The 113,802-nt window shown below is 57.3% G+C and carries 107 protein-coding genes and 1 pseudogene (1 of these 108 only partly in view); 61 read left to right on the top strand and 47 right to left on the bottom strand.

The annotated features are described in order from the left end of the window. The 3 genes from BVK86_RS29995 to BVK86_RS19955 all read left to right on the top strand — a co-directional run. The coding region (locus BVK86_RS29995; RefSeq protein WP_208609344.1) for a hypothetical protein at window positions 1–261 on the top strand (261 nt) is incomplete at its 5' end. Between the two features lie 156 nt (window positions 262–417). Next, entirely contained in the window at window positions 418–1,305 is an 888-nt protein-coding gene (gene rhtA / locus BVK86_RS19950; protein ID WP_075948036.1) for a threonine/homoserine exporter RhtA, read from the top strand. A 166-nt stretch (window positions 1,306–1,471) separates the two neighbouring features. After that, window positions 1,472–1,753 carry a hypothetical protein gene (locus tag BVK86_RS19955; protein WP_075948037.1) on the top strand — a complete coding sequence of 94 codons (282 nt, stop codon included), beginning with the start codon at window positions 1,472–1,474 and terminating at the stop codon, window positions 1,751–1,753. Window positions 1,754–1,768: 15 nt separating this feature from the next. Here the strand turns inward: BVK86_RS19955 and BVK86_RS19960 are convergent, their stop codons facing one another. Beyond that, a complete protein-coding gene (locus tag BVK86_RS19960; protein WP_075948038.1) occupies window positions 1,769–2,329 on the bottom strand; it encodes a TetR/AcrR family transcriptional regulator in 561 nt (186 codons plus the stop codon). Between the two features lie 92 nt (window positions 2,330–2,421). Between BVK86_RS19960 and BVK86_RS19965 the strand changes: the two genes are divergently transcribed. Further along, window positions 2,422–3,150: an SDR family oxidoreductase gene (locus BVK86_RS19965; protein WP_075948039.1), complete on the top strand. Its 729-nt coding sequence runs from the start codon at window positions 2,422–2,424 to the stop codon at window positions 3,148–3,150. 32 nt (window positions 3,151–3,182) lie between these two features. Continuing rightward, a complete protein-coding gene (locus BVK86_RS19970) occupies window positions 3,183–3,773 on the top strand; it encodes a 2-hydroxychromene-2-carboxylate isomerase (RefSeq protein WP_075948040.1) in 591 nt (196 codons plus the stop codon). Here BVK86_RS19970 and BVK86_RS19975 read toward each other — a convergent pair. Then, window positions 3,770–4,768, bottom strand: coding sequence for a zinc-dependent alcohol dehydrogenase family protein (locus BVK86_RS19975; protein WP_075948041.1), 999 nt, complete (start codon window positions 4,766–4,768; stop codon window positions 3,770–3,772). The two genes, BVK86_RS19970 and BVK86_RS19975, sit on opposite strands and share 4 nt — an antisense overlap. Before the next feature lie 116 nt (window positions 4,769–4,884). Between BVK86_RS19975 and BVK86_RS19980 the strand changes: the two genes are divergently transcribed. Beyond that, entirely contained in the window at window positions 4,885–5,793 is a 909-nt protein-coding gene (locus BVK86_RS19980) for a LysR family transcriptional regulator (protein WP_075948042.1), read from the top strand. Here the strand turns inward: BVK86_RS19980 and BVK86_RS19985 are convergent. The 5 genes from BVK86_RS19985 to BVK86_RS20005 all read right to left on the bottom strand — a co-directional run bounded on the left by BVK86_RS19985 (window position 5,786) and on the right by BVK86_RS20005 (window position 10,569). Then, window positions 5,786–7,594: an aminopeptidase P family protein gene (locus tag BVK86_RS19985; RefSeq protein WP_075948043.1), complete on the bottom strand. Its 1,809-nt coding sequence runs from the start codon at window positions 7,592–7,594 to the stop codon at window positions 5,786–5,788. The two genes, BVK86_RS19980 and BVK86_RS19985, sit on opposite strands and share 8 nt — an antisense overlap. A gap of 63 nt (window positions 7,595–7,657) precedes the next feature. Continuing rightward, window positions 7,658–8,815, bottom strand: coding sequence for an aminotransferase class V-fold PLP-dependent enzyme (locus BVK86_RS19990; RefSeq protein WP_075948044.1), 1,158 nt, complete (start codon window positions 8,813–8,815; stop codon window positions 7,658–7,660). Window positions 8,816–9,020: 205 nt separating this feature from the next. After that, window positions 9,021–9,635 carry a LysE family translocator gene (locus BVK86_RS19995; protein ID WP_075948045.1) on the bottom strand — a complete coding sequence of 205 codons (615 nt, stop codon included), beginning with the start codon at window positions 9,633–9,635 and terminating at the stop codon, window positions 9,021–9,023. A 101-nt stretch (window positions 9,636–9,736) separates the two neighbouring features. Next, entirely contained in the window at window positions 9,737–10,006 is a 270-nt protein-coding gene (locus tag BVK86_RS20000; protein ID WP_075948046.1) for a hypothetical protein, read from the bottom strand. A 197-nt stretch (window positions 10,007–10,203) separates the two neighbouring features. Beyond that, the gene (locus BVK86_RS20005; RefSeq protein WP_075948047.1) at window positions 10,204–10,569 is read right to left on the bottom strand and encodes an antibiotic biosynthesis monooxygenase; all 366 of its coding nucleotides are present in this window, start codon (window positions 10,567–10,569) and stop codon (window positions 10,204–10,206) included. A 95-nt stretch (window positions 10,570–10,664) separates the two neighbouring features. On the opposite strand from BVK86_RS20005, the gene soxR reads away from it, so the two are divergent. From soxR to BVK86_RS20055, 10 genes are all read left to right on the top strand, one after another. Continuing rightward, window positions 10,665–11,132: a redox-sensitive transcriptional activator SoxR gene (gene soxR, locus BVK86_RS20010; RefSeq protein ID WP_075948048.1), complete on the top strand. Its 468-nt coding sequence runs from the start codon at window positions 10,665–10,667 to the stop codon at window positions 11,130–11,132. 204 nt (window positions 11,133–11,336) lie between these two features. Beyond that, complete coding sequence (locus BVK86_RS20015; RefSeq protein ID WP_075948049.1) at window positions 11,337–11,795, top strand: VOC family protein; 459 nt, start codon at window positions 11,337–11,339, stop codon at window positions 11,793–11,795. A 358-nt stretch (window positions 11,796–12,153) separates the two neighbouring features. Beyond that, entirely contained in the window at window positions 12,154–13,353 is a 1,200-nt protein-coding gene (locus tag BVK86_RS20020) for a PepSY-associated TM helix domain-containing protein (RefSeq protein WP_075948050.1), read from the top strand. After that, the gene (locus BVK86_RS20025) at window positions 13,350–13,892 is read left to right on the top strand and encodes a thiamine pyrophosphate-binding protein (protein ID WP_075948051.1); all 543 of its coding nucleotides are present in this window, start codon (window positions 13,350–13,352) and stop codon (window positions 13,890–13,892) included. The genes BVK86_RS20020 and BVK86_RS20025 overlap by 4 nt, the downstream gene beginning before the upstream one ends. Continuing rightward, window positions 13,889–14,218 carry a hypothetical protein gene (locus BVK86_RS20030; RefSeq protein ID WP_075948052.1) on the top strand — a complete coding sequence of 110 codons (330 nt, stop codon included), beginning with the start codon at window positions 13,889–13,891 and terminating at the stop codon, window positions 14,216–14,218. Before BVK86_RS20025 ends, BVK86_RS20030 begins: the two co-directional genes overlap by 4 nt. Next, window positions 14,215–14,787: a DUF6162 family protein gene (locus tag BVK86_RS20035; RefSeq protein WP_075948053.1), complete on the top strand. Its 573-nt coding sequence runs from the start codon at window positions 14,215–14,217 to the stop codon at window positions 14,785–14,787. The genes BVK86_RS20030 and BVK86_RS20035 overlap by 4 nt, the downstream gene beginning before the upstream one ends. 35 nt (window positions 14,788–14,822) lie before the next feature. After that, window positions 14,823–15,749, top strand: a complete 927-nt coding sequence (locus BVK86_RS20040) for a metal ABC transporter substrate-binding protein (RefSeq protein ID WP_075948054.1) — start codon at window positions 14,823–14,825, stop codon at window positions 15,747–15,749. After that, window positions 15,746–16,594, top strand: a complete 849-nt coding sequence (locus tag BVK86_RS20045) for a metal ABC transporter ATP-binding protein (RefSeq protein ID WP_075948055.1) — start codon at window positions 15,746–15,748, stop codon at window positions 16,592–16,594. The genes BVK86_RS20040 and BVK86_RS20045 overlap by 4 nt, the downstream gene beginning before the upstream one ends. Then, window positions 16,594–17,493, top strand: a complete 900-nt coding sequence (locus tag BVK86_RS20050) for a metal ABC transporter permease (RefSeq protein WP_075948056.1) — start codon at window positions 16,594–16,596, stop codon at window positions 17,491–17,493. Before BVK86_RS20045 ends, BVK86_RS20050 begins: the two co-directional genes overlap by 1 nt. Further along, window positions 17,494–18,393: a metal ABC transporter substrate-binding protein gene (locus BVK86_RS20055; RefSeq protein WP_075948057.1), complete on the top strand. Its 900-nt coding sequence runs from the start codon at window positions 17,494–17,496 to the stop codon at window positions 18,391–18,393. 67 nt (window positions 18,394–18,460) lie between these two features. Here the strand turns inward: BVK86_RS20055 and BVK86_RS20060 are convergent, their stop codons facing one another. The 5 genes from BVK86_RS20060 to BVK86_RS20080 form a co-directional block, all read right to left on the bottom strand. Next, the gene (locus BVK86_RS20060) at window positions 18,461–18,685 is read right to left on the bottom strand and encodes an MbtH family protein (RefSeq protein WP_075948058.1); all 225 of its coding nucleotides are present in this window, start codon (window positions 18,683–18,685) and stop codon (window positions 18,461–18,463) included. An 85-nt stretch (window positions 18,686–18,770) separates the two neighbouring features. Beyond that, window positions 18,771–20,177: an aspartate aminotransferase family protein gene (locus BVK86_RS20065; protein ID WP_075948059.1), complete on the bottom strand. Its 1,407-nt coding sequence runs from the start codon at window positions 20,175–20,177 to the stop codon at window positions 18,771–18,773. Between the two features lie 57 nt (window positions 20,178–20,234). Continuing rightward, window positions 20,235–20,717, bottom strand: a complete 483-nt coding sequence (locus BVK86_RS20070) for a GNAT family N-acetyltransferase (protein WP_075948060.1) — start codon at window positions 20,715–20,717, stop codon at window positions 20,235–20,237. A 117-nt stretch (window positions 20,718–20,834) separates the two neighbouring features. Then, entirely contained in the window at window positions 20,835–22,160 is a 1,326-nt protein-coding gene (locus tag BVK86_RS20075; RefSeq protein ID WP_075948061.1) for an ATP-binding protein, read from the bottom strand. Then, a complete protein-coding gene (locus tag BVK86_RS20080) occupies window positions 22,157–22,837 on the bottom strand; it encodes a response regulator (RefSeq protein WP_075948062.1) in 681 nt (226 codons plus the stop codon). The genes BVK86_RS20075 and BVK86_RS20080 overlap by 4 nt, the downstream gene beginning before the upstream one ends. Window positions 22,838–23,001: 164 nt before the next feature. Here BVK86_RS20080 and dsbD point away from each other — a divergent pair, with 164 nt between their 5' ends. The 3 genes from dsbD to dsbG are packed head-to-tail and all read left to right on the top strand — an operon-like array spanning window position 23,002 to window position 26,332. After that, window positions 23,002–24,735, top strand: a complete 1,734-nt coding sequence (dsbD, locus tag BVK86_RS20085) for a protein-disulfide reductase DsbD (protein ID WP_075948063.1) — start codon at window positions 23,002–23,004, stop codon at window positions 24,733–24,735. After that, window positions 24,735–25,589: a TlpA disulfide reductase family protein gene (locus BVK86_RS20090; RefSeq protein ID WP_075948064.1), complete on the top strand. Its 855-nt coding sequence runs from the start codon at window positions 24,735–24,737 to the stop codon at window positions 25,587–25,589. The genes dsbD and BVK86_RS20090 overlap by 1 nt, the downstream gene beginning before the upstream one ends. Further along, window positions 25,565–26,332, top strand: coding sequence for a thiol:disulfide interchange protein DsbG (gene dsbG, locus BVK86_RS20095; RefSeq protein WP_075948065.1), 768 nt, complete (start codon window positions 25,565–25,567; stop codon window positions 26,330–26,332). Before BVK86_RS20090 ends, dsbG begins: the two co-directional genes overlap by 25 nt. Before the next feature lie 108 nt (window positions 26,333–26,440). Here the strand turns inward: dsbG and BVK86_RS20100 are convergent, their stop codons facing one another. Continuing rightward, window positions 26,441–27,256 (bottom strand): alpha/beta fold hydrolase, encoded by an 816-nt coding sequence (locus BVK86_RS20100; RefSeq protein ID WP_075948066.1) that lies wholly within the window; start codon window positions 27,254–27,256, stop codon window positions 26,441–26,443. Between the two features lie 160 nt (window positions 27,257–27,416). Then, on the bottom strand, window positions 27,417–40,415 hold the full coding sequence (locus BVK86_RS20105) for a non-ribosomal peptide synthetase (RefSeq protein WP_075948067.1): 12,999 nt from the start codon (window positions 40,413–40,415) through the stop codon (window positions 27,417–27,419). Between the two features lie 381 nt (window positions 40,416–40,796). Here BVK86_RS20105 and BVK86_RS20110 point away from each other — a divergent pair, with 381 nt between their 5' ends. Continuing rightward, complete coding sequence (locus BVK86_RS20110) at window positions 40,797–41,345, top strand: RNA polymerase factor sigma-70 (protein WP_075948068.1); 549 nt, start codon at window positions 40,797–40,799, stop codon at window positions 41,343–41,345. Window positions 41,346–41,427: 82 nt separating this feature from the next. On the opposite strand, the gene BVK86_RS20115 is transcribed toward BVK86_RS20110, so the two are convergent. From BVK86_RS20115 to BVK86_RS20125, 3 genes are all read right to left on the bottom strand, one after another. Next, window positions 41,428–42,438 (bottom strand): GNAT family N-acetyltransferase, encoded by a 1,011-nt coding sequence (locus BVK86_RS20115; RefSeq protein ID WP_075948069.1) that lies wholly within the window; start codon window positions 42,436–42,438, stop codon window positions 41,428–41,430. Window positions 42,439–42,536: 98 nt separating this feature from the next. After that, a complete protein-coding gene (locus BVK86_RS20120) occupies window positions 42,537–43,343 on the bottom strand; it encodes a substrate-binding periplasmic protein (RefSeq protein WP_173668847.1) in 807 nt (268 codons plus the stop codon). Between the two features lie 93 nt (window positions 43,344–43,436). Then, window positions 43,437–44,060, bottom strand: a complete 624-nt coding sequence (locus BVK86_RS20125) for a TetR/AcrR family transcriptional regulator (RefSeq protein ID WP_075948070.1) — start codon at window positions 44,058–44,060, stop codon at window positions 43,437–43,439. A 163-nt stretch (window positions 44,061–44,223) separates the two neighbouring features. Between BVK86_RS20125 and BVK86_RS20130 the strand changes: the two genes are divergently transcribed. The 8 genes from BVK86_RS20130 to ppnP all read left to right on the top strand — a co-directional run bounded on the left by BVK86_RS20130 (window position 44,224) and on the right by ppnP (window position 53,531). Continuing rightward, window positions 44,224–46,026, top strand: a complete 1,803-nt coding sequence (locus BVK86_RS20130) for an acyclic terpene utilization AtuA family protein (RefSeq protein ID WP_075948071.1) — start codon at window positions 44,224–44,226, stop codon at window positions 46,024–46,026. Between the two features lie 11 nt (window positions 46,027–46,037). Beyond that, the gene (locus BVK86_RS20135) at window positions 46,038–46,907 is read left to right on the top strand and encodes an SDR family oxidoreductase (RefSeq protein WP_075948072.1); all 870 of its coding nucleotides are present in this window, start codon (window positions 46,038–46,040) and stop codon (window positions 46,905–46,907) included. A gap of 3 nt (window positions 46,908–46,910) precedes the next feature. Beyond that, on the top strand, window positions 46,911–48,527 hold the full coding sequence (gene atuC, locus BVK86_RS20140) for a geranyl-CoA carboxylase subunit beta (protein ID WP_075948073.1): 1,617 nt from the start codon (window positions 46,911–46,913) through the stop codon (window positions 48,525–48,527). A gap of 23 nt (window positions 48,528–48,550) precedes the next feature. Continuing rightward, window positions 48,551–49,708: a citronellyl-CoA dehydrogenase gene (atuD, locus tag BVK86_RS20145; protein WP_075948074.1), complete on the top strand. Its 1,158-nt coding sequence runs from the start codon at window positions 48,551–48,553 to the stop codon at window positions 49,706–49,708. Further along, window positions 49,705–50,502, top strand: a complete 798-nt coding sequence (locus BVK86_RS20150) for an enoyl-CoA hydratase-related protein (protein WP_075948075.1) — start codon at window positions 49,705–49,707, stop codon at window positions 50,500–50,502. Before atuD ends, BVK86_RS20150 begins: the two co-directional genes overlap by 4 nt. A gap of 100 nt (window positions 50,503–50,602) precedes the next feature. Beyond that, window positions 50,603–52,564, top strand: coding sequence for an acetyl/propionyl/methylcrotonyl-CoA carboxylase subunit alpha (locus tag BVK86_RS20155; RefSeq protein WP_075948076.1), 1,962 nt, complete (start codon window positions 50,603–50,605; stop codon window positions 52,562–52,564). Between the two features lie 71 nt (window positions 52,565–52,635). Beyond that, window positions 52,636–53,178, top strand: coding sequence for a 3'-5' exonuclease (locus tag BVK86_RS20160; protein ID WP_075948077.1), 543 nt, complete (start codon window positions 52,636–52,638; stop codon window positions 53,176–53,178). 68 nt (window positions 53,179–53,246) lie between these two features. After that, window positions 53,247–53,531: a pyrimidine/purine nucleoside phosphorylase gene (ppnP, locus tag BVK86_RS20165; RefSeq protein ID WP_075948078.1), complete on the top strand. Its 285-nt coding sequence runs from the start codon at window positions 53,247–53,249 to the stop codon at window positions 53,529–53,531. Between the two features lie 64 nt (window positions 53,532–53,595). Here ppnP and BVK86_RS20170 read toward each other — a convergent pair whose 3' ends face one another. After that, a complete protein-coding gene (locus BVK86_RS20170; protein ID WP_075948079.1) occupies window positions 53,596–54,402 on the bottom strand; it encodes an MOSC domain-containing protein in 807 nt (268 codons plus the stop codon). Between the two features lie 161 nt (window positions 54,403–54,563). Beyond that, window positions 54,564–55,499: a chemotaxis protein CheV gene (locus BVK86_RS20175; protein WP_075948080.1), complete on the bottom strand. Its 936-nt coding sequence runs from the start codon at window positions 55,497–55,499 to the stop codon at window positions 54,564–54,566. A gap of 461 nt (window positions 55,500–55,960) precedes the next feature. Between BVK86_RS20175 and BVK86_RS20180 the strand changes: the two genes are divergently transcribed. The 3 genes from BVK86_RS20180 to BVK86_RS20190 all read left to right on the top strand — a co-directional run bounded on the left by BVK86_RS20180 (window position 55,961) and on the right by BVK86_RS20190 (window position 58,469). Next, the gene (locus BVK86_RS20180; protein ID WP_075948081.1) at window positions 55,961–56,431 is read left to right on the top strand and encodes a hypothetical protein; all 471 of its coding nucleotides are present in this window, start codon (window positions 55,961–55,963) and stop codon (window positions 56,429–56,431) included. 491 nt (window positions 56,432–56,922) lie between these two features. Further along, the gene (locus BVK86_RS20185) at window positions 56,923–57,816 is read left to right on the top strand and encodes a sensor histidine kinase (RefSeq protein WP_075948082.1); all 894 of its coding nucleotides are present in this window, start codon (window positions 56,923–56,925) and stop codon (window positions 57,814–57,816) included. Further along, on the top strand, window positions 57,813–58,469 hold the full coding sequence (locus BVK86_RS20190) for a response regulator transcription factor (protein ID WP_075948083.1): 657 nt from the start codon (window positions 57,813–57,815) through the stop codon (window positions 58,467–58,469). The genes BVK86_RS20185 and BVK86_RS20190 overlap by 4 nt, the downstream gene beginning before the upstream one ends. Here the strand turns inward: BVK86_RS20190 and yegS are convergent. After that, complete coding sequence (gene yegS / locus BVK86_RS20195; protein WP_075948084.1) at window positions 58,453–59,370, bottom strand: lipid kinase YegS; 918 nt, start codon at window positions 59,368–59,370, stop codon at window positions 58,453–58,455. The two genes, BVK86_RS20190 and yegS, sit on opposite strands and share 17 nt — an antisense overlap. A 229-nt stretch (window positions 59,371–59,599) precedes the next feature. Between yegS and BVK86_RS20200 the strand changes: the two genes are divergently transcribed. Next, on the top strand, window positions 59,600–59,911 hold the full coding sequence (locus BVK86_RS20200) for a hypothetical protein (RefSeq protein WP_075948085.1): 312 nt from the start codon (window positions 59,600–59,602) through the stop codon (window positions 59,909–59,911). Between the two features lie 63 nt (window positions 59,912–59,974). Here BVK86_RS20200 and BVK86_RS20205 read toward each other — a convergent pair whose 3' ends face one another. Together BVK86_RS20205 and moaB are read right to left on the bottom strand one after the other, a co-directional pair. After that, window positions 59,975–61,201, bottom strand: coding sequence for a molybdopterin molybdotransferase MoeA (locus BVK86_RS20205; protein ID WP_075948086.1), 1,227 nt, complete (start codon window positions 61,199–61,201; stop codon window positions 59,975–59,977). Next, complete coding sequence (gene moaB / locus BVK86_RS20210) at window positions 61,185–61,724, bottom strand: molybdenum cofactor biosynthesis protein B (RefSeq protein ID WP_075948087.1); 540 nt, start codon at window positions 61,722–61,724, stop codon at window positions 61,185–61,187. The genes BVK86_RS20205 and moaB overlap by 17 nt, the downstream gene beginning before the upstream one ends. A gap of 81 nt (window positions 61,725–61,805) precedes the next feature. Here moaB and mobA point away from each other — a divergent pair, with 81 nt between their 5' ends. Together mobA and BVK86_RS20220 are read left to right on the top strand one after the other, a co-directional pair. After that, a complete protein-coding gene (gene mobA / locus BVK86_RS20215; protein WP_075948088.1) occupies window positions 61,806–62,408 on the top strand; it encodes a molybdenum cofactor guanylyltransferase MobA in 603 nt (200 codons plus the stop codon). 78 nt (window positions 62,409–62,486) lie between these two features. Further along, window positions 62,487–62,708 carry a YgdI/YgdR family lipoprotein gene (locus tag BVK86_RS20220; RefSeq protein ID WP_046816110.1) on the top strand — a complete coding sequence of 74 codons (222 nt, stop codon included), beginning with the start codon at window positions 62,487–62,489 and terminating at the stop codon, window positions 62,706–62,708. Window positions 62,709–62,785: 77 nt separating this feature from the next. Here the strand turns inward: BVK86_RS20220 and BVK86_RS20225 are convergent, their stop codons facing one another. The 5 genes from BVK86_RS20225 to BVK86_RS20245 all read right to left on the bottom strand — a co-directional run bounded on the left by BVK86_RS20225 (window position 62,786) and on the right by BVK86_RS20245 (window position 66,240). Continuing rightward, entirely contained in the window at window positions 62,786–63,064 is a 279-nt protein-coding gene (locus BVK86_RS20225) for a hypothetical protein (protein WP_075948089.1), read from the bottom strand. Between the two features lie 139 nt (window positions 63,065–63,203). Beyond that, complete coding sequence (locus BVK86_RS20230; RefSeq protein ID WP_075948090.1) at window positions 63,204–64,094, bottom strand: pseudouridine synthase; 891 nt, start codon at window positions 64,092–64,094, stop codon at window positions 63,204–63,206. 72 nt (window positions 64,095–64,166) lie between these two features. Further along, window positions 64,167–64,484 carry a transcriptional regulator gene (locus BVK86_RS20235; protein ID WP_075948091.1) on the bottom strand — a complete coding sequence of 106 codons (318 nt, stop codon included), beginning with the start codon at window positions 64,482–64,484 and terminating at the stop codon, window positions 64,167–64,169. Between the two features lie 169 nt (window positions 64,485–64,653). Then, window positions 64,654–64,890 carry a glutaredoxin family protein gene (locus BVK86_RS20240; protein WP_075948092.1) on the bottom strand — a complete coding sequence of 79 codons (237 nt, stop codon included), beginning with the start codon at window positions 64,888–64,890 and terminating at the stop codon, window positions 64,654–64,656. 141 nt (window positions 64,891–65,031) lie between these two features. Continuing rightward, window positions 65,032–66,240, bottom strand: a complete 1,209-nt coding sequence (locus tag BVK86_RS20245) for an ammonium transporter (protein ID WP_075948093.1) — start codon at window positions 66,238–66,240, stop codon at window positions 65,032–65,034. A 325-nt stretch (window positions 66,241–66,565) separates the two neighbouring features. On the opposite strand from BVK86_RS20245, the gene BVK86_RS20250 reads away from it, so the two are divergent. The 11 genes and pseudogenes from BVK86_RS20250 (at window position 66,566) to BVK86_RS29490 (ending at window position 77,720) form a co-directional block, all read left to right on the top strand. After that, window positions 66,566–66,880 carry an ElaB/YgaM/YqjD family protein gene (locus BVK86_RS20250; RefSeq protein WP_008055105.1) on the top strand — a complete coding sequence of 105 codons (315 nt, stop codon included), beginning with the start codon at window positions 66,566–66,568 and terminating at the stop codon, window positions 66,878–66,880. Between the two features lies 1 nt (window position 66,881). Then, complete coding sequence (locus tag BVK86_RS20255; protein ID WP_075948094.1) at window positions 66,882–67,271, top strand: phage holin family protein; 390 nt, start codon at window positions 66,882–66,884, stop codon at window positions 67,269–67,271. Next, entirely contained in the window at window positions 67,268–67,612 is a 345-nt protein-coding gene (locus BVK86_RS20260) for a hypothetical protein (protein ID WP_075948095.1), read from the top strand. The genes BVK86_RS20255 and BVK86_RS20260 overlap by 4 nt, the downstream gene beginning before the upstream one ends. Before the next feature lie 126 nt (window positions 67,613–67,738). Continuing rightward, window positions 67,739–68,902, top strand: a complete 1,164-nt coding sequence (locus tag BVK86_RS20265; RefSeq protein WP_075948096.1) for an EAL domain-containing protein — start codon at window positions 67,739–67,741, stop codon at window positions 68,900–68,902. A 111-nt stretch (window positions 68,903–69,013) separates the two neighbouring features. Then, the gene (locus tag BVK86_RS20270; protein WP_075948097.1) at window positions 69,014–70,342 is read left to right on the top strand and encodes a deoxyguanosinetriphosphate triphosphohydrolase; all 1,329 of its coding nucleotides are present in this window, start codon (window positions 69,014–69,016) and stop codon (window positions 70,340–70,342) included. Between the two features lie 179 nt (window positions 70,343–70,521). Then, complete coding sequence (locus BVK86_RS20275) at window positions 70,522–70,908, top strand: response regulator (protein WP_075948098.1); 387 nt, start codon at window positions 70,522–70,524, stop codon at window positions 70,906–70,908. Window positions 70,909–71,145: 237 nt separating this feature from the next. Beyond that, a pseudogene (locus BVK86_RS20280) lies at window positions 71,146–71,295 on the top strand (response regulator transcription factor); the annotation flags it as partial. 302 nt (window positions 71,296–71,597) lie between these two features. After that, the gene (locus BVK86_RS20285; RefSeq protein ID WP_139315781.1) at window positions 71,598–73,547 is read left to right on the top strand and encodes a hypothetical protein; all 1,950 of its coding nucleotides are present in this window, start codon (window positions 71,598–71,600) and stop codon (window positions 73,545–73,547) included. 18 nt (window positions 73,548–73,565) lie between these two features. Then, window positions 73,566–75,722, top strand: a complete 2,157-nt coding sequence (locus BVK86_RS20290; protein WP_075948100.1) for a hypothetical protein — start codon at window positions 73,566–73,568, stop codon at window positions 75,720–75,722. Next, entirely contained in the window at window positions 75,706–76,245 is a 540-nt protein-coding gene (locus tag BVK86_RS29485; RefSeq protein ID WP_139315782.1) for a hypothetical protein, read from the top strand. The genes BVK86_RS20290 and BVK86_RS29485 overlap by 17 nt, the downstream gene beginning before the upstream one ends. After that, window positions 76,245–77,720 (top strand): site-specific integrase, encoded by a 1,476-nt coding sequence (locus BVK86_RS29490; RefSeq protein WP_139315783.1) that lies wholly within the window; start codon window positions 76,245–76,247, stop codon window positions 77,718–77,720. The genes BVK86_RS29485 and BVK86_RS29490 overlap by 1 nt, the downstream gene beginning before the upstream one ends. A gap of 674 nt (window positions 77,721–78,394) precedes the next feature. Here BVK86_RS29490 and BVK86_RS20300 read toward each other — a convergent pair. Further along, entirely contained in the window at window positions 78,395–79,135 is a 741-nt protein-coding gene (locus BVK86_RS20300) for a hypothetical protein (RefSeq protein WP_139315784.1), read from the bottom strand. Between the two features lie 433 nt (window positions 79,136–79,568). On the opposite strand from BVK86_RS20300, the gene BVK86_RS20305 reads away from it, so the two are divergent. The 9 genes from BVK86_RS20305 to BVK86_RS30585 all read left to right on the top strand — a co-directional run bounded on the left by BVK86_RS20305 (window position 79,569) and on the right by BVK86_RS30585 (window position 88,842). After that, window positions 79,569–80,132: a hypothetical protein gene (locus tag BVK86_RS20305; RefSeq protein ID WP_075948103.1), complete on the top strand. Its 564-nt coding sequence runs from the start codon at window positions 79,569–79,571 to the stop codon at window positions 80,130–80,132. A gap of 1,065 nt (window positions 80,133–81,197) precedes the next feature. Continuing rightward, window positions 81,198–82,817, top strand: a complete 1,620-nt coding sequence (locus BVK86_RS20315) for a HamA C-terminal domain-containing protein (protein ID WP_075948105.1) — start codon at window positions 81,198–81,200, stop codon at window positions 82,815–82,817. 1 nt (window position 82,818) lies between these two features. Continuing rightward, the gene (locus BVK86_RS20320; RefSeq protein WP_231977945.1) at window positions 82,819–84,720 is read left to right on the top strand and encodes a DEAD/DEAH box helicase; all 1,902 of its coding nucleotides are present in this window, start codon (window positions 82,819–82,821) and stop codon (window positions 84,718–84,720) included. Window positions 84,721–85,028: 308 nt separating this feature from the next. Beyond that, window positions 85,029–85,838 (top strand): hypothetical protein, encoded by an 810-nt coding sequence (locus BVK86_RS20325; RefSeq protein ID WP_075948106.1) that lies wholly within the window; start codon window positions 85,029–85,031, stop codon window positions 85,836–85,838. Window positions 85,839–85,914: 76 nt separating this feature from the next. Then, the gene (locus tag BVK86_RS20330) at window positions 85,915–86,106 is read left to right on the top strand and encodes an MbcA/ParS/Xre antitoxin family protein (protein ID WP_075948107.1); all 192 of its coding nucleotides are present in this window, start codon (window positions 85,915–85,917) and stop codon (window positions 86,104–86,106) included. 32 nt (window positions 86,107–86,138) lie between these two features. Further along, window positions 86,139–86,312, top strand: a complete 174-nt coding sequence (locus tag BVK86_RS29845; RefSeq protein WP_167371513.1) for a hypothetical protein — start codon at window positions 86,139–86,141, stop codon at window positions 86,310–86,312. Between the two features lie 253 nt (window positions 86,313–86,565). Continuing rightward, the gene (locus BVK86_RS20340) at window positions 86,566–87,201 is read left to right on the top strand and encodes an HAD family hydrolase (RefSeq protein ID WP_075948109.1); all 636 of its coding nucleotides are present in this window, start codon (window positions 86,566–86,568) and stop codon (window positions 87,199–87,201) included. A 1,084-nt stretch (window positions 87,202–88,285) separates the two neighbouring features. Beyond that, entirely contained in the window at window positions 88,286–88,495 is a 210-nt protein-coding gene (locus tag BVK86_RS20345) for a hypothetical protein (protein ID WP_075948110.1), read from the top strand. Between the two features lie 89 nt (window positions 88,496–88,584). Beyond that, complete coding sequence (locus BVK86_RS30585; protein WP_425272401.1) at window positions 88,585–88,842, top strand: DUF7693 family protein; 258 nt, start codon at window positions 88,585–88,587, stop codon at window positions 88,840–88,842. A gap of 33 nt (window positions 88,843–88,875) precedes the next feature. Here the strand turns inward: BVK86_RS30585 and BVK86_RS20355 are convergent, their stop codons facing one another. From BVK86_RS20355 to BVK86_RS20365, 3 genes are read right to left on the bottom strand one after another with little or no spacing between them, the layout of a single operon-like run. Beyond that, entirely contained in the window at window positions 88,876–89,058 is a 183-nt protein-coding gene (locus tag BVK86_RS20355) for a DUF1289 domain-containing protein (protein WP_075948111.1), read from the bottom strand. A 43-nt stretch (window positions 89,059–89,101) separates the two neighbouring features. Continuing rightward, window positions 89,102–90,067: a CDF family Co(II)/Ni(II) efflux transporter DmeF gene (gene dmeF / locus BVK86_RS20360; protein ID WP_075948112.1), complete on the bottom strand. Its 966-nt coding sequence runs from the start codon at window positions 90,065–90,067 to the stop codon at window positions 89,102–89,104. An 11-nt stretch (window positions 90,068–90,078) separates the two neighbouring features. Continuing rightward, a complete protein-coding gene (locus BVK86_RS20365; RefSeq protein WP_028621219.1) occupies window positions 90,079–90,354 on the bottom strand; it encodes a metal/formaldehyde-sensitive transcriptional repressor in 276 nt (91 codons plus the stop codon). A gap of 359 nt (window positions 90,355–90,713) precedes the next feature. Between BVK86_RS20365 and BVK86_RS20370 the strand changes: the two genes are divergently transcribed. Then, complete coding sequence (locus BVK86_RS20370; RefSeq protein ID WP_075948113.1) at window positions 90,714–92,024, top strand: MFS transporter; 1,311 nt, start codon at window positions 90,714–90,716, stop codon at window positions 92,022–92,024. Here BVK86_RS20370 and BVK86_RS20375 read toward each other — a convergent pair. The 3 genes from BVK86_RS20375 to BVK86_RS20385 form a co-directional block, all read right to left on the bottom strand. Then, window positions 92,021–92,326 carry a metal-sensing transcriptional repressor gene (locus BVK86_RS20375; protein WP_075948114.1) on the bottom strand — a complete coding sequence of 102 codons (306 nt, stop codon included), beginning with the start codon at window positions 92,324–92,326 and terminating at the stop codon, window positions 92,021–92,023. The genes BVK86_RS20370 and BVK86_RS20375 overlap by 4 nt on opposite strands. A gap of 191 nt (window positions 92,327–92,517) precedes the next feature. After that, complete coding sequence (locus BVK86_RS20380) at window positions 92,518–93,906, bottom strand: heavy metal sensor histidine kinase (protein ID WP_075948115.1); 1,389 nt, start codon at window positions 93,904–93,906, stop codon at window positions 92,518–92,520. Then, a complete protein-coding gene (locus BVK86_RS20385; protein ID WP_075948116.1) occupies window positions 93,903–94,586 on the bottom strand; it encodes a heavy metal response regulator transcription factor in 684 nt (227 codons plus the stop codon). The genes BVK86_RS20380 and BVK86_RS20385 overlap by 4 nt, the downstream gene beginning before the upstream one ends. A 284-nt stretch (window positions 94,587–94,870) precedes the next feature. On the opposite strand from BVK86_RS20385, the gene BVK86_RS20390 reads away from it, so the two are divergent. Next, a complete protein-coding gene (locus BVK86_RS20390) occupies window positions 94,871–95,317 on the top strand; it encodes a DUF411 domain-containing protein (RefSeq protein ID WP_075948117.1) in 447 nt (148 codons plus the stop codon). A 51-nt stretch (window positions 95,318–95,368) separates the two neighbouring features. Here BVK86_RS20390 and copD read toward each other — a convergent pair whose 3' ends face one another. From copD to BVK86_RS20415, 5 genes are all read right to left on the bottom strand, one after another. Further along, window positions 95,369–96,304 carry a copper homeostasis membrane protein CopD gene (gene copD / locus BVK86_RS20395; protein ID WP_075948118.1) on the bottom strand — a complete coding sequence of 312 codons (936 nt, stop codon included), beginning with the start codon at window positions 96,302–96,304 and terminating at the stop codon, window positions 95,369–95,371. 2 nt (window positions 96,305–96,306) lie between these two features. Then, the gene (gene copC / locus BVK86_RS20400; RefSeq protein ID WP_075948119.1) at window positions 96,307–96,690 is read right to left on the bottom strand and encodes a copper homeostasis periplasmic binding protein CopC; all 384 of its coding nucleotides are present in this window, start codon (window positions 96,688–96,690) and stop codon (window positions 96,307–96,309) included. Window positions 96,691–96,759: 69 nt separating this feature from the next. Beyond that, window positions 96,760–97,770, bottom strand: a complete 1,011-nt coding sequence (locus BVK86_RS20405) for a copper resistance protein B (protein WP_083659340.1) — start codon at window positions 97,768–97,770, stop codon at window positions 96,760–96,762. Window positions 97,771–97,780: 10 nt separating this feature from the next. Next, window positions 97,781–99,646 (bottom strand): copper resistance system multicopper oxidase, encoded by a 1,866-nt coding sequence (locus tag BVK86_RS20410; RefSeq protein WP_075948120.1) that lies wholly within the window; start codon window positions 99,644–99,646, stop codon window positions 97,781–97,783. A 150-nt stretch (window positions 99,647–99,796) separates the two neighbouring features. Continuing rightward, complete coding sequence (locus BVK86_RS20415; protein WP_075948121.1) at window positions 99,797–100,006, bottom strand: co-regulatory protein PtrA N-terminal domain-containing protein; 210 nt, start codon at window positions 100,004–100,006, stop codon at window positions 99,797–99,799. A 285-nt stretch (window positions 100,007–100,291) separates the two neighbouring features. Here BVK86_RS20415 and BVK86_RS20420 point away from each other — a divergent pair, with 285 nt between their 5' ends. The 5 genes from BVK86_RS20420 (at window position 100,292) to BVK86_RS20440 (ending at window position 104,313) form a co-directional block, all read left to right on the top strand. Further along, the gene (locus tag BVK86_RS20420; protein ID WP_075948122.1) at window positions 100,292–100,687 is read left to right on the top strand and encodes a hypothetical protein; all 396 of its coding nucleotides are present in this window, start codon (window positions 100,292–100,294) and stop codon (window positions 100,685–100,687) included. Between the two features lie 99 nt (window positions 100,688–100,786). After that, window positions 100,787–101,188 carry a hypothetical protein gene (locus BVK86_RS20425; RefSeq protein ID WP_075948123.1) on the top strand — a complete coding sequence of 134 codons (402 nt, stop codon included), beginning with the start codon at window positions 100,787–100,789 and terminating at the stop codon, window positions 101,186–101,188. A 125-nt stretch (window positions 101,189–101,313) separates the two neighbouring features. Further along, window positions 101,314–101,565 carry a DUF2933 domain-containing protein gene (locus BVK86_RS20430; protein WP_075948124.1) on the top strand — a complete coding sequence of 84 codons (252 nt, stop codon included), beginning with the start codon at window positions 101,314–101,316 and terminating at the stop codon, window positions 101,563–101,565. 90 nt (window positions 101,566–101,655) lie between these two features. Next, window positions 101,656–103,926, top strand: coding sequence for a heavy metal translocating P-type ATPase (locus tag BVK86_RS20435; protein ID WP_075948125.1), 2,271 nt, complete (start codon window positions 101,656–101,658; stop codon window positions 103,924–103,926). A gap of 114 nt (window positions 103,927–104,040) precedes the next feature. Further along, window positions 104,041–104,313: a heavy-metal-associated domain-containing protein gene (locus tag BVK86_RS20440; RefSeq protein ID WP_075948126.1), complete on the top strand. Its 273-nt coding sequence runs from the start codon at window positions 104,041–104,043 to the stop codon at window positions 104,311–104,313. An 87-nt stretch (window positions 104,314–104,400) separates the two neighbouring features. On the opposite strand, the gene BVK86_RS20445 is transcribed toward BVK86_RS20440, so the two are convergent. From BVK86_RS20445 to BVK86_RS20480, 8 genes are all read right to left on the bottom strand, one after another. Then, a complete protein-coding gene (locus BVK86_RS20445; protein ID WP_075948127.1) occupies window positions 104,401–104,751 on the bottom strand; it encodes a copper-binding protein in 351 nt (116 codons plus the stop codon). Next, window positions 104,748–107,906, bottom strand: a complete 3,159-nt coding sequence (locus BVK86_RS20450) for an efflux RND transporter permease subunit (RefSeq protein ID WP_075948128.1) — start codon at window positions 107,904–107,906, stop codon at window positions 104,748–104,750. The genes BVK86_RS20445 and BVK86_RS20450 overlap by 4 nt, the downstream gene beginning before the upstream one ends. Next, complete coding sequence (locus tag BVK86_RS20455; protein WP_075948129.1) at window positions 107,903–109,387, bottom strand: efflux RND transporter periplasmic adaptor subunit; 1,485 nt, start codon at window positions 109,385–109,387, stop codon at window positions 107,903–107,905. The genes BVK86_RS20450 and BVK86_RS20455 overlap by 4 nt, the downstream gene beginning before the upstream one ends. After that, window positions 109,384–110,640 (bottom strand): TolC family protein, encoded by a 1,257-nt coding sequence (locus BVK86_RS20460; RefSeq protein WP_075948130.1) that lies wholly within the window; start codon window positions 110,638–110,640, stop codon window positions 109,384–109,386. The genes BVK86_RS20455 and BVK86_RS20460 overlap by 4 nt, the downstream gene beginning before the upstream one ends. 100 nt (window positions 110,641–110,740) lie before the next feature. Then, the gene (locus tag BVK86_RS20465; RefSeq protein ID WP_075948131.1) at window positions 110,741–111,082 is read right to left on the bottom strand and encodes a hypothetical protein; all 342 of its coding nucleotides are present in this window, start codon (window positions 111,080–111,082) and stop codon (window positions 110,741–110,743) included. 322 nt (window positions 111,083–111,404) lie between these two features. Next, window positions 111,405–112,640, bottom strand: coding sequence for an organoarsenical effux MFS transporter ArsJ (gene arsJ / locus BVK86_RS20470; RefSeq protein ID WP_075948132.1), 1,236 nt, complete (start codon window positions 112,638–112,640; stop codon window positions 111,405–111,407). A gap of 12 nt (window positions 112,641–112,652) precedes the next feature. Next, window positions 112,653–113,657, bottom strand: a complete 1,005-nt coding sequence (locus BVK86_RS20475; protein ID WP_075948134.1) for an ArsJ-associated glyceraldehyde-3-phosphate dehydrogenase — start codon at window positions 113,655–113,657, stop codon at window positions 112,653–112,655. 35 nt (window positions 113,658–113,692) lie between these two features. Further along, window positions 113,693–113,802 carry the end of a cyclin-dependent kinase inhibitor 3 family protein gene (locus BVK86_RS20480; protein ID WP_075948135.1) on the bottom strand. 397 nt of this gene lie beyond the right edge of the window, so the window shows 110 of its 507 coding nt (coding positions 398–507); its start codon lies beyond the right edge, outside the window — the gene reads right to left on this strand; it ends in the stop codon at window positions 113,693–113,695.

Here is a 113,802-nt window from a genome sequence, read left to right on the forward strand (position 1 = left end):
TCTACAGCAGCCTCATTTGCTGTCAAGTGGTTATTTTCAGAAGTTTTCAAGGATTTCCTTAACAACTTCAACCACTTGCGCTTTCGATCTCTCGTCAGCGGGAGGCGAATTCTACAGCGTTACACGCTGCTGTCAACACCTCTTTTTCAACTTCCTTCTGGCTTCGATGACCTGAAGCTACTTGCTGCCGAAAACTGCGTAACTCGTTGTTTACCAAGGAGTTTCCCGTTTCGACTGCGTCGGAAGTGGGGCGAATTATAGACATCTGAAATCTGCCGTCAAGCACTGATTTGGGTTATCTATCAGGATGCGCAAAATCGCAGCTTATATATAGACGCGGCACCAAGTAATGCGCAGTATATTGCTCAACACAACAATAGCGCTCCTGTTTCACCCCACTTTGGACGATGCCTCTCAATGAATGACCAACCTCGCAGCCTTGCCTCGACCTTGTTCTCGGTCGGCCTGCTAATAATAGCCATGGCATCTATCCAGTCCGGAGCCTCCCTGGCCAAAAGCATGTTTCCCGTTGTTGGTGCCCAAGGAACCACCACTCTGCGCCTGATTTTTGCCAGCGTCATCATGCTGCTGCTCCTGCGCCCATGGCGTGCGAAGCTCACTGCGAAGTCCCTGCGAACCGTCATCGTCTACGGCATGGCCCTGGGCGGCATGAACTTCCTCTTCTATATGTCCTTGCGCACAGTGCCTCTGGGTATCGCGGTGGCCCTTGAATTCACCGGGCCATTGGCAGTCGCCATTTACGCTTCACGCCGCGCAATCGATTTCCTGTGGATTGCGCTTGCAGCGCTCGGCTTGCTCTTACTGATACCGACGGGTGCAACAACCGCAGGCATCGACCTGGTAGGTGCCGGCTATGCATTGGGCGCTGGGGTATGCTGGGCGCTTTACATTCTGTTTGGGCAAAAGGCCGGTGCCGACAATGGCGTGCAGACCGCCGCATTGGGGGTAATGATTGCCGCCCTGTTCGTAGCACCCATAGGCATTGTTCATGCTGGAGCCGCGCTGTTGACCCCATCACTGATCCCGATCGCCCTCGGTGTTGCCATTCTGTCCACAGCCCTTCCCTATACGCTGGAGATGGTCGCCCTCACCCGTATGCCAGCCAGGACATTCGGAACATTAATGAGCATCGAACCCGCCATTGGTGCGCTATCCGGCTTACTGTTCCTGCAGGAATACCTGTCCCTGTCACAGTGGATGGCTATCTTGTGCATCATCCTGGCTTCGGTCGGCGCCACCATGACCATGGGCAGTTCCGCCAAGCCAGCCATTGCGGCGGATTGATGCAAGATTTGACGAGGCTCTGGTATTTGCCGCTCATTTAGGCCATGTTTAGCCCGCAATCCGATGTCAGACATGGACTTTTCAAGACAGGGAAATCAGCACGCTTCATGCGAAAGCGAATACTGCCAGACCGGGCGTCAGATCCGGGAAAGCAACAAGGACAGCAATGAAACGAATTTTGATTTTGATCGCCGTACTTGCGATTGCGGGCTGCGCGGCGACAACGAAGACCCAGGTCAAGCACGGCAGGAAAGGGCTGCATATCAACTGTTCAGGCCTGTCGTCATCCTGGGATCAGTGCTACGCCAGTGCCGCCAACTCGTGCGCACCTAAGGGATACAAGGTCATTGCCAAGTCAGGGGATGCCGTAGAGGAACCGGGCGACTATCCGTTTGGCCTCAATCCAGCGGGTTACACCAGTCGCAGCATGATTGTCATCTGCAAGTAGATTGCGGCCTCGTCGTCAGGCTCCAGGGCCTGCGATCTGCCGTCCGATCTCATCGTAACTGGACTTCAGCACCTTATGCTGAAGCTCCGTAGTGGCCAGCATCCTCGCCACCACCAACGCCCCGATACATTGCGACAGAATGGCCCAGGCCAAACTGTCGCTCTCCAGCACCTGTGCCCAACTCTCCTGCAACTGACAAATCCAGTGCTCCGCCTGCTGACGAATCGCGATGTCAGAACGCGCGATCTCGGCGCCCAACGCCGGCAGTGCGCAACCCGTTTCCGGATGTTCGACATGGCACATGCTCAGGTACTGTTTCAGGCACCGCTCAAGCTTGTCGCGATCCTGCTCGGCCCCCAATCGCTCCAGACTTTGCCTCAATTCACTTTCAACAACTGAAGCAAACAACTCGTCCTTTGAAGAGAAGTGACTGTAGAAAGCCCCGCCACTCAAACCGATCGCCTTCATCAAGCCGTCCACACCCACCGTCGAAAACCCGGATCGCTTGGCCGATACCGCACTGCTTTGCAGGAGTTTTTCTCTGGTTTCCAACTTGTGACTGGCCGAGTAACGCATTGCCTTTCCCTCAGGTTTGATCGCCTTGACGCTGATCAAATCGTAGCATAACGTTCGTTTAGTTAACGATCGTTTACTAAAGGGATCTACCCATGAATAACAAGAAGGTCGTGCTGGTCGTTGGTGCGGGTGATGCTACCGGTGGCGCCATTGCCAAGCGTTTTGCCCAGGAAGGATTCGTCGCCTGCGTGACCCGCCGCAGCGCGGACAAACTCCAGCCGCTAGTCGATGCAATCCTGGCCTCCGGCGGCGAAGCCCACGGCTTTGCTTGCGATGCGCGCAAAGAGGAGGATGTGGTGGCATTGGTCGAGCAGATTGAAAGCGAGATCGGTCCTATCGAGGCGTTTGTCTTCAACATCGGCGCCAATGTGCCTTGCAGCATTCTGGAAGAAACCGCCCGCAAGTATTTCAAGATCTGGGAAATGGCCTGTTTCTCGGGTTTTCTCAACGCCCGTGAAGTGGCCATTCGCATGGCCAAGCGTCAGCGTGGAACGATACTGTTCACCGGCGCAACCGCCGGCATGCGAGGCGCTGCGGGATTTGCCGCGTTCGCCGGCGCCAAACACGGTATCCGTGCATTGGCGCAAAGCATGGCCCGTGAGCTGGGGCCGATGAATATTCACGTCGCCCATATCATCGTCGACGGTGCCATCGATACCGACTTCATACGCGACAGTTTCCCCGAGAAGTACGCAACCAAAGATCAGGACGGCATTCTCAACCCCGAGCACATCGCCGAGAACTACTGGTACCTGCACAGCCAGCCTCGTGACGCCTGGACCTTCGAGCTGGACCTGCGCCCCTGGAGCGAACGCTGGTAAACCCTCCTCTATAACCACAGAGCGCAACGACCATGAGCAAAACCGTGGAGTTCTACTTCGACCTGGGCAGCCCCGCCACTTACCTGGCATACACACAGTTACCCAAGATCTGCGAGCAAACCGACAGCCAGCTCCTCTACATCCCGATCCTGCTTGGCGGAGTCTTCAAAGCCACCGGCAATGCTTCCCCGGCGACTGTTCCAGCCAAGGGTCATTATATGTTTCAAGACCTCGACCGTTTCGCCAAACGTTATGGCGTGCCGCTGAAGTTCAATCCGCATTTCCCGATCAACACCCTCATGTTGATGCGTGCCGTCACTGCCATGCAGTTGCGCCACCCCGAGCGTTTTTTGGCATTTATCGACTGTCTGTTCAAAGCGTTATGGGTTGACGGCCGCAGCCTCGATGAACCGGCCACCGTCGGAGCCGTATTGACCCAAAACAACTTCGATCCCAATGAAGTGCTGGCCCTGACCGCCGACGAAGAGGTCAAAGCCGCGCTCAAGACCAATACCGAAAAAGCGGTGCAGCGCGGCGTATTTGGTGCCCCCAGCATGTTTGTGAATAATCAGTTGTTCTTCGGCCAGGATCGACTGGACTTCGTCCTTGAAGCCCTGAGTTAAATCTCGACCACCAACCGCCCCTGCGCTGTTCCCGATTGCAGCAGTTCATGGGCGGCGTCGGCGGTTTGCAGGGTGAACCGGCGCGGATCGAGAATGGGTTTAACTTTGCCTGCCTCGATCAAACGCGCCGATTGCCGAAGAATCTCCGCGTGATGTTCAAGCCCCTCGCCCTTCAGCAACGGAAGCAACGTGAATACTCCGGAATAGGTTGCCCCGCGAAATGAAAGCGGCGCGAGACTGTGCTGCCCCCATCCCAGACAACTCACTACATGGCCGTGATAAACCCGCGCGGCCCTGAATGATGCGTCCAGAACCTCACCGCCCACCGTGTCATAAACGATATCGAAGCCCGCCCCATCCGTGTGTTCCGCCACATAAGCCTCGACTGAAGACTGGCGGTAATCGATAAACGTTGCCCCCAAATCCTCTATAACCGCTTGATGGCGCGCAGATCCCGTGGCAAACACCACTGCGCCGAATGCACGGGCGATCTGCACCGCAACATGCCCGACGCCTCCTGCACCACCGTGAATCAAGACTCTTTGCCCCGCCCGCACCCGCGCCCGATCAACCAACCCTTCCCACGCGGTAATCAGCACCAACGGCAAACCGGCCGCTTCGCGCATGTCCAGATTGCGCGGTTTATGCGCCAAGAGCCGCGCATCGACCACCGCGTACTCAGCCAGTGACCCCTGAACTCCGCCAATCCCCGTCGCCATCGCATAAACCTCATCCCCCGGCGTCCAGCCACTTACTCCCTCCCCCAGCGCTTCCACTGCTCCCGCCAGATCCATGCCCAACACTGCCGGCAAAGGTTGCTGCGCGTGAGCGGCCTGGCCCGACCGAATCTTCCGGTCCAATGGATTAACCCCGCTGGCCGCTACCCGCACCAGGACCTGTCCCACGCCTGGAGTCGGCCGGGGAATGGAAGTCAAGCGTAGCGGTGCATCAGCCGAGTCAACAATCAGCGCACGCATGTGCAGTGAGTCAGTCATTTCGCATACTCCCGTCAGAGGTGGTTGTAGGAATGATCTTCGACCAAACCACTCATGCCGATAAGACGCCAGATCGCTATAGTAACTATGCCCTGACAGCATCAATGAGGCACCTCATGGACAAATTAAACGCAATGTCGGTTTTCGTGCGTGTGGTCGAACGCGGCAGTTTTTCCGCCGTTGCCCGGGAGATGCACACCAGTCAGCCGACCATCAGCAAAATGCTGCAGGCACTGGAAAGGGAGCTGGGCGGCAAACTGATTGCCCGCAGCACCCGAAAGTTATCGCTGACCGATGAAGGCCAGCGCTATTACGAGCAATGCCGGCACATCCTCGCTGCCGTGGACGCCGCCGAACACAACTTCCAGTCTGGCCGGGAGACCATCGCCGGCCCTCTGCGAATCGGTTCTTCCGTGAGTTTTGGGCGCCTGCAGATTGCTCCGCGTCTGCCGGCGTTTCTCAGGCGCTATCCCGGGATTCAGGTTGACTTGCAACTCAGTGATCAAAATCAGGATCTGGTCAGTGAAGGTCTGGACGTCACGCTCAGGATTGGCGCGTTGAACGACAGCGGCCTGATAGCTCGCCACATCGGCACCACCCACCGGATGACCGTGGCGGCACCGCATTACCTGGCGCAACACGGCGAGCCACGAACGCCGGAAGACCTGCGCGGGCACAACTGCCTGCAGTTCAATCTGCTGACCAGTCAAAACGTGTGGGTTTACAACCATGGCGCACATCGTCATGAAGTGCGGATCAAGGGCAATGCGCAGAGCAACAACTCCGAAGCGATTCGCGAGTTGGTCCTGGGGGGATTGGGGGTGGCGTTGTCGCCGGTGTGGCTGTTCAGCGAGGATCTGAAAGCCGGGAGAGTGACAGCGTTGCTGCGTGACTACACCGCGCAGCCGCTGCCGATAAATGCCGTGTCCCCGGCGAATCGTCGCCAATCGGCCAGGGTCAAAGCCTTTGTCGATTACATGAGTCAGGCGCTGGAAACAGCGCCTGAGCTGCAAGCCATCAAATAGCCGCGGTACGAGTGTTCAGCCACTCAAGGGCCGCGCCGTCGAGCAACGGGCTCAAGCGCTCACGCACTTCGGCGTGGTAGGCATTGAACCATTGTTTTTCCTCTTCACTGAGCAACGAGGTTTCCAGGCAACGGGTATCGATCGGGCACAGGGTCAGGGTTTCGAACTTCAGGAACTCACCGAACTCGCTGCTGCCTGCTTCGCGGTTCATCGCCAGGTTTTCGATGCGCACGCCCCATCGACCCGGACGGTACGTACCTGGCTCGATGGAGGTGATCATGCCCGGCAGCATCGCGGTCTGAGGTGCCGGAGCGGCCTGGTAGGCAATGACCTGCGGGCCTTCGTGAACATTGAGGAAGTAGCCGACGCCGTGACCGGTGCCGTGCCCGTAATCGACGTTTTCGGCCCAGATCGGCGCACGTGCGATGGCGTCCAGCAGCGGCGACAGGATGCCTTTCGGAAACTGCGCACGGGACAAGGCAATCACGCCTTTGAGCACGCGGGTGCAGTCGCGTTTCTGCTCTGCAGTCGGTGTTCCCACCGCGACCATCCGCGTGATGTCGGTGGTACCGCCGAGGTACTGACCACCGGAGTCGATCAGCAACAGACCGTCGCCTTCGATCACCGCGTGTTCTTCTTCGGTGGCGTGGTAATGCGGCATGGCGCCGTTGGCGTTGAATGCAGCAATGGTATTGAAGCTCAGCGACACGTAATCCGGACGGCGTTCACGGGCAGCGGTGAGTTTTTCGTCGATGGTCAGCTCTGTGATGCGTTCGCGGCCCAGCGCCGAGTCCAGCCAGGTGAAGAATTCGCACAGCGCCGCACCGTCCTGCTCCATGGCCTGACGGATGTGTTCGGCGTCGGCCAGGCTTTTCTGCGACTTGGCCAGCGTCGTCGGGTTCAGACCTTCGACCAGTTTGACGCCATCGTTCAAGTTATCCAGCAAACCGGCCGTGACGCGCGCCGGATCAACCAGCAGACTTGCACCGGTCGGCACTGCGCGCAGGGCATCGGCCACTTCGCTGTAATCACGCAAGATCACGCCATCCTGCTCCAGGACCGCGCGCAACTCGGCGTCAACCTTGCTCAGTGCCACAAACAAGGTGGCCTGTTGTGGGTTGATCAAGGCAAAGGAAACGAATACCGGGTTGAACGAGACATCACCGCCGCGCAAGTTGAACAGCCAGGCGATGTCATCGAGGGTGGCGATGAAATGCCAATCGGCGCCACGCGCCTGCAGGGTTTCACGCAGTTTGGCGAGTTTTTCGCCACGGCTGACGGTCGCCTGTGGAGGCAGGTGTTGGTAGATCGGCGCGTTCGGCAGCGTCGGGCGATCGCTCCAGACTTCGCTGAGCAGGTCGATGTCGGTCCGCAGGCGAGCCCCGCGCTCTTCGAGTTTGCCGCTCAGAGTACGCGCCGAGGCCACGGCCATCACCGCACCATCGACTGCGACCACGCCGCCTTCCGGGGTTTGCTCGGCGAGCCAGTCCAGCGGGCTCGGCTGGCCCGGTTGCAGCTTGACCAGTTCGATGCCACTGCCCTTGAGCTCCTTGGTCGCTTGTTCCCAATAACGGCTGTCAGCCCAGACACCCGCGAAATCCGCAGTGACGATCAGCGTGCCAACCGAACCGTGAAAACCCGACAACCATTGACGCCCTTGCCAGTAACCCGGCAGATATTCGGACAAATGCGGATCTGCCGACGGCACCAGCAAGGCGTGTATGCCCTCCCGACTCATCAGCTCACGGGTATGCGCCAGGCGCTGAGGCACCGATCCTGTAATTGAAACCTGCGTATTCATCATGACTCCTGCTAACCACTCATCATTATTGTTCAGTGCCGATCCACGCCGGCGCTTTGCGCCTTACTGCCAGAATGCCGGGGCACTGGCGCAGGCTGTTTTAATCAGGTGTACGGCTAGATCGATATCCTGCTCGGTGGTGAAACGTCCCAGGCTCAAGCGAATGGTGCGACTTGCCGAGTGGGCGTCATGCCCCAGCGCCAGCAGTACGTGGGACGGCGCATTGCTCGCGGAATTGCACGCCGAGGTCGCGGAAAACGCGATCGACGCGAGCAAGGCCGCTGAATTGAACTCGCCTTCACTGAAAGTCAGGCTCAGGGTGTGCGGTATACGTCGGGTCGGGCTGCCATTGAGGCGCACGCCGGGCATGCCCAGCAATGGATCGAGCAAGCGTTCACGCAGGCGCACGATCAAGGCTTTTTCTTCGTCGAACGCAGCCGCGGCCAAGGCGAAGGCCGCGCCCATGGCGGCAATCTGGTGGGTCGCCAGGGTGCCGGAGCGCAGGCCACCTTCGTGTCCGCCACCGTGGATCTGTGCCAGCAAACGCGGCCGCGCCCGCGGGCCAACGTACAACGCGCCGATGCCTTTGGGGCCGTAGAGCTTGTGCGCCGAGAACGACATTAAATCCACCGGCCACTCGGCCAGGTCGATCTTCACTTTACCCGCGCCCTGGGCCGCGTCGACATGAAACAACGCGCCGCGCTCGCGCACCAGGTGGCCGATGGCCGGAATGTCATTGACGGTGCCCAACTCGTTGTTGACCAACATCAGCGACACCAAAAAGGTGTCATCGCGCATGGCATCGCTGACGGCTTGCGCTGTAATCAGACCGTCGGCGTCCGGCACCAGATAGGTGACCTCGACGCCCGAGTCCTGCAACTGCCGGGCAGTGTCGAGGATCGCCTTGTGCTCGATTTGACTGGTGATGACGTGACCGCCAGCAACGCCGCGCGCCTGGGCGACGCCCTTGAGGGCCAGGTTGTTGGATTCAGTGGCGCCGGAGGTCCAGACCATTTGCTCAGCCTCGGCGCCGACCAGTTCGGCGACCTGGCGGCGCGCCTGCTCGACCGTTTGCCGGGCCTGTTGGCCGAACGCGTGGGAGCTGGAGGCAGGATTGCCGAAGTTGCCGTCAAAGCCCAGACACTCGACCATGACCTGGATGACTCGCTCATCCACCGGGGTGGTGGCGGCGTAGTCGAAATACAGCGGACGTTTATTCATAAAAAACTCGCAGAGCGTGTTCCGGGATCAGGAGGCTCGTGACTGCAACGGCGAAACGCAACCTTATGAGCTGCGTCCGGTTTTCAGAACGTTACCAATACCTGATCGGATGCCGTTAAAGAAGTACAACTTCATTTAAAAGTGCGTAGGAACGCTCCTGAAAAGCGAGCTTAACAGGCATCAGGCAATCGGTTGAAGCAATGCGTCAGTTGAAGCTTTCGAGCAGGATCGGATACAGCGACGCCACCAGCAATGCCGCCATGCTCCAGTTGAACAGGCGCAGCCAGCGGCGATCCTTCAAAACGTTGCGCAACAACGTGCCGCACGCCGCCCAGACACCGACACTGGGCAGGTTGATCAGGGCGAAAACCGCCGCAATCACAATCACGTTGGTGAAGTAGCCTTGCATCGGTGTATAGGTGCTGATTGCGCCGATGGCCATGATCCAGGCCTTGGGATTGACCCATTGGAACGCGGCGGCGCCGAGGTAGCTGATCGGTTTCGCCTCGCCCTTGGCACTGTCCGAGACCGGGCCGGAGTGGGCGATTTTCCACGCCAGGTACAACAAATATGCCGCGCCAACGTAACGCAGCACGGTGTAGAGCAAGGGATAGGTCTGGAACACCGTGCCCAAGCCGAAACCGACCGCCACCACCAGCACGAAAAAACCGCAGGTAATGCCCAGCATATGGGGGATCGTGCGGTGAAAGCCGAAGTTCACGCCGGATGCCAGCAACATGGTGTTGTTCGGGCCGGGCGTGATCGAGGTCACGAGGGCAAACAGGGCGAAGCCCAGCAGCAGATCAAGCGAGAGTGTCATGGGTGGCAATCCGTCAGGGTCGGTCAGGTAATGACCCTATCGCACCCCCCGCAGGAAACCCACGGACAGTTGGGCAAAACTTACAGCAGTACAGTCTTCGCTCAGCTTGGGCGGCCGTGCAGCTGTATAGCTCGCTCGGCGTTCATCTCACCTTGTTTGTCGAAGCTGAAGGTCTTCTGTGGCTGGCCGAGCAATTCGGCTTTTTTCGCGTGGTATTCGTCAAAGGACAAGCCGCGACGGTTCAACGCTTCCAGCGCCAGTTCCCGGGTTTCTTCGGCGGTGTAGGGCCGCAATTCCGGAGAAACATGGCTGGCACATCCAGCGAGAACGGAGACCGCGAGCAGCATCAAAGTGGCGATTAGAGGTTTCATGATCGACGTCCTGGCATCTGGGTTCGGGGCAATGAACACAGGCTACTCGCGCCTTTGGACGGGCAGAAATCATCGCTCTCGATAGTGGGTATCGAGATTTGATCGCTATTACCTGCAGGAGGCGGCTTTCTGACGAAGGCTTTGAATGTGTGCATCGAGCGTCAGGACGACCATCACGTTCAAGCGCAACTGTCGATCTAACCCACCAGGTTGCAGTGCAGTGCCTGGTCGTGACTGAGTTCCAGGCTGTGCAGCACCTGGAACGAACCGAAGGTCACGGTCTTCGCCTGATGGGTGCGGATCAGTTGCCAGAAATCCTGTTCGCCGCTTTCAAAACCCTGAAACGCGGCTTCCCCGGCCTCGCGGGTTTGCCATTGCAGATAATTGAGCACTCGCCGGCCATCGTCGCTGGCCTGGATGCTTGCACTCAGAAACCCACTGTGGTGCTGGGCCAGGCGTTCGGTCTGCCGTGACAGTGCCGCCACCAGTGCCGGTTGCTGGCCAGGCTCGATTTCGAATTCGATCAATTGGGTGAAACTGCGATTTTTCTCAGGCACTGGCATGAATTGTCCCCACTCATTAGTAAAACGAATCTTGCGATCCGAAGGTGTGCAAGATAAAACCTCAAGTTAACTAGAGGTCAAGAGGCTTTTTTCAAATGATCACCCCGGAAAAACTGCACAAGGAACTGACCGTCGGCCAATTGGCTGCACGCAGCGGCGTGGCGGTCACGGCGTTGCACTTTTACGAGTCCAAAGGGCTGATCAAAAGCAATCGCAATCAGGGCAACCAGCGGCGGTATCCACGGGAAGTGTTGCGCCGTGTGGCGCTGATCAAAGTGGCTCAGCGCTTGGGCATTCCCTTGGCGGAAATTGGCGAGGCGCTCAAGGCTTTACCGGATAACCGCGCGCCAACAGCGGCGGACTGGAAAGTACTGTCGGCGCAATGGAGCCGGGATCTGGATGAGCGGATCAATCAATTGACCTTGCTGCGTGACAAGCTCAATGGCTGCATTGGCTGCGGGTGTCTGTCGATGGAGGCTTGCCCGTTGCGCAATTCTGGCGATGTGCTTGGGGATCGAGGGCCGGGGGCGCGGCTACTGGAATCGGGAGTTGATCCGAAATAGGGGGGCGGCCATCGCGACCGGGTTCGGTCCCATAGAGGCTTGCATTCCGCCGGTCGGGGGCCCCCGAGTTGCCGCTGACGGCGATCTTTTTGTGAACTCAAAGACTGTCGACGATCAAACTCAAAAGATCGCAGCCTTCGGCAACGCCGCCACGGGATCGGCTGGAGAGCGATCTTCGTCTCACAATAAAAAAGGAGAACGATCATGAGCGTCAAACCCATTCCAGAGGGTTATCACAGCATCACCCCGTATCTGGGCATCGCAAAAGCTGCTGAAGCCATCGAATTCTACAAAAAAGCTTTCGGCGCCATCGAAGTCATGCGCCTGTCCATGCCCGACGGCGGCATCGGTCACGCCGAGCTGCGTATCGGCGACTGCCCGATCATGCTCGGCACGCCGTGCGATCAGGGGCCGTTGAGCAACCCGGACAGCTCGCCGTCGGTAGGCCTTCATTTGTATGTGACCGATGTGGATAAATCCTACAAACAGGCGATCGACGCCGGTGGCAGCGTGGTCTCGGAGGTCAAGGATCAGTTCTATGGCGACCGCTCCGGGACGTTGAAGGATCCCTATGGGCATCTCTGGTTTCTGGCCACGCGAAAAGAAGATCTGACTCAGGAGCAGATTGAGCAGCGGGCCAGGGAAATGTTTCAGCAGGGTTGAGCCCTGAGGTGTTGGATCTGCCGTCACCGCTGGCAGGCCAGCTCCCACAGGAGTCCGGTCGTTCACAGGTCTTGTGTACAGCCATAATCCCTGCAGGAGCCCGCTTGCTGGCGCTGTTGAACCCGGGGTGCCTATCGCCGGTAACCCGGCTCCTGAGGGGCTTACTACCCAAGCCGGAGAACGAAAAGACAACAAGAAACATTTTCTTTCATATCACCCTTCGGGATTTCGGGTGCTCATCCGTCCTATATAGATGCAGTCCTGTCGCGTAGGCAAAAGCCACGGCCGGGCCTTTCATGGACCTCATCGCTGCGAAGCCCGTAGTAGAGGCCTTTCATCGATATAAGACGCCCTAATCATGTCGAAGAAATCCCGTTCAAAACTCTGGTTCCTGGTCCATAGCTGGCTGGCGCTGCCGATCTGGTTTTTCGTCCTGATCGTCTGCGTGACCGGCACCCTGGCCGTGGTGAGCCAGGAAATCGTCTGGCTGGCCAACCCGCAAATGCGCGCCAGCCAGCCTTCGGACGATGCGCCGCGGCTCAATTACGACCAGGTCGTCAGCGCAATCAAAAAGGCCGAGCCTGACCTCATCATCGACAGCATCAGCCGCCCGGACGAATCGCACTTTGCCCTGGACGTCAGTGTTACCTATCCCGACGGGCGGGCGCTGACGGTCTACGTCAACCCATACACCGGCGCCATCCAGGGACCCGCGCCGCAATTCAACTTCCAGGCGTTCACCCGCGCCCTGCATGGCTGGTGGCTGGTGCCGTTCACCAATGGCTACAGTTGGGGCTGGTACCTGGTGTCGTTCCTCAGCCTGCCGCTGCTGGCCTCTTTGATCACCGGACTGGTGGTGTACAAGCGCTTCTGGAAAGGTTTCTTGCGGCCAACCCTGCGCATTCGCCACGGCGCACGGATTTTCTGGGGTGATTTCCACCGTCTCAGCGGCATCTGGTCGATCTGGTTCATCGCGGTGATTTCCGTCACCAGCACCTGGTTCCTGATCGAAGCGTTCATGTTCGACAACCAGATCTCCATCTCTACCGCGCCGGTGGCGCTTGTGGTGCCCCGTGAAAACGTACCGCTCACCGCCGATGGTTCGGCGGCACCGATGATCAGCCTGGAAGCGGCGATCCGCCAGGCCAAGGAACGCATTCCCGGTCTGGACGAAAGCTTTGTCAGCATGCCGGCCAACGCCTACAGCTACCTGTCGGTGGGGGGGCGCAGCTGGTATCCACTGATGTTCCAGACCGCCGAAATCAACCCGTACACCGGCGATGTTGCCGCCACGCGCCTGCTGTCGGACCGCTCGGGCCTGGAGTTCGTGACCGAGTCCATGCGCCCGCTGCACACCGGTGATTTTGGCGGACTCTGGATCAAGTTGATCTGGTTCTTCTTCGGCCTGCTGCTGAGCATGATGGTGCTCAGCGGGCTGTTGATCTGGACCAAGCGCACCGCCCTGGCCACCGCCAATGCCTTCAAGCGCAGCAACAAACGCCCTCGCAACGACAATGTCCCGGTGACCGGCCGTGAAACCACGGAGGTCAGCCAATGAGCCTGTTCATTGCGCAAAAACCAGCCTCGAAACTGAGCCGCTTCTGGCACAAGTGGCGTTTCCACATCAATGTCCTGCTGTTGCTGGTGCCGTTGGGCTTCATGCCCAAGTACTTCGCCGACGCCGCGCTGTTTCGCGGTGACACCGGGCTCGGCGAACGGGAGATCGGCGAAGTCCAGGTCGGCCCGTGGAGTGTGCGTCTCGCCGAGCTGCGCAATGAAGCACCTCGCCCCGATGGCCCGGCCGGCTATATGAAAAGCTTCAACGCCGCGCTGTGTGACAGCTGCCGCGAGCAGGTCAAGGCCACTTACCTGCGCATCGGCAAACCCCGCAGCCTGCGCGCCGCCGGGGTGATTTTCTTTGGCACGCCGTACCGCATGGGCGCCATGTTGCCGATCCCGGAAAAAACCAAGGCCGACGCCGAACTGTGGATCACCATGGAAGGCTGGGACGGCTCCATGCATCAGGCATCCATTCCTCTAAGCCAGGCCTCCCCCGCCACCCTTGCCTGGCTGAGCACTCAAGGAGGCAAACCATGATCAACCTTATTCGCCCTCTCAGCGCCGCGATGCTACTGCTCTGCGCCGGTTTCAGCACCAGTGCCCTGGCCCACAATCCGATGTGCGAGTGCAAGGCGATCGACGCCGAGCAGATCAAATGCACCGGCGGCTTCTCCGACGGCAGCGGCGCACCGGGCGTGACGCTGGATGTGATCGGCTACGACGAAACCATTCTGGTGCCCGGCAAGCTCGGGGCCGACTCGACCCTGACCTTCAAGAAGCCCGGCGCCGAGTTCTACGTGCTGTTCGACGCAGGCCCCGGCCACGTGGTCGAAATCGACCAAGCGGACATCGAGACCCCATGAGTACGCCCACCACGCAAGTCGTCCGCCCGGCCGGTGCCGGCCATGAAACCCTCTACGTATTGCTGTTGTGCCTGATCATTCTGACGGTGGCCGGTTCGGTGGTTGCCTGGCGCGGCGAGCCTCAGGAAGTGAGCAGCGTCAACAGCCATCAGCTGGATGCCCGCCGCGATCTCAGCGCGTCCGAGCAAGGCATCTACGCCGATCTGCGGGTAACGCTGGACGAAATTCATCTGCTGCGTCAGGAACAACAAACCCTGCCGACACCTGCAACCCTCGCCGATGAAGGCTTCGCACCGTTCGCCCAGGACGCCAGTGCTGTCAGTCGTGGCGGCCATGCCTGGCAGTTGCTAGATGCCAAGGCTTACTTCGGCCAGAGCCAGACCGCCCGCGTGGCCGGCTCGTTTCTGATGCGTTTGACCGCTGAAGACGACGCCCCCGACATCTGGCTCAACCGCGCCACCGACCTCAAGGCCCCTGCCGACCTCAGCAACGCCGCGCTCGAAAGCGCCGGCTGGCAGCAGATCGTCGCGCAATTCGATGCCGGCGTGACCCGCCAGCACCGGCACTGAACCCTCGCCCTCACCCGAGAGAAGACCGCTTTCCCATGCCTATTTCATCTCTACCCTCTGTTCTGCGCCTGACACTGATCGGCCTGCTGGCCTGCCTGCTGACACCCCTGGCCAGTGCCGACGAGGCCAAGCGCCTGCGCATCGGCATCACCCTGCATCCGTATTACAGCTACGTGGCCAACATCGTCGGCGACAAGGCCGAGGTGGTGCCGCTGATTCCGGCCGGTTTCAACCCGCATGCCTACGAACCCCGCGCCGAAGACATCAAACGCATCAGCGGGCTCGACGTGATTGTGCTCAACGGTGTGGGCCATGACGACTTTGCCGACCGCATGATCGCCGCCAGCGAGACGCCGAAGGTGCCGGTGATCGAAGCCAACGAAAATGTGCCTCTACTGGCCGCCACTGGCGTAGCCGCACGCGGTGCCGGCAAGGTGGTGAACCCGCACACCTTCCTGTCGATCAGCGCGTCGATTGCCCAGGTCAACAACATCGCCCGGGAGCTGGGCAAACTGGATCCGGCCAACGCCAGGACCTACACCGAAAATGCCCGCGCCTATGGCAAACGTCTGCGCAAGATGCGCGCCGATGCCCTGGCCAAGCTGACCGAGGCGCCCGACGCCGAATTACGAGTCGCCACGGTGCACGCGGCCTACGACTACCTGCTGCGCGAGTTCGGCCTGGAAGTCACCGCCGTGGTCGAACCGGCCCACGGTATCGAACCGAGCCCGAGCCAGCTGAAGAAAACCATCGACCAACTGCGTGAGCTGGACGTGAAGGTGATTTTCTCGGAGATGGATTTCCCGTCTTCCTACGTCGACACCATCCAGCGTGAATCGGGGGTGAAACTGTATCCGCTTTCGCATATTTCCTACGGCGAATACACCGCCGACAAGTACGAAAAGGAAATGTCCGGCAACCTCAATACGGTGGTGCGGGCGATTCAGGAGTCGGGTAAATGACCTCGAAAGAAACCATCCCGGCCGACACCGAATCCCCTGTGGGAGCGAGCCTGCTCGCGAAGGCATTCAGCCAGCCGCCATCATCATTGAATGACGCACCGCTATCGCCAGCAGGCTCGCGCCCACATTTGTCCCTCGGGCCGACGCTGGATTTTTCGGAGGTCAGCCTGACGTTGGGTCGCACGACAATCCTCGACAAGGTCACCTTTGAGGTCCGTCCCGGCAGCGTGCATGCGCTGGTCGGGCCCAACGGTGGCGGCAAGAGTTCGTTGATCAAGACTTTGCTCGGGCAGATGCCGCATCAGGGTCGCCTGAGCCTGCAATGGCCGGGCGAGCCGGGGATCATCGGCTATGTGCCGCAGGCCCTGGAGTTTGATCGCGGCCTGCCGATGACCGTCGACGATTTCATGGCTGCCATGTGTCAACGGCGCCCGGCATTCCTCGGCCTGAGCAAGCATTACGCCGCGGCGATTGGCGAGGCGCTGGAGCGGGTCGGCATGCAGGACAAGCGCAAACGGCGCATGGGTGCGCTGTCCGGTGGCGAGCGTCAGCGGGTGTTGTTGGCGCAAGGGCTGATTCCGGCGCCGCAATTGCTGGTGTTGGACGAACCGATGTCGGCGCTGGATGAAGCCGGAATACAGGTGTTCGAGCGCTTGCTCGGCGACTGGCGCGCAGCGGGCATCACCGTGTTGTGGATCGAGCACGACCTGGAGGCCGTCGGGCGACTGGCCGATCACGTCACCGGCCTCAATCGCCGGGTACTGTTCGATGCCTCGCCGAAACTGGCATTGACCCCGGATCGACTGCTGACACTGTTTTCGACCCATCCACGGAGCGCTGCCTGATGAGTTACGAAACCTTTCGTTTGTTGGTCCAGGGCTGGGCCTCCTCCGGGTACCTGCCTGAAGCACTGGCCTACGGTTTTGTGGTCAACGCGCTGCTCGCCGGATTGTTGATCGGCCCGGTGCTGGGCGGTCTGGGCACGCTGGTGGTGGTCAAGCGCTTCGCGTTTTTCTCCGAAGCGGTGGGTCACGCGGCATTGACCGGCGTGGCCATCGGCATCCTGCTTGGCGAACCCTACACTGGCCCCTATGGCAGCCTGTTCGGCTACTGCCTGTTGTTCGGCATCCTGCTCAACTACCTGCGCAACCGCACCGGCCTGGCGCCGGATACCTTGATCGGCGTGTTCCTCTCGGTGTCCCTGGCACTGGGCGCGAGTCTGCTGCTGATTCTGGCGGGCAAGATCAACGTGCACATTCTGGAAAACGTGCTGTTCGGTTCAGTGCTGACGGTCAATGGCAATGACCTGCTGGTGCTGGCCATCGTCGGTTCCCTGGTGATGGCCCTGGCCTTGCCACTGTACAACCGCATCATGCTCGCCAGTTTCAACCCGCAACTGGCAGCGGTGCGCGGCGTGGCGGTGAAGTCGCTGGATTATCTGTTCGTGATTCTGGTGACGCTGATCACCGTCGCCGCGGTGAAAGTCATCGGTGCGATTCTGGTCGGTGCACTGCTGGTGATTCCGGCCGCTGCGGCGCGCTTGCTCAGCCAATCGTTGAAGGGCTTTTTCTGGTGTTCGGTGCTGATCGCCACGGTCAGCACACTGTGCGGGATTCTCGCGCCGATCGTCTTCGACCTGCCGATCCCCTCCGGTGCCGCGATCATTCTGGTGGCTGGTATCGCTTTCGCCCTGGCCGCCATCGCGCGCGGCGTCGTCCCCAGCCTGAAAGGGAACCTTGGATAAATGACTTTTTCTCTGCGACAACTGACCCTGGCGGTCGCCCTGTGCGGGCTGGCCACAACGTCCTTCGCCGCTGACGACAGCAAACCGCTGCGCGTACTGGCCTCGTTGCCAATCACCTACGGGCTGGGCGAAGTGCTGCTCAAGGGTACCGACGTCAATCTGCAACGCGCGGCTCCGGACAACCTGCCGGGCAGCCGTCAGACCGCCTACTTCACCGGCCGGGGTGCGCCGGCGCTGGCCAAACTGGCGACCGACGCCGATGCGGTCATCGGCCTGCGTTCCTTGTGGCCGGATGATCCGCTGTATCCCATCTCACGGCGCAGCAATATCCGTATCGTCGAAGTCGACGCCGCCCGCCCGGTGGACGGCGCCCTGCCCGGCATTGCCGTACAACCTGGCAGCAAGGTCGATGGGTTGAACAGCCAGCCGTGGCTGGCCAGCAACAACATGGGGCGCATGGCGGACGTGATGGCGGCAGACCTGGTGCGCCTGGCGCCCAAGGCCAAGCCTGCGATCGAGGCCAATCTGGCGGCACTGAAACAGCGCCTGCTCAAACTCAGCGCAGACAGCGAAGCGCGCCTGGCGGCTGCCGACAATTTGAGTGTCATGAGCCTGAGCGATCATTTCGGCTATCTGATTGGCGGGCTCAATCTTGAGCTGGTTGGCCAGGATGCAAGACCGGATGCCGAGTGGACGCCGCAGGCCTTGAAGGCGCTGGGTACGACGCTCAAGGACAATGACGTCGCGGTGGTGTTGCACCATCGTCAGCCTTCCGATGCGGTAAAAGCGGTGATCGCCGAAGCCGGCAGTCGCTTGGTGGTGTTGAGCATCGACGCGGCTGATCCGGTGGCCGAACTGGAGGGGGATGTGGATTTGGTGATCAAAGGCTTGAGTGGCTGATGACCGCTGGCCACAAAAAAGCCCGCTGACCGTCACCGGTCCAGCGGGCTTGTTTTTGCGTCAATGCTCAGTGAGCGACGGCCTGCTCATCCATCTTTCGGCGCAAGCTCAATGGACGCATATCAGTCCAGGTTTCCTCGATGTAAGCCAGGCATTCCTTTTTCAGTCCGCTCTTGCCCACGGTCCGCCAGCCTTCAGGCACGGCTTTGTAGTCGGGCCAGATCGAGTATTGCTCTTCGTGGTTGACCACGACCTGAAAGAGGATGTCCTCGCGGTCGAATACTGATGTCATGCTGTTTCTCCTTCACGGTAGGGAGGGCTGGCTGCACGCAATGTGCAGCCGCTATGTAAAAGGAACGTTCCGGCGCCCGGAAAATTTAAAGCCCGATGGCGGCGGCGGCCAATGCCCGGCCGAAAATTTCGCCGACGCGGTCGATTTCTGCGGCGGTAATCACCAACGGTGGCAGGAAGCGCACCACCGCGCCGTGCCGGCCACCCAGCTCCAGGATTAGCCCGCGCTTGAGGCACTCGCGCTGCACCAGTGGCGCCAGACGGGCGAAGGCAGGCGGATGACCCAAAGCGTCCAGCGCCCCGGCCGGATCGACCAGTTCGACGCCCAGCATCAAGCCACGGCCGCGAATGTCACCCAGTTGCGGGAAGTCGCGCTGCAGGATGCGCAAGTGTTCGCTCAAACGCTCGCCCATGGCGGCGGCGTGTTCGCAAACCTGATGCTCGACCAGGTACCGCATGACCGCAGAGCCGGCAGCCATGGCCATCTGATTGCCGCGGAACGTCCCGGCATGGGCGCCCGGCAGCCAGGTGTCGAGCCAGTCGCGATACACCACCACCGCCAATGGCAGGCTGCCGCCGATGGCCTTGGACATCACCACCACGTCCGGAATGATCCCGGCATGCTCGAAGGCAAACATTTTGCCAGTGCGGGCGAAACCGCTCTGGATCTCATCGACGATCAGCGCCACACCCGCCTTTTCGGTGATCCGGCGCAAGCCACGCAGCCAGTCCAGATCGGCCGGGATCACCCCACCTTCGCCCTGCACCACTTCCACGATCACCGCTGCCGGCAATTGCACGCCGGCCTCCGGGTCGCTCAACAGATTTTCGAGGTAATGGAGGTTGGCCTTGACCCCTTGCACGCCGCCCAGGCCGAACGGGCAACGGTAATCGTAAGGGTACGGCATGAACTGCACGCCATTGCTGAGCAAGGCACCCAGGGGCTTTTTCGGTCCCAGGCTGCCCATCAGGCTCAACGCGCCCTGGCTCATGCCATGGTAACCGCCCTGAAACGACAACACGGTGCTGCGACCGGTGGCAGTGCGCACCAGTTTCAACGCCGCTTCCACAGCATCGGTACCGGTGGGGCCGCAGAACTGAATCTTCGCCTCAGCCGCCAGTGCCGGCGGCAACAGAGCGAACAGGTCCTGAACGAACTGGTCCTTGACCGGCGTGGTCAGGTCCAGCGTGTGCAATGGTAATTCGTCAGTCAGCACCTGCTGAATGGCCTCGATCACCACCGGATGGTTGTGCCCTAATGCGAGAGTGCCAGCACCGGCCAGGCAGTCGATGAACGTACGTCCTTCGACGTCTTCGACATGGATGCCCCTAGCGCGCTTGAGTGCCAGGGGAATGCGTCGCGGATAGCTGCGCGCGTTGGATTCCTGCTGGTTCTGACGGGCCAGTAACGGCGATTCGGTGAACTGATAAAGCGTCTCGGTCGGGGCGACCCGGGCCGGCTGCTCTTCGATAAGGCTGGTAGCGACTGACATCTCTCGACCCCTCAATAAGGTTTTCCTGTTCTGGAAACGCATCAGGGGCTCAAGGATTTACACCTTCGACAAGGCTTTGTGCATGGGGATGGCAGCAAGCCCCGCCACCGTGAACGTTGTGGCGTCTGGCTGGTAACCCAGGCGCCGATAGAAGGCTTCGCCGGTCCGCGTGCTGTTGAGTCGTGACTGGCGCAGGCCCTGGTCAATCAACCAGTCTTCGAGATCCCCTACCAACGCCTGACCCACCCCGCGCCGAAACCACTCCGGCAGTACGTAGCAAAACGCAACCTGCCCCTCGTTCGACGCCATCGCCACACCGACCGGTTTGTCCTGCAACAGGGCGACGTTGAGGTACAGACGCGGGTCCGTGAGCCACAGGCGGATATGTTCGTGGGTTTGATTCCGGGTCCAGGCCGTGACGGTTTGCGGTTGGTTGCGATGATCGAGCGCACAACCGACGCGGATGGAACGCTCGATGATGCGGCTGATGATCACGGCCTCGGCCGGGGTTGCCTTGCAGGTACGAATGGGGTCGTCCATGGCGCTATTACCTCAATCCATTGAGTTTGAGGAACGATAGTCGTGGGAGGTCCGGGCAGCCAATGCAGAGACGTTACTTTTGATGTACCCCCGCTCTACAGGGTCCTGTTGTATTGATCAGACCGATTGCAACGGCATGGTCAGCTCAACCCGCAACCCGTCCGGACGGCTGTCGAAATGCAACGTGCAGCCGCAGCGCTGGACGATGGCCTGGACAATCGCCAGGCCGAGTCCGCATCCGGTGCTTTGACCGTTGCGCCAGAATCGTTGGGTCAGGTGCTGCAGGTCGTCTTCGGCAATGCCCGGCCCATGATCGCGCACCACAAATTGCACACGGTTGCCGCTGGTTTGCAGACTCAGCTCGACTTCCCCTTCACCGGGCGTATGGCGCAAAGCGTTGTCCAGCAGATTGCGCAGCGCCGCAATCGACAGCACCGCGGGCATTTGCACCGGGGCCTGGGAGGCCTTGGCCGGCCGGTGGAATTTTATGCGCTGACGATCACCGCCCGCTGCGTCCTGAATCGCCAGTTTCGCCACTTGCTCGGCGCTGCATTGCACGCCGTCATCGAACGACAAACTGCCCTCGACCCGGGCCAGCAACAACAATTGTTCAAGCGTGCGGTGCAGGCGGTCTGCACCCTCCTCGGCCCGGGCCAGGGATTGATCCCGAGCCACGCCTTCGGTCATGCGCGCGACCTGCAGGTGGGTCTTGATCGCGGTCAACGGGCTGCGCAACTCATGGGCGGCGTCGCCGGTCAGCCGACGCTCGCGCTCGATGGTCTTGCCGATGCGCTGGAACAACTGGTTCTGCGTGTCGAGCAACGGTTGCAGTTCGCTGGGCAATGGCTGGACCTGCAACGGTTCCAGAGAGTCGGGACTGCGACGCATCAAGGCATCGCGCATACGGTTGAGCGGCGCCAGCCCCTGGCCGATCCCCAGCCACAGCAGGCACAGGCAACCGAGCAACGCCACACCCACCGGCACCGAAGCGGCCAGCAGGATCGACATGTTCAAGGCCTCACGCTCGATTTGCCGGTCCGCCGTGGTGATGCGCAGATCGCCGCGAGCCAGGGTAAAACTGCGCCACGGCGCGCCGTCGATCATCTGGTCATGGAAGCCCATTTTTTCGGCTTCCAGGGTTTGTCCGGGATCGGTGTGACTGCGGGCGAGGATTTCCCCACGCAAGGAGCTGACCTGACACGCCATGCCGCCGGGAATGTTCAGCTGTTCGGCACTGAAATGCGTGCCCTCCCCCTTGCTCGGTACGGGCGGCAGTTGCTCCATCAGCCCGGCGACCATCCGCGCCGAGGCCACCAGACGCTGGTCGAGGGAAAACATCATCTGGTTGCGCAGGTCACTGAGCATCCAGGCCGCAGCCAGCGCCCAGATCAGTGCAAACGCGGCGCCGAGCGTCAGGCTCAGGCGCAAACGCAAGCTCATCACTTCGATTGATCTCCACCGTCAGCCGGCCCCAGGCGATAGCCCAGACCGCGCACGGTTTCAACGATGCCTTTTCCCAGTTTGCTGCGCAGGTGATGGATATGGACGTTGAGGGCGTTGCTTTCCAGTTCGTCGTTGAAGCCGTAGACGCTGTCCTTGAGCTGCTCGGTGGACAGCACCCGACCACGGTTATGCAGCAGGGCCTGCAACAGCGACTGTTCGCGGCGCGACAAATCCACAGGTTGACCGGCGAGCGTGGTTTCCCGGCTGCTCGGGTCGTAAGTCAGCGCGCCGTGTTCAATCAGGTTGACACTACGCCCCGCCACGCGTCGCAACAGCGTGTGCAGGCGCGCGGCCAGCTCGCGCAGGTCGAAAGGCTTGAGCAGGTAGTCGTCGGCGCCCGCCTGCAAACCATCGACGCGGTCGGTGACCGAGTCCCGGGCGGTGAGAATCAGCACCGGCAGTTCCAGACCGTTGTGGCGCAACTGCTGCAACAACTTGAGGCCGTCTTCGTCGGGCAAACCGAGGTCGAGCACCATGACGTCGAACTCCGCCACCTTGAGCATTGCCCGCGCTGCCGACGCCGTGGCCACATGTTCCACGGTCAGGCCTTGGGCGGTCAGGCCGGCGACGATGCCGCTGGCGATCAACTCATCGTCTTCACAAACCAGTACGTGCATGGAGAGCCTCGTGTAAATAATGCCGATTAGGCCGCCGACCGATTAAGCGGACATTATGCCGCAAGTGACGTCACCACGAGCCGTCGACAAGGTTGCCACGGTTAATCATTGGTTAATCGCCGCCGCCCATTGTGCTGCTCACTTGCAAAGGATAAGGCTTTTCCATGCGTCAGCTGTTTCTACTCGTTGCCCTGCTGTTCTCCAGCCTGACCCAGGCTGGCAGCAACCCATTCGAGACCAAACCCGAATTTCTACCCGTCGACAAAGCGTTCGTTTTCAGCTCCGAACGCCTGGAGTCCGGGGAAACCCAGCTCTTTTGGCAGATTGCCGACGGCTATTACCTGTATCAGAAACGGCTGAAGTTCGACGGCCTGCCTGCCGATCAGCACCCGGCGTTGCCGCAGGGCGAAGCGCACAGTGACGAATTTTTCGGTGAGCAGCAGGTGTACCGACAGGGCCTGGAACTGAAGATCCCGGCCGGGGCCAGTGGCCAGATCAAGGTGGGCTTCCAGGGCTGTGCCGATGCGGGTTTGTGTTATCCGCCGCAGACCCAGGTTGTCGATCTGGGCAAGAATGTGGCAACCGTTGTGACAAACGAGGCACCGGATCAAGCGTTGGCCAGCAACCTGCAACAACGGGCGCTGGGCTGGAGCCTGTTGGTGTTCTTCGGTCTGGGCCTGTTGCTGGCCTTCACCCCTTGCTCATTACCGATGCTGCCGATCCTGGCGGGGTTGATCGTCGGCAGCGGCGCCAGCCCCAAACGTGGCGTGGCGCTGGCCGGCAGTTATGTGGTGAGCATGGCGCTGGTCTATGCGGCGATGGGTGTGTTGGCGGCCTCTCTCGGAGCGAACCTGCAAGCCTGGCTGCAGAACCCATGGCTGCTAGGGAGTTTCGCGGCGATTTTCGTATTGTTGGCGCTGCCCATGTTCGGTTTCTTTGAACTGCAACTGCCGGTAGCGGTGCGTGATCGTCTGGAGAATGTCTCGCGCAACCAGCGCGGCGGCAGCCTGATCGGCGCGGGTGTGCTGGGTGCCTTGTCCGGTCTGCTGGTCGGCCCGTGCATGACCGCACCGCTGGCCGGCGCCCTGCTCTACATCGCACAAAGCGGCAACGCCTTGCACGGCGGGCTGATCCTGTTCGCCATGGGTGTCGGCATCGGTGTGCCGCTGCTGTTGCTGGTGACTGTCGGCAACCGCTTCATGCCCAAGCCTGGCGCCTGGATGAACCTGGTCAAAGGCATTTTTGGCTTCCTGTTTCTCGCCACTGCGTTGCTGATGCTGCGCCCGGTGCTGGACGAAAGTCTGTGGGTCGGCTTGTGCGGCGCATTGCTGGTGATCGCAGCCTATAGCGCGTGGAAGCAATCAGAGGGGTTTGGTCGCGTGGCGCATCTGTTCGGGGCCACGTCGTTGCTGCTCGGTTTGTGGGGCAGTCTGTTGCTGATCGGTGCCGCGGCGGGCAGTAATGACGTGTTCAAGCCGTTGCAGGTTTTCCGCGCCTCGAGTTCGGCCGCTGCTGTTCCGGTGGGTCACGACGCGTTCACCACCATCAAGGATCCGCAAGCCCTGCAGCGGGAGCTGGACGCCGCGCAAGCGCAGGGCCAGTGGGTATTGCTCGATTACTACGCCGACTGGTGCGTGTCATGCAAGGTCATGGAAAAACAGGTGTTCGGTCAAGCCAAAGTGCTCGACGCCTTGAACGATGTGCGCTTGTTCCGACTGGACGTCACCGCCGACAATGCCGCCAGTCGCGAATTGCTCGGTCGCTACAAAGTGCCGGGGCCGCCGAGCCTGTTGTGGATCGGTGCCGACGGCGTTGAGCGTCGCAGTCAGCGCATCACTGGCGAAGTCGATGCCGACACGTTCCTGCAACGCTGGATCACCACCCGAGAGGCCCGCTAATGCTGACCTTTACCCTCGGCACCTTTGCCATCGCGCTTAACCACCTGCTGCTGATCAGTGCATTGGCACTGGCGACCTTTGTCGGTTGGCGGGTGGCCAAGCGCGGAGGCGATAACCCCGAGTCGGTGCTGTTCAGCCTGTTCCTGATCGGCATGCTCGCGGCGCGGATCGGTTTCGTTGCCGTTTACTGGAGCCACTATCGCAATGATCCCTGGCAGGTCATTGATCTGCGCGATGGCGGTTTCCTCGCCTGGCCGGGCGTGATCGCGCTGGTGCTCGCCAGCGTATACCGGGGCTGGCGTCGGCCAGGTCTGCGCCGCCCGCTGGGCTTTGGCGTGGCCAGCGGCCTGGCGTTCTGGCTGCTGGCGACGTTTTCCCTGACGATCTACGAGCAAGGCACACGCCTGCCGGAAATCACCCTGCGCAATGCCGCCGGTGAAACCGTGCAATTGGCCGACTACAAGGGCGGCCCGCTGGTGATCAACCTGTGGGCCACCTGGTGTCCGCCCTGCCGCCGGGAAATGCCGGTGCTGGAAAACGCTCAACAACAACGCCCGGACTTGACCTTCCTGTTCGTCAATCAGGCCGAAAGCATGCAAAGCGTTGCGACGTTTCTGGAGACCCAGGGCCTGAGCCTGTCCAACGTGCTGTTCGACGGCAGTGGCCGCCTGGGTCAGGCCGTGGGTTCCATGGCATTACCAACTACGCTGTTCTATAACACCGACGGTCGCTTGCTGGGCAGCCATCTGGGTGAACTGTCACACGCCAGTCTGGCCCGCGCCCTGGAAAATTTCGACTCCGTACCTGCCAACTCTGCAAGGAAACTGCCATGCCCCGCCTCCGCCACCTGCTGACCCTGAGCCTCGGTGCCGCCCTGCTGCACCTGCCATCGGTGCAGGCCGACGAGTTGCCCGAGGCGATCAAGAAGATCGAAGCCAAAGGCGCGAAGATCGTCGGCCAGTTCGATGCCCCTGACGGCTTGCGCGGTTACGCCGCGCAATACCAGAACCGTGGCATGGCGCTGTACCTGACGCCGGACGGCAAGCACGTGCTGCTGGGCAATCTGTACGACGCCGAGGGCAACGACCTGAGCAGCGCGCCATTGCAGAAACTGGTATACGCGCCAATGGCCAAGGAAGTCTGGGGCAAGATGGAAGCGAGCAACTGGATCGCCGATGGCGACAAGGATGCGCCGCGCATCGTCTACATGTTCAGCGATCCGAACTGCCCTTACTGCAACATGTTCTGGGAACAGTCGCGGCCATGGGTCAAGGCCGGCAAAGTACAGTTGCGCCACATCATGGTCGGCATCATCCGCGAAGACAGCCCCGGCAAATCCGCCGCACTGCTCGCCGCCAAAGACCCGCAAAAAGCCCTGCAAGACCACGAATCCGCCGGCAAGGCCAGTACGCTCAAAGCCCTGAAGGAAGTGCCGCCGGCGATCCAGGCGAAACTCGCGGCCAACATGCAACTGATGGAAGACCTGGAGCTGCAAGCCACCCCGGCGATTTTCTACATGGACAGCAAGGGTGAGCTGCAACAGCAACAAGGCGCGCCGTCGCCGGACAAGCTGGCGAAGATTCTCGGGCCGAAATAGGTCTTTTCAAGGTGTGAATTTGACTGACGCCATTGCAAGCAGGCTCGCTCCTACAGGGGAACGCATTCCAATGTGGGAGCGAGCCTGCTCGCGATGGCGTCGTAACGGTTAATGATTACGTGCAGCGATAAACTTCAACAGTTCGCCGGTCACAAAGCCCGGATTCTCCAGATTGGAAATGTGCCCCGCTTCCGGCACCAGCACGCACTCGCAACCAATCAACTCCGCCATCTCACGGGCTTCCGAGGGCGGACGCGGCTTGTCCTGATCGCCACAAATCACCAGCGTGCTGGCGGCATCCAGTTCACCCAGACGCGGCAACAGATCATCGCGCCCAAACGTAATCCGCCCCATCGGCACGATGCTTTCGCGCAGCCGTTGCGGTGGTAGTGCAGCGAGTTTGGCGCGGAAGTCCTGATACAGAGCCGACTGCGGATCAATCCCCGGACGGAAGAAAATCGGCACCACGATGTCGAGCAGTTGCGGTGCGATCACACCGGTTTCTTCGATCATCTTGAACAGCGAGAAGTAATACTGGCGGGTCGGCTCCGGTTCGACACCGACATAAGTGTCCATCAACACCAGCCCGTTGAGCCGCTGCGGTGCAGACAATGCCAGGCGCACACCCCACATGCCGCCGACCGACAGGCCGATCAGCGTGACGCGGGCAATATCCAGATGATCGAGCAGCGCCAAGGCCTGGCGCGCCACATCGTCCAGCGATGCAGTGCCTGCAGGCAGTGGCCCCGATTCACCGTGGCCCCACAGGTCCAGCGCGATCACTCGATACTGTTGTGACAGTGCGGCAATCTGTGGCGCCCACATGGCCTGGTCCCACAGGTAACTGCCGGCCAGCAGAACCGCCGGGCCAGTACCTTGATCGATGTAGTGCAGGGGTTGGCCGTCTATCGTTACGAAAGGCATCGAGTGTCTCCGCCAGTGAAAAATGGAGCAGGAAGACTGAGTGGCTGACGGCGCGTAGTCAACTACTCGATTGCATGGGTTCGCTCCGTGGGCGTCAGGGTGTCTGGACTGACGCCATCGCTGGCAAGCCAGCGATGAGGCCAACCCAGCCGCTAGAGAATCAAAGCCCCTCCAGTTCCGCCATCAGATCATTCAACCGATCCGCCTTGTCCGCGGTGATCTCACTGGCCGCCAAACCGTCGATGTACCCGGCCAGCTCTTCAACCGTGCTGCATTCGAACATCGCCCGCAGCGGCACATCCCGTTGCAGGGTTTTCTGCACCCGTGAAGCGATCTGCGTGGCCAGCAACGAATGCCCGCCCAACTCGAAGAAGTTGTCGCGGACACCGACCTTGTCCACCTTCAGCACCTCGGCCCAGATATGGGCCAGGGTCTGTTCCAGTTCATTGCGCGGCGCTTCATAGTCCTGGCTTTGCAACTGGCCGATGTCCAGCGTCGGCAAGGCTTTGCGGTCCAGTTTGCCGTTGGCGTTGAGCGGCAACCTGTCCAGCCACAACCAGTGCAGCGGTACCATGTATTCCGGCAGTTCGGCACGCAGGCGTTGCTGGATGCGCGCCTGGCGCTCAGCCGTATTCAGCGTGGAATCCGCCGCGACCAGATAACCAACAAGGTGCTTGCCGTTTACGCCCTCCTGCACACCGACTGCCGCCTCGCGGACTTCCGGCTGTTCATGCAGACGCGCTTCGATTTCACCCAGTTCGATGCGGTAACCGCGAATCTTCACCTGATGGTCGATGCGCCCGACGTATTCCAACACCCCATCGCCGCGACGGCGGGCCAGGTCGCCGGTGCGATACAACCGATCACCCGGCGCGCCAAACGGGTTGGGCACGAACACCTCTGCGGTGCGCAGCGGATCGCTGACATAACCGCGCCCGACGCCAGTGCCGGTGACACACAATTCGCCCACCGCACCCAGCGGCACGAGTTCCAAGGCACCGTCGAGCAGGTACAGACGGTTGTTGTCGGTCGGTGTACCAATCGGCAAATAGCTGCCGCGAGTGGAGGCCATGTCGACGCGGAAGAACGCCACGTCGTCCGAGCATTCCGCCGGACCGTAAGCATTCACCAGACCGATGTCCGGGTAACGCTGTAACCACTGATGCGCCAGTTCCGGCGGCATCGCTTCTCCGGTCGGCAGCATCCAGCGCAAATCGTCGAGGCTCATGCGTTCCTGAGCGAGCATGCCCTGGATCAGCGACGGCACGCTTTCCAGCACGGTGATGCGCTGATTCGAAACATGCGCCAGCAGGCCCTGCGGATCGTGGGCGATGGTGTTCGGCACGATGTCCACTCGTGCACCGAACAACGGCGCGGCGAGGAACTGCCAGACCGAAATGTCGAAACTTTGCGAAGCGGTCTGCGCGATCACGTCGGCGTCGCTCAGGTTCAGGTACGGCACTTTGCTCAACTGGTTATTGAGCATGCCGCGCTGTTCGACCATCACGCCTTTGGGCAAACCGGTGGAACCGGAGGTGTAGATCACGTAAGCCAGGTTATCCGGGGCGCTGTGGATCCCCGGGTTATGGCTCGGCACCCCACTCGCCTGCACCTCTTCCCAGACCAGCAATCGAGGCCGATGGGCACAGCCAGACTCGTCCAGCAGCGCAAGTGCCTGCTCGCGACAGGCCTGGGTGCAGACCAGCAACGGCGTTCGGCTCAGGTCGATGATACGACTCAGACGCTGGCTCGGCAGCCCCGGGTCCAGCGGCAGATAACCGGCCCCGGCCTTGAAGCTGCCGATGATCATGCCCAGCAGATCGAGGTTGCGTTCGGCCAACAAGGCCACCGGTTGGTCCAGCCCGACACCGGCAGCCCTCAGCGCATGACCGAGACGGTTACTGCGTTGATTCAATTCGGCGTAGCTGTGCTGCTCCGCGAGGCAACTGGCGGCGATCCGCTGTGGATGCGCGGCAACCTGCGCTTCGAACAATTCAACGTAACTCTGCTCCAGCGCATACGTATGCTCGCTCTGGTTGCAGCCGTGGATCAGGAAGTCTCGCTCCTCGGCCCCCAACAATGGCAAGTCGGCCATGTCGCCGTGGAAACCCTCGACCAACGCCAGCAGCAAGCGCTTGAACTCACCGAGCATGCGCTCGACGGTGTTTTCATCGAAGTAACGCTGGTCGTAGGACAAGTGCAAGCCCAGGTCATCGCCCGGATAGCACACCGCCGTCAGCGGGAAGTTAGTGTGGGTGCGGCCCGAGTCGGAGGTCGCGTTCAGGCTCTGGGCGCGGTCCAGTACCGAGCTTTCCACTGGCGCGTTTTCGAACACGAACAGGCTGTCGAACAGTGGCTGGCCCTTCGGCAGTTCGCTTTGTTCCTGGATGTTCACCAACGGCAGGTATTCGTACTCGCGCAGTTGCATGTTGCTGTCGAGCAAGCCGCTGAGCCACTGGCGCACGCTGCAACGCTGATCGTCCTGCGGCATCTTCACCCGCAGCGCAATGCTGTTGATGAACAGGCCAACGGTGCGTTGCATCTGCGGCATGTCCACCGGTCGCCCCGCCACCGTGACGCCGAACAACACGTCACGATCACCGCTCAATCGACGCAGCACCAGGGCCCACGCTGCCTGGGCGAAGGTGTTGATGGTCAGTTGATGGGCCTGGGCCAGTTCACGCAGGCGTGCACCGTCACGGGCGTCGAGCCTGGTATGGCGGTCGCCGACGGTCATGCCGCCGCTGTCGCCGGCGTGTTCACGCAGGAACGGTCGATCACTGGGGATCGGCGTGGTGCGTTCGAAGCCCTGCAGATTGGTTTTCCACCACTGTCGCGCTTGCGCCAGGCTCTGGCGTTGCAGCCAGCCGATGTAATCGCGGTAACGCGGCGGCACCGCCAGTTGTGCGTCCCGCCCCTCGCCGAGGGCGCTGTAGATTTCGAAGAAATCGTTCATCAACAGCGAACGGCACCAGGCATCGATGAGGATGTGATGGTTGCTCATCAGGAACCAGTAGCGCGCCGCGTCGACCCGGATCAGACGCAGGTGAAACGGTGCCTGGTTGAGCAGATCGAAGCCGGCCTCGCGTTCGCTCTTGAGCAAGGTTTGCAACTTCGGTTCCTGCTCGGCGTCGGCGATATCGCGCCAGTCGAGGTACTCGATCGGCGTGCTGCCCGGCTTGTGGATAACCTGCAGCATGTCTTCGCCAATGTTCCAGCAAAACGATGCGCGCAACGCTTCGTGACGGGCGATGACCGCTTGCCAGGCCTGGGCGAAACGCTGCGGGTCAAGTTCACTGTTGATGCGATAGCGATCCTGCATGTAGTACAGGCCGGTGCCGGGTTCCAGCAAGGTGTGCAGAAGCATGCCTTCCTGCATCGGGGTCAGCGGGTAGACATCCTCGATCACCGCCGCCGGGACCGGTAGCGCATCGAGTTGCGTCTGATTGAGCCGCGCCAGCGGGAAGTCCGACGGCGTCAGGCCGCCGACGTCATCACGCAGGCAATGTTCGATCAGGCTTTGCAGCTCGCCAAGGTAAGCGTCTGCCAGCTCGTTGATGGTCTGCGAATCGTGGCGTTCGGCGCTGAAAGTCCAGCGCAGTACCAGTTCCCCCGCGTAGACCTGACTGTCGACGCTCAACTCGTTGGGCAACGGTGCATGGGCATCGTGGGCCGCGCCGATGGCTTCATCCAGCGGATGGAACAACGCATCGGCACCGAAACTCTGGTCGAACTGCCCCAGGTAGTTGAAGGTGATGGGCGCCACCGGCAACCCGGCCATGCTCTGGCGACACCGGTCATCGGCGAGGTAGCGCAGCACGCCATACCCCAGACCTTTGTGCGGCACGGCGCGCAACTGTTCCTTGATCGCCTTGATCGAAGCGCCCTGCCCGGCGGCCTCTTCAATGTTCGACGGGGTCAGGCGCAACGGGTAAGCGCTGGTGAACCAGCCGACGGTGCGGGTCAGGTCGATCTCGTCGAACAGTGCTTCGCGGCCATGGCCTTCCAGTTGAATCAACGCCGAGGCGTGACCGCTCCAACGGCACAGCACACGGGCCAATGCGGTCAACAGCAGGTCGTTGACCTGGGTGCGATAAGCGCTCGGCGCCTGTTGCAGCAACTGCCGGGTCCGCTCGCGGTCGAGGCGTACGCTGACGGTGTGCGCATGCCGGTTTTGCCGACCACCGTCGGGACGATCACACGGCAATTCGGCGCTCGGCCCGGCCAGTTGCGTCTGCCACCAGCTCAGTTCTTCACGCAGGGATTCGCTGCCGGCATAGGCCTGCAAGCGTGCGGCCCAGTCCTTGAACGCGCTGGTTTTCGCCGGCAGTTTCACCGACTGCCGCGCATCGAGTTGGCGGTACACGGTTTGCAGATCGTCCAGCAGCACACGCCAGGAAACGCCATCGACCACCAAGTGGTGAATCGCAATGAACAAGCGTTGCTGGCCCTCGGGACCATCGACCAGCAGCACGCGCATCAGCGGCCCCTGTTCGAGGTCCAGGCTGCGCTGGGCATCGGCGAACAGCGCGGCGCATTTGTCCATCGACGGAACGCGTACCTGCCACAGCACCGGCGCATCGGAAATCGCCTGATGTTCGGCTTGCCATTGGCCCGCCACGTTGTTGAAACGTAAACGCAAGGCGTCGTGCTGTTCGATCACCGCCAGCAGCGCTTGCTCCAGGCGATGGGGTTCAAGAGGCGAAGCCGGTTGCAGCAACAACGCCTGGTTCCAGTGTTGGCGCTGTGGAATATCGGTGTCGAAGAACCAGTGCTGGATCGGCGTCAGGCGTGACTCGCCGCTGAGCAAACCTTGCTCGGCGCGGACCTGTTCGGTACGGGTCGCCACGGCGGCGAGGGTCTGTACGGTCTGGTGCTGGAACAGGTCACGCGGGCTGAAATGCAGGCCTTGCTGCCGTGCGCGGCTGACCACCTGGATCGACAGGATCGAATCGCCGCCCAGTTCGAAGAAGTTGTCGTTGAGACCGACCTGCACGACGTTCAGCACTTCGCACCAGATCTGCGTCAGCGTGACTTCAAGCTCGCTGATCGGCGCCACGTACTGCTGGCGGTTGAGCTCCGGGTCCGGTGCCGGCAAGGCGCGACGGTCGAGTTTGCCGTTGGCGGTCAGCGGCATGCCGGCCAGCAGGATCAGGTGCGTGGGTACCATGTAATCCGGCAGTTGCGATTTTAGATGCGCCTTGATCGCCTCGCGCAGTTCAGCCTGTTGCGCTTCACCAGTTTCTGCGACGTCGCTCACCAGATAGCCAACCAGCTGCTTGCCGCTCGGTGCATCCAGCGCCAACACCACGGCTTCACGGATCGAATCGTGTTCCAGCAGACGGGTTTCGATTTCCCCCAGCTCGATACGGAAACCACGAATCTTCACTTGATGGTCAATACGTCCGAGGTACTCCACCAGGCCATCGGCCCGCTGACGCACCAGGTCGCCGGTGCGGTAGATACGCCCGCCGTTGTCGGCAAACGGATCCGCCACAAAGCGTTCAGCGGTCATGCCCGCACGCTGGTGATAACCCTGGGCCAGGCCGGCACCGCCGACGTACAACTCGCCGGTCGCGCCTTGCGGCACCAACGCCAGATCGGCATCGAGGATGTACGCCACGCGGTCGCCAATGACGCTGCCGATCGGCACACTGCCCTGGCCTTCCTCCAGGACTGCCGGGGCCAAGCTGGCCAGCGGCATGACCACGGTTTCGGTCGGGCCGTAGGCGTTGAAGAACAGGTTCGGTTTGAACGCCGCGCGAATGCGCGACAGGTGCTCGCCGGTCAGCGCCTCGCCACCGGTGATGATCATGCGCACCGGCAGGATCTCGTTGCGGGACGCCAGCCATTGCGCCAACTGGCTGCCGTAACTCGGGGTGAAACCGAGGACGTTGATGTGATGAGTGCGGATCAGGCCGCAGATTGCTTCGGCGTCCCATTGGCCCTGCGCACGCAGCACCACGTGCGCACCGCTCAACAGCGGCACCAGCAAACGCTCGGTAGCGGCGTCGAAGTTGATCGAATAGAAGTGCAGTTCGCAATCGTCCGGGCGCATACCGAAACGCTCGATCACGGCGCAGCAGTGCATGGCGATTTCGCCGTGGGACACCACCACGCCTTTCGGTTTGCCGGTGGAACCCGAGGTGTAGATCAGGTACGCCTGATGTTGCGGCAGGCTGATAAAGGGCAGCTCGCTGGCCGGGTAATCGGCCAGTTTTGCGGCGTCCTCTTCGACGCACCAACGGCCAACCGTCGACGGCAATTCGCCGAGGGCCTTGAACATCGCCGCATCGCTCAAGAGCAATCCGACGGCGCTGTCTTCGATCATGTCGTGCAAGCGATCGAGTGGGTATTCCGGGTCCAGCGGCACATAGGCGCCGCCGGCCTTGAGGATCGCCAGCAAGCCGACGACCATTTCCAGCGAACGCTGCAATGCCAGACCCACGCGAACCTGCGGCCCGACACCGCGTTCGCGCAGCATCCAGGCGAGGTGATTGGCGCGGATGTCGAGTTCGGCGTAGCTGAGGGTCTGTCCGGCGAAGGTCAGTGCCGGCGCATCGGGACGCGCCAGTGCCTGCTCGCTGAACAGATGATGGATGCATTGATCGAGGCGATGTTCACCCTGCTCGACCCCGAGGCTATCAAGCAGATGGCGTTGTTCGCCGGCTTCGAGCAACGGCAATTCACTGAGACGTTGTTGCGGATCGGCGATCAACGCTTCCAGCAGGTTGCGCCAATGACCGGCCATGCGTGCAATGCGCGGTTCGTCGAACAGATCGGTGCTGTAGGTCAGGCAGCAACCGAGGCGGTGGTCGAGGTCGGTGACTTCCAGGTTAAGGTCGAACTTGGTCGCGCGGGCATCGTTGGCCAGGTACTCGACGGTCATGCCGGCCAAGGTGCGGCTCTGCTGGAATTCCCAGCGCTGCACGTTGCACATCACCTGGAACAGCGGGTTGTACGCAGCGCTACGCGGCGGCTGCAAGGCTTCCACCAGATGATCGAACGGCAGGTCCTGATGTGACTGGCCTTCGATTACCGTGTGGCGAACCTGCTCGAACAACTCGCCCACGGACATCTGCCCGTCGAGCTGGCAACGCAGCACCTGCGTGTTGAGGAACGCGCCGATCAGCCCTTCGCTTTCCGGACGAATCCGGTTGGCCACCGGTGCGCCGATGCGCAAATCGGTCTGGCCGCTGTAGCGGTACAACAGCGTGGCCAGGGCGGCGGTCATGGTCATGAACAGGGTCAAACCGTTTTGCGCGTTGAAGGCGCGGACCCGTGCGGCGAGGTCATCGCTCAGGTCGAAACGGTACAACTCACCTTGATGGCTTTGCACCGGCGGACGCGGACGGTCGGCGGGCAACTCCAGCAGCGGATGTTCAAGGCCCAGTTGCCCGGTCCAGTAGTCGAGCTGACGCTGGCGCTCACCGGACTCCAGCCACTGACGCTGCCACACGCTGTAGTCGAGGTACTGCACCGGCAGCGGCGTCAGCGGCGACTCGCGGTCATCGATGAACGCTTCGTACAGCGCGCTCAACTCGCGGGCAAAAATATCCATCGCCCAGCCTTCGGTGACGATGTGGTGCAGGGTCAGCACGAAGTAATGTTCCTGCTCGGCTGTCTTGACCAGGCAGGCGCGCAGCAGCGGTCCGCTCTCCAGATCGAACGGCTGGTGCGCTTCAGCGTCGGCCAGTTGCTGGACTTGCCACTCGCGAACATCGGCTGCCAGCGCAGTGAAGTCCTTCCAGTCCATGCGCACACCCGTCTCGGCATGCACCTGCTGACGCGCCACGCCATCGACGCTCGGGAACGTGGTGCGCAGGGTTTCGTGGCGCAGGATCAGCGCTTGCAACGCGGCTTCGAAACGCCCGACATCCAGCACCCCGCGCAGCCGCGCCATGCCGCCGACGTTGTAGGCCGGGCTGTGCGGCTGCATTTGCCAGAGGAACCACATGCGCTGCTGGGAATAGGACAGCGGTACCGGCTGGCTGCGGTCGACCTTCTCGATCGGCGGTTGTTTGTTGGTACTGCCGCTGGCCTGGATCAGGCGCACCTGTTCGGTGAACGCGCCCAGCTCACTGTTATCGAACAGCGCACGCAACGGTAACTCGACGTCACAGGCCTGACGGGTGCGGGAAATGATTTGCGTGGCCAGCAGCGAGTGGCCGCCGAGGGCAAAGAAATCGTCGCGCAGACCGACTTGCGCCAGGCCCAGCACTTCGCGCCAGATGCCGGCGAGCTGTTGCTGCAGTTCGGTCACCGGTTCGACGTGTTCGCGCACCTGCCACTGTGGTTCCGGAAAGGCACGACGGTCGAGTTTGCCGCTCGGGCTGAGGGGCATTTCGTCCAGGCGCATCAGCTGTGCCGGGACCATGTATTCAGGCAATTGCGACGCCAGGGCGTCTTTCAGCCGTGCGGTTTGCGCGTCGATGGGTTCACAGGAATCGGTCGTGGTGTAGTAACCGATCAGTTGCCCGCCGGCTGAAGTTTCGCGCACCAATACCACGGCTTGAGCGACGCCATGCTGGGCCAGCAGTTGCGCTTCGATTTCTTGCGGCTCGACGCGGAATCCGCGCAGCTTGACCTGCTGATCGAGGCGGCCGAGGTATTCAATCACGCCATCGGCGGTCCAGCGCGCACGGTCACCGGTGCGGTACAGACGCGCGCCCTGCTCGCCCGACGGATCGACCACAAAGCGTTCGGCGGTCAGGCCCGGACGGCCCAGATAACCGCGCGCCAAACCGATGCCGCCGATGCACAACTCACCCGGCACGCCGGCCGGAACCGGGTTGAGCTCGCTGTCGAGCACCCGGCAAATCACGTTGGTCAATGGCCGGCCAATCGGCGAGCGCGCGCCATCGGCGCGAGTGCTGTGCCAGTGAGTGACATTGATCGCGGTTTCGGTCGGGCCGTAGCGGTTGTGCAGTTGCACCGCTGGCAGTTGCTCCAGCACGCGGTTGCGCAGTTCGGCGGGCAAGGCTTCGCCACCGCAGAACACCCGGCGCAGGCTGGTGCATTCAGTCGTCAGCGGTTCGTCGATGAACAGCGAAAGCAGCGGCGGCACGAAGTGCAGCGTGGTCACGCCGTACTGCTGGACCCGTTGCGCGATGCGATGCGGGTCGCGGTGCTCACCGGGGGCGGCGATCAGCAAGCGGGCACCGGTGATCAGTGGCCAGAAGCATTCCCACACCGACACGTCGAAACTGATCGGCGCTTTTTGCATCAGCACGTCGGTGTCGTTCAGGCGATAGGTGTCTTGCATCCATTGCAGGCGTTCGGCAAGGGCCGCGTGGGTGTTGCCGACCCCCTTTGGTTGGCCGGTTGAGCCGGAGGTGTAAATCACATAGGCGAGATTGTCGCCGTGCAGGTTCAGGCCCGGCGTGTGGCTCGGCCAGCGCTCCAGATGCAGGGCATCCATGGCGATCACGCTGACGCCGTCAGTTGCCGGCAGGCGCTCCAGCAATGGGCTTTGCGTCAGCAGCAATTCCACGCCACTGTCGCTGAGCATGTAGGCCAGGCGTTCGGCCGGGTAATCCGGATCGAGCGGCACATAAGCGCCACCGGCCTTGATGATTGCCAAAAGGCCGATCAGCAGTTGCGGCGAACGCTCGCACGCGATCGCTACGCAGACGTCCGGCCCCACACCCTTGTCGCGCAGGTAATGGGCCAGGCGATTGGCCTGGGTGTGCAATTCGGCGAAGTCCATCTGGCCGCCCTCCCACAGCAGCGCAGTGCGCTGCGGGGTCTGGCGGGCCTGTTCGTTGAGCCGTTCAGGCAGCCACTGCTGGGCCGGCGCGCCGGGCGCGACGGACCAGTCGGCTTGCTGATCGAGTTCGGCACCGGTCAGCAATTGCAGGTCGCCGACGGCGGTTTGCGGTTGCGCGCAAATGGCCTGCAACAGGTTGCTGAAGTGCTCGGAGAGACGCGCGATGGTCGCCGCCTCGAACAGCTCGCTGGCGTAATCGAAAGACAGGCTGAGGCGACCGTTGCGATCCTCTTCACTGTGCAACTGCAGATCGAACTTGGCTTCGCGGCTGTGCCACGGCAATTCTTCGGCGAGCAATCCCGGCAGGCGTTTCAAGGCGCTGAGGTCGCGCTGCTGGTGGTTGAACATGACCTGGAACAGGCCTTGTTCCCGGGCCTGCGCAAAGGCTTCGAGCAGTTGTTCGAACGGCAAATCCTGATGCGCCTGCGCGCCCAATGCCGCCTGCCGGGTTTGCGCCAGCAGTTCAGTGAACGGAAGCCGTGCATCCACTTGCGCGCGCAACACCTGAGTGTTGATAAAGAAGCCGATCAGGCCTTGGGTTTCCAGGCGCGGACGGTTGGCATTCGGCACGCCGATGCGGATGTCACGCTGGCCGCTGTAGCGATGCAACAACGTCTGGAACGCCGCAAGCAGCAGCATGAAGGAGGTCGCTTGATGGGCCTGCGCGGTCTGGCGAATGGCATCGCTGAGGGCGGCGCCCAGGCGCACGGTGTGGCGCTCGGCACGGCGCAGGTGTTGCGCCGAACGCGGATGGTCGGTGGCCAGGCTCAGGGTCGGATGCTCATCGCCCAACCGGTCTTTCCAGTAAGCCAGTTGCCGCTCGCCCTCGCCTTGCGCCAGCCATTGGCGCTGCCAACTGCCGTAGTCGGCGTACTGAATGGGCAATGGCGCAAGCGTTGCCTGCTGCCCTTGGCAAGCCGCCGCGTACAACCGTGCAAATTCGTCGATCAACACGTTCAGCGACCATCCGTCGGCGATGATGTGGTGCATCGTCAGCAACAGTTGATGGTCTTCGTCGTCAAGGCGCACCAGCGTCACCCAGAACAGCGGGCCTTTCTCCAGATCGAACTGGGTCCGCGCTTCGTCTTCGCGGATTTGCTGCGCGCGCGCCTCACGCTCGGCGGGCGCAAGGTCGCTGATATCGATCACTTGCAGGCTGAATTCGTCAGCCGCCACCACCTGCTGCAGGGCCACGCCGTCACGTTCGAAGAACCGCGTGCGAAGGGATTCGTGACGCTCGATCAACTGCTGAAAACTGACGCGCACCGCGTCTTCATTGAGCTCACCGCGCAAACGCAAAGCACCGGGAATGTTGTAGGCGCTGCTCAGCGGGTCGAGTTGCCAGGTGATCCACAAACGGTTTTGTGCCAGGGATTGCGGCATCGGTTGATGGCGCGACAGCACAGTGATCGCCCCTTGGGCCAGCCCACCCTCCTGTTGCTCACGGGCCACCACCTCGGCGAATGCGCCGAGGGTCGGCGCTTCGAACAGCAGGCGCACGTTCAACTCCAGGCCCAACTCTTCGCGCAAACGCGCCACCACCTGTGTCGCCGCAATGGAGTTGCCACCAAGCAGGAAGAAGTGATCGTCGGCGCCCACCTCGTTGAGCTGCAACTGCTCGCACCAGATTTGCCCGATCAGGCTTTGCAGCTCGGAGCCGGTTTCGGTAGCGCCTGCGCTTTCGCAGGTTGCCGACGGGAACACGGCGTAACTGTCGAGGCTGCCATCCGCCAGGCGATTGCGGCACGCCGAGCGCTGCAGTTTGCCGCTGGAGGTCTTGGGCAGTGCGCCCGGATTGAGCAGCACCACCACGCTTGGCGCTTCCTGACAGGCTTCGGCAACGGCCTGGCGAATCGCTTTGATCAGCGCTTCGGGCGGCAGGATTTTCTGCACGCTGCGACTGATTTCCGCGGCGATGCCGATGCCTTCCTGGCCGTCCACGCTGACCGCGAACGCCGCGACGCGACCTTTGCGCACGACCTCGACTTCTCGCTCGACGGTCTGCTCGATGTCCTGTGGATAAAGGTTGTGGCCGCGCACGATCAACATGTCTTTCAGGCGGCCGGTGATGAACAGCTCACCGTCGCGCATGAAACCCAGGTCCCCGGTGCGCAGCCAGGTGCGGCCGGTGTGCTGGACGAACGTCTTGGCCGAAGCTTCGGGATTGCGCCAGTAACCGTGGGCGATGCTCGGGCCGGTCGCCCAGACCTCGCCGACGGCGTTGTCGACCCGTTCAGCGAACGACGCCGGGTCGACAATCAGCACCGCGTGATCCGGCTGACTGATGCCGCAGCTCATGATCGCGCTGCCCTCACCCGGCTCGGCGCGGTTCTGCGTCAGCGCTTGATCGTCCACCCGCAGGTTGCCGATGCCTTGGCCGCGCGGTGTGCCAGCGACGAACAGCGTGGCTTCAGCCAGACCATAAGAGGCCATGAAACTGTCGTCCGTGAAACCGCAACCGGCGAACTTCTCGGCGAAGCGCTCCAGGGTGTCGAGACGGATCGGCTCGGATCCGGAATACGCCACGCGCCAGCGGCTCAGGTCGAGACGCTCCAACGCCGAATCGCTGACCCGCTCGCTGCACAGCCGATAGGCAAAGTCCGGCCCGCCGCTGATGGTGCCGCCATACTCACTGATCGCTTCGAGCCAGCGCAGCGGCCGGACGAGGAAGTACGCCGGCGACATCAATACGCACGGTACACCGCTGAAAATCGGTTGCAGCAGGCCGCCGATCAGGCCCATGTCGTGGTACAGCGGCAGCCAGCTGACGATCACGTCGTCGGGGTTGAGGTCGATGCCGAAACCGTGGCGAATCAGCCGTTCATTGGCCACCAGGTTGCCGTGGCTGACTTGCACGCCTTTGGGCAACGCAGTTGAGCCGGAGGTGTATTGCAGGAAGGCGATGTGATCGCCTTGCAAATCCGGCGCGACCCACCGTTCTGCCAATGCGCTGTCGAGGGTATCGACACACAGCAACGGTGGCGCACCTTCAATGTGTAGCAACGCATCATGCACACCGGCGCTGGTCAGCAACAGGCGCGGCTCTGCATCGCTGATGATCGACAGCAGGCGCTCCTGATGATGACGGCGCGTCGACTCCGGCGGATAAGCCGGCACGGCGATCACGCCGGCGTACAGGCAACCGAAAAACGCCGCGACGTAATCCGGGCCGCTGGGAAACAGCAGCACCGCGCGATCCCCCAAATCAGCCTCGGCCTGCAACGCGCCGGCAATGGTTCGCGCCCGCTGGTCAAGCTCGCGATAGCTGAGCACCACAGCCTGATCCCGGGTTTCGGCGAGAAAACGCAAGGCCACACGATCCGGCGTCAGGGCCGCGCGGCGCTGGAGGGCTTGGACCAGTGTGCTGGGGAGTTCGAACGCGTCGGTCATGAGGTTTCCTGCCTGAATTCGGCTTGCAAATGGAATCGGTTTTCTGACGTCCCCCCTGTTCGAGGGCGCGCAGGGCGCAGTCTCTGCCGACCGCGCAAGGCATTGGGCATACGGTTTTGCCGGGGCTCTGCCCGGAGCCATTCACCAATGAGAACGGATGACATCTCGAAATAATTAGTCGCCAGGCTTGCGCGCTAACCTGGCCAGGGGGCTAAGCACGTGCGTCAGCGTGTCGCAGTTCGCACTCTGAACCTTCAAGGCGCATTACTTCTCTTTCTCAATTGACAATCATTATCATTCAACATAATTTGTCGCTCGATGTGTAGGGCGGCCCAGGACTTCTCGTCGTCCCACTAACCTTTTGGCAGCAGGGTGATTTCCATGACGGAACAAGTCTCCACAAGCAGGTGCGATTCGCCGCTACTTCAGGCATTCGTCGACAATCGACTGATTCTGGTCAAGATTGCGGCCCGCATCACCGGCTGCCGATCTCGCGCTGAAGACGTGGTGCAGGATGCGTTCTTCCGGCTGCAATCCGCGCCGCAAATCACGTCCTCGTTCAAGGCTCAGCTCAGCTATCTGTTCCAGATCGTGCGCAACCTGGCGATTGATCACTACCGCAAGCAGGCACTGGAGCAGAAGTATTCCGGACCTGAAGAGGAAGGCCTGAACGTAGTGATCCAGGGGGCTTCACCGGAAACATCGCACATCAATTTCTCGACCCTGGAAAACATCGCCGACGCGCTGACAGAGCTGCCAAGCCGCACCCGTTACGCCTTCGAGATGTACCGTTTGCACGGTGTGCCGCAGAAGGACATCGCCAAGGAACTCGGCGTCTCGCCAACCTTGGTGAACTTCATGATTCGCGATGCGCTGGTGCACTGCCGCAAGGTGTCGGGCACCCGGGCGGACAGTATTGTTCGTCGTTAACATCTGGAATTTGTGTCGCTCCAATTGCTAGCAGGCTAGCGATGGCAGACTCAAGATCAATACAGATCTTGAGTCGTGCCTATCACACCAACTCGCACCGATCAAAAAACCGCTCACGCCCCAACGCCATCAAAGCGGCACGCTTGTGTGGGAAGTCGAACTCTTTCTCGCGGAAAAACCGCTGATCCTGCATGTACCCGATCATCTTGGCGTTGTCGGCGCGCGGCTCGGCAACCACCCGCTGAGTGCGCGGCTCATCAATAAACAGGTAATGCACCAACGCCGATAACCAACTCGCGACCTTGTGCGGGCCACGGTGGTTTTCTTCGCCGACCAGCATGTGAATGCCACGGTCATAATCGCCGGCATCATAGAACGGTGCGATGCGATCTTCCTTGGCCCAGTAGGCTTCGAAATAGGCAAACGGTTGATCGTCGAAACTACCGATCAGCATCAGGGTGTGGGGGTCGGCTTCGAGTTTGCTCAGGTACTCGCGATGCTGTTCGAGGCTGCCCTCCTCCTGCCAGAAACTCGCGACGCGCGCACTGTTCTGCCACCGGTTGAAACGCGCCAGATCGGCATCGATATCCACCGTGCGCAGGGAAATCCACATCCCCAGCCGCGCATCGAAACGCCGATAAACCTCGCCGCGTGGCTTGATCGGTCGCAAGGGATGGCGCTTGCCATCACTGATGACCATTTGCTGGGGATAGCTGCAGGTCATCGACTGCACTCGCCACGGCTGCGGCAGCTGCCAGAAGAGTGTGCGCTCGCAACGAAAGTGACCGGCCGTTTGCGTGGGGATCAGCAAACCGCTGAGCAAAGCCTCGGTCGGGGCTTCATCGAGTTGCCAGACCAGACGCTGGCAGGCCGGATCACGGGCGAACAGCCAGTAACAGGCAGCCCACACAGCCGAGGTGTCGAGGTGACCGCCTTCCTCTCGTTGCACCTTCAACTCGGGGTCGCGACTGAGCCGCAGCTGGACCAGCGATTGGCCGTCAAGGCTGAGGCTCAGGCGGTTTTCGGTTTCATCGGCTTCAAGACGACTGCCTGAGGGTAACGCCAGGGCAGTCAGGTCATTCAGATTGGACATGGGTGGGGCTCACGATCGTCGACAGTTCAACCCTGTGACGTCAGCCGCAGCGGGAAATTTAAGAAAATCCGGTCATTAGCTGATCTGAAGAGACGATCTCAGCTGCCCGGGACAGGCACCACCGCAATCTTATAAGGCTCGAAAATCTTCAGCATCTGGCCATTGTCCCGCAAGCCCTGCAGCAGCTTGCCGAACGCTTCGCCACTGATGGGCGCCGCCGGGCGAAGGATGGCGTAATGGTGATAGATCTGATCGATGCGCTCGGACACCAGCAACTCATTGGCCACATTCAGATTGCGTAAAAAATAGTCGTTGAGGTAGGAGCGCGTGACCAACGCGATGTCGGCGCGGCCGCGCAACACCATCAACAGGTTGCTGTCGTGGGAATAGGTCAGCGTGGCGTTGTAGTTTTTGGCGAGGTACTGGGCCTCGGCATTGAAGTTGGCGAACTCGTAGTGGTAGCCGCTGAACAGCGCCAGACGCTTGCCGGTCAGGTCTGCAAAATAATCTTGCTGGCGAACCGCATGGCCCTCGCGTTGACGTTGTGCAACAAAAATCTCGGCGTCTTCCAGGCCCATGTCGACATCAATGTGTGGAATGTCTTTCCAGCCCCAGGCGGGGTTTTCGAAGATCGCCATGTCGATACGCCCCTGCTTGAAGTCACCGAAGCGTCGAGGAATGGACGTCGGCACCAGCACGAACTGATAGTCGTTTTGCAGGGCGTTCAGCGCCTCGACCAGTTGCGGCAGCAAGCCGGTGTCGGCACCGGATTCCGGGCGCACGGTGTACGGCGGAAAATGCGCGGCACCGATGCGCACCAGCTGCGCAGCCTGGGACGGCAGCACCCATAACGCCACGAGCGCCGCCAGCAAAAGCCGCGAAGCCGTCCGAATTGGCGAAGACATCAAGACAAGCCACTCCCCAAAGTACTGCATCAATGCATTCAAGCTAGGCGGTTTCGCCCAGTTAGCCAGTTTCCTGCCAACCCATCCACCCGATCACTTCTCCTCCAATACCAGAATCAGTGCCTCGTCGGCCAGTTGATCCAGGCTCATGCTGCCACCGGCGCGAAACCAGGTGGTGGTCCAGGACAGCGCCCCGGTCAAAAAACGTCGCGTGATGAACACATCACCGCGGATGAAACCGGCGCTTTTGGCTTCACCCAACACCTGCAGCCAAATGTCTTCATAAATGTCCCGCAGCGCCAGCACCTGAGCCTGGCCGTCCTCGGACAACGACCGCCATTCGTAGACCAGCACCGCCATGGCTTCGCCGCTGCCACCCATGATCGACTGCAATTCGCAACGGATCAGCGCCAGTACGCGCTCGCGCACACTGCCGGCCTCGGCAATGGCCGCACGCATCAACGCGGTGTTATAGCGAATGGTCTCCTCCATCACCGCCCGCAGGATTTCATCCTTGCTTTTGAAGTGATGAAAAATGCTGCCCGACTGAATGCCCACTGCACCGGCCAGGTCGCGTACGGTGGTGCGTTCGTAGCCTTTATTGCGAAACAGGTGAGCTGCCACTTGCAGCAACTTGCCACGGGCACTGTCCGGATCGGTCAACTGGCCGCTGTCGACCAATTCGCGCATGACCCTCAGGGCTTTTTGCTCATCCACCCGATCTCTCCTACAGTCGTGATCACCGCTAAAACAGCGGGGTTGCGCGGGCAATTTAAGCTGACGGCCCGAACCAAGCAAGCGCTCGGGAAGAAGATATTTTCCGCCATTTACAAACCAAGCGCTTGCTTGGTAGTCTCGATGCACTCTGTTGGAGGTGGTTATGGATTCGACTGCGCCAAGAACAATTCGCATTGGGTGCGCCAGCGCATTCTGGGGCGATACCTCGACTGCCGCCGCGCAACTGGTGGAAGGCGGTTGTCTGGACTATCTGGTTTTCGATTATCTGGCCGAAATCACCCTGTCGATCATGGCTGGCGCACGCATGAAAGACCCCGCGAGCGGTTATGCCAGTGACTTCGTCGAAGTGCTCGGCCCCCTGCTCCCGCAACTCGCCGATCACAATATCCGGGTGATCAGCAATGCCGGCGGGGTCAATCCGCAAGCCTGTGCCGCCGCCCTGCAAGCAGCCTGCGACAAGGCCGGTGTTTCCTTGAAGATCGCCGTGCTGCTGGGCGATGACCTGCAACCGCAATTCAAATCATTGAGCACCTGGGGCATCCATGAAATGTTCAGCGGCGCCCCGCTGCCACCGATGTGCGTCTCGACCAACGCCTATCTCGGCGCACCGGGCATCGTCGAGGCTTTGCGGCTGGGCGCGGACATCGTAATCACCGGGCGCGTGGTTGACAGCGCGGTGGTCAGCGCCGCGCTGGTCCATGAATTCGGCTGGTCGTGGCACGACTACGACAAACTGGCTCAGGCGGCACTGGCCGGGCACATCATCGAATGCGGCGCCCAGTGCACTGGCGGCAATTTCACCGATTGGCGCGAGGTGCCCGACTATGAGCACATCGGTTTCCCCATCGTCGAAGTCAGCGCCGACGGCCAGTTCGTCGTCAGCAAACCCGAAGGCTCCGGTGGCCTGGTCACACCGCTGACGGTGGGTGAGCAGATGCTCTATGAAATCGGCGATCCGCGGGCCTATCTGCTGCCCGATGTGGTCTGCGACTTCACTCAGGTCAAACTGCATCAGCAAGGCAAGAATGCCGTACAGGTGCACGGCGCGAAAGGCCTGCCGCCAACGGATCAATATAAGGTCAGTGCCACCTACCCGGATGGTTTCCGATGCACCGCCAGTTGCCTGATCGCCGGCATCGATGCGGTGGACAAGGCCCGGCGCGTCAGTGAAGCAATCATCAACAAGACCTCGGAAATATTCACCCGGCGCGGCTGGCCACCCTACAGCGACGTGAACATCGAACTGCTCGGCAGCGAGGCCACCTACGGTCCCCATGGGCAACGGCACGACAGCCGCGAAGTGGTGATCAAGCTCGCGGTGCGTCACCCGAACAAACAGGCGTTGATCGTGTTCTCCCGGGAAATCGCTCAGGCTGCCACGGGCATGGCGCCGGGGCTGACCGGGATTGTCGGCGGACGGCCGACGGTCTATCCGTTGATCCGGCTGTTCTCGTTCCTGATCGACAAAAGCGTCTGCTCGCTGGAGATTGATTTCATGGGCCAGCGCCACCCGTGCGCCCTGCCCGCCCTCGATGTGCTCGACAGTGCGGACTTGCCGGCACCGCTGGAACCACCCAAGCCCACGGGGCTGGCCGACGCCAGCGTGGCGCTGGTCAAACTCGCGGTGGCGCGTTCGGGCGACAAGGGCAATCACAGCAACATCGGCGTGATGGCCCGCGATCCAGAGTACCTGCCGTGGATCGCCGAGGCATTGACGCCCGAGGTCATCGTCGACTGGATGAGCCATGTCCTCGATCCGGTGCACGGTCGTGTGGAGCGTTGGTATTTGCCCGCCAGCCACAGCCTGAATTTTTTGCTGGAAAACGCCCTCGGCGGCGGCGGTGTCGCCAGCCTGCGAATCGATCCGCAAGGCAAGGCTTTCGCCCAGCAGCTGCTGGACATCCAGATTCCGGTGCCGCAGCGCATCGCCGACCAGGTCAAATAGAGGACTGCGCCATGGCCTACGATTCGATTTTCAGAACTGATCTGTTTGCCGGCCAGAACATCATCGTCACCGGCGGCGGCAGTGGCATCGGCCGCTGCACTGCGCACGAACTGGCGGCCCTCGGCGCCCATGTGATTCTGGTCGGGCGCAAGGCCGACAAATTGAAAGCCGTCGCCGGCGAAATTGTGGAAGATGGCGGCAAGGCTGACTGGAGCACCTGCGACATTCGCGAGGAAGAAGCGGTGATGCATCTGGTCAGCGAACTGATCCGTAAACACGGCCCGATTCACGGTCTGGTCAACAATGCCGGGGGGCAATACCCGTCGCCCTTGGCCTCGATCAACCAGAAAGGTTTCGAAACCGTGATGCGCACCAACCTGGTGGGCGGTTTCCTGATGGCCCGGGAAGTGTTCAACCAGTCCATGAGCAAACACGGCGGCGCCATCGTCAACATGCTCGCCGACATGTGGGGCGGCATGCCGGGCATGGGGCATTCGGGAGCGGCGCGCTCGGGCATGGACAACCTGACCAAGACCTCAGCGTTCGAGTGGGGTTATGCCGGGGTACGGGTCAACGCCGTGGCGCCGGGCTGGATTGCCTCCAGCGGCATGGACACCTACGAAGGTGCGTTCAAGGCGGTGATTCCAACCTTGCGCGAACACGTGCCGCTCAAGCGCATCGGTACTGAATCGGAAGTCAGCGCCGCCATCGTATTCCTGCTGAGCCCGGCCGCTGCGTTCATCAGCGGCAGCACCTTGCGCATCGACGGTGCCGCCAGCCTTGGCGGACGGGCATGGCCGATTCACAAGGCGACCAACAGCGAATCGTATAACGGCTTCCATCGCGCCTACCTTCCTGATGTCCTCAAGGACAAGGAATAACCCATGCCGGTGATCCAGTCGCAACTCGATGCCAACAGCGAACAGTTCGCACACAACCGTGCGGCGATGCTCAGCGCTGTCGAACAGGTTCGCGCCCTCGAACAGAACCTGCTGGACAAGGCTGCCCAAGCCAAACCCAAATTCGATAAACGCGGCCAACTGTTGCCCCGCGAACGCCTCAATCTGCTGCTCGACCCCGGAGCGCCGTTCCTCGAACTGGCGAGCCTGGCCGGCTATAAACTGCACGATGACAAGGACGGCAGTTCGGCCGGCGGCGGCTTGATCGCCGGCATCGGTTATGTGTCCGGGGTAAGGGTGTTGGTGGTGGCGAACAACAGCGCAATCAAGGGCGGGACCATTTCCCCCAGCGGCTTGAAAAAATCCCTGCGTCTGCAACAGATCGCCATGGAAAACAAATTGCCGGTGATCACCCTCGCCGAAAGCGGCGGCGCCAATCTCAACTACGCGGCGGAGATTTTCGTCGAGGGCGCGCGCAGCTTCGCCAACCAGGCGCGGATGTCAGCCATGGGCCTGCCGCAAATCACCGTGGTGCACGGTTCAGCCACGGCGGGTGGCGCTTATCAACCCGGGCTATCGGACTACGTGGTGGTGGTACGCGGCAAGGCCAAGTTGTTTCTCGCCGGGCCACCGCTGTTGAAAGCGGCGACCGGAGAAATCGCCACGGACGAAGAACTGGGTGGCGCCGAAATGCACGCACAAACAGCCGGCACCGCGGAATACCTGGCGGAAAACGATGCCGATGGCGTGCGTCAGGTGCGCGAGATTGTCGGCATGCTGCCCTGGAACGAACAACTGCAATGGTTACCCGAACTGCGCTGGGAAGAACCGCTCTACCCCGTCGACGAACTGCTGGGGCTCATTCCGGATGATCCGAAAAAACCTTACGACGTGCGCGAAATCATCGCCCGCATCGCCGACGCTTCGAACTTCCTCGAATTCAAGGCCGAGTTCGATCAGCAAACCGTCTGCGGGCAACTGAAAATCCAGGGCCGCGCCTGCGGCTTCATTGGTAACAACGGCCCGATCACGCCCAAGGGTGCAAGCAAGGCAGCGCAGTTCATTCAGCTGTGCGACCAGAGCCAGACGCCGTTGCTGTTTTTCCATAACACCACCGGGTTCATGGTCGGCACCGAATCGGAGCAGCAAGGTGTGATCAAGCACGGCGCCAAGATGATTCAGGCCGTGGCCAATGCCCGCGTGCCGAAACTGACTATCGTTGTCGGCGGGTCCTACGGCGCTGGCAACTATGCGATGTGCGGTCGCGGCCTGGACCCGCGTTTCATCTTTGCCTGGCCCAACAGCCGCACCGCGGTGATGGGCGGCGCGCAGGCGGGCAAAGTGTTGCGCATCGTCACCGAAGCCAAACAGGCCAAGGACGGGCTGGTGCCTGATCCGAAAATGCTCGACATGCTTGAACAGGTCACAGCGCAGAAGCTCGACAGCCAGTCCACGGCGCTCTACGGCAGCGCCAACCTGTGGGACGACGGTTTGATCGACCCGCGCGATACCCGGACCTTGCTCGGTTACTTGCTGGATATCTGTCAGGAGGCCGAAGTGCGGCCGCTGCAAGCCAACAGTTTTGGTGTAGCCCGCTTCTAAGGGCGATCAGGAGAACAATAAAAATGATCTTCACCCAGGAACACGAAGCACTGCGCCGCACCGTCCGCCAATTCGTCGAGCACGAGATCAACCCCCACGTCGAAGAATGGGAAAAGGCCGGGCGTTTTCCGATCCACGATATCTTCCGCAAGGCCGGCGACCTTGGCCTGCTGGGCATATCCAAACCGGAAAAATTCGGCGGCATGGGCCTCGACTACAGCTATTCGATTGTCGCCGCCGAAGAGTTCGGGACCATTCATTGCGGCGGCATTCCGATGTCCATCGGCGTGCAGACCGACATGTGCACCCCGGCCCTCGCGCGTTTCGGCTCCGATGCACTGCGTGACGAGTTCCTGCGCCCGGCCATCAGCGGCGAGCAGGTCGGCTGCATTGGCGTCTCCGAAGTGGGTGCCGGTTCCGATGTGGCCGGATTGAAAACCACCGCGCGCAAGGATGGCGACGACTACGTGATCAACGGCAGCAAGATGTGGATCACCAACTCGCCGAGCGCCGATTTCATCTGCCTGCTGGCCAACACGTCGGACGACAAACCGCACATCAACAAATCATTGATCATGGTGCCGATGAACACGCCGGGCATCAGCCTCAGTTCGCACCTGGACAAACTCGGCATGCGCAGTTCGGAAACCGCTCAGGTGTTTTTCGACAACGTGCGCGTGCCGCAGCGCAATCGCATCGGCCATGAAGGCGCGGGGTTCATGATGCAGATGCTGCAGTTCCAGGAGGAACGCCTGTTCGGCGCGGCCAATATGATCAAGGGCCTGGAATACTGCGTCGACAGCACCATCGAGTATTGCAAGGAGCGTAAGACCTTCGGTAACGCGCTGATCGACAATCAGGTGATTCACTTCCGCCTGGCCGAACTGCAAACCGAAATCGAATGCCTGCGGGCGTTGGTCTATCAGGCCACCGAGCAGTACATCAAAGGCCAGGACGTCACCCGCCTGGCGTCCATGGCCAAACTCAAGGCCGGTCGATTGGGCCGCGAAGTCAGCGACAGTTGCCTGCAATATTGGGGTGGCATGGGTTTCATGTGGGACAACCCGGTGGCCCGCGCCTACCGCGATGTGCGGCTGGTGTCGATTGGCGGCGGTGCCGACGAAATCATGCTGGGGATCATCTGCAAACTGATGGGCATCCTGCCGGGGAAAAAGAAATGAGCACGCTACCCGATTGCCAGACGCTGCTGCTGGAACTGCACAACGGCGTGCTGCACATCACCCTCAATCGTCCGGACAGCCGCAATGCCATGAGCTTGCAGATGGTGAGCGAACTGCGCGCAGTGCTGGCGGCGATTCACGATGACCGCGCTATTCGGGCGTTGGTCATCGGCGGTGCCGGTGGGCATTTTTGCGCGGGTGGCGACATCAAGGACATGGCCAACGCCCGCGCCCAAGGCTCCAGCGCGCACCGCGATTTGAACCGGGTGTTCGGTGCGCTGCTGCAAGAGGTGCAACACGCGCCGCAAGTGGTCATCACCGTGCTGCAAGGTGCCGTGCTCGGTGGAGGCCTGGGCCTGGCCTGTGTCAGCGATATCGCCATGGCCGATCATTCGGCGCAATTCGGCCTGCCGGAAACCAGCCTCGGCCTGCTGCCGGCGCAAATCGCGCCGTTTGTGGTCCAGCGCATCGGCCTGACCCAGGCCCGGCGACTGGCGCTGACGGCGGCGCGCTTCGATGGCAACCAGGCGCGGCGAATGGGCCTGGTGCACTTTGTCGAACATGACCCGCAAGCCTTGGCCGAGCGTCTCGATGAGGTGTTGGCCCATGTACTTTGCTGCGCCCCCGGGGCAAATGCGGCGACCAAAAAATTGTTGCTGGCCAGTGCCGGGCAACCTTCGGATGCGCTGCTCGACCAGGCAGCCGAGTGGTTCAGCGACGCGGTAACCGGGACTGAAGGCGTCGAGGGGACGATGGCCTTTGTGCAGAAGCGTAAACCGGGGTGGGCCTCTTAAAAGCAACGCTGGCGAGCCAGCCCCCACAAGGTTTTGTGTGGGGGCTCGCTTGACAGCGATGGGGCCATCACATTCACCGCAAAAACCCAGGGAACAGAACATGCCCGGATTCAGCAAAATCCTCATTGCCAACCGCGGTGAAATCGCCTGCCGCATCCAGCGCACCGCCCAGGCGCTGGGTTATCGCACTGTCGCCGTGTTCAGCGATGCCGATGCCGAAGCACTGCACGTACAAATGGCCGACGAAGCCGTCAACATCGGCCCGGCCCCGGTACAACAGTCCTACCTGAACATCCCGGCGATCATTGACGCCGCCCGGCGCACCGGCGCCGATGCGATCCATCCCGGTTACGGTTTCCTCTCGGAAAACGCCAGCTTCGCCCGCGCCTGCCATCAGGCCGGCCTCACTTTCATCGGTCCCAGTCCTGAAGCCATCGAACTGATGGGCAGCAAACGCCTGTCGAAAATCGCCATGATCGAAGCGGGTGTGCCCTGCATTCAGGGTTATCAAGGCGCCGAACAGGATGACGCGACCCTGAAGCGCGAAGCCGAACGCATCGGCTATCCGCTGATGATCAAGGCCAGCGCCGGCGGCGGCGGGCGCGGCATGCGTCTGGTGCACGACGCCGGGGCTTTGCTCGAGCAGATTCGCACGGCGCGCTCTGAAGCGTTGAACGGGTTTGGCAGCGGCGAACTGATTCTTGAACAGGCGTTGATCGAGCCACGGCATGTTGAGGTTCAGTTGTTCGGCGATCAACATGGCAACCTGATCTACCTCGGTGAACGCGATTGCTCGATCCAGCGCCGGCACCAGAAAGTCATCGAAGAAGCCCCCTGCCCGGTAATGACCGGCGAATTGCGCCAGGCCATGGGCGAAGCGGCGCTCAAGGCCGGGCGTGCAGTGAACTACGTCGGTGCCGGCACGGTGGAATTCCTGCTCGATGCACGCGGGCAGTTTTACTTTCTGGAAATGAACACGCGCCTGCAGGTGGAGCATCCGGTGACGGAGCTGATCACCGGGCTCGATCTGGTGGCCTGGCAGTTGAACATTGCCGATGGACAACCGCTGCCATTGCGTCAGGAGCAAGTGCAGCTCACCGGTCACGCCATGGAGGTGCGCTTATATGCTGAAGACCCGGCCCAAGGTTTCCTTCCGCAAACCGGACGCATTGCCGGCTGGGAACCCGCTTTGCAGGACAGCGTGCGATTCGACCACGGTCTGATCGAAGGTCAGCGCATCAGCCCCTTCTATGACCCGATGCTGGGCAAGATCATCGCCCATGGTGCTACCCGCGAAGAAGCCCGGCGCAAGCTGCTGCGTGCGGTGCAGGACAGCGTATTGCTGGGCGTACAAAGCAATCAGCGCCTGCTCGCCAGCCTGCTGCAACACCCGGCATTCATTCGTGGAGAGTTCAGCACCGGCTTGATCGCCCAGGATTTTGCCGACCATCAATGTTTGCAACCTTATGCGCCCACTCCTGAGCAACTGGCGATTGCCGCTACCCTGCTCTATCAGGCCTCGTCCCAGACGCATCGCGCTCCAACGGCCGGATGGCGCAATAACGCGAGTGTGCCGCTGCACTATCGCCTCGGCCTGGAAGATCAGGAGTGGTCGGTGGTCGTGAACGCGGTACCGGGCGCGGCGTACCGGATTGAAGTCAGCACCCGCACGCTTGAAGTGAACGTTATCCACAACGACGGACACTGGGCCGTCCTGGAAATCGACGGAATCCGCCAACGCCATGCCTATCGATTCGAAGGTAGACATCTGTGCCTGTTTACCCGACCGGGCAGCCTGACACTGGAGGACCGAACCCAGGCCTTGGTCAGCAGCCAGGCCAACGTCAGCTCCGGCACGCTCAAGGCGCCGATGGACGGCGCGATTGTCGACGTGCTGGTCAGCGAGGGCAGCACAGTCAGCAAAGGCCAACTGCTGGTGGTGCTGGAGGCCATGAAGATGGAGCATCCGCTTAAATCCGGTATCGACGGCGTACTCAAGCGCTTGCAGGTGCGGGTCGGTGATCAGGTGAAAAATCGCCAGATTCTGCTGGAGGTCGAATAAGCCGCTAGGCGGATCCGTCGGGTTTGGCTACGCTCAAAACCTATCAGGACGCGGATACCAGGAACCCTGCGATGCCTCATTGGCTGGTCATTGATCTGGAAGCCACCACCGACGAGGGTGGTTGGCCAGTAACAGAGATGGAAATCATCGAAATCGGTGCCACCCTGGTCGATCGCAAGGGACGGGAACTGGATCACTTCCAGCGGTTCGTCCGACCGTTACGGCGACCGTTGCTGACCCCGTTTTGCCGAGACCTGACGCATATTACCCAGGCCAACATCGATAGCGCGCAACCTTTGGGCGAGGTCTGGCCCTTGTTCGAGCGCTGGCTCGGCCAGCATCACAGCCGCCTTGAAGGCTGGGCCAGTTGGGGCGATTACGACCGCAAGCAACTGCTGCAGGAATGGCAACGACTGCAACTCGACAGTGTTTTGAGTCGTGTACAGCACATGAACCTCAAGCAACGCTTTGCCAAGGCCCGACGGCTGGAACGTCCGCTGGGGCTCAATGGCGCCCTGCAACTGGCCGGTCTGCAGTTTACCGGCCAGCAGCACCGGGCGCTGGAAGACGCCCGCAATACCGCACGACTGTTACCCCTGGTTCTGCCGCTTTAGACAGGTGACGCCAACAATGGCCTTGGGCATACTGGCCGGCCCTTTTTAGTCCTTTTCGAGGAATCGCCATGTTTAAAGTCAACGAGTACTTCGACGGTACCGTCAAGTCGATCGCCTTTGGCACCGCAGAAGGTCCGGCGACCATCGGCGTCATGGCTCCGGGTGAATACGAATTCGGCACTGCCCAGCGTGAAATCATGCACGTGGTATCCGGCGCCCTGACCGTCATGCTACCTGGCAGCGACGCATGGGAAACCTTCGCCGCCGGCAGCCAGTTCAACGTACCTGCAAACAGCAAATTCCAGCTGAAAGTGTCCGTCGAGACCGCTTATCTGTGCGAATACCGCGGCTAAAATCCCGGGCTCCACAAAAAAATGCCCGTATCCAAGGATACGGGCATTTTTTATTCAGCGGATTTCATTCAAGGATGGTCACCGGCATGCCGATTTCCAGCCGGCCGTTACTGTCATTGACCAGGTTCTGCCCGAACATTGCGCCATCCGCTTCGGACCGATATTGCTGCAAGGTGGCGAAGGGTTCACGGTCCGCGCTGCGTTCGCCGGTCTGTGGGTCGATGGTGGTCAGAATGCACCGTGAGCACGGCTTGACTACACGGAACTCGACATCACCAATGCGAATGCGCTTCCAGCCATCCTCGGCAAACGCATCACTGCCTTCGATCACCAGGTTCGGCCGAAATCTCAACATTTCCATGGGCCGACCGACTTTTTCCGACAGATCTTCCAGGGACGCCTGCCCGATCAACAACAACGGAAAACCGTCCGCGAACGCCACCTGATCATCGTCCTTGCCATAGCCGGCCTGGGTGATACGCGCGCGATCGAGCGGCACTTGCACCAGGCGCGTCGGTTTGCCGATGAACTCACTGACCCAGGCGCTCGCCGCATCACCAGCATCGGGTACGCGCAAAGTATCGCGCCAGATGGTCACACCGCGCAGTTCGGCGTCGCTGCCAGGTAAGGCGATATCGATAGCAGAGAGGCCGGGAGCCTGAAGGGTCAGGCCGCCCTCGGCATTCCACAGTGCCGACAGCTGACTCATTTTCGCCACCGCGCGCTGGGTCAGGAAACGCCCGCTATCCTCGTCCACCAGCATCCAGCGTCGATCCCCGTCCAGTCCGAGTTTGTCGAGGCTGACCTGTTGCAATATCTCGCCCTTGCCGGATTTCAACGGATAACGATAAAGCGCGCTCAGACGCAGCATAGCCAGCTCCCTGGTGGGCCAAAAACGCCACCCTATACGAGCTTGACCGCTGAATCAAAGGCTGAAGATTGAAGCACGCGCAGTTCTTGCAGGAGCCGGGTTGCTGGTGATGCGGTCGGTAAGGCCGCGCCGGCAAACCGGCCCCTACGGGTTGGTCATGATCACGCCGGCACGGCGTCGAGCATCAGGCGCTGGCGCACCACATCGACGAGTTTGTCCGGCTGGAATTTGGAGAGGAAATTGTCGCAACCGACCTTCTTGACCATCGAGTCGTTGAAGCTGCCGGACAGCGACGTGTGCAGCACCACATACAGGCCGCGCAAACGCGGATCGTTGCGGATTTCGGTGGTCAGCCGATAGCCGTCCATTTCCGGCATTTCCGCATCGGTGAAGACCATCAGCAGCTTGTCGGTCATGTTCACACCCGTATCGGCCCAGGCCTTGAGCATGTTCAGCGCCTTCAAACCGTCACTGGCGATATGCATTTTCACGCCCAACTGGCCCAACGTATCGCGCAGTTGTGCCAGCGCCACATTGGAGTCATCGACCAACAGCACTTCACGACCACGGGCGCGTTCCAGCACCGGATCTTCGAGTTTGTCGCGGGACACCTTGGCGTTGTACGGGACGATTTCGGCCAGGACTTTTTCGACGTCGATGATTTCCACCAATTGATCGTCGACCTTGCTGATGGCCGTCAGGTAGTGCTGGCGACCGGCGCTGCCCGGAGGCGGCAGAATCGCCTCCCAGTTCATGTTGACAATGCGATCCACGCCACCGACCAGGAATGCCTGAACCGAGCGGTTGTACTCAGTGACGATGATCGTGCTGCCCGGGCCCGGCACCAGCGGACGCATGCCGATCGCCTGGGACAGGTCGATCACCGGCAGAGTCTGACCACGCAGATTGACCACACCGCACACAAACGGATGACGCTGGGGCATCAAGGTCAGCTTTGGCAGTTGCAGGACTTCCTGTACTTTGAACACGTTGATGGCGAACAACTGTCGCCCGGCAAGCCGGAACATCAAAATTTCCAGGCGATTCTCACCCACCAATTGTGTACGTTGGTCTACCGTATCGAGAATGCCGGCCATCAATCACTCCTGGGCTTGTACTGATGAATTCACTAATAGAAGGTTATCGGCTGTTCTTACCGGACCTTGACCCCCTGTAAAATGCCGCGCTCAAACATTGATGTCACATTAACATCATGCTTTACTGGCGCTGTGATTTCATCTGCTATCTTCCTGCGCCGCGACAATAGTTTGCGCGTCAGGTTCCATTGCGTAAGGGATTCCCCTAGCAACAATCAGGTGCAACCTGATATTCGCGATATCCAATAGCCATTAATGTGACGCCATTCTCATTGCATGAATGGAGTCAGGCTTTTGTGTGCGATCGCAAGTACGTGGCCAGTCAGCCTTTTGACTTACCCAGCCTGCACTCCAGCCGGCCAGAGCGCGATCTCACGACGAACCGGATACGTCGGGACGACTGTCGTCCTCGTCGACACACACGACATCCCCTCATTTAACATGACGTTGTGGAGATAAGCATGCCGAACAATCGCACAGAGTGGGCGAAGCGGGTCCCTGAGTTTCTCGTCGAAGCCGAAACACTGTTGGCCAAAACCGAGGAGTGCCTCAGTCACTTGCAACTGATCAGCAATGACAAGGACGCCATCGACTGCATGCTCAGCACCCTTCTCAAGCTCGCCAGCAAGGCGGATGCCCTCGCGCTGGCAGCCGTTTCGGAGTTTTCGTTGCACATCCATGGTTTGCTCAACCATGCACAGCATCATATGGACCTGCACGACGAAGCCTTGCGCGCGCTCAAGGACTGCCTGACGTTGATCGCCTGGCAACTGGAGTTGATCGATCAGAAGACCGGCCAGCTCAGTCTCGATGAAAGTGAACAGACAACGCTGATCGAAGCCTTCGCCTTCCAGGTCGGTCAACAGCATTTCCAGCCTCCGGTTAATTCCCGGCCGTTCACGCTCGTCACCTATATGGAGCGCCAGGCTTGATTTCGATCAAATCAGCCGCGTTCCATCATGTAGGTCATGACTGCTAATTACTTGGGCATGTTCAGGTCGCCATTGAACATTACTTATCCATTAACGACACCTTCAAACTTCTTGTCTCAATTTAGCCTCCGCTCCTGACCAGGGTTTACCTGGCATCAACCGGGCCAAGCCCCTGTGACCCAGGGTATCTTGCCGACGATAGCACCCACACTTTTCCATTGTGGAAATACAGTCCAAAACGCCTTGTTTCCTGACTCCATGGACATATATCACGACGCGACCAACGGTATGTTCAGTGCTATTATGCCGCCCATTAGTTGACGTCAATTAATAGCAATGTGATTGTGGGTGACTGCAACGTTCAAGTTTCAGGCCGGATTTCTCATCGGAAGTACGTACCGTTGAAGTCGATGCAAAACACTACAAAACAGAGATCCGTCAACCAGCATGACCGGTCTGCCCGCAGCGAACCTCCATTGGCTCCATCCGCTATGTACGCCAGCCTCAAGTCGATCACCATGTGGCCCCCCTCACGAGAAAATGCTCGCCGGTTCACCCTTTTGCTGTGTGCCTGCTCGACGCTCGGCAGCCTGCTTATCTATGGCCTGTCAACTCACCTGCCTTTGGGCTTGCTGATCCTCAATATCGCGTCACTTGCTTGCGTGTGGGTGCAATATCGCCTGTCCCGCAAGTCGATCAAGTTTCAGCCGCAAGAGCTGGCCGATCGCTTGCTGCAGGTCCAGGAGAACGAGCGTCACCGACTCAGTCGCGAGCTGCACGACGACATCGGCCAGTTACTCACCGCAGCAAAACTGCAAAGTGACTGGCTCAAACGCCGAATGCCGGAAGAGCTTCAGGGACAATGCGCGGTACTGTGCGACACGCTGGAAGAAACTCTCGCCAAAGTCCGCGATGTATCGGCCATCCTCAATCCCCGGCAATTGACCAGCCTGGGACTGGAAGCCAGTCTGCGCGCTCATTTGCTTAAAACGCTGGCCAACGTTCCAGTGAACTGGAGCCTGGAATGCCATCAACGCCTGACCGGAATACCGGAAGAAATGGCCGTCGCGGCGTTTCGCATCACCCAGGAAGCGGTTACCAACATTCTGCGGCATGCCGAGGCAAAGAACCTGCTGGTCTGCCTGACGCGATTGCCCAAGGGTCTGCGCCTGCAAATCAGTGACGACGGTCAGGGGTTTGCGCCGGCCATTGATCCGGGCCGCGAGGGGCAGCGCGGGATGGCCGGCATGTCGGAACGGATCAACCAACTCGGCGGAACGTTGACGGTGACCAGCGAGCCGGGCAAAGGCACCCAAATCGAAGCACTCTTCCCCTGGGCGCCTCGCGCGCTTGAGCGGGCCAGTACGAATAAGGTTATGCATTGACTTGTAACTTACTTCTGGTGGATGACCACTCGCTGATCAGGGCTGGCGTGCGCGCCCTGGTGATGGACCTTCCTGGCTATGCCGTCATTGGCGAAGCCAATGACGGCTCGCAATTGCTCGCGATGGTCGAGCATCTTTCTCCGGATATCGTGCTGCTGGATCTCTCCATGAAGCAGACCGGCGGCCTCGAAGCCTTGCAGCAACTGAAAAAGATCCGCCCGCAGAGCAAGGTGCTGATCCTGTCGATGCACACCGACCCGGCGCTGATCATGCAGGCGCTGGAATCCGGCGCCCACGGCTATCTGCTCAAGGACACCACCGCTACCGAACTGGAACATGCGCTGGAAGCCTTGCGCAACAATGAACGTTATCTCAGCCCGGCCATCGCCCATACGGTGATCAACCAGGCGCTGACCCGAAACCAGAAACACCCGGAACCCGCGGACTCGCACAACCTGACCGCCCGCCAGCTGGAAATCCTGCGTTTGATCGTGCGCGGAAAATCCACCCGGGAAATTGCCAACGGCCTGGGCTTGAGCGTCAAGACTGTGGAAACCCATCGCTCGCAAATCATGAAACGTTTGCAGATCTACGATGTGGCGGGCTTAGTGCTGTTCGCCGTACGCGAGCAGATCATCAGTCTGGACGATTGACCAACTCATTTGCGCTCAACAGCGGAGAATCTCCGGGCAGATGCACCCGCAGCGCTCCGGGTCGCGCCGAAAACCGCAGGCTGTCGCCTTCCAGCGGTTCGCCGTCGAGGTTGATGTACAAGCCTTCAGCCACCTTGATCTCGACCCATGGAAGCCTGGCGCGGACAAACATGCTATCGATGCCGAATCCGTCCGCCAGCAGGTTTTTCAACGTCCCTACCACTTCCTGCGGCGCCGGCAAGATGCTGATATCGAGCAATCCATCGTCCGCCAGCGCCTGCGGACATAACTCATGCCCACCCCCCGCCTGCCGGCCATTGCCGATACCCAAAGCCAGCAGCTCGCCGCTCCAGTGAAAGTCCGGCCCCTGTAATTCACCGTAAGCCGCGTGCAGCTCACTGAACCGTGACAGGCCGGTGAATAGATATGCCGCGCCACCGAGCACCTTTTTCAAGTCCTCGGAGGTATTGGCGGTGACCTGACTGCCAAATCCCCCCGTGGCCATGTTCAGAAACACCTGCCCGCCGACCTCTCCCAGATCGATGGCGCTCGGTGCAACGTCCAGCAGGTTCAGCGCCTCTGCGGGCTCCAGTGGGACGCCGGCAGCGCGTGCAAAATCATTGGCGGTTCCCAAGGGCATCAGCACCAGGCTCGCCTGCGACGATTGCGCTGCCATGGCCTCGGCAATATCGCGCAACGTACCATCCCCCCCGCCGGCAATTATGTGCAGATAGCCCGCAGCCAATGCCTCTTGCACCAGGCGCTGCGCGTCGCCAGCCTCCCAGGTCAGCCGAACGGCGAGCTCCCAGCCTTGTTCGCGCTTGCCTTGAACGGCGGTGCGCACTTCCTCGTTGAGCGCTTGCTTGCCATGCAGAATCAACAGCGCCTTGCGTTCGCTCATGGTGTTCACTCCCGGATTTGAAATGGCGTACAGGAGATGTTGACCTCGCCACCTCTCTTAAAAGTCGCACGAATATGATTTTTTTCCAGGGGGCGGCCTGCACGTCCTACAAGGACGGGATTTTTCTTACAAAACCTGAGGAATCGGCTCAATTGACCAATATCCATGATTGGTACACCTTGGGGTCCACGGATTTCAGTCATCAGCAGGACAAACACAAGGACGTGCCATGCCAAACCATGACAACAGGATGCCAGTGACGCCAGTCATACCCATCGCTGAAAAATGGGCCAATCATCAGGCAGATTTCGCAAGCAGCAAAGAAACCAAGGGAGAATTCGATATGGAACCGCGTGTCATTGAGCTGGAGACACACCTCAAATACATTCGCAAGGACATGGAAGAAGTGCGCAGTGACGTCAAGTCCATCAAACACAGGCTAGCCTATTCCGCGGGCGGAACGGCCGTGGTGTTGGGGCTGCTGGGCTGGATCGCCAATAGCCGTTTCGACCAGCTGGTCACTTTGTTGCTGGCACATTAAGCAGCCGAAAACGCAAAACCCGGCTTCAACAACCGGGTTTGCGAGACTTCACCGCTGTAGGAATCAGACCAGGACTTCACTCAAAGGGATGAAGCTGACGCTGTCACCTGCAACCAGCGTTCGCCCCTCCAATACTTCAACCAGTCCGTCAGCCCAGGCGGCACTACGCAGTACGCCAGAACTCTGATTTTTGTAGATGATCGCCCGGCCGTTCTCAAGGCGACCACGCAAGTATTCGCGCCGGTTGCCAGCAACGGGCCAGTCAAACCCGCACGGCACTTGCACCTTCAATGGCTCGATGTCTGTGACGCCCATGCGGCGCAAAAGATAGGGCCGGGTCAACAAGGCAAAGGTCACCAGTGTCGATGCCGGATTACCGGGCAGGCCGATGACCGGAACGCCACGGAAATGTCCGAATGTCAGCGGTTTGCCTGGCTTGATGGCGAGCTTCCACAAACTCAACTCACCTTCTTCACGCAAGGCAATGCCCAGAAAGTCAGCCTCACCCACCGATACTCCACCGGTCGAGAGAATCAGATCGACATTTTTGAGTTCGCCGAGTCGCGTACGCGTGGTGTCCAGATTGTCAGGAAGAATCCCGGCATCGACCACGTCACAACCCAAACGCTGCAACCAACTGCAGAGCAGCACACGGTTGCTGTTATAGATTTGCCCCGGGCCCAGCGCCTGACCCGGCTCAATCAATTCATCGCCGGTGGACAGAACCGCAACACGGACCTTGCGGACCACATCCAGCTCGGCGCAACCCAACGACGCAGCCAAACCTTGCTCGATCGGCCCCAAGCGCGTACCCGCCGGCAAAACCAGTTCACCGACAGTCGTTTCCTGGCCCTGTGGACGAATGTTTTGCCCAGGTTTAATGGCTTCGATAAATGCGACTCGCTCGTCCGCCAGGACTTCAGCGTTTTCCTGCATCTCGACACAATCGGCTCCGGCTGGAACAGGTGCCCCCGTGAAAATACGCGCGCAGGTGCCTGGTTTCAAAGGCTCGGGAGCCTGGCCGGCATAAATCTTCTGGCTGACAACCAGCGGCTCGCCGGTCCAGTCAGCCGTACGCAGCGCATAGCCGTCCATGGCGCTGTTTGGCCATGGCGGGAGATCCAGCGTCGACAGCAGATCATCGGCCAACACACGGCCCTGAACCTGGGCCAACGGCAAGCGCTCACGCTCAAGCACTCGTGTGGCGTCCGCCATTTCCAGCAACCGCGCCAGTGCTGTCTCGACCGGCATCAGGCTGCCGGTCTTGCCAGGCTTACCCACGGGATTCACAAGGAGCTGCCTGTTTCAAATGAGGGACGAAGTTGCAGGGGCGATGGCGAGAGTCCAACTGCTCGGCAAGAATGCCGTCCCAGCCGGTGCGTACTGCATTGGTCGAACCCGGCAAGCAGCAGACCAGCGTGCCATTTGCCAGGCCAGCCAGGGCGCGGGACTGGACAGTCGACGTGCCGATGTCCGCCACGGAAATCTGCCGGAACAGTTCGCCAAAACCATCGACTTGTTTGTCGAGCAGGCAGCTCACCGCCTCTGGCGTACTGTCGCGACCGGTAAAACCGGTGCCACCCGTGATCAGCACGACCTGCACGACATCGTCGGCAATCCAGTTGGCAACTTGCGCACGAATTTTGTAAAGATCATCTTTAAGCAGTACACGGGAAGCCAGGTTATGGCCGGCTGCCGTCAATCGGTCAACGAAGACCTGGCCTGAGGTATCGGTTTCCAGGGTACGGGTATCGCTGACCGTCAAAACTGCAATGTTCAGCGGCGCGAAAGGTGTATCAGCCTTGGCTTTCATAGGCTCGTCCAGTTGTAGGAGAAACAGCCCGGTGTTATATCACAGCGCTCCCTTTTTCCGCCGCCCCCATGGAGAACTGCCATGACTTTGAATGCACAATTGCCACCCTGCTCGATTCTGCTCCTGGCAGGCGGGCGCGGCCAGCGCATGGGCGGGCAGGATAAAGGGTTGCTGGAATGGCACGGTGAGCCGCTGATAGCGCATTTGCATCGCAAGACCCGCCTCCTGAGCGACGACCTGATCATTTCCTGTAACCGCAATCAGGAAAAGTACGCCGCCTACGCCGACCAGTTGGTGCATGACGATGAAGGTGACTTTCCAGGGCCTCTGGCCGGGATTCGAGCGGGCCTGAAAGCAGCGCGGCATCCGCAACTGGTGGTATTGCCTTGTGACGTGCCGCGCATCGATGCAGCCCTGCTTGCCAACATGCGCGAAACCGCCAGCCAGCATCCAGACAAACCCTTGATGTTGTGGCATGACGAGCACTGGGAACCGTTGCTGTGCGTTATCCCTGTGGCACTGCGCACGCACTTCGAGAGTGCCTGGCACGAGGGTGAGCGCAGCCCGGGACGAGTGATGCGCAAACTGGGCGCGATTGCCTTGCAGTGCCCCGACAATGACCCGCGCCTGGCCAATCTGAATACGCCGGAACTGTTAAGCACGCACAACACTGTGTCAGACTGACACTACGCAAGGAACTTGCGGGCGCTGTTTACGTCTCAAGCTCAGTAACCAAAAGAATTCATTTTCGGAGACACACCCATGACTCAACGGACCCTCGCCACTTTCATGCTCGCACTGGGCCTCGCTACCCTCGCCGGCTGCGCATCGCCTACAGTGATCACCTTGAATGACGGTCGCGAAATCCAGGCTGTCGACACGCCAAACTACGATGACGAATCGGGCTTCTACGAATTCGAACAACTGGATGGCAAGCAGACGCGCATCAACAAGGATCAGGTTCGTACCGTCAAGGAGCTGTAATCCTGGCGGCATCACCGGATACAAAAAAGCCCCGATCAGTCGGGGCATTTTTTTGTTTGCTGTTTAAGTTCGAGAGGCTACGGATTCGGCTCGCTGTTCAGTTTATCCGCACGAGTCAGTGCCTGCGTGGCCTCGGTGATGCACTTCTTGTCATCATTGGCGGCACGGGCCGCTTCAGCGCTTGCCTGCATCCGCTTGATTTCCATCGTGGTGTTTTCGGACGTCGCTGGCAGGCTGGTGACTTTGTCCTTGAGTTCCTGAAGCTTGATGGTGCAAAGATCGCTGTCCGCAGCGAATGCGGGAGAGGCCAACATTGCAGCGCAAATGAACATTCCAGCAAAAACGGTACGTTTCATGAGTATCTCCTGGCTTGGAAAGTCTCTGCACTGCCCGGGAAACTCACTGGCGGTACCGAGATCATTGAACGCCACATTCGTGGTGCCTGTTCAAATGACTGTAAACCAGCGTGGAAATTCGATTTTTTCCGTATCACTATCACCATTGCAGGGTGATTGCGCTCTCGAACTCTCGCTCCTCCCCGGTCACCGGATCGACAAACTTCAACCCTTGCGCCAGCAGTTTCAAAGGATTGGCGTAGTCGTCTGTCGCGTCCCTGAGTACCTGTGGATAAAACGGATCGTTGCAGATACTCGCGCCCAAGGCCGTCATGTGCACACGTAACTGATGCTTCTTGCCCGTCACCGGATAGAGGCCGTAACGCCACAGATCGCCATTTTTCTCCCTGACCTCAACCGCCGTCTCGGTATTGCTGACGCCCGGACCTTCCTGCATGCGGAAGAATGGCTCGCCATCAATGAGCCGGCTTTTATGGACCAACGGAAAAGACAGATCAGGTAATGCCCGGGCAATGGCTTCGTAGCGCTTTTCAATCTGCCGGGTTGGAAACAGGGATTGATACGCCGAGCGACTTTGCGGGTTGGCGGAAAACAGCACCAGGCCAGCGGTATGGCGATCGATGCGATGCAGCGGCACCAGATGCGGATTATCCAGACGGCGGATCAGCCGCCTGAGCAAAGTCTGCTCCACATACTCACCGGCCGGCGTCACCGGGAGAAAATGTGGTTTATCTGCCACCACCAGATGTTCATCTGCATACAGAATCGACTCAGTCACCGGGATGGGTTTTTCGTCCGGCACTTCGCGAAAATAGTGAATCCGCAAACCTTCCTTGTACGGCAGATCAAGGGCGATTGGCATGCCGTGTCCATCGAGAACGCGGCCACGGGCGACCCTGTCCAGCCATTGCTCACGGCTGATGGCGCTGAAGTGCTCGCACAGACAGTCGATTACGGTCCGCCACGGGCCAGCCGGTAAATAGAGTGTGCTGGCCTGGCTGTGTGCGGCAGAAAAAGATGAAGTGGACATACGAACGTTCTAACCCTCGATGCAGAGCGGCATTATCCAACAGCAACGGGGGTCGAACCTAGCGCAGATTCTTCAGGCCGGAATCTGCGTGCGCGCCGCCGCTTCGGTGTACTCCTTCAGCCAGCGCAGCACATCGACCGCTTCCCACCGTCCCGGATCATAAATCGCATACAACAAGCCCTGATAACCCACGACGTCCAGTTGCCGGTGATAGCCAGCACGCTGGAACAAGGCTTCGATTTCAGCAAAACAGGTGTTGAAGTGGACTTTGTTGAAAGGGGTTTTTCCCTCCGTCACCAGCCCGTCCAGGCGCAACTCGAGGACTGCCTCGCGCACCACGTCCACCGGCATCAGGTTTACGCTGCTTTTCAATTGCTCGACATTGACCACGATTCTTCCCTCTCACGCCTGAACCTGCGCACTTTCGCCGGGTTACCGGGAGCGGCAAGGCTGCATTGCGAATAACTGTATGCGCATACAGTATCCGAATACCAACCTGTAAGCCAAGAGGATCAATCGTAAAGTTCGACAGGCGGGAACATCGTTGCCGTGAAACTAGTTACCGCAGGAACGCCACCACCTCATCGGCACTGAAGGGCCAGCCCAGCTCAGCCCCTGTGTCGACCCGTCGCAATACCGGAATGCGCAGACTGTAAGCCGCGAACCAGGTTTCGTCTTCAGCGATATCCACCAGTTCCACCAACAGGCCACGCTCGACGAATTCCATCAGCATGGCTTCGGCTACTTCGCAGAGATGGCACCCCAAGGTGCCGAACAACTGACATTCAGGAAGCATGAGGGCTCAACCGAAAAAATTAAGTGATCATTCTAGGCCTGGCCTGGAAAACCGTCGAGCCATTGCATTTTCTGCTCTGTAGCCCGGACTGCTATCGCCTCCTGCAAGGTTTTTATTCCTGGGCCGAAGGCGAAGAAAGCATCAATCCTGACTGACCGCGCCGATCTTGTGCACCGACAGGTCCGCGCCGTAGTACTCCTCTTCCTGACTCAAACGCAAACCGTGGAACGCCTTGATCGTGCCATACACCGCAAAGCCGCCGGCCAATGCCACCACCACCCCCAACGCGGTGCCAATCAACTGACTGATCAGACTCACACCGCCCAAACCGCCCAGCGCGCTCTGGCCGAAGATGCCGCAGGCAATGCCACCCCACACCCCGCACAAGCCATGCAAGGGCCAGACACCCAGCACATCGTCGATTTGCCATTTGACCTGCGCGGCCGTAAAGCACCAGACGAACAATGCCCCGGCAATGGCACCGGTCACCAGCGCCCCGACCGGATGCATCAGGTCGGAACCGGCGCAGATCGCCACCAGTCCGGCCAATGGGCCGTTGTGCAGGAAGCCGGGGTCGTTGCGGCCGACAACCAAGGCCGCCACAGTGCCGCCGACCATGGCCATCAGCGAATTGACGGCCACCAGCCCGCTCACCCCTTGCAGCGTTTGCGCACTCATCACGTTGAACCCGAACCAGCCGACGATGAGAATCCACGAGCCCAATGCCAGGAACGGAATACTCGACGGCGCGAACGCAACCAAGCGCCCTTCGCGATAGCGCCCATTGCGTGGCCCCAACAACAACACCGCCGCCAGCGCCAGCCAGCCGCCCATGGCATGGACCACTACCGAGCCGGCAAAGTCATGGAAACCGGCACCGAACTGCGCCAGCAACCAGGCCTGCAAACCAAAGTTGCCATTCCAGATCATGCCTTCGAAGAACGGGTAGATGAACGCCACGATCAGTGCTGTCGCGCACAGTTGCGGAACGAACCGCGCACGCTCGGCGATACCACCGGAGATGATCGCCGGGATCGCCGCGGCGAAGGTCAGCAAAAAGAAAAACTTCACCAGACCGTAACCGTGATCGGCATTGATCACCGCCGCCGGTTGCATAAAGGTGACGCCGTAGGAAATCCAATAGCCTATAAAGAAGTAAGCCAACGTCGAAATCGCAAAGTCACTGAGAATTTTCGACAATGCGTTGACCTGGTTTTTTTGCCGGACCGTTCCGACTTCGAGGAAGGCGAAACCGGCGTGCATCGCCAGCACCATGACTGCGCCGATGAGGATGAACAACGTGTTGGAACTATGGACCAGGCTGTCCACAGCGCTTTGTATATTTTCCATGGATTTGGCAGACCTAAAGGCTGAAAAAAGCACCAAAGCAGTTCACGCGGGCAATCCATGCACCAAGTAGTGACGTCTCGAATCGAGTCAATCACTCCCGATGAACCGCTTTGGCGCACAGGGTTCGTAAAATCGATCGATCCCGGACAATTGCCCGGGCTTCGATCGTTTGAGTTAAGGTTTTACGAAAATCATGCCCGGCAACAGCGCATTCGCGCAGGCTGGCGCACCACGACACAGCAAAAGTTGTACCAGTCATTTGTACTGAACCTTCGCGCAAGGCTCATACTCGAACGATTCAGAAAGCCACCTATGGAGATCACCAATGGCCAGCATCAAGGCAAAGACTGCTCAAGAAATCCTGATGAGCGATTTTCAGACACTGGTCAGCGACACCGAGCGGTTGCTGGAGCACACCGCGTCCCTGGCTGGTGACCAGGCTGATGAGCTGCGAGACCAGATCCACGACAGTCTGCTGCGCGCACGCGAAACCTTGAAATTGACCGAGGACTCCCTGCGTGAACGCGGCAAGGCTGCCGTCACCGCCACCGAGGATTATGTCCAGGCCAACCCTTGGCAATCGGTCGGGATTGCGGCGGGCGTGGGCTTCCTGATTGGTCTGCTGGCGACACGGCGCTGATATGGCAATCGGTGAATCCGGCTCGTCCGAGACAGGCACAGGCTCCTCATCGCGGCGCCTGGGCGCCGCGTTCCTTGGTTTGCTGCACAGTCATGTCGAACTCTTTGGCATCGAATTGCAGGAGCAAAAGGCCCGCACCGTAAGCCTGCTGTTATTTGCAGGCCTGGCGTTGGTATTTGCCCTGCTGTTGCTGGTGGGGCTTTCGACGCTGGTGCTGATCCTGTTTTGGGACACCTATAGACTGGCGGCCATCATCGGGCTTTGCGTGTTCTATACCCTGGCGGCGATCTTCTGCGGCATGCGCCTCAGAGCAGCCATTTTCGACGAATCCTCGCCCTTCCATGGCACCCTGGAAGAACTGGCCAATGATCGGGAGCGCCTGCTGCCATGAACCTGCCTGAACTCCCGAGCAACAGTTCGCGCACGGAAATGCGCAAGGCGTTGATCCGCCTGCGCATGGAAATGCATCGCCAGGAAATCCGTCACGAGTCCGCGCAACTGCTGCAACCCCTGCAGCGTGTTCGCGGGATGACGCAGAACCTGCAAGACGGCTTCGGCATCAAGCACGCCCCGCTGTGGGGCGTGGCCGCCGTGACCTTGCTCGGTTTTTTGACCGGCAAGGGTGCAAAACATGGCGGCGGGGTCACCAGCCTGACGCGTCTGGTTCGTCTGGGCACCACATTGGGGCCGCTGATCAAATTGATCATACAGGGCTCCTCGCGTAAAAACTAAGCGACCACTATCTGGCTGCATTCTTGCAACACCCGCGGGATGAACCTCTTTATCAAGGGGGTCAATCCTGCGTGCCTACCCGGTGCCCAGCCCAACCCCAAAAACAAGATCTACTAAGGAGGCCTTGTGATCGACGGGCAACCGCTTGCCTGCTTTCAGCCGTTCATCGATACCGCGACCGGCCGTATCGCCGGCGTCGAAGCACTGGGACGCCTGCGTCACGGCGATGGGCAATTGGCGTCCGTGGGCCCCCTGTTCGCCGACCCAAGAACCAACGCCATTTCGCTTCGTCGTCTCGATCGCCAGCTGCGCGATAACGCCTTGAGCCGGTTACATGAGGCCCCGCCGGACTGGTTTCTAAGCCTGAACATTTCCCCGCGCTGGATCAGCCGCCTGCGCCCCGATCAACCACTTCCAAGCCTCAAGCAACTGGCAAGACATGACGTCGACCCACGGCGAATCGTTTTCGAGATCACCGAACTGGGTGGCGACATCCAGCGCCTGGCGCACGTGGTCGCGCGCTACCGACTGGCTGGGGCGCGGATTGCCATCGATGATTTCGGCGCCGGCTACTCGCAACTCGATCGCGTCCTGGCGCTGCAACCGGACATCCTCAAACTCGACATGCGCCTGTTCCAGGCCGCCGCGCTGGGCGGGCCGAGCAGTGATGTGGTCAAGGCCCTGGCGCAGATGGCCGAGAAAACCGGTTGCTGGATTATCGCCGAAGGCGTGGAAACCGAAGCTCAGCTCCACTTTGCTCTGGAATGCGGATCGCGCTATGTGCAGGGTTTTCTGTTCGCCGGGGCACAAGAACAATTCTTTGCCACCGGGGCCTTCGTCGAAAAATTTGCTCAACTGCGACAGCGCTACGTTCAGCAAAAACTCACAGAACGCGGACGCCTGAAAATCATGCGCCAACAACTGAGTGAACTGATGGCGATCCTGCAAGCCTGGGCCCAGACCCGCGCGCCCCTGAGCGCGCTGCCGCAACTGGACGCCTTTCCCTGGTTATTGCGCTTCTACCAGTGTGACCGTCACGGCACTCAACTGACGCCGAACCTGGAATGGCGCAACAATGGTTGGGTCGCCGACAGCCGTTATCTGGGTCATAACTGGTCCTGGCGCCCCTACTTCTATCACTTGCTCGCAGAAGGCTGGGATGAGCGCCGGCTGACGCTGTCCAACACCTATCGCGATGCCACCAGCAACCAGTACTGCCTGACCGCGGGGCAGTTTTTCGACAATGGCGAACGCTTGCTGCTTATCGATATCGACGCCGTCGGACTGTAGGAATGCTCTCAACGCATTCCCCGGCGTATTAAGAACAGCCTCTTGCCCCTTGCAGGTCGGGGTGCGAACCGGGAAGCTAGGCCCTCAGTCACCTGACGGAGAGAAACAGCCTTGGATTGGCATACCCTGCTTACCCGCGAACGCCTCGGAAAGCCGCTGCACAGCCCGCAAGAACTCGGCCGCAGCCCTTTTCACAAAGACCATGACCGGATCATCTTCTCAGGTGCGTTCCGTCGCCTCGGACGCAAAACCCAGGTTCATCCGGTGTCGAGCAACGACCACATTCATACGCGCCTGACGCATTCACTGGAAGTCAGTTGTGTCGGCCGGTCGCTGGGTATGCGTGTCGGCGAAACCATTCGCAGCGCCTTGCCCGACTGGTGCGAACCCAGTGATCTGGGAATGGTCGTGCAATCGGCCTGCCTGGCCCATGACATCGGCAACCCGCCGTTCGGACACTCTGGCGAAGATGCGATTCGTCACTGGTTCCAGCAGGCTGCGGGGCGTGGCTGGCTGGACGCGATGAGTGAAGCCGAGCGCAATGACTTCCTTAATTTCGAGGGCAACGCCCAAGGCTTTCGAGTTCTGACTCAGCTGGAGTATCACCAGTTCGATGGTGGCACGCGACTGACCTACGCCACGCTCGGCACGTACCTGAAATACCCGTGGACGGCCAAGCATGCCGATTCGCTGGGATACAAAAAGCACAAATTCGGCTGCTACCAGAGTGAGCTGCCGCTGCTCGAGCAGATCGCCCAGAAACTGGGCTTGCCACAACTTGAGGAGCAACGCTGGGCGCGCCATCCGCTGGTGTACCTGATGGAGGCCGCCGATGACATCTGCTACGCGTTGATCGATCTTGAAGACGGCCTGGAAATGGAGTTGCTGGAATACGCCGAAGTCGAGTCGCTGTTGCTGGACCTGGTGGGTGACGATCTGCCGGAAACCTATCGTCAGCTCGGCCCCAGGGATTCACGTCGACGCAAACTGGCGATCCTGCGCGGCAAGGCCATCGAGCACTTGACCAATGCCGCTGCCCGCGCCTTTGTCGAACAGCAGGACACATTGCTGGCCGGTACGCTGCCTGGGGATCTGGTTGAGCACATGCACGGCCCGGCCAAACGGTGTGTCCTGAACGCAAAAGACATGGCGCGTAAAAAAATCTTCCAGGACAAACGCAAGACCTTGCACGAAATCGGCGCCTACACCACGTTGGAAATCTTGCTTAACGCCTTCTGCGGTGCGGCACTCGAGCAACATGGCGGTCGAACGCCATCGTTCAAGAGTCGGCGGATTCTCGATCTGCTGGGCAACAATGCGCCCGACCCGAACGGCCCTTTACACACCTCGTTTCTACGGATGATCGACTTCATCGCCGGCATGACCGACAGCTACGCCAGCGATATGGCGCTGGAAATGACCGGACGTTCCAGTCACTGAACTGAATCTGCTGATCGGCCATTACGTCGTCGGTAATGGCCGATCAACCGCAAAAAATTCAAGTGCATTCAACGTTCGCGGAATATCCCTACAGTTGAAGTCGAGTGAACTGATCGATTGCTCTATGTTGTCGCGAAACAATCACGACTATTTTCGTACAACAAATAAGCGTGAATAACATGACCAAGGACAATCTGCGCATCTTGCTGGTGGAAGACCATCCATTTCAGCTTAAGGCAACACAATATTTACTCGAGAGTTTCGGTTTTTACCGATTGATTACAACCGACAGTGCTCATGGTGCTTTGCAGGAAATGCTTAGCGCTGAACAACCGTTCGATATTCTTTTGTGTGACCAATGTCTGCCCGACATGCTCGGTATTGACCTGGTCAAACTTGCCAGTCAACTTGGAATGATCAGGAAAGCCATTTTACTGAGCAGCCTGACTTCCGCAGAGCTGGACGGTATAGAAAGCACGGCAAACATTCATGACCTGCCGTTACTGGGATATTTGATAAAACCATTGAAACAATCTGAATTCACACACCTATTGACCTTACCTTAAACATAGGACCGTCATAAAAACTCAAGTGAAGGCAAAACCAAACAATCACTCCGCAACAATTGCAAGCAAACACGACTTTTATTCATCCCCATTAAAAACCTAGTTGATACGTAAGCCTATTCCCTATCATTTGTAGGACGATTCCTATATTACGACTACAGGCACACCCATTCGTACGTCCCCTCAACTATCTGAGCTAAGGTGCGCGCTTTATTTGAGCTCGCATGGGATTTGATTATGAACTCCGTTTTTATCGTCGACGATCACCCTGTCATCCGACTTGCCGTTCGCATGTTGCTGGAACACGAAGGTTTTAAAGTCGTTGGTGAAACCGATAACGGGGTGGACGCCATGCAGATGGTTCGCGAGTGCATGCCTGACCTGGTCACCGACGTTTTCTAGACAAGAAAAACACTCTACACTTAATAGCTATATTATTCAGATACTTAAACCTCTGATTGACATTTGAGTTTGACACCAGCCGAGGGCGATCTAGCCTAAATGCACATACGCCTTGATGGGCTACGATGATGCTGACCTGCCAAATCACAGCAACGAAGATGGTTTTCGAATGGCCATGCGCGAGTGCTCTTAAGGGAACGCGGACGCAAACCATCACTCGTCCAAAGTTTCTAACTCTACGACATGTTGAGATTTTAGTGGATTGTGCGAGAAGCTTATGTGAGAGATTGAGCGAGTCGTCTTATGGCAATATTTTAGAAGCATTACGTGTAATGCTACATAACAAAAAATTAAAGGTATGGCCGAAACACGACGAAGCCTCAGCGTGGCAAAACTTAATTATCACTCATTTTGAAACCGTGCTTCATATGACCGATGTTACATACGAAACACGCATAACATACTGGGAATGCATCTCTAGGTTCTACAAAGAACTTAAACAAATAGGCGTAATACCGACCCGGGTAACACTTCCTTCCACACGTCTTTCGAATACCACTTTGAAAAATGAGTCAAAAATTCCACCGTTTAAATTTCAAAGTAAAGCAATAGCTTCCGCAACAACAATTGGCGAAATTCTTCCGAAGAAATTTTTGATCGAAAGAGATTTAAGTCAAGCAGATGATGTTTACCTCTCCAACTTCAAAAGCGGCCTAGAAAAGACTTGCAACGAAATATCAACTGCCTTGACTAACTATTGGGATGAAATGCTAGAAGCGCACACGATAGGCAGAGACATCATCGCGAAGATCCCAGTGGTCGAGTTAGAAGACTCAATCGCTTCCAGAAATTATTGTAATGCTGGCAAGCATGTTTGCGACATACACAATCCACTTGCTTTCAATTGGTTCTTAGCTGTATGCAAACACCATATAGACACTGGACTTATTAAGGAAATTAACGGAAATCAAATAAGAAAAACCGACTTTGGAAGATCCCTCAAATCGAAAAGAATTCGAGCGCTTTACAAACAAGCAAAAGAAATCTGCCCTCAAAATTATATAAAGGCCAGCAGTGCAAATGAGTACCTGAATCGGCTAATGGGTTATTTAAGTATCGTTGATTGCCACGCAGCCTCTGCAATACTAGTAATGAATAATCCAGTTTTCACTCCCGAAGGGATTTCGCTTGCTGATTTATACATGAAAAACAATGATTCATACTTGTTGGTTGACACGGAACTGGACAGGGTTCGGTTCTCTATATCAAAACCGAGAGCACAAAGCAGGAAACATTCATATCTAAACCAGACAAGCCGCCGTATTATTGCAACTGTCATTGAGGCCACTGGCAAGCTTCGGGAACAGCTGAAACTTAGCGGCCGCCCTGACTGGAGACGTCTATTCATTTATATCAGCGCAAAAAGTATAAATACGTCCCCCAACAACAAAAGCCTGTCCAACCCGAAAAACTCACTGTTAGAACGCATTTCAAGAGACATTGACGTTCAAAGTGGAAAACTCAAATTCTCCCTTGGTACCATTCGTGCCTCCCAAGGGATACTAGCATTCCTGCGCTCTGGAAGTTTAGCACTTACCTCGATGATTCTAGGAAACACTCCCGCTGTCGTTGAAACAAATTATATACCTGCATGGCTGGTAAAGAGGTTTGCGAATCGAACGCTCAGAATTCTGCAGCAAAAAATTCTTGTCGTAGCAAATGAGGGAACTCCCTGGATGCTGGATGCCAGTGACTTTGAGTCGGAGAGCGACCTTCACGAGTTCATATATAAAATATTGAACGAAGCCGCAGGAATTGATCCATTTAGTAGGATCGCGAAAAAGAGGTTATCAAAATACCAAAAAGACGCGACTCAAGGAGAAACCTACCAACGACCTACACAGCCGGGCGATCTCAACCTTGGAGTCTCTTCTCATACGTTAGCGGCTTTATATGCCTATGAGCAGAAAGCCCTCACCTTATCACCGAATAAGCAATATATTATCAATCCGGTTACGGGACTCAGCCCAAGGTCTTTAGCAAGTGTAGCAGAGTTATTCAGACGTGCCGCAGAGATTGATATTGACAGCGCTACAGAAGTCGACTTTCGGATTGCCAGTCGCTTCGTTGGAGACTCATTCTATGAGCTAAAAGAAGCGCATAAGGAAGCGATCTCTTTAATGCCGAAATATCTTAGCTGTTTTGTCGAGATTGGAACTAAATCTGGAAAGCTCTAGAAATATCGGAGGTTTCAATTGCCGCGCAGAAAAGCTACTGGCATCAACGAGGCCGACAGCATCAATTACCTTATTACCCAAGCGAGAAAACTTGGGACAGCTGCCCATACAGACTATAAAGCTGACTGGCTCGTTTCGGGAAGTATTGGAAGCAAGCTCTGGGAAATTATCGACGAACAACGAAACAATGAAATCATTAAATTAAAGTTTGATGCACCGATGCCAGATGGATCATTGCTGACCGATCCTCAAAACCAAAAACTATTATTCCCACTACAGAAAATTGCCTTTCATTTGAGGATGGGGAGTTTGACCGGCGATCTTAAAACTGCCAGACAGTGGATTATAGCAGTCGAAGCCATAATTAATTTTTCACGCTGGCTTGTACTTCATGGCTCTGTCTTTGCACCTCAAAAACATGGCTTCAGATTGATCACTGAGGATCATTTAGTTGGGTATTTTGAAGAGTTTGCTTCAGGAGGCATTATAAATACTCTAAAACTGAAGGAAAGATTCATCGCCACAGCGCACGAAAACATTGAAAGCGACATCCCCCTTAAAGAATTGCTTAGAGACCCGTATCATTTAGATAAAAAATTTATATCCGACACCTTCTTATGGTTGTCCAGAAAAAATGGGATTGTGCACAGTAAAAGGAGGAAGCTCCTGATTATTTCAAGACGCCATTTACATCAAATTTTAGGCTGTTCTTACCCCGTTCTGGATAGGTATTCCAGTATGGGCGTATTCTTGGATCAATTCGATAGGCCGGCCAATCGCGCGAATACGGGTTACACCACAGCGCCGCCACCGGTGCCTCGCAGGAGTCCTAAATCCAAGGACGAGACAATTACAAGGCAGACCATGCGAATGCATAAGCGCCAGTTGAAAATACTCTTTTCAGCCCACTCGTTAATTCCAGATGAAATTCCTCACATTGCCAATAGTGCATTCGAGAAAACTAGCACTTCAAAATTGCGACTGGATGGCCACACCCGCCTTATACCGATTGAGGTTGGTTTAAATGCAATTCAAAAGGCGTCTGAAATGGTTGTTGTATATGGGCCCACCATTGTGCAAGCAGTCCTGCATTATGCTAGGAACTACACTGCAATAAGAGAAATTAGAAGCCTTACCTTTTTAACTAAAAGAATGAATGAGCTTTTCGAAAACACCCGACAAAAATGGTTGACCCCAGATACACCAAACATCCCCTCACAGTCTCTATGTGAAAGATTCAATGTCGTATCTCTCACATCAAATGTGCGCAATCATAACATCGATAAGGGGATTAGCTTCAAAATACTCCATGAAGCATTCTACGGGGCTTGTGCATTACTAATTGGGATGTGCAAACCAATTAGGGATGGGGAGATTCATAAACTGAAAAGAAACTGCTTGATCAGTGAGTTCGAGGGTGGGGGAGCCCTCCTGATACAAGAGCTAGAAAAGAGCGGAATGATGGGTGCAAGGCAAACGATAACTCGCCCTATTCCATCTGTGGCCGCGCGCGCGATACAACTTCTTCAAGTAATGGGATCTGAACTATCTAAAATCTACGCTGACAAAAGCGGCCCGATCAGGGATTACCTCTTCTATATTCCAGACCATTATTTAAAGGCGCCCACTGGGAAAGCACTAAGCTATACGCTAAACAAATCCATTGATACCTTTTGTGCACTGCACAACCTTCCAAACGATGAGAACGGAACCCCGTGGGTTATTCGCATACATGAGATGCGAAAATTCTTTCTTTTGATTATGTATAAACACCACGACAATAAACTTAGAAGCATTTTGAGCTATGCAGCCGGACACACAAACCTCGAAGACCTAGATGCTTATATTTCTTTTTCTCACGACGATCCGGAAAGTGTCAGGTATGAAAGTGAGTGTATTGCTGACAAACTGCTCTCCTTGGAGAACGGGGTGCTGTTGAAATCAGGAAACAATGGGCTTTGCGCGCTATACTCATATATCTGTGAACACTTTGATGTTTCGGAAATCTCTGCTCTGTCAAAGGATAAATTTTACCATTTTCTGGGTGCAATGCAACGCTCTGATATTTATAAAAGTACAGTGTACACATTAGAAATCAAAGATAGTGACGGCTCGCTTACCACTCTTGATTTTGCCGTACGATTCAATGGAGAGATTGATGAGAGATACAACTGAGCAAAACCTAGAAGCAAGAATCAGATGGTTAATAAACATAATTAGCCACCAAACCAAACCCACAAATAATCAGACAAGTTTTCTATCTGATTTCAGAAGCTTTATGAACCTTGAAGTTCCTGGCTGTTTTGTCAAAAAATCCTATAACACTATTAAGCAACAGGCACTAAACAATAGAAGTTTAACCACCCCCAATCATTATTTAACAACCTGGGAATATCTAAAGGATTTAAGACTCCAAGCCTTCGCTGAAATCACCGCCAAGACACGTTTGCAAGACACGTCAGTAAGTGTAAAAGAACTGGAGAAAAGAGCGCTACTGGAAGCTCATCTATGTGCTATGGCTTACCTGGAATCCTATGATTTTTTACGTTCATTGCTATCTGACCCTTCATTATCAGACTTTCTGCGCTTAAAAATAAGTAACTTCTTAAATGTTTCAGTGGGAAAATACTCACAAATCACATCACACGCCCCCCGAGAAAGTGCCTCACTTCATCTAGTCAAGGGAGGAAAGACATAATGACTCAACTCTATAGAATTTTATCAAATGTTCGACTACCTTCAGGAGCTACGCCTGCTATGAAGGGTAGTCGACATCTCGTTACTTACCTTGAAATACCCGAACTCCCCTTGATGTTTTGGCCTAACGGCTATCCATGTCACCTCGTCAATATTTGGCTTGCTGAAACTGCAAACCGTAGTACCGGACACGAATCTGCCAAAACGAATGCAACTTTAATCACCCACTTAATCAGATTTTGTTATTCCCGAGACATCAGTTTTTACGACTTCAGTGATACCTATTTTAAAAGCCTCACCACAGAACTCAGTGAAGAAACAAAAACACCCCAAGGAGGCATTGAGGAGAAATCAAGATCTAAAGCCCACGTTCGTAGTATTCAGCTAACGAGCTTATACTTTCTGATGTGGGTACAGGAAAAGCACCCGCTGCAAACCGAGACACCTTTGATTGGTGTTTCATCTGAGCATCCACGTATCACTGTAGAGTGGCGTCTTTCACCTAGAAGTACCAAGCCCTATATTTGGCACCCACTTTTAGTGGCGAAGTCATCACCTATCAATGACAAATTTGCAATACCAGACACATTTATCGCAAAGATCCGCGATGAAATATTTAGACGTCATATCACATCTAAATTGCCCGCTCGCTCAAAACTCAAAGAAATAAATAACGTTGAACTATTTGAAGCGAACTTAAAATATTTGTTCAGCAGACGCATGTTTGTTGTCAATATGATGACCAGTTTCGGACTGCGGCCTGAAGAGCTTTATGACATGCCTCTTGAAGAGAACGCAAACATCATGGAGAGCCTAATAATCCTCCTTCCGACCAAAAAAACGAGAAACTATAAACTTACACGACGCCTTAAAATAAACTTGAATCTCGCCGTAACACTTCAAACGTATTTTGATGATAGATCTTCATTCATAAATTTTCTGAACGAAACACATATTACCATTAGAGAGCCCAATCGTGTTTTGCTAGGAGAAAATGGCGGGACACTTAACAAAAGCTCTATCACCAAAGAATTTGATCGGCTATGTGAAAGTGCTGGATTCAGAAATATAAAAATGTGCCTTTCTATGTTTCGCCATCGTTTTATAACGCGCGAAGTCAAGGCAGAACTGCTTCTTAGGTTTAACACCAACCCTGAATTCGCTCGGGAGCTTACGCCTGCATTGCGCGATGATGTTTCAAGAGTAGTCATAAGAAAGACCGGGCATCGCGATCCAAGATCTGTCTGGACATATGTTGATGAGGAGTACAAATTGTTAACCTCGGATGATAACCTTCAAAAATTAAACTCAACTAAAGATGATATCGAGCAAACCAAGAACTCACTATTAGATTTTTGCTATCGCAATCAGATCCAAACGAAAGGTCGCAACAGTGATCAGATTGACGAAATCAGGAAGGCACTAAAAGTACTGGAACACCAACTCTTTGCTCTACAAACTAAAAAAGACATGTAGGGATATTTTTAGCTCAAACCAACGGAGTTAGTCACAGCTAAAAATCATCCAGACACAGGTGTGTTTCGGAGGGAGCCTCAGCTATACTGCTTTAGCCAAATACGCAGAACAAACTCCAACACTTAGACGAGACCTATTTATAACTTTATCATCACATAAGTATATAAAATCTACTGATATTCGTGTGCTTATCTCTCTTGCGCCCCGCAACAGATCAAAAGGTTCGTCTGAGGCATGTTGAATGTAGAGCACGCCGAGGAACTTCGATTAGCGACAACAGTTAGCGGCCATCCTACGCTTGATTTGGTAGATTTTATAAGTCGTACAGATCGCTTCCCATAGACCATGTAAAGCACGCATATGATCCTGGTCAGAGTTGATGATAAACACGTAGTTGAGCCTGCTTCCGCTAAGGTTTTTGTGATAACGGTGCTGGGCCGCCAGTCGTCTGTAATCCGGAACCAAGCAACGCATAGCGCAAGCTCCGTGTTGCATACCCCAGACTGCAAGCCACACTTCCCCTGTAATCTCATGCCACTACCCAACTCCATAGCAGCCATCCAAACACGATAACCCCGACGGACAAATCATTCCATCAGTATCAACTCAAGCACGGCAGTTCAGTGGAGGGAGTGCTCTACTTGACATCCAAGTCCTCCCTAGAACCCGCCGAATTAATGGGGCTTGGCAGAAAGAGAGATATTATATCTTACCGCTAATGCCTCTACCTCGTTAAAGGTAAGTACTCCAGTAGTGCCCGACCTAGATACGATATCGAAGATTGCGTGAATGACCTCTTCCTCATCTGGAATATAAGCTTTTGTATTTCTGCAAAAAACCGTACGAATCCTTTTACCAACCTCAACTTGTCGTACAAGAATCTCATAACGATGATTTTCAAGGGGTGGAGGTATTATTAGTTCCTTTGATAGAGTAACCGCCTCCCCGCTATAGATAGGTCGCATTCGATGTGAACGGTTGGGGTGGGCCTTAAACCAATCTGAGTCATCAGCTTTCCAAGGGATTTCCCCAAGATATACATTGTTAGGCTGACCTTTGATTCCGGCCTGCCTCATCACGCGGTCGGACATTTTATCCAAAGTAGTGAAATGCGACTGGATCGATGCGATGGCAGTCGCTACGCCCTCCTGTGTAACATGACTACTTTTAATGTTTGGTTTTATACGCGGTATGCTATCGATATTTTCCGTCACGTACACGCCAGAGGCCATAACAGACACCATTTTGTTAACGCAGCATTCTCCTGCGAGAGTTATTTGCGAACCGGTGACAAAACCACCGAAAGTCTTGCTGTTGTGCTCAAGAGCTTTACCACAAAGTCCACAGCAATCTCCAGCGGTGCTAAGCACCTTCTTGAACTCCTTTTCTAAACGGCGTCTATCACTTCTATTCATTTTTCACTACCTCTCAATTTTATTGATCAAAGAACTGAGAAAAATGAACCTCTTATTACTGCTTACTCAACCCCTATAGTATGGAACGAGTTTCAAAAGCCTAGCACCTTGGCAGAAGATCTGCCCTACAAAGTCCCTAGCCGTTAGTCGGCTCGATAATATTCATCATAATCGAACAACTTCAATTCAACACAATTTCACACACATACAACACCAATACATGCATAAATCATCAACCCCTAAGCTCATGATTTAAATCCGTTTTTTTAAGAGAGTGCAAAAAAACTCAGCTACAGCAAAAATTAATACGCGCATCAACATAAAATTGATTCCGCCTCAAACAAATCAGTACTGAACCACAACCAACTCAGAATTTGACAAACTCTAGACTCCCTACTTAGCTTCTAAAACCTCCCAATAGGAGTTCTATAAAATGCAATACTCTAGATTTTTCTACACAGAATATCAGTCATCTTTGGATGCCAAAGAAGAAGGCGCCTTTACGATACTTTCAATGCCCCAAAGTCGAGAAGTGAACTTTCATCTACGCCCTACAGTTGGGTTACAACGTATCGCTATCTTATGGGATGACGGCATTGACACGAGAGTATTTGAGCTGATGGAGCGCGCATTTGTCATTAATGCTTTGTCACCTGTAAAATTGCTTCATGCGTCAGAGGGGCTTTTGCAGGTTTTGACAGACCAACGGTTAAGCGTAAAGAACCGGGACGTATTTGAGGCTTTATGGGCGGACTTGGCGGCTGGCGTCATTTTTGATGCATGGGCACTTTCCGTTTTCCCGGAAGATAAAATATTCAATCCGTCAGACGGTGGCAGGATTTTTAGAAATCATTCGAAAGACATTGTTTCCACCCAAGAACTGGGAATTATTGATTACTCCTACAACTTATTCCTTTTCGCTGATGAGTGGGACATCGAAAATATACTTTACAATCAAATGGACTTTAAAGCGGACGATGACCTTTTCAAAGATTAAATTTGTAGGTGGGCTCTTGGACGCCCTTAAACAGTTCTAGTTGCCATGAGCGACCTTTAAAAAAGGCAAGAGGCGTCAATGCAAAAGCAATTACATTTGCTGCTTTATCAGGTGTTGGCTCTAGTGGAGGCTGACTCCGCCCTCATCCATCATCAAGGGCGTCAAAAACCACCGAGGTATGCAGACGCAAATTTTTTCGAAGACTGCCGCCTATCACTCACAACAACGACCCACCCGTTTCAGCGTTAGGCTGACTGATAGCCTTGCCTGCAGCGTTGCAGGACGCTTCTCAACTGAGGCTATCATCATGATCAAAGATGGCGTTGGTAACATTGCGGCTGCGTCAGTTAACACCGCTTTAGACACGGTTTTAGTGTTGACAGCGGCTGGCCAATCTACCGCCTCCGCAGTCGAGTCGTCGCGAATACTGACAATCGAGTCGGTGCGAAAACTTTTGGAGGAGCAGCTTGGAAACAAGAGTGCCTCCGTGAACACACACAAACTAGCTACCTCAACTGTTGTAACCGTTGCCACACCTGCCTGTAGCGCTGCGAAAAGTCGCAAGCCCGCTCGGACGCTTTGAGCCCGCAGGGCGAGCATTGGAGGCCCTCGACAATAAGATGCTGTCCAGGGCCTGTTTCAGGGCGGTCAAAATCTTCACTCGCATCATTCGATATTTGAATACCGGAAGCCATTGCTCGAAGCGGGCTGTGCTTTGGGCAGCGAACAACACATCCAGGATTTTTTAAACGCCCTGAAATCCATCGCCTCAAGGTAAATGGAAACTGCCAACGGAGTCAGGATCAATGCCGGTTGTACAACCTTGTCACTGTGTTGGTGGCCCCCAAGAAATACCCGTTCATGTTCGACGGCCAAGTGGAACTGAGGCTTAAGATCGTGATCCCGAACGCAGAGGAATGCTCCGTGCCTTCGTCGTAGAACTAGGGATAGTCGGACAATTGTCGATAGTGGTAGCTTGACGCTATCAGTCGGCGTGCCGGTGAGCTTCTGCGACTTCTGAGCAAAGCCGGGCCGTTAACCTTCTTCCGTCGATACAAGGATGTCATGGTGAGTATTCCCAGCCCGTCAAACAAAGGTGGGCCTGCGGCTCGGCAGGGTTTCAAATACCAGGATCACGTTGCCGTAACGTTTATATTGAAGATGCTTCGCGACAGCACTTACCTGCAGGTAGAGTGTGAAACTGCCGATGACATCGTCGCAATCTCGCAACAGGCGGGAGAGACCGTCAACGAGTACATCCAGGTCAAGACCACGGAAAACGACAAAAAGTGGAACCTGACGGAAAGCATTGCCTTGGAAAAGCAAAAGGCTGACTCCTCACTTTTCCAGAAGTCGTTGAAATGCGACGTCCGACCTGGTTTGGCCTGCTTCAGGATTGTATCGAAGCGAGACATCGCTAAAGCACTGGAGTATTTCACCAAGGCGTTGGACAAACGGGTTAAACCTGACGCCGCCACCGATCGGGGCCAGAAACTGGCCAAAAAATTCCCCAAGTCAGTATCCGCCAGAGGTCGAGACTTCACCTATTGGGCAGACCATTTCGTTTGGCAGGTTTGCGGTGATGTGGCGTCGTTGGAAGCAACAAATCTGCGCATGCTTGCGGAGGTAATTGATCTGTACGGTGAGAGCCCTTCTCACCGCCAGCAGAAGGACATTTACGAGGCATTCTTGAGCTGGGCAGATGACGCAGCGACTGCCGATGTCAAAACTGCACCAGAGCAAAAAATCATCACCCGTATTGCGGCCTTCGCAAGACTAAAAGCGCTGCTCGATGTGGCAGCGAAGCACTCCGCCTCTTTCGCCAAACCTTACAAGTCCAAACCCGACCCGTTCCTGGTAGAGTTTCACACGACCACGGAAGACGGCTTACTGCGGTCACTTTCTGGCTTTGACGTCGAGTACGATTTTGAAGAATGGCGAGGCCATCAACTGGCCGAACATCTGATGCAATGGTTACCTGAATTCTGTCTGCGGGCGAGTGAAATCGCCAACTTTCAGGTACACCACACTCCCATGGTACTGGCGAAATCTATCAATACGTTGAACAACGCAGCCATCCCTCGTGATCGCTTGATTGCAGAACTGATCCTCCACACCATTCTGCGAAGTCGGGAAAATAGCGAGCCGATTGCGTGCAAAGTTTTCTATGCGGTCAATGGCAAACTTTCCGAGTTCGGCAACGCTCACATCGTCCAACAGACGGGACAGGCAGACCAGCTATGGCTTGGCTTGTCGCGGATGATTTCCACCGGAACGATGGATCAGACGCTCAAAGAGATCTGCGATGTGCTGGATGCCACGATCTCCAGGGCGGCGCTAACTGAGGAGCGCGAGGTCATCATCGCACTGCGTGAGCCTCATCATCACCTCCCTACCGCCGAGGCATTCAATAAGGCTCTGCATCGCAACGCTCCCGCACAGGACATGCTAAACGTAATGTGCTTCCCGATCTTGTTGGCCTACGACAGCGAAGCGTTGTCTGGAGGCTACCTCTCGGATTACCTAACCAACCTCAAAGCAGAGGTCACCCTGCACTACAACGCGCTGGCCAGTACATTACCGCCGAAGATCAAACAGGTCAGGGTGGTCGTTTTCCTAGTACCGATTGAGAGCATCCATCAGCTCGTCCAGAAATTCAACACGCTCTGCAAGGCTGCCAGTTGATATGAAATACGACTTCATCAAAAAACAGCTGGAACTGCTTTGCCATCAAAACAGTGACAAAGCTGGTTTACTTATGGGGCTGAGCCACATTGTGAACAGGGGCCATCCCGAATGGGAAGGTCGCGATCTTGTCATCCGATCTCTCGATAAATTCGAGCTGTTCGACGACGTGGAGCAGTCGCTTTTGCTCAGCTTGGTTCGTACCGTTGGCCTCTTCCCCTATATCACCCCGCACTTGGAGAACGTTTCATTTTCCGATCGCCTAGCCTATGAGGTTCATCGGGTGGAAGGAGTAGAAAAAGGCATGGTTTTCCACCGACTGCAGGCACACGTTTTCCATTTATTGATGCAGGGTAGAAACGTCGTACTCAGCGCCTCGACCAGCGTTGGCAAAAGCTTAGTGATCGATGCGGTACTGGCTCAGGGCAAATTTCGAAAGGCTGTGGTGATCGTGCCGACGATCGCACTCATCGACGAGACACGACGCCGACTGGTCAGGCGCTTCAGGCAGTCATGCAACGTCATCACGCACCCCAGCCAAGAGGCGAACGAGTCGCTCATCAATGTGTATTTGCTGACCCAAGAACGGGTGCTGCAGCGTGACGACTTGGGAGATGTAGACTTCGTCGTTATCGATGAATTCTACAAGCTTGACCTCGCCAGCGACTCTGACGAAAAAAACAGATCGATCGACCTAAGCCTTGCCTTCCACAAGCTCGCGAAGCAGGGTGCCCAGTTCTATTTGCTTGGCCCCAACATTCAAAACATCCAGGGCCTTGATGGGTATGAGTACAACTTCATCCCCTCAAATTTCTCGACAGTGGCCGTTGATGTGACCCACTACAACCTGCGCACGCGGGGCGACGAACGCAAAGAGAAACTCCTTGAGCTTTGCGCGCAGATCTCCTCTCCTACCTTGATCTACTGCCAGTCGCCAGCAAGCGCCAATCGAGTCGCACAATTTCTGATCGATGAGGGAGAGTTTCCTCCGCTCGAAGACACCCGAGAAATCTCGGAGTGGATCGCGGAAAATTATCACCCGGACTGGAATGTGGCGAAGGCGATTGCTTTGGGGATAGGCATCCACCACGGCGGTGTCCCCAGAGCAATCCAGCAATACTTCGTAAAGCTGTTCAACGAGCGAACCATCCGCTACATCATCTGCACGTCCACCATGATCGAGGGCGTTAACACCTCGGCGGAAAATGTCATCATCTATGACCGCAGAATCAACAAAAACACCTTTGATTTCTTCACCTTCAAAAATATTTCTGGCCGCGCCGGACGCATGAATCAATATTTCATCGGCAAGGTGTTCATGCTGGAAGAGCCCCCTGAGGAGAAAAGCCTGACGGTCGATTATCCAATTGGCCTGCAGAACGAAGTCTCCCCAATGGGACTGCTGATGAAGCTTGAACCTGAATATCTCACCGACCAGTCGCGGCAGCGACTGGACGCCGCGTACGCTACCCCTCAACTGTCCGTATCGACGCTGATCGAAAACAGGCACTTACCGGTTGATCGACAGGTGGAGGTCGCGGATAGGATCCTGCGGGAACTGGCTTTGAGTCGTGTATGGCTCACTTGGAAAGGTAACCCCGAACAAAAGCAGCTCGAATACCTCTGTACGCTGATTTATGAGCACCTTCCCCACAAGCTTCCTGAGTTTGGTATCCATTCAGGCCTACAGCTCGCGTGGCATATCAATGCGCTCAGGGCCCAGAAGGACTTTCAGGTCTATCTTCAGCAAGCTATTGACGAAGATAATTCCGACCGAACACCGAGCGAGTCTATCGGACAGAGGCTCAAGCTCATCCGCAATGTCATCTCCTACCGCCTTCCCCGAGACATCATGGCGCTGAGCAAGATCCAAGCGGACGTCTTCACTAAAAAAGGTATTTAGCCTGGAAATTTCGGGTTCTTCGCCGAGCAACTGGAAAACCTGTTCCATGATCCTTTGCTTACTGCGCTGGATGAGTATGGAGTACCGACTCAAATTTCGATCAAGTTCAAAGGAGCCATTCTGCCGTCAGAAAACCTGACTCAGTTGCTCGACAAACTGCGTGTCTGGGCGTTGAGGATAGAGTCAGCACCACTTAGCCATTTCGAAAAAAGCATCGTTCAGTGGGCAGTCGACGAGATCTGACCGAGGTAGTCGGGTGAGGCGAATGGCGCCTGTTGTCGCTTGAATTCACTGCAAAAGGATACTCAATGGCAATCATCAATAATCCGAAGTCGCAGCCGGTGATCGAAATGACCGCTTGTATCCGAGACGCGTGCGACGATTACAAGCACTACATTGAATTTATCCTTGAGCCTGCCAAGGAGGAGCTGGAAGCGAAAGTTAGGAACAATGAGGTTTTGCTCCACCAAGCCTTTGGAGTTAATTTGATTGTGGCTCACAGTGTTGACTATTTGCAGGCCATCCGATCAGCAGCTGCGGTAAAAGAAAATCGAAAAGACCTAGTGAAGTCCTTTGACGAAAAATTCGCGGTCTCTGGTGCGTATCTTAGTAACCGCAAAATGGAGTTGATCGACGCGATCAACAATGCCATCAAGCATATTCGGGTTGACCCACTGCGATACAAGAGCCTAGGTGAGCGCTATGGACAGATTTCCTTCCAGAGCTTAGTAGAGGATGAGGGGCGCGTGCTGTGCCATCTAGAAAACTACCGATTCGACTATTGCCGGGTTGTGCTTCTACCAGCTTTAAGGGCATTGGCTAACTGGGAGTTCAGCAGCGCAGAAAGCGTGCTGAGATTTGCCCAGGGTGAGGTGACCATTGAGCACTGGAGCTACTCCGACACCTATGATCCTTTAGATCCCTCCACAGCGATTGATCGGATGATTGAAATCTGCTCCTCCCCCTGCAAGAACTGTGAGGAAGAAGCTGACGCGTGTCGCTGCTCCCAATATGTCTTTGCGGGAGATGAGGGTCGATTCGAGCCGCTATATTCACCTTCTGAGGGAGAGTTTGAAGAGCTGATGGATCACATATCCCCATCGTACAATCGAGCATGAAAAAACGATTACGCTTTTCCACCACGACCGCCGGTTAAAACCGAACGCACACTGGTCAACCTCACGAGAGCGAGCCATGAATTACGTTGAGTTGATCCAACGCCAAGCGGAGCAGATGTTTGGCAACAAAACCAAGGCCGACTGCTGGCTGAATCAACCAAAAACCAGCCTCGGGGGCAGCACGCCACTAGAGCTAGCTCGCACTGAAGCGGGATACGAACTGATAAAGGCTGAGCTTGAAAAACTCAATCACGGATTCGCCTGCTAATGCGAGCCCTCCTCCACCCCCCCGGACTCAGCATGATTATTTTTGATCTCAACACAAACGACACCGAAGCTTTACTCAGGCACGTTGAAGCGTTCAAGCCGAACTCAGGCGATGCTCGTGAGGATTCACGACTGCGAGAGGCGCTGTTTGAATTGAAGGAGGCTTTGGCTCAGCATCTTAAAAATTCGGGGGATAAGGCCATATAGCGCACAGACGATAATGCTCCCAGCGTCCGAATCAGCAACCACCCGAAGCTCTCAATGACTATTCAGGGCCATACCAATTGGAGCTCCCATCTCGATGACGATTCCGAGAGAGGGTGAGATCTGGAAGCTCGCGGTTGAAACGTTGGGTGCACAACGCTTGAGGAGCAGCCACCCCACCACTCAGTGTTGATCCAAGGTATTCTGCCCAATATTGCGGGGTGGCTTCGACCCTGCCATCCATTCAAGCGCCCAGATGCCTATCAAATTCGTTCTATTCGACGCCTTTGGCACCCTCCTTCAGATTCCTCAGGGCCGACACCCCTATCGTCAAATTTTGAGAGAAGGCATTCGACAAGGGCGCCGGCCCCACCCAGACGACCTTCGTCAAATCCTGACTCGTAACCTGAATTTGGCCGAGGCAGCAGAGCTGTTTGGAATCAAAATCCAGTCAGCCCACATGGCCGATATTGAAGGAGATCTTGAGGCCGATCTTCAGAGCATTGAAGCATTCGAAGATGGTCTTCGTGCGGTCGAAATGCTTCAGGCTTCGGGCATCAAAATAGCTGTCGCGTCAAATTTGGCTGCACCTTACGCGTGGTCTATTCGGCGTCTGTACCCGACTGTGGATGCCTACGGCTTCAGCTTCGCGCTCGGGGCCATGAAGCCCGAGCCTTTCTTTTACAGGGGCACATGCGAGCTCTTGGGAGCAGACACCAGCTACTACTCTGGAGGCGACAATGTGGTCATGATCGGTGATTCTGAAAAATGTGACCGTGATGGCCCCAACGCCGTTGGCATACCGGGGTTTCTTCTGAACCGACAGGGCGGTAAAGACTTCAGCAGCCTCAATGAATTCAGCGATATGGTTCTGAGCTGCAAACGTCAGTGAGCACCTACCGTCTGCGACTGATCAACCGTTGCAGCCTGTCGCCCCAGTGGCGTTAGGCGAATATCGCTCCAACCGCAAAAAACTTTCAAACTTGTCGCGCGGCGCATCGGCGCTCGCCCGACAGCATTGGAGACTTATACAAATCAAGCCCCCGTCATGAGGCTTTAAAGCGGAGCCCCCGATTCAGGATCAAGCAGGTACGCGATTTCAGGAATTTTATCCTCAAGAGTCTCATTCAGCCTACGCCGCAGGCGGGTATAGCATCGTAGCGGAAAGGCCCTGACCAACTGGTTGAATTCATCTTCTCTAGAAGACCCTAGCCGCTACCCGCCCGAAGCACTATCAGCACAAGCTGAGAGAACTGCATGGAAAGAAAAAGGATCAGCCCGCTATCATAGTTGCTTGCAAGCACCGAACAACCGGTTTAGCCGAACGCGCGCCAGGGCCAAAATGAATTACGTTGAGTTGATCCAACGCCAAGCCGAGCATGTCTTTGGCAACGAAGCCAAAGCCAAAGTAACTAGTGATACAGGTTCTCTCACGGATTCAAGGGATTCTCAATTTTCAGGCTGTGGGCGTCTTGCCAGGCGCCATCAGCGAACAATAGGGGGGAGTTCTTTGGCCATAATCAAACCGGTCATCAGCGCATTATAATGCGCTAATTCATGATGAATGATGGGTGACAGCGCATTAAAATGCGCTGAACGAATGCACATCATCTTCTCAGTGCGTTTCAAAAATACAACGAAAAATCCTGGCACTGATGGTTGAGATTCTTCAAAAAATTAAGCGAACGGCTTGCTCAAGGGGCCCTTTCTTGTACTCAAAACAAAATCACGGCCAAGACTCAACGACGGCAGAACTGTTCCGTCGCCTAGCTGAGCATTTGTACATGCCAAGCGATTGGCAATCACTCGTTTCTGAAGTTGAGCGTGCATTAGTCGCAACGCCATTTTTCGAGGTGCTTCTGATCGATAGTCTTACGCAGCGCGCGACTCCATTGGCATTGCAGGCACTTTGATTCAAGTCTTCCTATCTTCAGTTTTTCCCCTGCTACGCTGACCTCTTCCACGGAGGAATCACAATGTCGAACGCAGACCTGCTCCCTTCCCTACTCTTTAAGATCAATCAGAACCAGCTAGCCCTTGAAGCCGCGATCATGGAGCTGACACTCTGGGTCGAGCAGCGCGGATCAGCGGAGGTCGCCGGCAATGTTCGAGGTGCTTTGGACACAATCAGCAAGAATGAAGAGTTCATCAACATGACGTTAGCTGTGCTCATGACGCCTGAGTGAGTAGTCTCTTGGTAGGCTAGCCGGGCCTCGTTGGCCCGAAGATCGACTTTCTCATTGATGTTACATCACACCACCAATTAGCTAGGGGCATGCGGTGGCGGACGCAGAACAACTTGAATACAACCTCCCCTCTCACCGCCCGCGAGGTCTGCCAGGTACCGACGGACGTCGCGCTCGGCACACGCGTCATCGAGAAAGCCTGCAGTCAGTCATGGAATGAGGTATATCACGGTCTCATGGCGTTCAGCGTGGTCGTGTCGGGTCTCTTGAAACCTAGCAGGGTTACGGCACAGATCCTGTCGAACTTTTGTGTGGTTGGGAACATGAACAGGTTGAGCGCCTGCTGAATGCGCTCTGCACCATCACCTAAACGACCGTGTTTAAGAGTTCTTTTTTTGCAAGCTTTTCAGACGTAGAGTCGCGCGCTGTACGGCGGCCATCTTTTCCGGACGCTTCATGCGCTTCCATTTTTTGATGTCTTCCTTGGTGCGACCGCAGCTGACGCACAGTTCACTGTTCAGCTGGCAAACAGAAATGCAGGGATTTTCGATGTCCTTGGCCATTGTTCAATTCCTCGTCGAACTTATGCGTGCTGCGGGATCACTGCTAAGCCAGAACGGCGACCTGATCCGGTGAATCAGCGCCCGACTTTGTGCGGTATTCAACGGTCAGATGCGTGACTTCATGAACCGTAGCAAGCCGTTCTCGTATGTCTTCGGCATTCACTGCTGGGCTGCCAAGGACGCTCACAATCGCGGCTCGGGCCTGCGGCCCTACCTGCCAGACATGAAGATCAATGATCGAAGCATCTCCCGGCGTTTCAACCAGTTCACGAATCTCTTCAGCGACATGATCATCTGTCTGGTCGAGCAATACACCCGCAGTCACCCGCATCAACGACCAAGCCCAGCGAGCAATGACAACTGCACCCACAATCCCCATTGCAGGGTCGAGCCATACCCAACCAAGGTATCGACCAGCAAGCAGTGCAGCGATGGCCAGAACCGAGGTCAGTGCATCTGCAATGACGTGGACGTAAGCAGATCGCAAATTATTGTCGTGACCATGCGCATGGTGAGATTCATCTTGGCCGTGGTCATGCCCATGGTGATGATCATGACCGCCAGACAGCAAAAGCGCGCTCACCACATTCACTGCTAATCCGACAATTGCGATAAGAGTCGCTGTCCCGAATTGCACTTGAGTCGGTTGAAAGAGGCGAAATAACGACTCTCCGGCAATCCCCAAGGAGACCAGTCCCAAAATCAGAGCAGAGGCGAAGCCACCCAAGTCTCCCACCTTGCCAGTTCCAAAACTGTAGCGAGCACTTGAGGCATGTCTTTTTGCGTAACCGTAAGCAGCTGCGGCTATGCCAAGTGCTCCAGCGTGCGTTGCCATGTGAAAACCATCGGCAAGCAACGCCATTGAGCCAGTGAGATAACCTGCGGTGATTTCAGCAACCATCATTACGACGGTCAGAGCCACCACCCACAAGGTTCGCTTGGCGTTTTCTTCATGTGATTTCCCAAGGAACATATGGTCGTGGGAATAGTCGGTGTAAGAATTAGTCATCTGGGTAAATCCTATTTGGAATAGCGGCGAATGGCTTCGAGAAGCTCATCGACGCCTTTCGCTCTTTCTTCGTTGCTGAGTGTCGGATTCGCGACGTGCTCACGAGCGTGGTCTTCGATGATTTCATCCATCAGCCCATTGATAGCGCCACGGGTAGAAGCAACCAAAAGCAACGTTTTCGAGCAGTCATCATCAGAGTCGAGTGCTCGCTCAATCGCCTGGATTTGCCCAGCTATTCGCTTTACGCGTTTAAGAAGATTGTCTTTGCTCGATCTTACATGACCCATACCATACCCCCCCTACCTATAATGAAAGTATGATCACACGTTCCAACTAGCCATACAAGCCAGGGAAGGAAGACATCCGACCGGCAGCGTTGCAGCATTCAAATGCTGCAATCGAAACTTTGAGCACGTCGCCTTGCCGTGCAGAACCAATACAAGCCGATAGGCGAGCCGGCACTTCAATCATTCGATAGATGGCCTAGCGCCTATTTCTTGAGCTGCCATGGTCTATGGTTTAGGATCGAACCATATCCCCCTAGGGGGGATATCAGCGCTCAACAGAGACAAAACCAGCAGATTGCGTCTCTTCGTAAACAGTTCAGTAACTGCCAGATCACGCACTTCGCCACATGAGATCTTCCATGCTGAAAATCCTAGCCAACCGAACCTACCGTCATCTCTTTCTCGCGCAAGTGATCGCGCTCGTAGGGACTGGGCTCGCCACTGTCGCTCTGGGCCTGCTGGCGTTCGACCTTGCGGGCGCCCAAGCAGGTGCTGTCCTAGGTACAGCACTGGCGATCAAAATGACGGCCTACATTGGCTTTGCCCCCATTGCAGCGGCTTTTGCAGAGCGCCTGCCTCGCCGAGCCATGTTGGTCTCTTTGGATTTGGTGCGGGCACTGGTCGCGCTGGCTCTGCCGTTCGTGACGGAGGTCTGGCAAATCTACGTGCTGATTTTTGTCCTTCAGTCGGCCTCGGCAGCGTTCACCCCGACATTCCAGGCAACCATTCCAGACATTCTGCCGGATGAAGATGACTACACCCGTGCCTTGTCGCTATCACGCCTGGCCTACGATCTTGAAAGTGTCGCGAGCCCGATGCTCGCCGCCGCGTTGCTGACGGTGATCAGCTTCCATAACCTGTTCGCCGGCACCGTCATCGGTTTTCTCGCCTCGGCGGCCATGGTCTCCACGGTGCTTCTGCCGAAGGCGAAGCAGACGCCGCGACGGAGCGTCTACGAACGAACCACCCGAGGCATGCGTATATTCCTTGCCACACCCCGCCTACGAGGGCTGCTGGCTCTTAATCTGACGGTAGCTGCCGCTAGTGCCATGGTCATCGTCAATACGGTGGTGCTGGTGCAGTCGCGCTTCGCTCTTCCTCAGAGTTCTACAGCATTGGCGTTGGCCGCATTTGGTGGCGGCTCCATGGTCGCGGCCCTGGTCTTGCCTCGCCTGTTGAAAAACATCAAAGACCGAACGGCCATGCTGTTTGGTGGAGGAATACTGGTTGCAGGCTTGGCCGTTGGCATCAACCTGACCACCTACAACTTCTTGCTGCCGCTGTGGATGGTGCTCGGGGTGGGTTACTCCTTGGCCCAGACTCCGAGCGGTCGATTGTTGCGTCGCTCGGCACATGCCGAAGATCGCCCAGCGTTGTTTGCCGCCCAATTTGCGCTATCCCATGCCTGCTGGTTGATTACCTACCCATTGGCGGGATGGCTGGGTGCCAACATAAGCCTCACGGCCTCGTTTGTTGGGCTCGCTGTCGTGGCAGGTAGTGCACTGGTGGTCAGCATTGTGATCTGGCGTCCTGCTCATGACCAAGAGTCGATCAAACACACCCATGAGAACCTGCCGGACGATCACACTCACCTCGACGGCAAGGATGGCGTCGATCATGAACACCCATATGTGATCGATGATCAGCATCGCCGATGGCCAAACAGTTAGAGGTACTTGGTGATTTGCTTGAAGGCTTCCAGTGGTGCGCGCTCGCCATTGTTCAACGCCGAGACGGTGTCCTCCAAGCAGTGATCAATGTGATCCTGAATGAGCGTGCGCTTGGCTTGGCACACCGCTTTTTCAACCGCATGCAGCTGCTGGGCGATGTCCACGCACTGACGACCCTCTTCGATCATGGTGATGATGCCGCGTAAATGACCATCCGCTCGCTTGAGGCGCTTGATGATCGCCTCATGACTTTGGTGGGTATGGGGATGGCCGTGTACGTATTCGTGTTCGTGCTCACTCATGACTTGAGCCTCAGGCCTCAATGAATTACGCCGGCATCCTATCCCCCATAGGGGGATGGGTCAAACGTATCAAAACCCTATAAGACGAGTTGAAACCCGAACGCCATGTTCAGCAGAACACTCACAATGACGGTGGTACTCGCGCTTGTTCTCGCCATGTTTGTGGACTGGGCCGGGCGATCTCTTTGCTTTCACTCGTGGTCAGCAGGCCACGCGGGTAGGCTGATCATAAAGGTCGTATGGCCATCTCTGGAGACACATCCAACGGTGCCGTCATGGGCGTCGACCAGTGATTTTACGATTGCCAGCCCTAACCCCGCATGGTTCGTAGCGCTCTCTCTCCGTGCGGGATCGACTCGGTAAAAACGGTCAAACAGCCGGGCCAGATGCTCTACCGCTATCTCCTCGCCGGGGTTTTCCACTGACAAGCTGATCATGTCGCCAAGGGGCTCGATTCTCACGGAAATCGTACAGTCAGGTGGGGTATACCTGAGCGCATTGGACAGCAAATTTGAGATCGTCCGATCCAGCATCGTCCTGTCACCATTCACCGCGCCGTGCCCGACTACCTGTAGCTTTACCCCTGTGTCGTCTGCCAGAAGCTGGTAATACTCGAATAGTTTCTCGACGACCGAACGCAACTCAATTTTCTCTTTGGCAGGTAGAACTAGACCATTGTCCGACTTTGCCAAGAAAAGCATGCCATCAATAATGCTGGAAAGTCGGTTCAAATCCTCCAGGTTGGAATAGAGATTCTCTTCATAATCCTCTGGCGCGCGTTTCTTTGTAAGGATGACCTCGGTATGCGTGCGCAGATTGCTGATAGGAGTACGTAGCTCGTGCGCGATATCTGCTGAAAAGTTAGACAACCGAGCAAATGACTCTTCAAGGCGAGCCAGCATAGCGTTGAACGAAGTGACGAGGAGCTCTAGCTCGCGAGGCACAGAATCCATCGGAATACGCTCCTTCAGCGATCCGGCTGACATCGAGGCCGCGACTTTCGTTACTTGTGCGACCGGCTTCAGCCCGCTGAGCGCGACCAACCACCCTAAACCTGCGCTGACCAAGGCGCTAATCGCCAGCCCGATCACTAACCACCAGCGCAGAGTCTCAACGAAATGCATATGACTTGTGATGTCTAGACTCAGCCACGCGGTCATTGGCTCAGCTTCATTCGCCAAATGAACTTGAGCTTTCATGCCTCGGTACATATGGCTTCCAGCTGTCCACTCCCACATATCTTCCCTCGGGTCACCAGAGGAGTAAGAGGGATGTCCAACTGCATTTGAAGTCGCGAAAAACGTCTTCCCGCCCATCGCGATAATTGAGGCTGAGAGTTCCTGGTGAGCACCAAGGAGTGCCTGTAGTTGCAACACAACTTCTGAAGGGTCTGCGGAGCCAGCTTCGCCATCCATTATTTGCCGAATGGATTCGAGCTTTTCCGTCATCGCTTGACGGTCGATGGCCTTAAAGTGATGCTGACTGAACCCATCAAAGGTAAAGCCTGCTACTACCAACACGGCCACCACGGCACAGACAAACATCATGCTTAAACGGAGGGTAAGAGATGCGCGCTTCATTCTGTATCCGTAGCATCTAGCATGTAGCCCATTCCCCTCGCGGTTTGAATCATCTTGGTGTCGAAATCGTCATCGATTTTGGCCCGGAGCCGACGAATCGCGACTTCGATCACGTTGGTATCACTGTCGAAGTTCATGTCCCAAACCTGCGATGCGATCAGTGATTTCGGCAAGACTTCTCCCCGACGGCGCATCAGCAGCTCTAGCAGCGAAAATTCCTTGGCGGTAAGGTCAATGCGTCGACCTGAGCGCGAGGCCCGTCGCTTTAGAAGATCGACCTCCAGATCCCCGATCTTAATAGATGTCTGGTTTGGTACGGCGGCGCCACGGCGAAGCAAGCTTCTGACGCGGGCAAGCAATTCAGAAAATGCGAAGGGTTTGACTAGATAATCGTCCGCACCTAACTCCAAGCCTTTGACCCGGTCATCAACTCCGTCCCTGGCAGTCAGAAACAGCACAGGAACCGAGCTTCCGGCTGTGCGGACAGATCGAATGACCTCCCAGCCATCCAGGCCCGGCATCATTACGTCCAGGATTAGAAGATCGTAGGCCTCATTTAACGCCTGGTGTAACGCCTCTGTTCCCGTCACAACCCGGTCGACACTGAAGCCAGCTTCCAAGAGGCCTTGCTGTAGGTACATTCCGATTTTTGGTTCGTCTTCTGCAACCAAGAGTTTCATGCTTGGGCTCCGGTTTTGCGGTGTCCTAGTGTGCTACCAATCTGACGACTGTGCGGAAGCTTACGCAAATGTAATTGCCCCAACAGCAGCCAGAAAGCACGCAGTCACGACAGGCTCGGGGGCAATTCAGCGGGGGCAGCGAAGACGCGGCTTACAAGAATGTAATCGGGAATCTGAGCTTTTTGCGCTTAACCTACCTTCCATCCAGTGCGGAAGTACGACTCCTGGCCTACGGCCAGTGCATACAGCGCAACCGCACACTAAAACGTGACGAGGTGCATCGAATGTTCAAACGAAAGCTATCGCTTGCTGTGGGATTGATGATTTTTGGGGTTGTGCAGGCAGCTGAGCCACTCAAAATCGATGTACATCGGGACGCGAACTGCGGGTGCTGCAAGGAATGGGTCAAGCACCTCGAATCGAATGGATTCAAGGTGGTCGACCACGTGGAAACCAACATGAGCGCTATCAAGCAGAACCTGGGCGTGCCACAGGGACTCGCTTCATGCCATACGGCTGTGATTGACGGCAAATTCGTAGAGGGTCATGTCCCAGCCGATGAAATCAAGAAGCTGAATGGTCGCTCAGACCTCGCAGGAATTGCAGTGCCAGGCATGCCCGCAGGTTCTCCTGGTATGGACTACGGCCAGAATCATCAACCTTACCAAGTCCTGGGGCTCACCAAGGCAGGTGCGCAAGAAGTGGTCGCTGACTACCCCATCAGCCGATAGTCGTTGCTCAGATCTGAGCGCCCTTGGGGCCGCTCGGATCTAGCTTCTGGATCACCCTTGAGCCATCTCGATTGAGGGGCTCAATGTTCCTAGCCAAGCCACCAAGCAAACGATGACAACAGCACAGGTCGATTCGATCACCACACTTTTTCTCAAAGCAGTTGCCGCTAGAGAAAAATCACCGGCCACCACAGATCGCTCTAGTGAAGGGCTCAGGTAGAAACGATTGAGGGTAGCTAGCCCGATCATGCCCACGAAAAGTAGGATCTTCACGAGTAGGAGAATGCCATAGGTACTGGTTACGACTTCGATTACTGTCGGCCCGACAATGAAGAGATAATTAGCGACGCCAGTAACTATGATCGTACCAACAATGAATGCGCCCGCTGTTTCGAATCCCTTGAGCGCTCGCGATAGCACTAGTACCAGTTGCTCCGAATTAGCCCCCCTAATACTCAACATCAGACCAAACGCCGCGAGAGCTCCGATCCATCCGCCAGCGGCAAGTAGGTGCAGAATATCAGCGGCAAAGTGCCAGAATCGCAGGGCGCCTTCATCCATCGCCCCGTGACCTGTCCATGGGATTGTCGCTAAGGCAATGCTGCCCGCAATGGTAGCGACCCAGAGACTGCCCGTCGGCCATCGCCTGTTCTGGCTTCCAGCAAAAATCACCACTGCTAGCGAGATCATGCGTGTCACCCAGCTGTAGCCGACCTCAGTCTCGTACAGCATCATTTCCATGTGAGGTCGCAGCTCCGCCCAGTCGGATGCGCCACTCATATTTTTTGTCATAACTACAAAAGCTGCTATGGACAAAAGCATACCTATAACAGCGGTGCCAGGTAGTAGCGACCCAAAATGCAACAGCGTTCCCGATACACGCTCTTTTCCCCGAAAGCTGTATAGCCCAAAGACGGCAAGACCGAAGAGGAGCATCAGATCCAAATACAGCGCGAGGCGCAGCGCCACGTTAATTGGGTCGCTCATACTTATTTCACTTTGAAGATGACGCTGCCAGTAATCGGATGGGTATCGGACGAGACCGCTCGCCATTCCACTTTGTAGGTGCCAGTTGTGAGAGGAGAGGCCGGGGTCAAGACCATGGTTTTAGGGTCGTTACTGCCGGCCACGCTAGCTTTCACACCCATAGGAGAGTTTGGCATGCCGGGCATGTCGGTCATGATCAACTTGGCTCCGGAAAACTGGGTAACCAGGTTTTCAGAAAAGTGCAGCTCAATCTTCGCAGGGGCTGGGCCGTTCGCGCCCTCAGCCGGAGTTGAAGACACCAGCTTCGGGTGAGCCTGGGCCACTGCACTGAGCAGAAGACTGGACGAAAGAGCGACGGCCACAACACAGGATTTAAATACAGACATGCAAGGCTCCTCACAGCGCGTAGCTGTGGTGATGAGGTTAAATAATTATTTGGTGCCGCTAACTGTGATTTAGAACCACACCCGGACGCCGAGCACCAGACGTGCTTCGTTATTGTCTTCGCCTTCCTCGCTGGCATAGTCAGCGGTATTTCCATAAGAGCGATTCCAAGTCACACCTACGTAAGGTGCGAACTCTGGACGGATTTCGTATCGGAGCCGCAAACCAACTTCACTCTCAGACAACCCTGAACCGACTCCACGTTTGGGATCGTTTTTGCCATAGAAATTGAATTCTGCTGTTGGTTGCAAAATCAGCTTATTGGTTAGAAGAATGTCGTAGTTCCCTTCTAAACGCGCTGCGGTCTGGCCACCTTCACCTAGATAAGCTGTGGCCTGGGCCTCGAAATTGTAGAGCGCCAAACCCTGGACACCCAAAGCCGCCCACGTTTGAGGATCTTCTGGTTTGAAGTCTTGACGAACACCGCCGACTAGATCCCACCAGGGGCTGATTGAGTGCCCCCACAATGCTTGCACTTCAGCTTTTTCAGTCTTCCCATTGGAGCGCTCGCCTTCGGAACGCAACCATAGACGATCAACATCTCCCCCTATCCAACCTTGGGCTTCCCAGTTCAGTGCGCTTCCATCGTCAGCATCCTGCCATTCCAATTTCTCAAATATAAAAAATGAGTTGAGGGCTGTGTCATGAACCGCGTGACCACCTGGGGATTTATAGACTGCGGCTCTGTCGGCATCGGTTAGCGGCGGTATCGGATTCCGGCTTTGGGCTTGTGGTTGCTTTGCGGGCTGCATACCCTCCATTTTGCTGTGATCCATGCCCTGCATCTGGCTATGATCCATGCCTTCCATCTTGCCGTGATCCATGCCCTGCATCTGGCTATGATCCATTCCTTCCATCTTGCCGTGATCCATGGTCTGCATCTGGCTGTGATCCATGGTCTGCATCTGCCCGTCTTCGGTACCCTGGCTTGTTTCAGCGGCTGCGGGGAAGACAAAACCAGCGGTCAGAGCGACCGTAAACACAGCTGAGTGCATGCGAGTCCCGCAAAGAAAATTGCTCATAGTCGACTCCTTATTCCTCTACACGCACTTCGCGGAACATCCCCATTTCCATGTGGTACAGGAGATGGCAGTGATAGGCCCAGCGTCCCAGTGCATCGGCTGTCACTCGGTAGCTGCGCTTCGAGCCTGGCGGCATATCAATAGTGTGTTTGCGAACAAGGAATTGGCCATTCTCGTCTTCTAGGTCGCTCCACATGCCATGCAAATGGATGGGGTGAGTCATCATGGTGTCGTTGACAAGAACGATCCGGACTCGCTCGCCGTACTTCAGTTTTAACGGCTCGGCGTCCGAAAACTTCACGCCGTTGAAAGACCAGGAAAACTTCTCCATATGGCCAGTCAAGTGCAGTTCGATAGTCCGACTTGGCTCACGGCCATCTGGATCCTCAAACGTGCTCTTTAGATCAGAATACGTCAGCACTTTTCGACCATTCTCGCGAAGGCCCATGCCAGGATCATCAAGCTTTGGCGACGTTGTCATTGCCTGCATGTCGACGAGAGGGTTGTTGGATTCTGTGGCTGGGTGCGACTGCATTTCTCCCATACCACTCATGCCGCCCATAGACATTTTGCTGTGATCCATCCCAGCCATGCTGTCCATGCCGGACGTATCTTGCGTAGCGCCATGGTTCATACCGTTCAGGGCTCCGCCGTCCATGCCTGTCATGCCCTCCATTGGGCCGTCACCCATACCGGCCATCTTGCTGTGATCCATTCCAGCCATATCGCCCATACCAGCCATCGAGCCATGATCCATACCGGCCATACCCATGTCAGCCATGGTGACGAGAGGACGTGGGTCTAGCTCAGGTACCGGAGCGGCCAGGCCAGACCGGACGGCCAAGGTGCCTCTTGCGTACCCCGACCGATCCATCGCCTGCGCAAACAGTGTGTAGGCGTCCTGAGTTGGTTCGACGATCACATCGAAAGTCTCGGCAGTGGCGATCCTGAACTCATCCACGCTCACAGGTTTGACATACTGGCCATCGGCAGCCACGACAGTCATCTTCAAACCCGGAATACGGACATCAAAGTAGCTCATGGCTGAACCATTGATGAACCTCAACCTAAGCTTTTCGCCAGGTTTGAAGGTGCCCGTCCAGTTGGAGTTCGGCGCGTGGCCGTTCATCAAGTAGGTGTATGTCGCGCCACTGACGTCTGCAATGTCAGTGGGATTCATCTTCATTTCGGCCCACATCTTGCGGTCAGCTACGGTGGCTGACCAACCTTTGTCAGCTACGTCATGGATGAAATCACTGACTGTGCGTTTGTGGGTGTTGTAGTAGTCAGACTGCTTCTTCAATGTTTTCATCAGCGAAGCCGGATCTTCATCCGTCCAGTCAGTAAGCATCACCACGTAGTCACGGTCATACTCAAATGGCTCGGGCTCTTTCGCGTCGATTACCAATGGGCCGTATACACCTACCTGTTCTTGGAAGCCGGAGTGACTGTGATACCAGTACGTTCCGTTCTGCTTGACCTTGAATTGATAGACATACGTGCCGTTAGGCTCGATCCCATGGAAGCTAAGGCCCGGCACACCGTCCATATTCGCGGGGAGGATAATCCCGTGCCAGTGGATTGATGTCATATCCTTGAGGCGGTTCTTGACCCGCAAGGTCACGGTATCGCCCTCACGCCAGCGCAGCTGAGGCCCCGGTATCCCACCATTGATTGTCATGGCAGTCCGGGTATTCCCAGTGATATTTACCGGTGTCTCTCCAATAAAGAGGTCGAACTCTGTACCTGACAGGACATTAGTCTCGCCCAAGCTACGGGCCGCCCAAATAGGGGTATGCCAGAGGCCTAAGCCACCGAGAATCCCGCCTGCGGTCAGACCTTTCACAAAGGTGCGCCGAGAAGTTTTGGAATGCATACCGATTCATGTCCCATCAGTCGGATGTCAGGTGCACGCACGTTGGCGTGTTCCCGAGGGTTCACGCTTTGGATAGCCAGTGCGCTTGATACATCGGAAGATGCCATAAGCCAGCAAACGGGGTGATTACATTTCCGTAAGCTGGGCGGCTCAGCATTGATGCTTCTGCTCTTCAGCCGTGGGCTTTTCCTGTGCAATATCCTCTTGCACTTGCGCTTGTGAGACGGGTTTGGTGGTGGCCATTGCCGTCTCGCGAGCTCGTTCCATGCGCTCAACCGCACGGTCGCCGCCACCTTCGGCAAAGGCCAGGGACGATATAGCCAAACTGAGTGTAAGAATCACAACGTTGGTTGCTTTCATAGTGCATCTCCTTCAAGGAATTGACTCTCGATGAAACCAGAGAGTTTGAGCGTCAGCTCGATGAGGATGATGAGGGGACGTACCTGTCAGCACGCTTAGCCGGTGATTACACTTTTGACAGCACACGGAGAAACTCAACATCTGAAAGATCGACGGGCGTCATAAAATTTGACCGCACCACAGAACCGACAGCCGGCTGCATAAATTGATGTAGATCAACCGTGGCACTTCAATGTGGCGTATGTTGAAAAATCAAAATCCGCTAATCAGTACCGGAGATTCTCCATGTTCTGGTTTCGCCATCGTCAACCAATGTTCATACGCCTCGCCATCGTGCTGTGGGTGTTAGCGTTTGGTCTGGCAGCGACCCAGGGATGTCTGGCACAGCCCAGCCACAATCCGGCTACAACTCATGTCTCGCTGATCACCACGCAAGATCACGATAGCCACGACGCCCATGCCCTCGGTTGCCTTCAGCACTGCGCCGATGCGGCAATAGCTGTAAGTCCTTCGCTCCATCTTCAAATATTTGACCTGTTCAGTTGGACGTTTCTGCTCCTTATCCCAGCGTTGCTGATTTTGTATCCCGCCAATCCCTCCGCTTTTGCCTTTCTTGCATTACGGCGCCCTGTACCGGCCAGACCTCCTGCCCGCCTGATTTTCGTCCGTTTCAACGATTAATCCGACCTTCTGCGCGCCGATCTTCGGCGCACTGTCTGACTGCGCCAACCTGGCGCGGCTTGGTATTACCTGAGTTGTCCTGACCCTTTGGAGATTGCCATGCATGCCACATTGAAATTTATCCTCGCCACCCTGCTCGTGAGCAGCCCACTTATCGCCTCGGCAGTCGATGAGCATCACCCGGAGGGGCAGACCGCGCCCGCCAAGACAAGCGAAGCAGCTACGCCGATGCAAAACACTGTCATGACCGAGCAAATGCAAAAAATGCAGGCTGCACACGACAAGGCAGCCGCCGCCAAGACCCCTGCCGAGCGACACGCCGCCATGCAGGAGAGCATGAAGACGATGAAGGACAGCATGGCCATGATGCATAAGAACTGTCATGGCAAGGGCATGGGCATGGACGGCAACAAAGACGGCATGGAGATGGGAATGATGAACATGATGATGAAAATGATGGATCAGCAAACGAGCATGATGAACATGCAGACGAGCAAGTGACGGGCACAAGCCTGTAGGCAATGCAGCGACGGTTTTGCCTTAACCAATATGCCAAGGGTAAAACTGCCGCCCGTTGCACCTTTACGACGTATCACTAAACCGCACTCCCTCAGGAGTACAGAACCATGATGAATTCGCCACATTCCGCTAACACCTCTCCAACATTTTGGAGGAGCAAACCCGGCATAGCGCTGGGTATGCTGCTGGTGATCGTGCTGTTCTATCTGGCAAGAGAACACTACGGCCATATGCTGGGTTTACTGCCTTATATGATTTTGCTGTTGTGCCCGCTGATGCATTTTTTCGGGCACCACCACGGTGGTCACAATCATCACGGCGAAACCTCAGTCTCAACCAAGGATGCGAACAGGAGTTAGCTCATGCACACCCCTGAGGTTCGTCAAGAGCACGGCCCAATACAGAACTCTGAACCCCAAGCCACTGGCTCCCATGACCCTGTATGTGGCATGACCGTGAGTAACGACAGCCAGTTCAGCACGGAATATGAGGGGCAAAACTACCGGTTCTGCAGCCAGAAATGCCAAACGACCTTCAGGGCAGCGCCCGAGCGTTATCGAATATCTCAACTGAAAATCGAACAAGTCCCTCAGACAACAACAGAACCGTTAACGGGTGCCGCTGAATACACATGTCCCATGCATCCGGAAATTCGCCAGATCGGCCCCGGCGTCTGCCCTAAGTGCGGCATGACCTTAGAGCCGGTGATTCCCGAATTGGAGGAAGAAGAGAACTTAGAACTCAAGGACTTCACCCGGCGCTTCTGGTGGACATTGCCACTGACAGTGATCGTCACCGTGCTGGCTATGGGTGGCCATGCCTTGGAGCTGTTCCATGGCACCACGCAAAATTGGGTCGAGCTGGGATTGGCTACACCCGTCGTGCTGTGGGCTGGCTGGCCGTTTTATGTGCGTGGTGTGCGTTCGGTGATTCAGCGAAGTCCGAACATGTGGACGCTAATCGGCCTCGGCACGGCGGCGGCCTTCCTTTACAGCGTTGTGGCCACCCTGACCCCCGATGTATTTCCCAGCAACTTCATGATGGAGGGCCGCATCGGTGTGTACTTCGAAGCGGCGGCTGTGATCATCTCACTGACCCTTCTCGGCCAGATGCTTGAACTCAAGGCTCGCTCGCAAACCTCGGCTGCCATCAAGTCGCTGCTTGGACTGGCACCCAAAACTGCCCGACGGATCAATGCCGATGGCACGGAAGAAGACATCCCTCTGACACACGTACACAGCGGCGACACGTTACGTGTGCGACCGGGCGAAAAAGTGCCTGTCGACGGCCAGGTGTTGCAAGGCGAAAGCGCCGTAGATGAGTCGATGCTCACCGGCGAACCGATACCGATTATGAAGAGGGCCGGCGACGCGCTGATCGGAGCCACCCTAAACATCCACGGCAGTCTGGTGATGCAGGCGCAGAAGATAGGGTCGGCGACCCTGCTCGCACAGATTGTGCAGATGGTTGTGCAGGCACAACGCTCAAAAGCGCCGATGCAACGGCTGGCAGACGTGATTGCCAGTTACTTCGTGATTGTGGTGATTACTATCGCCGCGCTGACACTACTCGGTTGGGGGCTGTGGGGGCCCGAGCCAAGTTGGGTGTTCGGACTGATCAACGCTGTCGCGGTCATGATCATCGCCTGTCCCTGTGCCCTTGGCCTAGCGACACCGATGTCAGTCATGGTTGCCACCGGCAAGGCTGCTGGCAGCGGCGTATTGTTTCGCGATGCCGCCGCCATCGAAAACCTGCGCAAGATAGACATCTTGATAGTCGACAAAACTGGCACCCTCACTGAAGGTCGACCAGCGTTCCATAGCGTCGAGGCCGTACCCGGATTTACTCAGGATGAAGTGTTGCGCCTGGCCGCAAGTCTCGATCAGGGCAGTGAGCATCCATTGGCCCACGCCATCGTCGAGCAGGCTCGTGCCGCAGGGCTAACACTGGCGACACCTGAAACCTTCGAGTCAGCCTCAGGTATTGGTGTAAGCGGTAAGGTCGAGGGTCGCCGCCTGATCCTAGGCAATACCGCGTTGATGCAGGAGGCGGACGTTTCCACCGAGAGCTTGCAAGCACATGCCGAGAAGCTACGCGGCGACGGTACGAGCATCATGTACCTGGCAGTCAATGGCGCCCTGGCGGGTTTGCTGGCTGTTGCCGACCCCATCAAACCCACCACGAAGCTGGCCGTCGAGCGTCTGCAGGCGGATGGCGTCAAGGTCATCATGGCCACTGGCGACGGCCTTACGACTGCTCGCTCAGTAGCTCGCCAGTTGGGCATCGAGGAGGTTCACGGCGAGGTCAAACCGCAAGATAAAGAACGTCTGGTGGCATCTCTGCAACAAGCCGGACACCGGGTGGCGATGGCCGGCGACGGCATTAATGATGCCCCCGCACTGGCTCGCGCTGATGTAGGTATCGCCATGGGCACTGGCACTGACGTGGCTATGAACAGCGCTCAGGTCACTCTGGTCAAGGGCGATCTGCTCGGTATCCTGCGTGCTCGCAGCCTGTCAGTAGCAACGGTGAGAAATATGCACCAGAACCTGACCTTCGCCTTCCTTTACAACGCCATGGGCATCCCACTGGCTGCCGGCTTGTTCTATCCACTTACCGGTCACCTTCTGTCACCGCTCATTGCCGCACTGGCCATGAGCGTGAGCTCGGCGTCGGTGGTATTCAACGCCTTGCGTCTGCGCCAGGCTTCCATTGATTGAGTGAAAACGACCGCTTGACCTTGCCATGACAGCAAGGTTGAGGATAAGCCAACGCCGCAGAAAAGCCTCATGCGTCAGTCTTTCCATGATCAACTTTGTTGTGAGGAGTCACCAATGAAAGCTGTTGAACTGCAAGTCCAGGGCATGAGCTGTGGCTCATGTGTCAAACATGTCACTGAAGCGCTGCGCCCACTTGAAGGAGTCAGTGACGTAACAGTGGATCTACAAGCCGGACGGGTGAAGGTCAGCGGCGATTCGGACAGCCATGCGCTGCTTGCAGCCTTGGAGAACGCGGGCTATCCAGCACAGCTGGCGACAGTGGAAAGCGTAGCGAGTAAGAAAACCTCGGGCTGTGGCGGGAACGGCGGCAGTTGCTGCTGCCGGTAAGGATTATTTTCAAACTGGAGAACTCCCATGAATAGACAGTAAAAACCGGCGCGACAGAGCGTGCCGGTAATTTTCATTACTACAGTCTTATTTTTTAATGGAAACAATTGTGGCTTTGCCACCCTCTAGCCGAAAGGAAAACGAGACACGGTCTCCGACCGCCAGCCCTGTCAGCTGATCTTCCGTTACCGAAAAAGCCATGGTCATCGGCGGCCATTGCACAGCTGGAACAGCTCCGTGGGAAATGGTCACCGTATGCTTCGTAGTATCGATAGCCTTGATCGTTCCCTCGGTGTTTGCGACTGAAGCCTGTTGTGTTTTCTGCTCCATCTGCATGCCCTCCATACCGTCCATTTTCATGCCCGGCATGTCCTCCGCATGGGCAGAAAGTGATAGCGCGAATACGGTGCTTGCAACTGCAATCAGGGTCAGTTTCATACGACACTTCCTTCAGGTTTGACGGTTTCAACGGAGAGGTGCCGGCGACGCATCAGGCGATAGGCTGCCGGAATGACAAACAGGGAAAGCAAGGGTGCCGTGACCATGCCGCCTACCATGGGCGCGGCAATGCGGCTCATCACTTCGCTACCAGTACCGCTGCCCAACAAGATGGGTAGCAGGCCAGCAATAATGACCGCCACGGTCATGGCCTTGGGCCGAACTCGCTGCACAGCGCCTTCACGAATCGCGGAAACCAGACCGGATTCAGTGCTGTCGCCGAGATCTTCACGCTCGGCCCAGGCGGTCTTCAAGTAGAGCAGCATGATCACGCCGAACTCGGCAGATACACCGGCCAATGCGATGAAGCCAACTCCGGTGGCGACCGACAGGTTGAATCCCAACAGATAGAGAAACCATGCCCCCCCAGTCAGTGCGAATGGCAATGTGGCCATGATCAGCAAGGCCTCATCGAATCGGGCAAACGTCAGGTAGAGCAACACGAAGATGATCAGCAGCGTGGCAGGCACCACCAGTTTGAGGCGTGCGTTGGCCCTTTCGAGAAACTCGAACTGTCCTGAATAACTGAGGCTCATACCGGGCTGCAACTTGACCTGCTCATTGACGACCCGGCGTAGATCGGCGACCACCGAGGCAATGTCTCGCCCGCGCACATCGATATACACCCAGCCTGAAGGCCGTGCGTTCTCGCTCTTGAGCATCGGTGGGCCGTCGCTGACCTTGACCTTCGCCACAGTGCCAAGGGTGATCTGGCTTCCCAGAGGGGTGTAGATCGGCAATTGCTCCAGGGCACCGAGCGAGTCGCGCCACTCCCGTGGGTAACGTACGTTGATCGGGAAACGTGCGAGACCTTCAATGGTCTCGCCGACGTTTTCACCACCGATGGCACCTGCCACGATGGACTGCACATCGGCGATGTTCAGCCCGTAACGAGCAGCGGCCTTGCGGTCGATATCGACGTCAATGTAGCGGCCACCGGTCAGCCGCTCGGCCAGGGCCGAACTGACACCGGGCACGCCCTTGGCCACTCGCTCGACTGCCTGAGTCGCGGCATCGATCTCCGTCAGGTTGGTGCCGGCAACTTTCACTCCGATTGGGCTCTTTATACCTGTTGCCAGCATATCGATACGGTTTCGAATCGGTGGTATCCAGATATTGGTTAGCCCAGGAACTCGTACCACTCGATCCAGTTCCTCCACCAATTTTTCCTGTGTCATGCCTGGGCGCCATTGCTCCTGCGGCTTGAATTGAATGGTGGTTTCGAACATCTCCAGCGGTGCCGGATCGGTAGCGGTTTCGGCACGACCTGCTTTACCGAAAACGTGTTCGACCTCTGGAACAGTCTTGATCAGGCGGTCGGTCTGTTGCAGCAATTGCGCCGCTTTCTGCGCCGACAATCCCGGCAGGGCTGAAGGCATATAGAGCAGATCGCCCTCGTCCAACGGGGGGAGAAACTCGCCGCCCAAGCGCGACATTGGCCATAGCGCACTGGCAAACACCAACAGTGCCACCAGCATTGTGATCTTTGGTCGACGCAAGACTGCATCCAAGGCTGGCTGATAGATCCGAATCAACCACCGGTTCAACGGGTTCTGTTGCTCACTGGGGATTCGTCCTCGAATCCAGTAGCCCATCAGCACGGGCACCAAGGTCACTGACAATCCCGCCGCTGCGGCCATGGCGTAGGTCTTGGTGAAAGCCAATGGGCCGAACAGCCGTCCTTCCTGAGCTTCTAGGGTGAACACTGGAATGAACGACAGGGTGATGATCAACAAACAGAAGAACAGCGCCGGGCCTACCTCTGCCGCCGCTTCGGTCATCACATGCCAATGACGCACCCCCTTCAGTTCTTCCCCTGGATTAGCCACATGCCACGCCTCAACCTTCTTGTGGGCGTTCTCGATCATTACCACGGCAGCATCCACCATGGCGCCGATGGCGATGGCAATCCCGCCCAAGGACATGATGTTGGCGTTGATGCCTTGGTAGCGCATGACGATGAAGGCAATCAACACCCCCACCGGCAGGGAGATGATCGCCACCAGCGACGAGCGTAAGTGCCAGAGGAAGATCCCACAAACCAACGCGACAACGATGAACTCTTCGATGAGCTTGTGGCTGAGATTTTCCACAGCGCGGTCGATCAGCTTGCTGCGGTCGTAGGTGGTGACGATTTCCACCCCAGACGGCAAACTTTTTTTCAGCTCGTCGAGTTTGGTCTTGACCGCAGCAATGGTCTCGCGAGCATTCTTGCCGCTGCGCAAAATCACCACGCCGCCGACGGTCTCGCCCTCACCGTCGAGTTCGGTGATGCCACGCCGCATTTCCGGCCCCAGCTGGATCGTGGCGACATCGCCAAGGGTCACCGGCACACCGCCCGAGCCCAGCTTCAGTGGGATCGCCCGAAAGTCATTGAGTGTCTTCAAGTAGCCGGAAGCACGCACGATGAACTCGGTCTCTGCCATCTCCAGCACCGCCCCACCGGTTTCCTGATTGGCCTTGCCGATAGCGTCGGTCACCTCAGCCTGAGTGATGCCGAGGCTGGCCAGTTTGAGCGGATCAAGCTGCACCTGGTATTGCTTGACCATGCCTCCCACGGTGGCCACTTCCGCAACGTTCGGCAAGGTCTTGAGTTCGAACTTGAGGAACCAGTCCTGAAGTGCTCGGAGCTGGGCTAAATCGTGACCGCCACTGCGATCCACCAGTGCGTACTGGTAGATCCAACCCACCCCTGTCGCATCCGGCCCCAACGCCGGTTTGGCGCTGGCCGGCAACCGACTTTGTATTTGGCTCAGATACTCCAACACCCGCGAGCGAGCCCAGTACAAGTCCGTGCCGTCTTCGAACAGCACATAAACGAAGCTGTCACCGAAGAAGGAATAGCCACGCACAGTCTTGGCTCCCGGCACCGAGAGCATGGTGGTGGCCAACGGATAAGTCACCTGGTTCTCGACAATCTGCGGCGCTTGTCCCGGATAAGGCGTACGGATGATCACCTGAACATCGGAGAGATCCGGCAGCGCATCGATGGGCGTGTTCTGCACCGACCAAATGCCCCAAGCTGTGACAAACAGCGTCGCCAGTAGCACCAGGAATCGGTTGGCCACTGACCAACGAATCAGGGCAGCGATCATGGTTGGCTCCCCGATTTGTCCAGACGCTCAACACGCAAACCATCATCGGTCTGGCTCACCGCGATCCGAACCTTGTCGCCCGTTTTAAGGCCCTGCATCAGAGCCGGACTGGCGAGAGGGAACGTCATCGTCATGCCAGGCATGCCCAGCGTCTTGAAGGGGCCATGGGCGAGCGTGACTTCTTTGTCGTTGATCTCAACGATCTGCCCATCCGCCTCATGTAAACCGGAGGCTGCTTCACTGGGCGGCGACTCTTTCTCCGAGCTTGCAACGATGCCCTTGAGACTGGCCTCCGAGTCGAGCAGGAACTGGCCAGAGGTCACCACCTTCTGGCCTTCTTCCAGACCTTTCACTATCGCCGTCTTGCCATCGCTTTCCTGGCCGAGTTGCACTTCAACCGGACGGTAGCGGCCAGCGTCTTCGGCGAGCATCACCAGAGCACGTCGGCCAGTGCGAATAACCGCCTCGCTCGGCACCCACAAGACACTTTGCCCGGTTGAGCTGTTCAGGCGTACGTGCGCCGTCAAACCCGGTCTGAGGCGCCCGTCCGAATTGGGTAGTTCCACCCGCACGCGAAGCGTGCGACTGTCCGGATTGGTCTCGGGCAAAATCGCGCTGACCTTGCCATTGAGCGTTGTCCCAGGGAAAGCTGGCAGACGCGCTTCGACTGGCTGCCCCACTGTGATAGCTGCGGAGTCCGATTCTGGAACAGCCACGGCTAGCCAGACACTGCTCAAGCCATTGACGCGGGCCAGAGTATCGCCAGCCGACACGGTCATACCCGCACGTACATTCAGTTCTTGCAGCACGCCGCTGATGGGACTGGTGAGGGTCAGGTTCGGCTGGACTTTGCCACTGCGCTCTACCTGGGTGATCAGCGTAGCCGGCATCCCTGTGAGCCGCAGTCGCTGGCGGGCCGCAGCCAACAGGTCGGCTTCACCGTTGCGCTTGAGTGCAAGGAACTCTGTCTGGGCGGCGGCCCACTCTGGCACCAGAATATCCGCCAACGGCGCATTGGCTTTGAGCAGATCGCCCGGTGCATGGGCATAGACCCGTTCCACGAAGCCAGATGTGCGTGCCTGGATCACCGCGACATCACGCTCGTTGAATCCCAAGACTCCTGTGACGTCGAGACTGGAATCAAAGATCCCACGGGTGACAGTTGAAAAACGCAGGCCGAGATTCTGGGTCAAACTCGGATCGATATTGACGGTCGCACGATCCCCTACGCCACCGGCGTACTGAGGAACCAATTGCATGTCCATGAAGGGGGATTTTCCCGGCTTGTCGAACTTTTGCTGCGGGTACATAGGGTCGTACCAATACAGGGCTTCGCGTTCGTCCGGGGAATTTAGGCTCTGTTCAGCAGCAGTACTTGGTACTCCGCTCATGCGCTGGTGAGCGAACCAGTAACCACCGGCAACACCCAATGCCAGCGAGATGCCTGCCAACCATGCCCCGTTCCATGTTTTAAGGTTCATTGGCTGGAGTCCCCATAAGCAAAAAACAAACGCGCACTGGTCAGTGCTCGCTGTTCTTCCACGTCGATCTGTTTGAGTCGGGCCTCGATGAGTTCACGTCGGGCGGTAACAACGGCGTTTAAATCGCCTTTGCCGGCACGGTAGCTGGCCATGCTGAGTTCGACCTTTTCCCTGGCCAGCGGCAACAGGCTTTCCTGATTGCGGCTTACCGCACGATTCAGGCGCTCATAGTCAGCCAGTTCGTTTTCCAGTTGCTGAGTGTGCTCGCGTGACAGGGCATCGCGCTCAGCCTCTAGCTGACTGAGTTCAGCCTGTTTGGCTGCGATTTTGGGATTTTGCCGAGAGTCAGGAAACAGCGGTAAATCCCAGGAAAATTGCACACTGACCATGTCGCCAAACTCACGGCCACGGCGCTGGTAATCCAGTTCCCAGCTCCAGTCCGACTGCTTCTCCGACACTGCTTCACGAATCTTGGCTTGCGCTTCACGGGTCATCGGCGCAAACGCTGCCAACTCGGGATGGTGTTGCAGTTTATGGGCGTAGCTTGAGGGATCGACAGGCCATTGAGGCAAGCTACCCACAGGCTTGTCGTTGGCGGCGGAGCCTATCCAGCGTTTGAGGGCCGCTCGGGCCTGCACGCGCTGGCGAACCAGATCGTCCTGTTGCTCCTCCAGTTGAGCCGCTTCTTGCTTGGGCGTCACCGCATCGGCGGGTTGAGCGCGGCCACCGGCAATCTGGGCTCGGACGGTATCGGTCAGCAGGCGGTTCTCTTTGTAGAAGTCCTGAAACAGCGCATCTTTGCGCTCAACTGAGTAGCTGCTGATCCAGGCCAACGCCGTGGACTGGCGTACCTTTAGGCGCTCGACTCCACGCTCTGCCGCAGCTCGATCAATGGCCGCATCGGCGACCTCAATGCGTGCTTTGCGCTTGTCGCTGTTGGGCATCTCTTGTCTGACCCCGACCATTTGCATGGTCATGAAGTCCTGGTTGATGCTCCAGCGATCTGGGCCGCCGATGGGGTAGTTCTGCACACCTGCCAGCAACTTGGGATCGGGTAATTCACCCGCTGGAATAGCCGCACTGCTGGCAGCCTGAATTTTGGCGTCTTGTGCGATCAGCGACGGTGCATTGTTTTCAGCCAGCCGCAACGCTTCATCGAGTGTCAATGCGGCAGCGAAGCTCGGCAATGCCAGTACGCTTGCCGCCAGACCGGCCACGAGGGGCCAACCTGTGCAATAGCACTTGGAGTTCATGTTTACGATTCCTGTGATCATCCACTGCACGCGTCAAAAAGACATGCGCGCAGCCAGTCCATCCCGCTAATGCGGAATGAGGCTCAATGTTGGACAGGAATCAAACGCGAGGCGGTCGCCATACCCCGGACGGAGTTTGTACGGGCAGGGAATCGCGGAAGAAGGAAATCACTACGGGGCTGAATACGGTTACAGGAGGCTTGAGGATCGAGACTTGCAGCATGCCGCCAGTCTTGCATTCCTGGCCCGGCTTGCAGGGTTTTCCATGCTCTGTCGGGCTTTTCATGTCATTGCAGCAGTCCATTCCCATGTCATCCATCATCGCCATGCCCATCGTCTTCATTGGGCAAGGTTCTGTCGGCGCCTGAACACCCGCCATCCCGCTAAGGGGAAGCGCCAGGCTAATCACGAAAATGAGGCAAAACCGCAGGTAGCGTTTCATAGGCTGGAGTGTAGTGGCTGAAATGGGGTCTTACAATTGGATGAAGTTCTCACAGCCTGCCGAAGGCCCTGATTCAGGCGATATCACCGCATCAGAATTAAATCAGGATTATCGTTAACACATGACTTACGCAGCATTGAGCTGGAAAGCTTCTGGCCGGTATTGCTCGCTTCTGTCTGTCGCTATCGCCATATTGGGTCATTCTCTGCCGGTTAAGCACCGCAGATATGCCGATAAACTTGTTCATGACGTGCCTCCGACATGTGCCAGTTCAGGCTCTACCAACTACCCCACGGCGCGCAGCGCGCAGAGGTTCACTCCGTCATGTCTGACGGTTCAAAATCGCCTCGGCATGCCTAGGCAAGGCGATAGAAATTAGGGCGGCCAACAACACGAAGACCGAGGAAACCCATAAGCAAGTCTCCAATCCGTAACTCTGATAAATCCAGCCGGACAGCACGGTGCCGAGCAGTCGGCCCAGGGCGTTGGACATGTAGTAGAAACCGACGTCTAGCGATACCCCGTCTTCTTTCGCATACGAGACGATGAGATAGCTGTGCAAAGAAGAGTTCACCGCAAACAGAGCGCCGAACAACATCAACCCACCCAGCAGCACAAAGTGAGGCGACCAACCAGCCGAGAGACCGAGGGCGATTGCCGCAGGCAGTCCTGCCAGCGCAAGTGCCCACAGAAATGCCGCACGACCATCCGGTACGTGGCCACGCTTCTTACCAGTTATGTTTGGGGCCAACGATTGAATGATGCCGTAGCCGATAACCCAGGCCGCAAGAAAGCCACCTACCTTCCAGAAATCCCAGCCGAATATGCTACTCAGGTAGACCGGCAAAGCCACCACAAACCAGACATCGCGGGCACCAAAGAGGAACATTCGCGCCGCCGAAAGGATATTGATTGCCCTGCTCTTGGAGAGAATGTCGCGAAACTTCGGTTTGGCTTTGGCCTTGCCCAGATCCTTCTTCAACAGGAACAGACTGGCTATCCAGATCAACGCCAGAGTCGCGGCCATCGCTAGCACGGCAACCGTAAAGCCCAGCAATGCCAGAAGCGCACCGCCCAGGAAGAAACCCACGCCTTTGAGCGCGTTCTTCGAGCCAGTGAGAATTGCCACCCATTGATAAAGGGTGCCTTGTTGGTTGTCGGGCACCAAGAGTTTGATGGAACTCTTGGCGCTCATCTTGTTGAGGTCTTTGGCAATGCCCGACAACGCCTGAGCCCCCATTACCCAAGGGATGGTCAGCCAGGCGGCGGGCACAGTCAGCATCAACAAGGCTGCCACCTGAAGTCCCAAACCAATGTTCATGGTGCGATTCAGACCTAGGCGGGCACCCAGATAACCGCCGACCAGATTGGTAATGACACCGAATATTTCATAGAACAGAAACAGGAACGCAATCTGTAACGGGCTGTAGCCCAACGCATGGAAGTGCAACACCACCAACATGCGCAAGGCGCCGTCGGTGAGAGTAAAAGCCCAGTAATTGCCGGTCACTAACAGGTACTGGCGCACTTGCGGGGAAAGGGCTGACAACGCGTTCATGATCTCTCCCTGTTAATCGGCCATGCCGACCAGTTTGGCCAGCTCAACAGCACGGTTGGCATAACCCCATTCATTGTCGTACCAGGCATAAATCTTCACTTGAGTGCCATTGATCACCATCGTCGACAGCGCATCGATGATCGATGAGCGTGGGTCGGTGCGGTAGTCGATGGACACGAGTGGGCGTACTTCATAGCCGAGGATATCTTTCAGCGGGCCTTCTGCCGCCGCCTTGAGCAACGCATTGACCTCATCCACCGAGGTAGCGCGCTCCACTTCGAACACACAATCGGTAAGCGAGGCGTTGGCCAACGGTACGCGCACCGCGTGACCATTTAGGCGGCCACGCAGTTCGGGGAATATTTCTGCAATGGCGGTGGCCGAGCCGGTGCTGGTTGGGATGAGGCTCATGCCTGAAGCGCGGGCGCGGCGCAGATCCTTGTGCGGCTGATCGAGGATGCTCTGGGTGTTTGTCAGGTCGTGAATGGTGGTGATCGAGCCGTGGCGAATGCCCAGGTTCTCGTGGATCACTTTGACGACCGGGGCCAGGCAATTGGTGGTGCAGGAAGCAGCGGTCACAATGCGGTGCTGCGCAGGGTCGAACAGGTGCTGGTTAACGCCCATCACTACGTTCAAGGCGCCTTGCTCCTTGACCGGCGCACAGACCACCACACGCTTAACACCCTGATCCAGGTAGGCCTGCAACACCGCTACGGTTTTCATCTTGCCGCTGGCCTCAATCACCAGATCGCAACCCGACCAATCGGTGTCAGCAATCGCTTTGTTCGCGGTGACCTTGATGCGCTTGCCGCCAATCACTACATGATCGCCTTCGGCGCTGGCTTCGCTGTGCCAACGACCATGCACAGAGTCGAAGTTGATCAGGTGCGCATGAGTTGCTGCATCGCCTGCCGGGTCGTTGATGTGCACAAACTCGAACTTTGGCCATCCCCAGGCTGCACGCAGGGCGAGACGACCAATACGACCGAAACCGTTGATACCTACTTTGATGCTCATGTTGTTGTTCTCTTGAGGCTGCAGTCTGCGGGCAATTACGACTTGGCGGTGTCGAATTGGCGGAGGTAGTTGATATGCGCAGGGTGCTGAATCGCACGCGGACGCAGCGCCTGTACTTCGCTTACCGCCTCGCGGAACGGCACTC

The organism is Pseudomonas reinekei (assembly GCF_001945365.1).
In the GTDB taxonomy this organism is placed as follows: Bacteria; Pseudomonadota; Gammaproteobacteria; order Pseudomonadales; family Pseudomonadaceae; genus Aquipseudomonas; species Aquipseudomonas reinekei.

What these genes read in the sequence shown, in the direction of transcription:
- rhtA (WP_075948036.1), top strand. Translation starts at nt 418, where the DNA reads ATGAATGACCAACCTCGCAGCCTTGCCTCGACCTTGTTCTCGGTCGGC.
- BVK86_RS19955 (WP_075948037.1), top strand. Translation starts at nt 1,472, where the DNA reads ATGAAACGAATTTTGATTTTGATCGCCGTACTTGCGATTGCGGGCTGC.
- BVK86_RS19960 (WP_075948038.1), bottom strand. Translation starts at nt 2,329, where the DNA reads ATGCGTTACTCGGCCAGTCACAAGTTGGAAACCAGAGAAAAACTCCTG.
- BVK86_RS19965 (WP_075948039.1), top strand. Translation starts at nt 2,422, where the DNA reads ATGAATAACAAGAAGGTCGTGCTGGTCGTTGGTGCGGGTGATGCTACC.
- BVK86_RS19970 (WP_075948040.1), top strand. Translation starts at nt 3,183, where the DNA reads ATGAGCAAAACCGTGGAGTTCTACTTCGACCTGGGCAGCCCCGCCACT.
- BVK86_RS19975 (WP_075948041.1), bottom strand. Translation starts at nt 4,768, where the DNA reads ATGACTGACTCACTGCACATGCGTGCGCTGATTGTTGACTCGGCTGAT.
- BVK86_RS19980 (WP_075948042.1), top strand. Translation starts at nt 4,885, where the DNA reads ATGGACAAATTAAACGCAATGTCGGTTTTCGTGCGTGTGGTCGAACGC.
- BVK86_RS19985 (WP_075948043.1), bottom strand. Translation starts at nt 7,594, where the DNA reads ATGAATACGCAGGTTTCAATTACAGGATCGGTGCCTCAGCGCCTGGCG.
- BVK86_RS19990 (WP_075948044.1), bottom strand. Translation starts at nt 8,815, where the DNA reads ATGAATAAACGTCCGCTGTATTTCGACTACGCCGCCACCACCCCGGTG.
- BVK86_RS19995 (WP_075948045.1), bottom strand. Translation starts at nt 9,635, where the DNA reads ATGACACTCTCGCTTGATCTGCTGCTGGGCTTCGCCCTGTTTGCCCTC.
- BVK86_RS20000 (WP_075948046.1), bottom strand. Translation starts at nt 10,006, where the DNA reads ATGAAACCTCTAATCGCCACTTTGATGCTGCTCGCGGTCTCCGTTCTC.
- BVK86_RS20005 (WP_075948047.1), bottom strand. Translation starts at nt 10,569, where the DNA reads ATGCCAGTGCCTGAGAAAAATCGCAGTTTCACCCAATTGATCGAATTC.
- soxR (WP_075948048.1), top strand. Translation starts at nt 10,665, where the DNA reads ATGATCACCCCGGAAAAACTGCACAAGGAACTGACCGTCGGCCAATTG.
- BVK86_RS20015 (WP_075948049.1), top strand. Translation starts at nt 11,337, where the DNA reads ATGAGCGTCAAACCCATTCCAGAGGGTTATCACAGCATCACCCCGTAT.
- BVK86_RS20020 (WP_075948050.1), top strand. Translation starts at nt 12,154, where the DNA reads ATGTCGAAGAAATCCCGTTCAAAACTCTGGTTCCTGGTCCATAGCTGG.
- BVK86_RS20025 (WP_075948051.1), top strand. Translation starts at nt 13,350, where the DNA reads ATGAGCCTGTTCATTGCGCAAAAACCAGCCTCGAAACTGAGCCGCTTC.
- BVK86_RS20030 (WP_075948052.1), top strand. Translation starts at nt 13,889, where the DNA reads ATGATCAACCTTATTCGCCCTCTCAGCGCCGCGATGCTACTGCTCTGC.
- BVK86_RS20035 (WP_075948053.1), top strand. Translation starts at nt 14,215, where the DNA reads ATGAGTACGCCCACCACGCAAGTCGTCCGCCCGGCCGGTGCCGGCCAT.
- BVK86_RS20040 (WP_075948054.1), top strand. Translation starts at nt 14,823, where the DNA reads ATGCCTATTTCATCTCTACCCTCTGTTCTGCGCCTGACACTGATCGGC.
- BVK86_RS20045 (WP_075948055.1), top strand. Translation starts at nt 15,746, where the DNA reads ATGACCTCGAAAGAAACCATCCCGGCCGACACCGAATCCCCTGTGGGA.
- BVK86_RS20050 (WP_075948056.1), top strand. Translation starts at nt 16,594, where the DNA reads ATGAGTTACGAAACCTTTCGTTTGTTGGTCCAGGGCTGGGCCTCCTCC.
- BVK86_RS20055 (WP_075948057.1), top strand. Translation starts at nt 17,494, where the DNA reads ATGACTTTTTCTCTGCGACAACTGACCCTGGCGGTCGCCCTGTGCGGG.
- BVK86_RS20060 (WP_075948058.1), bottom strand. Translation starts at nt 18,685, where the DNA reads ATGACATCAGTATTCGACCGCGAGGACATCCTCTTTCAGGTCGTGGTC.
- BVK86_RS20065 (WP_075948059.1), bottom strand. Translation starts at nt 20,177, where the DNA reads ATGTCAGTCGCTACCAGCCTTATCGAAGAGCAGCCGGCCCGGGTCGCC.
- BVK86_RS20070 (WP_075948060.1), bottom strand. Translation starts at nt 20,717, where the DNA reads ATGGACGACCCCATTCGTACCTGCAAGGCAACCCCGGCCGAGGCCGTG.
- BVK86_RS20080 (WP_075948062.1), bottom strand. Translation starts at nt 22,837, where the DNA reads ATGCACGTACTGGTTTGTGAAGACGATGAGTTGATCGCCAGCGGCATC.
- dsbD (WP_075948063.1), top strand. Translation starts at nt 23,002, where the DNA reads ATGCGTCAGCTGTTTCTACTCGTTGCCCTGCTGTTCTCCAGCCTGACC.
- BVK86_RS20090 (WP_075948064.1), top strand. Translation starts at nt 24,735, where the DNA reads ATGCTGACCTTTACCCTCGGCACCTTTGCCATCGCGCTTAACCACCTG.
- dsbG (WP_075948065.1), top strand. Translation starts at nt 25,565, where the DNA reads ATGCCCCGCCTCCGCCACCTGCTGACCCTGAGCCTCGGTGCCGCCCTG.
- BVK86_RS20100 (WP_075948066.1), bottom strand. Translation starts at nt 27,256, where the DNA reads ATGCCTTTCGTAACGATAGACGGCCAACCCCTGCACTACATCGATCAA.
- BVK86_RS20105 (WP_075948067.1), bottom strand. Translation starts at nt 40,415, where the DNA reads ATGACCGACGCGTTCGAACTCCCCAGCACACTGGTCCAAGCCCTCCAG.
- BVK86_RS20110 (WP_075948068.1), top strand. Translation starts at nt 40,797, where the DNA reads ATGACGGAACAAGTCTCCACAAGCAGGTGCGATTCGCCGCTACTTCAG.
- BVK86_RS20115 (WP_075948069.1), bottom strand. Translation starts at nt 42,438, where the DNA reads ATGTCCAATCTGAATGACCTGACTGCCCTGGCGTTACCCTCAGGCAGT.
- BVK86_RS20120 (WP_173668847.1), bottom strand. Translation starts at nt 43,343, where the DNA reads ATGTCTTCGCCAATTCGGACGGCTTCGCGGCTTTTGCTGGCGGCGCTC.
- BVK86_RS20130 (WP_075948071.1), top strand. Translation starts at nt 44,224, where the DNA reads ATGGATTCGACTGCGCCAAGAACAATTCGCATTGGGTGCGCCAGCGCA.
- BVK86_RS20135 (WP_075948072.1), top strand. Translation starts at nt 46,038, where the DNA reads ATGGCCTACGATTCGATTTTCAGAACTGATCTGTTTGCCGGCCAGAAC.
- atuC (WP_075948073.1), top strand. Translation starts at nt 46,911, where the DNA reads ATGCCGGTGATCCAGTCGCAACTCGATGCCAACAGCGAACAGTTCGCA.
- atuD (WP_075948074.1), top strand. Translation starts at nt 48,551, where the DNA reads ATGATCTTCACCCAGGAACACGAAGCACTGCGCCGCACCGTCCGCCAA.
- BVK86_RS20150 (WP_075948075.1), top strand. Translation starts at nt 49,705, where the DNA reads ATGAGCACGCTACCCGATTGCCAGACGCTGCTGCTGGAACTGCACAAC.
- BVK86_RS20155 (WP_075948076.1), top strand. Translation starts at nt 50,603, where the DNA reads ATGCCCGGATTCAGCAAAATCCTCATTGCCAACCGCGGTGAAATCGCC.
- BVK86_RS20160 (WP_075948077.1), top strand. Translation starts at nt 52,636, where the DNA reads ATGCCTCATTGGCTGGTCATTGATCTGGAAGCCACCACCGACGAGGGT.
- ppnP (WP_075948078.1), top strand. Translation starts at nt 53,247, where the DNA reads ATGTTTAAAGTCAACGAGTACTTCGACGGTACCGTCAAGTCGATCGCC.
- BVK86_RS20170 (WP_075948079.1), bottom strand. Translation starts at nt 54,402, where the DNA reads ATGCTGCGTCTGAGCGCGCTTTATCGTTATCCGTTGAAATCCGGCAAG.
- BVK86_RS20175 (WP_075948080.1), bottom strand. Translation starts at nt 55,499, where the DNA reads ATGGCCGGCATTCTCGATACGGTAGACCAACGTACACAATTGGTGGGT.
- BVK86_RS20180 (WP_075948081.1), top strand. Translation starts at nt 55,961, where the DNA reads ATGCCGAACAATCGCACAGAGTGGGCGAAGCGGGTCCCTGAGTTTCTC.
- BVK86_RS20185 (WP_075948082.1), top strand. Translation starts at nt 56,923, where the DNA reads ATGTACGCCAGCCTCAAGTCGATCACCATGTGGCCCCCCTCACGAGAA.
- yegS (WP_075948084.1), bottom strand. Translation starts at nt 59,370, where the DNA reads ATGAGCGAACGCAAGGCGCTGTTGATTCTGCATGGCAAGCAAGCGCTC.
- BVK86_RS20200 (WP_075948085.1), top strand. Translation starts at nt 59,600, where the DNA reads ATGCCAAACCATGACAACAGGATGCCAGTGACGCCAGTCATACCCATC.
- moaB (WP_075948087.1), bottom strand. Translation starts at nt 61,724, where the DNA reads ATGAAAGCCAAGGCTGATACACCTTTCGCGCCGCTGAACATTGCAGTT.
- mobA (WP_075948088.1), top strand. Translation starts at nt 61,806, where the DNA reads ATGACTTTGAATGCACAATTGCCACCCTGCTCGATTCTGCTCCTGGCA.
- BVK86_RS20220 (WP_046816110.1), top strand. Translation starts at nt 62,487, where the DNA reads ATGACTCAACGGACCCTCGCCACTTTCATGCTCGCACTGGGCCTCGCT.
- BVK86_RS20225 (WP_075948089.1), bottom strand. Translation starts at nt 63,064, where the DNA reads ATGAAACGTACCGTTTTTGCTGGAATGTTCATTTGCGCTGCAATGTTG.
- BVK86_RS20230 (WP_075948090.1), bottom strand. Translation starts at nt 64,094, where the DNA reads ATGTCCACTTCATCTTTTTCTGCCGCACACAGCCAGGCCAGCACACTC.
- BVK86_RS20240 (WP_075948092.1), bottom strand. Translation starts at nt 64,890, where the DNA reads ATGCTTCCTGAATGTCAGTTGTTCGGCACCTTGGGGTGCCATCTCTGC.
- BVK86_RS20245 (WP_075948093.1), bottom strand. Translation starts at nt 66,240, where the DNA reads ATGGAAAATATACAAAGCGCTGTGGACAGCCTGGTCCATAGTTCCAAC.
- BVK86_RS20250 (WP_008055105.1), top strand. Translation starts at nt 66,566, where the DNA reads ATGGCCAGCATCAAGGCAAAGACTGCTCAAGAAATCCTGATGAGCGAT.
- BVK86_RS20255 (WP_075948094.1), top strand. Translation starts at nt 66,882, where the DNA reads ATGGCAATCGGTGAATCCGGCTCGTCCGAGACAGGCACAGGCTCCTCA.
- BVK86_RS20260 (WP_075948095.1), top strand. Translation starts at nt 67,268, where the DNA reads ATGAACCTGCCTGAACTCCCGAGCAACAGTTCGCGCACGGAAATGCGC.
- BVK86_RS20275 (WP_075948098.1), top strand. Translation starts at nt 70,522, where the DNA reads ATGACCAAGGACAATCTGCGCATCTTGCTGGTGGAAGACCATCCATTT.
- BVK86_RS29485 (WP_139315782.1), top strand. Translation starts at nt 75,706, where the DNA reads ATGAGAGATACAACTGAGCAAAACCTAGAAGCAAGAATCAGATGGTTA.
- BVK86_RS29490 (WP_139315783.1), top strand. Translation starts at nt 76,245, where the DNA reads ATGACTCAACTCTATAGAATTTTATCAAATGTTCGACTACCTTCAGGA.
- BVK86_RS20300 (WP_139315784.1), bottom strand. Translation starts at nt 79,135, where the DNA reads ATGAATAGAAGTGATAGACGCCGTTTAGAAAAGGAGTTCAAGAAGGTG.
- BVK86_RS20305 (WP_075948103.1), top strand. Translation starts at nt 79,569, where the DNA reads ATGCAATACTCTAGATTTTTCTACACAGAATATCAGTCATCTTTGGAT.
- BVK86_RS20315 (WP_075948105.1), top strand. Translation starts at nt 81,198, where the DNA reads ATGGTGAGTATTCCCAGCCCGTCAAACAAAGGTGGGCCTGCGGCTCGG.
- BVK86_RS20320 (WP_231977945.1), top strand. Translation starts at nt 82,819, where the DNA reads ATGAAATACGACTTCATCAAAAAACAGCTGGAACTGCTTTGCCATCAA.
- BVK86_RS20325 (WP_075948106.1), top strand. Translation starts at nt 85,029, where the DNA reads ATGGCAATCATCAATAATCCGAAGTCGCAGCCGGTGATCGAAATGACC.
- BVK86_RS20330 (WP_075948107.1), top strand. Translation starts at nt 85,915, where the DNA reads ATGAATTACGTTGAGTTGATCCAACGCCAAGCGGAGCAGATGTTTGGC.
- BVK86_RS29845 (WP_167371513.1), top strand. Translation starts at nt 86,139, where the DNA reads ATGATTATTTTTGATCTCAACACAAACGACACCGAAGCTTTACTCAGG.
- BVK86_RS20340 (WP_075948109.1), top strand. Translation starts at nt 86,566, where the DNA reads ATGCCTATCAAATTCGTTCTATTCGACGCCTTTGGCACCCTCCTTCAG.
- BVK86_RS20345 (WP_075948110.1), top strand. Translation starts at nt 88,286, where the DNA reads ATGTCGAACGCAGACCTGCTCCCTTCCCTACTCTTTAAGATCAATCAG.
- BVK86_RS30585 (WP_425272401.1), top strand. Translation starts at nt 88,585, where the DNA reads ATGCGGTGGCGGACGCAGAACAACTTGAATACAACCTCCCCTCTCACC.
- BVK86_RS20355 (WP_075948111.1), bottom strand. Translation starts at nt 89,058, where the DNA reads ATGGCCAAGGACATCGAAAATCCCTGCATTTCTGTTTGCCAGCTGAAC.
- dmeF (WP_075948112.1), bottom strand. Translation starts at nt 90,067, where the DNA reads ATGACTAATTCTTACACCGACTATTCCCACGACCATATGTTCCTTGGG.
- BVK86_RS20365 (WP_028621219.1), bottom strand. Translation starts at nt 90,354, where the DNA reads ATGGGTCATGTAAGATCGAGCAAAGACAATCTTCTTAAACGCGTAAAG.
- BVK86_RS20370 (WP_075948113.1), top strand. Translation starts at nt 90,714, where the DNA reads ATGCTGAAAATCCTAGCCAACCGAACCTACCGTCATCTCTTTCTCGCG.
- BVK86_RS20375 (WP_075948114.1), bottom strand. Translation starts at nt 92,326, where the DNA reads ATGAGTGAGCACGAACACGAATACGTACACGGCCATCCCCATACCCAC.
- BVK86_RS20380 (WP_075948115.1), bottom strand. Translation starts at nt 93,906, where the DNA reads ATGAAGCGCGCATCTCTTACCCTCCGTTTAAGCATGATGTTTGTCTGT.
- BVK86_RS20385 (WP_075948116.1), bottom strand. Translation starts at nt 94,586, where the DNA reads ATGAAACTCTTGGTTGCAGAAGACGAACCAAAAATCGGAATGTACCTA.
- BVK86_RS20390 (WP_075948117.1), top strand. Translation starts at nt 94,871, where the DNA reads ATGTTCAAACGAAAGCTATCGCTTGCTGTGGGATTGATGATTTTTGGG.
- copD (WP_075948118.1), bottom strand. Translation starts at nt 96,304, where the DNA reads ATGAGCGACCCAATTAACGTGGCGCTGCGCCTCGCGCTGTATTTGGAT.
- copC (WP_075948119.1), bottom strand. Translation starts at nt 96,690, where the DNA reads ATGTCTGTATTTAAATCCTGTGTTGTGGCCGTCGCTCTTTCGTCCAGT.
- BVK86_RS20405 (WP_083659340.1), bottom strand. Translation starts at nt 97,770, where the DNA reads ATGAGCAATTTTCTTTGCGGGACTCGCATGCACTCAGCTGTGTTTACG.
- BVK86_RS20410 (WP_075948120.1), bottom strand. Translation starts at nt 99,646, where the DNA reads ATGCATTCCAAAACTTCTCGGCGCACCTTTGTGAAAGGTCTGACCGCA.
- BVK86_RS20415 (WP_075948121.1), bottom strand. Translation starts at nt 100,006, where the DNA reads ATGAAAGCAACCAACGTTGTGATTCTTACACTCAGTTTGGCTATATCG.
- BVK86_RS20420 (WP_075948122.1), top strand. Translation starts at nt 100,292, where the DNA reads ATGTTCTGGTTTCGCCATCGTCAACCAATGTTCATACGCCTCGCCATC.
- BVK86_RS20425 (WP_075948123.1), top strand. Translation starts at nt 100,787, where the DNA reads ATGCATGCCACATTGAAATTTATCCTCGCCACCCTGCTCGTGAGCAGC.
- BVK86_RS20430 (WP_075948124.1), top strand. Translation starts at nt 101,314, where the DNA reads ATGATGAATTCGCCACATTCCGCTAACACCTCTCCAACATTTTGGAGG.
- BVK86_RS20435 (WP_075948125.1), top strand. Translation starts at nt 101,656, where the DNA reads ATGACCGTGAGTAACGACAGCCAGTTCAGCACGGAATATGAGGGGCAA.
- BVK86_RS20440 (WP_075948126.1), top strand. Translation starts at nt 104,041, where the DNA reads ATGAAAGCTGTTGAACTGCAAGTCCAGGGCATGAGCTGTGGCTCATGT.
- BVK86_RS20445 (WP_075948127.1), bottom strand. Translation starts at nt 104,751, where the DNA reads ATGAAACTGACCCTGATTGCAGTTGCAAGCACCGTATTCGCGCTATCA.
- BVK86_RS20450 (WP_075948128.1), bottom strand. Translation starts at nt 107,906, where the DNA reads ATGATCGCTGCCCTGATTCGTTGGTCAGTGGCCAACCGATTCCTGGTG.
- BVK86_RS20455 (WP_075948129.1), bottom strand. Translation starts at nt 109,387, where the DNA reads ATGAACCTTAAAACATGGAACGGGGCATGGTTGGCAGGCATCTCGCTG.
- BVK86_RS20460 (WP_075948130.1), bottom strand. Translation starts at nt 110,640, where the DNA reads ATGAACTCCAAGTGCTATTGCACAGGTTGGCCCCTCGTGGCCGGTCTG.
- BVK86_RS20465 (WP_075948131.1), bottom strand. Translation starts at nt 111,082, where the DNA reads ATGAAACGCTACCTGCGGTTTTGCCTCATTTTCGTGATTAGCCTGGCG.
- arsJ (WP_075948132.1), bottom strand. Translation starts at nt 112,640, where the DNA reads ATGAACGCGTTGTCAGCCCTTTCCCCGCAAGTGCGCCAGTACCTGTTA.
- BVK86_RS20475 (WP_075948134.1), bottom strand. Translation starts at nt 113,657, where the DNA reads ATGAGCATCAAAGTAGGTATCAACGGTTTCGGTCGTATTGGTCGTCTC.